Here is a 115,343-nt window from a genome sequence, read left to right on the forward strand (position 1 = left end):
ACGTAGAAATGTCAGTAGAATTGATCCACCCAATCGCAATGGACCCAGGTCTACGTTTTGCGATCCGTGAAGGTGGTCGTACAGTTGGTGCTGGTGTTGTTGCTAAAGTAACTGCATAAGTATTAATTGTGTGAAAAAAGCGTCCCTCTGGGGCGCTTTTTTTGTTTATAAAAAGTGGAAAAATTGTCTGACAAGAATAAAAAAGCTGGCCCTAACTGATATTTAGCTGACCTTAACTGCAATGATGTCAAACAGATAATTAAGTAAGATACAAATAAGAAAATAGAAAAATGGCGTCAGGTCAAGAAGATCTGTCAGGAGGCGTTACATGAATGCAAAGGTCAATATTAGTAATCGTGCCGGTGCAAGTTTTCCAGTTCGTCGTATGAACTTTAATTTCGAAACTGTACCTGAATATTGGATGAATGGTTCGGCAGGCTTGACTCATTTTATGACTGCACTTTCCGCATTATTTCCTGCGGGCGAAAAGTTCTTTATTGATAGTGTCCGTGCCGTGCGTCATCATCCTGCGATTAAAAATAATGCAGAATTACAAAAAGAAATTTCTGCCTTTATTGGGCAAGAAGCCATGCATACCCATGAACATGTTGGCTTTAATGCATCCGCACAAAAGTATGGGCATGATGTGGATACTTTAGACGGTTATACCGATAAAGTAATTCAGAGCACACGAAAGTTTATGGCGAAATTGGCTAAGCCTGTTGGTATTACTCAGGAAATGGTCGATCTAACTGCAACCACTGCACTTGAGCATTTTACCGCGACCATAGCATCGCAGCTTTTAACCAATTCACATATCCAAGAACTCATGACGGATGAAACCATGAAAACGATGTGGATGTGGCATGCGATTGAAGAAAATGAACATAAGGCAGTGGCGTATGATGTATTTGAAGGTGTCTTCGGTAAAGGTTTGAAGTCATATATACTGCGTAGCTCTTCATTGGTAATCGCCATGGCAACTTTGTTTATCGTACAAAGTTATTTCCTGGCACGTCTTTTAAAACAGGATCAACAACTCAATCTTGAATCTTTAAAAGATATTTATACCTATGCCTATAGTCCATCTAAAGGCGTGATTACAGGGATGGGTAAAGAAATGTTGTTGTATTTCAAACCGGGTTTCCATCCAAATGATTTGGACACCCATCGTTTGCTGGAAAAATGGAAAACTAAATTAGGCTTTTAAGCTGAAAAGTCATAGAGCGATAGTTATCGCTCTTTTTTTTACTCGATTTTTGTCGCAAAGTTTTTATAATGCGAGGGTTAATTCTAGATAAGATGAACGAAGATGATTCGTTTGATGCAAGCTGCGGATGTATCAACTGTAGCAAAGATTGAAAGATTGGTCCAAAGCCATCCCTGGACGGTTAAACAGTTTGAAGAAGCTGTTGAAAGTTACCAAAGCACAGTGATTGAGCAAAATGGTCAGGTGGTTGGATTTTGTATTTTACAACCTGTGCTGGATGAAGCGAATTTGCTCTTGATAGCGATTGATCCTAGCCAGCAGGGCAAAGGTTTAGGTTTTGAGCTTTTAGATGCATCTTTAGCGATGCTTAAAAACAATCCAGTACAGATTTTTCTTGAAGTTCGCGAATCAAATATTTCAGCCATCAAATTGTATGAAAAATCAGATTTTCATCAAATTGATTTGCGTAAAAATTATTATCCAAATCTGGATGGATCAAAAGAGCATGCCATCATTATGGTGAAAGCATGCACCGATGATTTTGCAAGTTTGTTTAAATAGGAACGGTGACATTACTTGATGATGGAGTTGTTCCAGCCAGAAGGTAATGTCGTCATGAGCGAGTTTCCCAATTGCTGAATTTCTTCGGAGTTCAGCAAGCGGTTTAAGCGTCGCCACTGCCCATCAATCAATAGTTCCAAAGGCACATATTGCGATTTATAGTTCATTTTATCGGAGTGCGGAACCCAATAGCCGAGATAGACATAGGGCAAAGCTAGTGCTTTGGCATGTTCAATTTGTTTCAGTACGGCAAAAATACCAAGTGAGCGACGGCTTTCATCCGGATCGAAGAAAGTGTAGACCGCAGAAATTCCATCATCTAGCGGATCGCAGCTGGAAACAGCCAGCAGTTTGTCATCTTTCCAGAATTCGAGAAAAAAACTGTCTGTACAGCTATGCACTAAAAATTTTTCGAATTGATCCAGACTCGGCGGAAACATATCACCATCGGCATGACGTTCATTGATGTAGCGTTCATAGAGCTGATAGTGAATGTTTGATGCATCTGCTGTGCGGGTAATTTTAACCGTCAGGTCCTGATTACGTTTCCATGCCTTTTTTTGTGCATGATTCATTTGAAATTCGGAAACAGGCACACGGCAAGATAAACATTGGCGGCAGAGATGGCATTCAGGACGATAGACAAAATCGCCACTGCGACGAAACCCTAAACGAGAAAGTTCAGAAAGACTAACCACATCAATGCGATGGGCAGGATCTAAAAAGACCATCCGTGCTGATTTATTTTCCAGATAACTACAGCTATGTGGTGGTGTAATGTAATACTGTAAATCATTGAGCAGGGACTTTGGGTGATACGAATTCATGGCAAGTTCCCTCTGTTATTTTCATTCAATCAACCGTGCTTGTTGCGCTATTGTTTTACTTGAAAATACACCCTCCTGATATTTTTTCCAATCGATAGCGGGCTGTTTTACAACATCTTGTAACGAATTAAGGTATTCCTGGCGAGAAAGTGTACAAGCACCCAGTCTTAATAGATGATCATTGACCAATTGACAGTCAATCCAGGGCAGATTATTTTCCCGACCAATCAACATTAATGTATAAAACGCCATTTTTGAGACATCGGTTTGTGTGCTAAACATGGATTCACCAAAGCAGCCATGTCCAATGGTGACGCCATATAAACCGCCCACCACTCTGTTTTCATCCCAAACTTCAATACTGTAGCCATAGCCGGCTTCAAATAGCTCGCAGTATCCTTGAATAATGTCTTCCGAAATCCAGGTGTCTTCAGCATAACTCCGCGGTAAAGAACAAGAACGGATCACCCGTTCAAAAGCCTGATTGATTGTGATTTGATAATCAAACTTTTTCATGTTGCGAATTAAGGATTTACTTGGATGATAATCCTGCGGACGGATAATGCAGCGTGGTTCAGGACTCCACCAGCAGATGGGTTCACCTTCAGAAAACCAGGGAAATAAACCATGAGTGTAGGCTTCAAAAAGTGTAGAAGGGGAGAGGTCAGCACCGATGCAGATTAGACCTTGACCATCGGGATCAGCTTCGATGGGATTGGGGAAAATGAATTCTGAGGGTGCTAATCGATGCATAGGATTCAGCCTGAACAGGAAAATAACCGGCAAGTAAAAAGTTTGATATTTTTATCATACAAAAAAAAACCGCCCAAAGAGGACGGTTTTTTTGAGTTGAATTGATTTATTTCAATCATTCACCTAAAGCATCAAGATATTTTTCAGCATCCAGTGCAGCCATACAGCCTGAACCTGCTGAAGTAATGGCCTGGCGGTAAATACTGTCAGCAATATCGCCTGCAGCGAATACACCCGCTACAGAAGCAGCAGTAGCATTACCCGAAGTACCGCTTTGTACCTGGATATAACCATCACGCAGATTCAATTGACCTTCGAACATGCCGCTATTCGGTTTATGGCCAATGGCAACAAATAAGCCCGTAACGTCTACATCCTGTTTAGAGCCATCTTGGGTTGATTGCAGACGTACAGAAGTTACTCCGGTATTGTCACCCAACACTTCTTCGACTTGGTGATTCCAAATAATACTGATTTTGCCTTCTTTTTCTTTAGCAAAAAGATGATCTTGAAGGATTTTTTCAGAACGTAAAGAATCACGGCGATGAACCAGAGTCACATGTGAAGCAATATTAGATAAGTAAAGTGCTTCTTCAACAGCAGTGTTACCACCACCGACCACCATGACTTTTTGGTTCTTGTAGAAGAAACCGTCACAGGTAGCACAGGCGCTCACGCCTTGGCCCATGAATTTGGCTTCTGATTCAAGACCTAAGTACTGAGCTGTTGCACCTGTTGCAATGATTAACGCATCACAGGTGAACTCTTCCATATCGCCTTTTAGCACAAACGGGCGAACGCTTAAATCAACTTCGTTGATATGATCATAGACAATGTCGGTGCCAAAACGTTCAGCATGGGCTTGCATGCGTTCCATTAGGGCAGGGCCGGTTAGACCTTCCGGATCACCTGGCCAGTTGTCAACTTCTGTTGTTGTGGTGAGTTGTCCACCCAGTTGCAAGCCTGCAATCAGGGTTGGCTTCAAGTTTGCACGTGCTGCATAGACCGCTGCGCTATAGCCAGCAGGACCCGAACCTAAAATAATCAGTCTTGAGTGACGTGCGCTCATCCGCTGCATCCTTTTTTATTTAGAAATTTGTGGAATTATACGTGAAACTGTATAACAGTGGTGTGCGATTAAAGTCGATATTATTGATCATGCAAATCGATTTGAGCTATATAGAACAACAGTGCTGTACTAGATATTCAATCTGATGTATTTCTAAGCAGCAGCCACTACATAATATTGCATCTTTTTTTGTGGAACAGGTGCATAATACGCGTTTATTGTGAAACTATTTTGTCTTAGTTTCTTACAAAAACATGAATGAAAAATTGGTTACAGGACAGTATATGACTGCGGTGTCGAGTGTTTATGCACAGCGCTTAATAAAGACATTATTTTTAGTCTCATTTGGAATTTATTTATTCCTTGCAACAGTGACCTATACGCCTTTTGATCCGGGCTGGATGCATATTTCCAGTGATACCCAGCATGTATCGAATGCCAGTGGAGTTGCCGGGGCGTGGATTGCAGATTTACTGTTCGGTTTTTTAGGCTGGGCGAGTTTGCTCATTCCAATTTTTCTATTTGTTGAGGCGATTCAGGTCTGGTGGCCGTATAGCTTTTTGAATAAACCTTTTCGCTATGCCGCACAGTTCTTTATTTTACTGGCGACAGCAAGTTTGTTGTATCTGTATTGGCAAGTGCCGGCTGATACTCTGGACAATTCGTCGGGCGGTATTATTGGTTATGAGTTGGGGCAAAGTCTTTCACAGATTTTGACCATTTATGGCGCAACCATTTTTCTGCTGCTGTTCTGGTTTATTTTATTCACATTTGCGTTTGGCGTGAAGTGGAACAAAACCTGGGATACCCTCAGAGCGACACCTGCTTATTTACAAGACTTATTTTATAAAAATGTGCCTGAAGCTGAATCTGCATTTGACCGGACAAATCCTGAAATTAAAAAATCATTGGTAAATAGCAAACAAAAACTGGTTGCAGAAAAAGTAACATCAGTGGCCGAACATAAGGAAGTCGAACTGTCACCGATCGTTCGCGATCCGGCGGCAGAGCGCCTGTTCGATGACATGGTTGAAAAAGAACATTATGCGCAGCAACAGCTGATGGATGATGAAGACGAAGCAGAATTTGAACAAATTTTAGAAAAAGCTCATCGTCTGGAACAGAATACACAGCGTGTAGTCGCCACAGGTGAAGTCTGGCGTGCATTAAATTCAGATGAAAACCACAAACATAAACAAGATATTGATGCATTGCTAAAAGCAGCGGAAGAATCTGAGCCGCATACACCACATGAACATTTTCAGGCATTTGTTGATGAGCAACCAGCAGCAACGACTCCCCAGACCCCGAAGCAAAATTTGGATTGGGATGATGACGAAATTTTTGATGAATTGCTTGCAGCTGTGCCGGGTGGAAAAACGGCAACAGATGTACATACCCCATTTAATCATGTCGACCCAGAACCACCTGTAGCAGTCATTCCTGAAGAAAAGATGGTAACTGCACCGGTAAGTATGACTGCCTCACCATTATTGAATCATAGTACGCCTAAAAGTAGCGTATTGGATGACGAGTTTGATGAACTGGATGATTTACTGGTGGATGATTTACCGCTAGATCACCTTGAGCCGGCGGCTCCTGTGGCACGTAGCAGCAGTAATTATGCCCAATCATCTGCATTTGTCCGTGCGGAAATTAATACCCAATTGCAGCCGCAACCGACCATTTCCGAAGATGAAAAAGCGTTGATTGCGTCCAATAAAGATGTGTTCCGTGAAGTTTGGCAGGAAACGGCAGGAAAGCCTGTCGATGAGGTTGAACTGGATGAGGATGATTTTGATCTGGATGCCCCTTTAACCGATGCCATGGGCCGTCCGATGTCACGTGCCATGCAGGTGGCGCAAAAACGTCGTGATTTGCCACCATTGCCCGGTTTAGAGTTGCTGGATGAAGTTGACCCTAACAAGAAGGTGAATTTCACTGCCGAGCAATTGGCACGATTATCCGAGTTACTTGAAATTAAACTGCAAGAGTTTAATGTCAAGGCCAAAGTGATAGAAGCACAGCCAGGCCCTGTGGTGACCCGTTTTGAATTAGATTTGGCACCGGGGGTGAAAGCCTCTAAAGTGACTAATATTTCACGTGACTTGGCGCGTTCCATGTCGATGGCATCGGTACGTGTAGTCGAGGTTATTCCGGGTAAACCGTATATCGGCATTGAAGTGCCGAACAGTAGCCGTGAAATGGTTCGTTTGATTGAACTGGTCAAAATACCAAAATTTGAAGATCCAAATGGCATTCTTTCAATGGCCATGGGTAAAGATATCTCAGGTAATCCCGTGATTACCGAATTGGGTAAGGCACCGCATATGCTGGTTGCTGGTACCACAGGTTCGGGTAAATCGGTTGCGGTGAACTCGATGATTCTATCGATGTTGTTGAAATACACACCTGATCAACTACGTCTGATCCTGATTGACCCGAAACAGCTGGAACTGGCCAACTATAACGATATTCCGCATTTGTTGACGCCCGTCGTAACAGACATGAAAGATGCGGTCAGCGCATTAAACTGGTGTGTCAATGAAATGGAACGCCGCTATAAGCTGATGTCTTTCCTGAAAATCCGTAAGCTCAGCGACTATAACCGTAAGGTCGAAGAAGCGATTGCTAACGGTGAAGATCTGTTTGATCCTACCTGGAAAGCCAGTGAGTCAGTCGTAGGGGAGCGTGCACCGCGTCTCACCCCATTGCCATCGATTGTCATCGTAGCGGACGAATTCGCCGATATGATCATGCAGGTGGGTAAAAAAGCGGAAGAAATGATTACCCGTTTGGCGCAGAAATCGCGTGCGGCAGGAATTCACCTATTACTTGCGACCCAACGTCCATCGGTGGATGTGATTACCGGTTTGATTAAAGCCAATATTCCAACCCGTGTAGCACTTCGTGTGAACTCGAAAATCGACTCGCGTACCATTCTGGATGCCGGTGGTGCAGAAGACCTGCTAGGTCATGGTGATATGCTGTTCCTTGGCCCAGGCAAGATTGAGCCTGAGCGTGTGCATGGTGCCTTTATTGCCGATGATGAGGTGAACCGTATCTGTGATGCCTGGCGTGAACGTGGCGAGCCAAATTATGTGGATGAAATCCTGACCCCTTATGATGAAGAGCCGACTTCGCGTGGTTTTGAAGACGGGGATGGTGGTTCGGACCGTGATGCGCTCTATGATCAATGCGTGTCATTTGTGCTGGAAACCCGTAAAGCATCCACTTCTTCGCTACAACGCAAGTTTAGTCTTGGTTATAACCGTGCGGCACGGATTATTGACCAGATGGAAGAAAATGGCATTGTCAGCTCAATGGGCGCCAATGGTAAACGTGATATTTTAATTTAAGTGTTGATTCAAGTTTCAGGCCTGCATATGCAGGCCTTTTACTTTTTAGATAAAAAACTTTTGTGCCAACTCAATAAAAGCCTTTGCGCTGGGACTGATCGAAGCTTGATTGCGTACTGCCAGTCCAATATGGCGCTGGGTATTCGGGACGAGTGGCCGTTTCACTACATGGGGATGCAGTGCCAATATTTCTGGCGTCATGGACATATCTGCCACTATAGAAATTCCTTCCTGCAAATTGACCATATTTAAAATCGTTAGCAGTTGTGATAACTGATATTTAATTTTGGGATAAATATGATGCTGTTTCAGCAAGGCTTCCACATGAGGCTGGCTTCCTGCCTTGGTGAGGATAAAGGGATATTCTTTCAAGTCACTTAAATGAATCTGGCTTTGGGCGGCAATCGGATAACTGTCAGGAATCAGCGCGACAAAGATATCGGTAATTAAGGGAACGGTATGTAACTTCGGTTGGGGAAGTACTGAAAATCCGACATCCACACGTTTTTCTAAAATCATCTGGGCAACTTCGTGATCTGTTCCTTCTTCCACATAAATTTCAATATTGGGATAACGTTGCCGATAGGCCTGTAAAAGTTCGGGCAATAAATGTATGGAAGATGAAGCACCAAAGGAACCAATTCTTAATACCCCATGCTGGATGCCGCGTGCTGCAGCAATTTCTTGTTGCATGACATGTTGCGTGTTCAACAGTTCCTTTGCATGATGGAGTAGCTGTGCGCCAATATGGGTGAGTTGGGTTTGGTTTTGTTCACGAATAAATAAACACACTTGCCATTGTTGTTCTAGTGTTTTCAGGGCATGCGAAACTGCAGACTGTGAAATGCCTAATTGCTTGGCCGCCAAGGTAAAATTTCGAAATTCAGCCACGCAGACAAAGATTTTTAGTTGAGTAAATGTCATAGGAATGGGTATGAGTAAATACTCATTTTGTTATGAGGCTTAATGAGGATTATATTGCATTACAGCAGAGAAAGTATTCTCTAGATTATCGATAGCATGAGTATAGAAATGAATATTGTCATGGCGCTATTTCCATTAATCATTTTGATTGCAATGGGATATCTACTTAAACAGACGCGTTTTGTGACCGATGACTTTTGGGGAAACTCTGAAAAGCTGAATTATTTTATCTTGTTTCCTAGCTTGCTGTTCTTGAATCTGTCGAATGTTGAACTGGATCTGGCTACCGTGTCGAGCATGCTGGGAATCCTGATCCTGGTGATTTTGCTGGCAGCGATTGCACTTTTTGTGGTTAAAAAAATCTATAACATTCCGGTACAGCGTTTTGGTGTCTATATGCAAAGCCAGGTACGCTTTAATACCTATATCGGCCTGTCACTCATGGCATCTTTATTTGGACCGAAAGGTATGCAAATGTTTGCCATGCTGATCGCTGTCGCGATTCCTTTGGTGAATATTCTGTCGGTACTGGCATTATCCAGTTTGAGCTGGAACACACTTGGAAAAACAGTTATTTCGATTACAAGAAATCCATTAATTTTAGGATGTATTGTGGGGGTGAGTTTTAATCTGCTTGATCTGGGGGTAATGGAAAGTATTGAGCAGCTCGTTAAACTGCTGGCTGCCATGAGTTTGCCTTTGGGTTTGTTATCAGTCGGTGCAGCATTACAATTTGACCAGTTTAAAACCAATATCTCTGGTTTATTGATGAATGTGTTTGGACGCTTACTCATCATGCCCATTTTGGCCTTTGCCGTATGTCAGGCTTTTCATTTAAGTCATTTAGAAAGCATGATTTTAGTGGTGTTTTTTAGTTTGCCGACAGCTTCTGCTGCTTATATTTTAACGCGCTATTTTCATGGTGATAGTGAGCTTATGGCGGGGATCATTAGTCTGCAAACCTTATGTTTTGCACTGACTTTCCCTTTATTAATGAGTCTGTTTTTCTAGCGGTGGATGATAAAAAAGCCTGTACGAATGCAGGCTTTTTAATTTGCAAATCTTTCTAAGCAAATAAAGCATTAAGCAAATTTTGCTAATATTTCAAGGAAGCCTTCGCTTTGACGAGGGTACTGTGCAATCACATCATGAATGCGTTGACCTTCAGGATTGGTGGCATTGACATCTCGGCCGTCGGCAACGAATTGAGTCAACAAGCGCTCATAATCATTTGGACGCATGTGCTTGAACGCATGATAAAGCACATGAAAATCAGCATTCACGCCTGCAGGAGGTAGCTGGGTTAGGTAGGCAAATACACGCTCATCTGACCATTCTTCGTTGAACGTTGCTGGCTGAGATAATGCCATCGCAATCTCCTTGGTATACTGATTAAAATAAAAAAGGCAAAATATGAGACTAGACCAGCAAACTTAAAGCAGTGCTTTAAGGCTTTGTCTAGTCGTAAGACTTGAAGCTATGCTTCAAGTGAGCTGAAGGGGATAAAATACCAGTTCAGCAAGTCTCATATTTTGCCTTGATTCAATTTGCTTGACTAATCAGAATTCAGATTATCGCTCTTCAGGCAAATTGATATTCATTTCTAGCATTTCAATATTGGCTTCAGAACGAACCGACATTTGAATGTGCTGTTCATCTACACCACGAACATAACGGTTGACCACCTGCATGATTTCTTTCTTCATGAGGTCAATCTTTTCCTGACTTAAGCGTTTGCCTAAACCTTGTTCAGAGGCAACAATAACTTTTAAGCGATCTTTAGCAGTTTGTGCGCTTGAAGGTTTATCCTCGTTGCTGAATAATTTACTCCAGAATCCTGCCATTTCTTACGCTCCAAATAGTCTTGCCAACCAGCCTTTAGGTTTGACTTCAATATGACGGTAAGGACGCTCTTCACCCAGGAAGCGCGCTACAAGGTCATCATAAGCCTGACCCGCAGCTTCTTCAGTAAACAGGATGACCGGCTTACCTTCGTTAGATGCCTGAAGTACGCTCTTACATTCAGGAATAACACCCAGTGTAGGGACACGTAAGATATCTTTAGAAATATCGTCAATCGTTAACATTTCTTGCTTATCAGCACGTTCAGGGTTGAAACGTGTAATACACAGATGCTTACGGATACGGCCTTCGTTTTGTTCTACTTTTTTGGTTTTGCTGTCGAGCATACCAATAATACGGTCAGAGTCACGTACAGAAGAAATTTCAGGGTTGGTTACAATGATCGCTTCATCTGCATGGTACATGGCCATGATTGCACCACGCTCGATACCGGCAGGTGAATCACAAATAATGTAATCAAATTCTTGAGAAAGTTCATCCATAACGCGTGCAACACCTTCATCGGTCAAGGCATCTTTATCACGGGTCTGTGAAGCAGGCAAAATGTATAAATTTTCAATATCTTTGTCACGAATGAGCGCTTGTTGAAGACGCGCTTCGTTATTCAATACATTCACAAAATCATAAACAACGCGACGTTCACAACCCATAATTAAATCGAGGTTACGTAAACCCACGTCAAAATCGATCACAACAGTTTTGTGACCACGAAGGGCTAAACCTGTTGCAAAAGATGCACTTGTAGTAGTTTTACCTACACCACCTTTGCCTGATGTTACGACAACAATTTTCGCCACCGAATCCACTCCTGTTATGGTTCAAACCCCTTTTTAAATATGGGGCTTTTGGTGTTTATTTATACATTAAAATTCGAGAACTTCAAATACAAGTTCTTGATGATCATTCAAGTAAATATGGACAGATTTTTTCAGGACATGCTGTGGAATGTCATCCGCCACACAATATGTACCCGCAATTGATACCAGTTCTGCTTCCAGGGAATGGCAGAAAATACGCGCTGCACCGTTCCCGCCAGCGCCGGCGATGACTCTACCACGTGCGCTACCATAAATATGTATATTTCCTGAAGCAATCACTTCAGAACCGCTATTGATCCCGGCATTCAGAATAATATCGCCATGATCCTGAACCAGGCATTGACCGGTGCGCAAAATTTCATCGTGATAAGAGGTCACATGGCTGATGACACGAGCTGGTTTGGCTGGAACTTCTTCAGTATCTTGGGTTGGGGCAGGGGCAACTTCAGGTTTAGCCTCAACCACTTGTTCTTTCGTTGCTTTAATCCGTTGTAAGGGTTTGTTGTCTGCTGGCAGAATAGGAAACTGAATGGCACGGGCTTCATCGGAAAGAATGCCGTCAATCACGCCCATCGGCTGTAAGTCCAGACTGATCAATAACTGAATCAGTGCAATCAATTCTTGTTCTACAGTGCTGTCAATAATGACCAGCGTGCCATGAGAAGCAGTTTCTTGAAGCATTTGAGTCAATTGCTGGCGGATTGCATTCTGATCATTGGTGTCAAAAGTTAATCGGGTAAAATTAACCATTCTGCCTGTAATCCGTATATCAGCCATAATTATTCCTTAAGACTTCTGACTCATTAATTTTATGTCGAAGTGATGTTGTAAATAGAGCAAATCCTAGAACAAATTGCAGCTTTTCTCTAGCCACGTTTTCAATATTTTTAATCTCATGATCATTCTTTAACTTGATCATGCTGTTCCAGAATTTGTTGCCATTGTTTTATTTTCACTTGCTGGCGAATGGCTTCTAGACTCTCAAAAACAGCCGATTCAACCAGTTTTTCCACATGGGTATTATTTTCAAATTGTATTTGGCTGATTTTATTTGAAATTTCTAAATATGCCAGATTTTTTTCATTTTTATGACCGTATGCAAAAGGTTCAATCAGTCCCAGCGTGATATTTTCTCCCAAACGTTGTCCAATGCTCTGGATTTGTTGCTCTATGCGTCCGCCCACAATCGGAATCAGGCGCAATAACTGGGTCAGTTCAGGGGTATCTTCAATGGCACGATTGACAATGTCGCCGACATTTTCGGCAATCATGATTTTTTGTGCCTGCAGTTCTTTGCCTAAAGACTCTTGCAAAATATCCGCTAGGGCATTAGCAAACATGTCACGGTGATGGGCAACCAGATCTTCAATCAGTTTTTTATGTGTGGTACTGGTAGAGAGCTCACGTTTAATTCCATCTAAAACCGTAATGACAATGCGGCTGGTGAGCTCTTCAAGCAACATATGGTAATAGAATTTAGCCCGCCGATACCAAGCGTCCGGAATGACTTTATAACCATGTTGGTGCAGGTTGTAGCCGATGGCTCCGGCACGTAATAAACGTAAGAAACGCAGCTGTGGAATAATCGATAGAATTTCGTACCAGTGAATAAAGGGAAAGAAAAACCAGCGTTTATGATGTTGCCCAATAATTGCTAATGCCCAGCGGACCAGCAGTTCAATGACCAAAAAACTGGTAAACCAGCTTTCGGTGATGATGACCCAAGGGCGTAATGTGATGCGATAAAACTGCAACAGTTCAGGTAGATGAATGAAGTTAAACAGCCAGCCACCAAAATCACTCATCAGGATGGCATTGGCACTGAGACAGAACAGGTTGATGATGATTATAATCATCATGAAAATGTCATAGCCCAGTGCGACTTTCCATCCCCAGGTGCCTTTTTTAACAAAAGAAAAGGTTGGGGGCTTTATCTGGTCGTCTTGCTTCATTTTCTTCCTTCGCGTGGTTAAGCTTTCGCAGCCAATTCTTGCTGCATGTGTTCAATCAGTTGGTCTTTTTCAGTCCATAGCTCATGAACCCATTGCTGAAAACGTTCACGATATTCATCATCATCTTCATAATTACCGCCTAATACCCAGTCTGGAATATCAATTTTACGCAAATTCACCGCAATGCGATTAACCTCACCGAGCCAGAAATCACCATAACCCGGCACACCATCCGGATAAACAATGGTCATATCGACCAGAGCATCAATTTTGTCACCTAAAATATTGAGGGCCAAGGCTAAACCACCCGCCTTAGGTTTGAGCAAATGTTTGTAGGAAGATTGCTGCTGCGCATGTTTTTCCGGCGTAAAGCGCGTACCTTCCAAATAGTTCAATAAGGTAAAAGGCTGACTTAATAACTGCTCGCAGGCTTTACGTGATTCTTCCATATCACGGGTTTTAAGTTCAGGATTTTTGGCAATCTGTTCCTTGCTATGACGTTTCATCATCGGGAAACCTAAAATTTTAAAGGCTTGCCCTACGAAAGGAATAAAGATTAGTTCCCACTTGGTAAAGAAACGGGTGAGGGGCATACGGGTTAAACCAAAATATTGATTTACCGTCGTATCTACCCAGCTTTGATGGTTGCAGGTCATCAGGTAACGACCTTGCATACTAAGTTCTAACCCTTCCTCAATAGTGATATCCCACTTTAAGTTGGGTAATACATGATCGATCAGCCAATTATTGACACTGAGCCAGCTGTTGGTAATTTGAATGTTGGTTTTATCTACTTTACGTGATTTTTTAATCAGTTTAGTTAATCCCAAAGCGAGTACAGGTGGACCATGAAAAAAAGTGCTTCCGGTAATCACCGATCCAACAGTAAGCCCACGAGATATTTTTTTTAATATCGGTTGCTTGGTATTTTGAGATGACATATAAAAAACGGCCCTAAAAGAAAATCATTGAATGTTTTTATTCAGCATTCAATATAATTGTAGAATTTAAAATAAAAAAGTCTATTCATACAAGTATGAAGAAATTGTGCTGAAGTTATTCTTGACACTCAGCTGAAATATTACAAAATGTAACTAATGGATGTATTATTTACAAAAAATCAATGGTATGCCCATTTTTTTTAATTCATTATTCCACCATACGATAAAACACAAGAAGGAGGCATGCGATGCGTGCACTAGCAATTTCAGCAGCGGTAGCAGGGGCATTAGTTCTATCTGGTTGTCAAACTGCAGGTGGTACAGGCGGTATGGAATACGATAAAACAGCAATTGGCGCATTAGTTGGCGCAGCTGCTGGTTATGGTATTTCTAAAGGTAATGCAAATACAAGCGCTCAAAATAACCGTGCAGCTGCGATTGGTGCAGTTGTAGGTGGTGCTGCTGGTGTATATCTGGACAATAAAGAGAAAAAATTACGTCAACAAATGGCGGGTACTGGTGTAGACGTTACACGTAATCCAGATGGTTCTGTTGGCCTGATCATGCCGGGTAACATTACCTTTGATACCAACAAATCAAATATCAAGCCTAACTTCTATGCAACATTGAATAAAGTTGCGCAAACACTGACTGAAGACAACAAGAGCGGTATTCTTGTAACAGGTTATACAGACAGCACTGGTAATGACTCGATTAACATTCCATTGTCTCAAGCGCGTGCTCAATCAGTAGCCAACTATCTTGCCGGTCAGGGCGTTGCACGTACGCGTATTAATGCACAAGGTCAGGGTTCAGCGAACCCAATCGCATCAAATGCGACAGCTGAAGGCCGTGAACAAAACCGCCGTGTGGAAATCAGCATTTACGCGATTCAATAATTCTTCATAAGTCCATGATGAATTGAAAAGACCACCTTCGGGTGGTTTTTTTATGAATGTCAAATTTGTATTTTAGGTTATGCAAGTCTGGCACAGATGACTATAATCGAGCTCCAATCAATATGAGGAAATACTATGTCGTCGGCAAGTCAACTCAATGACAAGCAACTTGAAGCCATGAAATACACTCAAGGACCCTTGTTAGTACTTGCAGGGGCAGGTTCAGGTAAAACCTCGGTAATTACTCGAAAAGTCGCACATCTGGTCAAGAATTGCGGTATTCCGGCACATCGTATTACGGCTATGACCTTTACCAATAAGGCGGCACGTGAGATGAAAGAACGTGTCGGGAAATTATTGTCTCGTGAAGAAGCCAAAGGTCTGTCGGTTTCAACATTCCATACCTTTGGTCTGAATTTGCTGCGACTGGAACTCAAACATACACCGTTAAAAAATAATTTTTCTATTTTGGATGCCGATGATTGTAAGCGCATCCTGATGGATTTAATGCACCGTGATAATTTATCGGGCGCAGAAAGTAAGGAACTCATTGCCAAGGCGATGAAAATGATTTCGGACTGGAAAAATGACCTGATTCCACCGGAACAAGCGCATACCACCTGTGAAACTGCCGAAGATGTTCAGTTTGCGCATTTGTATCAACTGTATGAGCGTAACTTGCGTGCCTATAATGCGGTCGATTTTGACGATCTGATTGTGATGCCGACCCGTTTACTTCAGGAAAATGCCGAAGTCCGCGACAAGTGGCAAAATCGGGTGCGTTATCTGCTGGTTGACGAATATCAGGATACCAATACCGCGCAGTATATTCTGGTGAAACTGCTGGTCGGCGTGATGGGACAATTCACTGCGGTAGGTGATGATGACCAGTCTATTTATGCATGGCGTGGTGCAAAGCCTGAAAACATGGCTTTGTTGAAAGAAGATTTTCCGAATTTAAAAGTCATTAAATTAGAACAAAACTACCGTTCGACCAGCCGTATTTTGAAAGCGGCGAATACGGTAATTGGCAATAATCCGCATATTTTTGATAAAAAACTCTGGTCCGATAAGGGGCATGGTGAGGTGATTCGTGTGATTACCTGCCGTAATGATGATGATGAGTCAGAACGCGTGGTGAAGGATCTGATCACCCATAAGCTCATGAATGGTAAAAACTGGAAAGATTACGCGATTTTGTATCGTGGTAATTTTCAGGCACGCATTTTAGAAACACAACTGCGTCAAATGCAGATTCCATACAAGCTTTCTGGTGGGCAGTCTTTCTTTGCTCGTGCAGAAATTAAAGACATCATGAGTTATTTGCGTTTGATTATTAACCCTGAAGATGACAGTGCATTTTTACGGATTATTAATACGCCGAAACGTGCCATTGGTCCGGTGACTTTGGAAAAATTGGGCCTGTTTGCCCAGGAAAATCACTTGTCATTGTTGTCAGCGGCAGGTGATCAGCGCTTGACCATGGTGATTCCTAAAAAAGCCACTACGCAATTAGCTGAATTTGCAGACTTTATTACTAATTTTACCCGTAACCTGCTTGATGATGACGAGCCTGTGCCGATTATTCGCCAGATGATGCAGGAAGCCGGTTATATTGATTATGTTAAAGAAAATGCAGCAACGCCAGCGCAGGAAAAAACCAAGCTGGATAATATTGAAGTGCTGTATAGCAGTATTCAAAGTCTGATTAACCGTGCTGAAGATGTTGATGACAAGAATATTGAAAGTGTGATTCGTAAAATGGTACTGCTGGATATGCTCGAGCAGCAGCAGGAAGAAGAAGATACCGATAAAGTGAATTTATTGACTTTGCATGCATCGAAAGGTCTTGAATTTCCTTATGTGTATTTGATTGGTCTGGAAGAAGAAATTCTGCCGCATAAAAACTCGATTGCAGCCGAAACTGTAGAAGAGGAACGTCGCTTAATGTACGTTGGCATTACCCGTGCCCGTCAAGGTTTGACCATTACTTTGGCCGAGCAGCGTAAAGCGGGTGGCCAGATGAAACAAATGACACCAAGCCGCTTCCTGGATGAATTGCCGCAAGATGAACTGGAATGGCTGGGTCGCAAGAAAAAATTGGCAGGCAATATTGATCCAAAATTGCAAGCACAGCATTATCTCGAAAATTTACGTGCGCTGATTAAGCGTTAATTCACTATTTAAACCATGCAATTAGGAAAAACAAATGAAAGTTCAAGTGAAAGTACTCGATACACGTTTAGGCAGCGAATGGCCGATGCCTACCTATGCGACTTCGGGTTCAGCAGGTTTGGACTTGCGTGCTTGTGTAGATGAAGCGACTGTCATTGAACCAGGTCAAACAGTATTGGTGAAAACCGGTTTGGCTATTTATATTGAAGATACAAATTTTGCCGGTTTAATTTTACCGCGTTCAGGTCTGGGTCATAAACATGGCATTGTTTTAGGCAATCTGGTGGGGCTTATTGATTCAGATTATCAAGGTGAGTTGATGGTATCGGTTTGGAACCGTAGTCATATCGCATTCACTTTAGAACCAGGTGAACGTTTGGCTCAATATGTACTCGTGCCGGTAATCCATGCCGAGTTTGAACAAGTGGAAGAGTTTGTTGCTACTGAACGCGGTGCAGGCGGTTTCGGTCACACCGGTAAAGGCTAAAATTTAATTTAGTATAAAGATGAAGAAAACCTGATGAATAAACAGAGTAATCTTTTTTTATCAGGTTTTCTTTTTTAATTTGGACATGATTGATTTAAAATAAAATGATGAATAAACAATAACTTGGTTTTAAAATTATGGATATTAATTTCATGGGCTTATATGCTTGAAATAATGTTTTTATTGTTTTTGTAAATAATTGTTTTTAAATTAAAATTATTTGAATGGTTTTGTTTTAAACATTATTAATGATTTATATATCAAACAAATAACGCTGTCTGCAAAGAAGTTTGTAAGTAACTTTTACCGTTGATTAAAAATACAAAATGCTTTTAAATATTAATCTTCTCATTTCATCCGATGATGCACTGGTTGTGAATTCAGACCTAATTCAGCATTCCATAAAATTTTATTTTATGACTCAATTGTAAGTAGAAAAATTCAGCATGAATTTTAAAAATAAAAAATTCCCCCTACAAATTTTTCGTGCCTATGATATTCGTGGAAAAATATCACTTTTGACACCTGAAATTGTACAAGCGACTGCCTATGGATTGGTTGATCAATATCTGAAGGCGGGGCAAACACAGCTTGTCATTGGCTATGATGCGCGTTTAACTAGTCCCCAATATGCGGAAATCATTCGGCAAGTTTGCGAAGAAAAAGGCTTGAGTGCCACAATCATAGGCTGTTGTTCGACACCACTATTATATTTTGTTGCCCGTCAGTTTGACGGTAATGGCATTATGCTGACTGCAAGTCATAATCCTAAAACTGACAATGGAATTAAATGGATTATTCAAGGCGAACCGCCATGTCCAGAGATGATTCAACAGGTCAGTCAGCATGCGAGCGCAGTTTTTGATCCATCACGCCAGCTATTAATTCAACCGGTTCAACATGAAGTCGTGGTGAAATACTGTCTTGAATATCAACATGCACTACTAAAAGACATCCAGTTAAAACGCTCTTTCAAAGTGGTCTTGGATGGCTTAAATGGTTCTGCGGGACGCTGTGCAGCGCTGGTACTCAAAAAACTGGGTTGTGATCTGACGGCTATCCGCTGTGAAGCCAATGGTCATTTTCCGGATCATGCTCCAGATCCGTCTCAGGAAAAGCATCTAGTTGAATTAAGAAATACAGTTCTAGATCAACAAGCAGATCTGGGAATTGCCCTGGATGGTGATGGCGATCGCCTCGTGTTAATTGATGAACAGGGAACGATTATTTCAGCAGATCGATTACTGGCTTTATTTTCAGAAATGTGTTTGAAAATGCATCCTGGTCATGAAGTTGTTTACGATGTGAAGTGTTCGACCATGGTGAGGAATACCGTTCATCGCTTAGGTGGACAGGCCAAAATGATCCGTACTGGCAGCTCTTTTTTACGCACTTACATGTCGAAATCCAAAGGCAGAGCCGTTTTTGGTGGCGAATATGCAGGGCATTATGTTTTTAATGACGGACGTGGTTTTGGCTATGATGATGGTCTGTATGCCGCATTAAGGGTATTGGAATATTTAAGCCAAGAACCCGATCTCACATTATCAAAAGCATTGCAGTCTTATCCAGAGCGTTATTGCACTGAAGATACCTATATCAGTACTCATAACATAGAACCGAATGCGGTACTGCATGATGTAGAAATGAAAAGTCAGGATTTTGATGCCCAATTAAGTAAAATTGATGGCGTACGACTTGATTTTGAAGATGGATTTGGCATTATTCGGGCATCGAACACCGGTGAATATTTTACAGTGCGCTTTGATGCGGATAATCCTGTAAGATTAAGCGCTATTCGACATACATTTGTTTCCATGTTAAGTGACCGATATCCTCAAATCGCACAAGACATTTTAGATGCTCAATAAGGAGAGGCGAATGCCACATCAGCATACTGGCATCGACAAAGCACAAATTTTGACTGAAGCTTTGCCGTACATTCAACGTTTTTCAGGTAAGACGCTAGTAGTGAAATATGGTGGCAACGCAATGACCGACCCGGAGCTGGAAAGCTCGTTTGCACGTGACATTGTATTGTTAAAAACCGTCGGTTTAAATCCGATCGTGGTACATGGTGGTGGTCCTCAAGTCGATTCGTTTTTGAAACAATTGGGTCGTGAATCTGACCGTATTGATGGTATGCGCGTGACTGATCCTGCGACTATGGAAGTGGTTGAAATGGTTTTAGGCGGTAGCGTGAACAAATCCATCGTGAATCTGATTAACCAGCATGGTGGTCGTGCCATTGGTTTGACTGGTAAAGATGGCAACTTGTTACGTGCGCAAAAATTGTTAATGGAAAAAACGGCTGAAGATGGCACAGTGAAGCAGATTGATCTTGGCCTGGTCGGTGAAGTCGTTGGTGTGAAAACTGATGTTCTTGAAATGTTTACTCAAGGTGATTTCATTCCTGTGATTGCGCCTTTAGGTGTAGATGAAGAAGGCAATACCTATAACATCAATGCCGATTTGGTGGCAGGTAAAGTCGCTGAAGCTTTAGGCGCAGAAAAACTGATTTTGCTGACCAATATTACCGGTGTGCTGGATGAAAATAAAAATCTGCTCACAGGTTTAAGCACTCAAGAAGTGGATCGTTTAATTGAAACCGGTGTGATTTATGGCGGCATGATTCCGAAAGTGGGCTGTGCACTGGATGCTGTCAAAGGTGGCGTGGTTAGCGCGCATATTGTTGATGGCCGTGTACCACATGCGACTTTGCTAGAAATCTTTACTGATCATGGGGTAGGCACCTTAATTACCAACCGCAGTCATCCGAAAAAAGTTTAATCGGAACGACCGGTTGCGATAAATTGTAAGCTAATATAAATAAGCCTCATTTTAATGAGGCTTTTTGTTTTGGATTTGTTGTTATTTGATCATAAAAATGTCATCTTGATTGCCTAGTGTAGAACAATAACAAAACCAAGGTCTTATAAGATGTTTGATCAGTTAAATAAGTATGATAAAAATTCTGTATTTCCCTTTCAAAAAGAGTTAGTTGCAAGCTCGCCGTATAAGTTTGAATGGATTGAAGATTTAAAAACCTTAAAGGAAGCTCAGCGTTTCCGGGCAGTGCAGTTTTCACAGCAGTTTGGCATTCAGTTTGAGTCCGGCCTGGATCAGGACATATATGATTTTGGTTGTGAACATGCGGTGTTGCGGGATAAATGGAGCAATGAAATTGTGGCTTATACGCGCTTAAAACTGTTTCAAGGCCATGAATTGAAACAGAGCTATAGCCAGCAGGAATTTAAAATTATTGAAGCGTTCAGCCACTTGGATAATATCGTCGAAATCGGGCGTACCTGCGTGCACTCGCGTTACCGTTCTGGAAAAGCCCTTTCGGTACTGTGGACGAATCTGCTACCCAAAATCGTGGGGGAGATGCGGGCCAAATATTTAATAGGTTGTGTCAGCATTCGCATGCAGGGTAATGAGGCTCGAGCCTATTATACTCATCAGTACATCAAGTCTTTAGCTAAACAATCCATTTGTAATATTCAGTCACAGCAGACCTTTGAACCACCATATCCGCAGTACAGCTTTCAGCAGGATGAACGCATTCCGAAACTGTTTGATGTTTATCTCAATATGCAGGCGCAGTTGTCCACTCAGGCTTTTTATGATGAAGCTTTTAATTGCCTGGATTATTTTGTGTATCTGGAAGCGAGTCAGCTGATAAAAAACTTTATTCTGCAGAAAAAATCAGAACTAAGTCTTGAAAATGGATAAGAAACGCTGATTTTACTGTTTGAAATGGCCAAGGAGTCATGCAAAATAGCATGGTGGTGAATTAAACAGATGATGAAGACTTATGTGCCAGTTACTCGGAATGAATTGTGCGACGCCAACGGATGTGACTTTCTCATTTCGTGGTTTTTCTCAGCGTGCTGGCATTACATCAGATCATTGTGATGGGTTTGGTATCGCTTTTTTTGAAGATAAAGCCTGCCGACTTTTTGTCGATAATCAATCGGCAGTTGAATCTCCAATTGCTGAGCTGATCCGCAACTATCCAATTAAATCACGCAATGTGATTGCCCATATCCGTAAAGCTACGCAGGGTAAAATAAATCTGGAAAATTCACACCCTTTTAGCCGTGAACTTTGGGGGCGGCAGTGGATTTTTGCCCATAATGGTGATTTACATGATTTTAATCCGACATTGTCTGGACGCTTTACTCCGGTAGGCAATACCGATAGTGAGCGCGCATTCTGTTATTTGCTGGATCAACTGGTGCTGAAATTTGGTTATCATGAACCCAAGCTTGATCAGGTTTTCGATTTGCTGGCAGAAATTTCTCCAAAAATAGCCGAACATGGCACCTTTAATTTCTGTCTGTCGAACGGTCAGGCATTATTTACTTATGCCATTACCAAATTGCATTGGCTGGTACGCGAATACCCTTTCAAACCGGCACAATTGATTGATCTGGATGTCGAGGTTGATTTTAGTCAGGTGACAACACCAGATGATCGCGTAGCAGTCATTACCACAGAACCTTTAACCCAAAATGAAACCTGGACGGCTTTTGTGCCAGGAGAGATGATTTTATTTCAGGATGGCAGACCTGTTCGACATCAACTAACCCATGTTGAGCGTTTAGAACGTGAGAGACTGAATCCGACTTTAAAAAGAATCACCAAGGCTGATCAATATTGATTGCACAGTACTTCAGATGAAGCTTTAGTGCCAGATATTAGATAGATATCTGGCTTTATTATTTATGATGAATTGAAATATTTTAAAATTTTATCGCCAGATTTTAATCTTTTGGGCTTTTGGGTATTTTTATATAATCGTACTATATTTATTTAATATAGTTAAAAATAACTTTTAAAAAATATAGTTTATAAAATCATATTAACTCTTGAATAAAGCATATTTTTTTAATGATTTTGGTTAAAAAATACTTTATCTTTTTAGTTGGGCTTTGAATATAATTAAATGTATATCAATGGGTTATATTTGTTTTATAAAAAAAACTGAAAGCCGACTATTTTGGTTTATTTTTATTTGTTGAAAATCAATATATTATGATTTTATGTGATTAATCGTTATATCTAATAGGTGGTCGTAATGAAAATGAAATGGGTTCCAGAATATAATACTGGTATCGATGTGATTGACGATCAACATAAACGAATTCTAGATTACATCAATGAAATTGATGATATCGCTGAAAATACCGATCGTGCGCGTATTAAACAGATTCTTGAAAATATTATCGATTACACTCAGTCGCATTTTACTTTTGAAGAGTCTTTGCAGGAAGAAGCAGGTTATAAATACCGCGTACCGCATAAACGTGTGCATGATTTATTCATTAAAAAGATTGAATCGTACCGTGACCGTTTTGAAATGGGACAGGCGATTGAAGGCGAATTGCATGAAGTTCTTGCAAAATGGCTGATTAATCATATTCAGCACGATGATGCCGATTATGTCGGTGCTGTAAAAGAAAACATGATGGGCATTATTAAAGAAAAAGAACAGAAAAAAGGTAAAAACTGGTTTGCTCGTTTCTTCTCATAAAAGATAAACGAGATAACAACAATTAAAAAAGATAATAACCTTGCGCGGCAAACCATTAGGCATAATGGTTTGCTTTTTCTTTTTGATTTTCACCTATGACAAAGGCAAAATAGCGAAAGACTTTTTTTAGGAACGCATCATGCAGGACAATGCTATGACACGATGGCTATCACCGCTGATGGCATTTTGTTTATCTTTTATCATCATTGCCACTTTAGCACCGATTGTAGGGATTCAGCTTGATCGCCAGCTTGATTTTTGGCTGTTATGGTTAGGTACCATGCTGATTTTGGCTTTACCGATCTGCTATTTAGAAATTGCCTTGGCAAAGCGCTCTAAAACCACAGCTTTAAATGCTTTGTCCAGCTTGACCCGTGATGCAGATGCATCGCAACAATGGCGTATCGTTGGCTGGCTGGCCGTAGTCTTTATTCCTTTCTTGGCAGGCGGCATGTTGTCTAATGCGGGCCAATTGTTGGGGCATTTTGCCGGTAATGGAATTGCAGCCAATCTTTTATTTATTGCCTTAGCCATTGTCGCAATTTTACTTTCATTTGCACCACGAAAAATTATTCTGATTTTAACTGTGATTGGTGTTTTTGCATCTTTAATTCTGGCCAATGTTATGGGGACTGCTTTACCCGCTTGGCATGTCACACCGGTTGAATTTAGTGAATGGGGTAGTGCCACCGTCTTGGCGCTGGTGGCGAGTGGTCTGGGCATGGGCCTGTACTGGCAAAGTAGTTTAGCTGAGATTAAACAGCAAGATATTGCAAGCAAAACCGTATTGCCGATCTGGATTGCACAGTTACTTGCCGTGATTGCTTTTGGTTTCTTTGCTGCCAATGCACAAATCCCGAGTTTTGCTTTTGTTGTTGCGGTGGTGAGTGCTGCGGCATTGTTATTGCAAATGGCGCGTGAACAGTTGTTGCACCGTCAGTTGAATATCGTGATTCAATGGCTGATTATTTTAGCTGCCGTATTGGTTTGGGCAATTCCAGCCATCAGCCCAGTTTTTAATAAGGTGCTGATGCTTTGGGGCTTAATCATCTGCCTGATCTATGCCATTTTTGCCGGATGGATCATGAAGATTAGCCATCTGCGTAAATCAATGAATTTCAGCAATGAGTTATTTTATAACTTGTGGCGTATTGCTATTCGTGTGGTGTTACCTATTTCGATTATCTTGGCGATAATCGAAATCATTGGGCAATGGTTCTCATGAGTGAGATACAACAGGTTTGGGTTGCCCATGCGGCACCCGATCAACAGTTTCATATTGCGGTGCCTTTTCAGCAAGGAATGACGGCTTTGGAGGCGGTTGAACAAAGCGGTATTCGGGCACAGATTGACTTGGCCGAGCCGCTTGCTTTGGGAGTTTTTGGCGTACGTCTGAAAGATCCGCATCACATTTTGCAAGCCGGTGACCGTGTCGAGATTTATCGACCCCTAACCATCAATCCGAAGGATATTCGACGCAACCGTGCAGCAGCAAACCCTGTCGGGCGTTATTGTCGTGGAAATCGCTTTAAACAATTGAAGTGATAAGAAAAACCCCTCAATGAGGGGTTTATTTTTATTTTAAAGCGTCTATAGTGGTGGCGCAGTTAAAATCGCTTCTTTTGAGCCTGGTAAGCCAGGTTGAGATTCTGGAATAGTTTCTAGGCCTTCAATCTTGATAACAGTACCAGTTTGATCGAAGTAAATTTTTAAATGTTGACCGTGTGCTGCTGGAATTTTCGCTTTTTTAGCATAAGTTCCCGGGATATAGTTGTAAATGTAGTCCCAACGTAAAGGATTCATTGGATCGGTTACTGTAGGACTACCCAGCAAAAAGCGAACTTGTTGGTGACTCATACCGACTTGAATTTTTGATGCTTGTGCTTGAGTTAATGGTGTCCCTTGAGGAATATCAACTTTATAAACGCCCAAGGTCGAACAGCCTGCGAGCAGTGAAGTGACGAATAACGTCAACATGATTTTTTGCATTTTGCTACACTATCCCAAATTAATTATGATGCATTTGATCCACGGATAGATCATACTGCATCTTAACTTTGTTGCATATTCCAACTTTAAATTTGTTGAGAGACCCTTTTACATGCCTATTTCAAATCAAGATTTACGCAAAGCTGGACTTAAAGTTACGCTTCCACGAATAAAAATATTGGAATTATTAGAAAATTCAAGACAACATCATTTAAGCGCAGAAGACATTTATAAGACTCTACTTGAACAGGGTGAAGATGTCGGTTTAGCAACTGTGTACCGCGTGTTAACACAGTTTGAAGCTGCGGGTATTATTCAACGTCATCATTTTGAAAATAATCATTCAGTTTTCGAAATTATGCAAGAAGATCACCACGATCATATTGTCTGCCAAAACTGTAATAAAGTGGTCGAATTCACCAATGACGTGATTGAGCATGAGCAACATGAAGTGGCTGAAAAGTTTGGCTTCACTTTAACCGGTCACTCTTTAAACCTTTATGGTTATTGTGATGCAACTGAATGCCAGGACGCATTACGTAAAAAATAACACTGACTTGGAATCAGGTTAAAAAAACAGGCTTCATTTGAAGCCTGTTTTTTCGCATTTTAGTCTAAAGGTTAAGCCTGACCATCAAAAGTAATATTTGAACTTGCTCGCATTAAACGATCACCACCTTCTTCTGACAACTTGATTTGCAAGCGCAGGTCATTTGGTGAGTCGGCATGTTTCAATGCATCTTTATAGCTAATCTGTTTGGCCTTGTACAAGTCAAACAAGGCTTGGTCAAAGGTCTGCATACCCAGTTCACGTGAACGTTTCATCAAGTCTTTAATTTCATGTACATCACCTTTACGGATCAGGTCTGAAATTAAAGGCGAATTGATCAGGATCTCAATTGCAGCACGACGTGAGTTACCATCTACGGTTGGAATCAGCTGCTGTGCCACAATAGCTCTTAAATTGAGTGACAAGTCCATAAACAGTTGGCTATGACGGTCAGCTTCAAAGAAGTGAATAATACGGTCAATCGCCTGGTTGGCGTTGTTGGCATGTAGGGTAGCAAAAACCAGGTGACCGGTTTCGGCAAAGGCAATGGCATAATCCATGGTTTCGCGGGAACGAATCTCACCAATCAGAATCACATCGGGTGCCTGACGCAAGGTATTTTTTAACGCGACTTCAAAGGTATCCGTATCAATCCCGACTTCACGCTGGGTAATGATACAGCCTGCATGTTCATGAATAAATTCAATCGGGTCTTCAATGGTAATGATATGACCTTTTGAATTTTGGTTACGGTATCCAATGATTGATGCTAAAGAGGTTGATTTACCGGTACCGGTTGCACCGACAAAAATGATGATGCCACGTTTGGTCATCGCCAATTCTTTTAAAATTGACGGTAACTTGAGATCATCCATGGTTGGAATTACGGTTTCAATACGACGTAGTACCATACCCGGCTGATCGCGCTGTTGAAATGCGCTAACACGGAAACGTGCCGTTTTGTCGCGGTTGTTAATGGCAAAGTTACATTCGCGTGTTTCGGCAAATTCTTTACGCTGCTTATCACTCATAATCGAGTTTAAAAGCTGTCCCACAACTTCGCCGGTCAGCTTGGTTTTTGCGATGGGCAAAATCTGGCCATTAATTTTCATGGATGGTTCAACATCAGCCGTAATAAACAAGTCAGATGCCTTTTGTTGAATCATCAAATTGAGTAAGTCATTAAAATCCATAATAAGAACCCCAATCCGTTTTAAACTTATAAGAATGATTCTGGTTGTTTCGCCATGGTGCGCGCAGTTTGCGGACTGATCACACCTTTTGCGACCAAGGTTTTTAAACTTTGATCGAGCGTAGTCATACCGTAGTTGGCACCGGTTTGAATCGCAGAATACATTTGCGCTACTTTATTTTCACGGATCAGGTTACGGATGGCTGGAATACCAATCATGATTTCGTGTGCAGCGACACGTCCACCGCCATTTTTCTTGAGCAGGGTTTGTGAAATAACAGCTTGCAAGGATTCAGACAACATGGCACGTACCATGTCTTTTTCTTCAGCAGGGAATACGTCAATCACACGGTCAATGGTTTTTGCCGCAGAGGTGGTATGTAGTGTACCGAACACCAAGTGACCGGTTTCAGCGGCAGTCAATGCCAAACGGATGGTTTCAAGGTCACGCATCTCACCCACCAGGATAATATCCGGGTCTTCACGCAGGGCAGAGCGTAGTGCTTCATTAAATCCATGGGTATCACGATGCACTTCACGCTGGTTGACCAGACATTTTTTGGATTCGTGTACAAATTCAATCGGGTCTTCGACTGTTAAAATGTGGTCATAACGCTGATCGTTAATATAGTCGATCATAGCTGCAAGTGTAGTTGATTTACCTGAACCTGTAGGTCCGGTCACCAACACGATCCCGCGCGGGAAATTACAAATATCTTTGAAGATTTGACCCATGCCCAAATCTTCAATAGTGAGTACTTTTGAAGGAATGGTACGGAATACCGCACCTGCACCGCGGTTCTGGTTAAATGCGTTGACACGGAAACGGGCTACCCCTGGAACTTCAAATGAAAAGTCGGTCTCTAACTTTTCTTCAAAATCACGACGTTGTTTATCATTCATAATGTCATACACAAGTTTGTGTACTTCTTTATGTTCCAAAGCAGGCAGGTTAATACGGCGAACTTCACCATCGACACGGATCAGTGGTGGCATCCCCGCAGATAAGTGTAAATCTGATGCCCCGTTTTTAGCTGAAAATGCTAAAAGTTCAGTGATATCCATAATTTCCCCGAGTTCATTTAAATGTTATTTATTTTGATAGAATAATAAGGCTTTCCCCGAGCTTAACCAACAGTTAGTTTAAAGGGAAGGCAAAAAAAGATGAATGAAATGAGAACCTCGTCAATGAATAGTCTTCAACAGTCACGAAATCAAGTTATACAGCAAATGGAAGATGCCTGTAAACAAGCCCGGCGCAATGTGGAAAGCGTACAGTTGCTGGCTGTTTCAAAGACACATCCAAGTGAATCTTTACGTGAGATGTACCAAACGGGACAACGGGCTTTTGGGGAAAATTATCTACAAGAAGCTTTAGATAAAATTGAATCTTTAAATGATTTAGAAATTGAGTGGCATTTCATTGGTCATGTACAGCGCAACAAGACCAAGCATCTGGCAGAAAAGTTTGCCTGGGTACATGGCGTAGACCGTTTGATTATTGCTGAACGCTTATCTAATCAGCGTGAGGCTACTCAAGCACCACTTAATATTTGTTTGCAGGTGAATATTGATGCGCAAGATACTAAAGATGGATGTCAGCCGAATGAGGTTGCTGATCTGGTCAAAAACATCAGCCTGCTACCGCATCTAAAACTACGTGGGCTGATGGTGATTCCTGCCCCGAATAATCCACAGGCGTTTAACGATGCCAAAGCCCTGTTTGAAGCTGTCAAAACTGAACATGCACATCCTGAAGACTGGGATACCTTAAGTATGGGCATGTCTGGAGATATGGCCGAGGCTATTGCCGCAGGTTCAACTATGGTACGGGTAGGAACGGCGTTGTTTGGTGCACGGGATTATTCAAAATAAAGTATCTGTATCGGGCCATATTGAACATTTGAAAACTGAACCTTAGGGTTCAGTTTTTGCTTTAAAAATTGAATCTTCCACTAAAGTTGGGTACAAAAAATAATCTAACTCACTACCTTAGATAAGAAATCATTTATTCAACCAAGGAAGCAGGGAAGTTTATGGCGGCATATTATCAATTGATCGGACGAAATACGGATGCAACGGGAGAAGTTACGGCTCAATACTGCTCAACTCTACTGGCTCAAGGTGCATGGAATGAACATGAACAGCACATGGCACCGGCAACAGGTATTATCTGTGCGGAATTAGACCGTTTTATGCCACGACAGGATATGCGGATTGGCCGGATCAGTCTGGATATTTTAGGTCTGATTCCTGCAGGTGAGTTTAGTATTAGCACGCGAATTATTCGTCCGGGAAAAACCATTGAACTGATTGAGTCAGAAATGAAGGCTCAGGGAAAAACCTGTATCGTTGCACGTAGCTGGCGCATGATGACGCAAAACAGCCAGTTAATGAAAGGTCTGGAAGATGTCCATGGTGAAAGTCCTGAACATGCGCCTGTTTGGGAAGGAATCCGTCAGTGGCCGGGTGGATATATTGAATCGATCGAAGCACGCAGTCATGAGCGCCGTGCCGGGAAAGGCGTGGTCTGGCTGCGAACGCAACATGACATGGTAGAAGCTGAGCCTACCAGTGATTTTGTCCGCTTAATGGGGATGGTCGATACCGCCAATGGCGTTGTACCACGTCAAGAGGTACCCTTTAGCTGGGGCTTTCCGAATCTGGATTTACAGATCCATCTGCATCGTTTACCGCAAGGTCAGTGGCTGGGCTTGGAAACCGTACAGCAGTATGGCGAAGATGGCATCGGCCTGACCAGTTCAGTACTGCATGATATACATGGCCCATTCGGGCGCAGTGAACAGATTTTGACCTTACGACCGATGGCATAGATATCTTGTTGATAAAAGCCTGGAGCATCCTCCAGGTTTTTTTATACTTTCTTGGATGAGCTTTTAAATTTATCCCACAATCTCGATGGTGCTTGCTCCGGCACCTAAAGGTTTAACCTGAATCTGCACTGGAATGCGTTCGTGCATTTCCTGAATATGCGAGATCAACACCACTTTACGACCCTGATTCTGTAATTGATCCAGTGCATTCATCACCATATATAAAGATGAGGCATCCAGCGTGCCAAAGCCTTCATCAATAAACAAAGATTCAATTTTCATCGAACCTGAAGCCATATTGGCAATCGCCAGGGATAAGGCCAGTGCAGTCAGGAAGGATTCTCCACCTGAAAGCGAAGCGACTGAACGAGTCTCACCGTCCATGTCATGGTCAATAATCGCCAGACTCAAGGAGTTGTCCAGACGTTTTAAGGTATAGCGCTGCGAGAGCATGGCCAGTTGCTGGTTGGCATGTTCAATCAAGATATCCAGATTATATTGCTGGGCATAATCGCGGAATTTCTTGCCGTTTGCATCTCCCATCAGTCCTGAAATTTTACTCCAACGGTGTTCTTCACTTTGAATGGCTTGAATTTGATCTGCAAATTGCTTTTGCTTTTCAAGATTACGTTGATGCATTTCAATTTTGAGTTTCACTTGATCCCGCTGTTCGATCAATTGTTTGAGCTGTTCAGCAACGGTCGTCAGTTGTGAAGATAGTGTTTCAGCATCAATTTCAGGTTGATGTTCCACATGTTGTAGAAGCTGTTCCTGAATGGCTTTAATACTTGCCAGAGCATCTGAGTGCGCTCGTTCAACGTCGACCACACGTTGTTTAAGTTGTTGTTCTTGTTCATGTGAAATTTCGCTTAGTTGTTGCAATAACAGCGCATTGAAATCTGTATGCTGACTTAACCACTGTTGAATATTGTGTTCAACATTTTGCTTTTGGGTTTGAAATTGAATTTGCTGAGTTTGACATTCTTTTAGCGTGCTTTGAGCAGTTTCAAAAGCTTGACGTACTTGGTCAAACTGCTGACGAGCTTGATTAAATTGAATGTGCAATTGTTGTCTATTTTGATCGAACTGCGCTAACCATTCATGTGGTTTTTCAACATTGCTTTGTGTCATGTCAAAAATGGCTTGAATGGCTAAATCACTATTTTGTTTGCCTTCTTGTGTAAGGTTTTCTATGCGAGTTTCTGTCGTCTTAATTTTTTCCTGACTAAATTTTAGATTTTGAACAGCTTGATCGCGCTGTTGCAATTTTTGATTAAGCTGAGCATTTAAATCGTTCAGTTGTTTTAAGGTGTTTTGACGCTGGAGTAACATGACTTGAACTTGTTCAGCCGTACTCAGCGTATTGTAACTCCATGCTTGACCTTGGGTGTCATTCAATAAACCTACAACATCTTGAATATTTTCTTCAGCTTGTTTTAGGACAGAAAGTTGCTGGCTGGTTTGTTGAATCATTTGAAGAAGTGTATGACGCTGTTTTTGTACTTGCTCATGCGTACTGAGTGCACCTTCAAGTTGTTTTTGCGTATGTTGAAATTCAATAACCTTTGTAGCTAGGGCTTGATCTAATACCAGATGATCTTGCGAGAAATCAAAGGGGATATCCAGCGTATTGAGTTGTTGTTCAAGCTGAGTTTGAGCAGGTTGCAGCTGTGATGACAGTGTTGCTAGTTGGCGAGCATTTGCTTCCCATGATGCTGTTTGTTGGGCATTCATTTTTTGCAAATGTTGCCATGCTTCGAAAGCTATTTGTTCTTTTTCAAGTTCTTGCTGTTCTTGTTGCTCTTGCAGTTTGAACAATTCGTTTGAAAGTGCATCCTGATTTTGTATATACGGATGATGTGTACTACCACAAACTAAACATGCTTCGCCGTCGACCAGGCTCGCTCTTAAATGTTCAATATTTTCAGTATGTAGTAAACGTTGCTTTTGCAACATCTGTTGTAATTGTTCACGTGCAATTTTTTGATTTTGATAGGCTTTTTCAGTAGATTGAAGTTGTACATGACTTTGGTCAATTTGTTGTTGCAGCTTATTTTGTGCCGAAACTAGCTTGCAGTTTTCAGCACTAATATTTTGGAAGTTTTGCCAATGCGTGTGTGTGACATCAAGTAGATTCAGCTGTTGTAAATGATATTCACGCTCAGTGCGTATAGCAGCAATTTTTTGATTCAGTTCATCATCTTGCCCATATTGCTGTGTCAGTTGTTCAAGCTGTTGCTGTTGTTGCATTACATTTTGATGCGCTTGACTCACATTGCCATGGTTTTTTTCAAATTGAGTATAGCTTTGAATAAAGCGTTGTAACTGGCTCAAATGTGCCGAAAGCCCATCATCCAAAGGATTGAAATGTGCAGATTCAGCCAAAAGTGCAGTGTGTTGTGTAATGTCATGTTGTAATTGTTGAAGCTCATTTTTGACTTGCTGTTCAGCATTTACAAGAGGAGAGTGCTGCTCCCGTAAAGTCTTTAGTTCATCTTTAATTTTAAGCAACTGATCACCCAAAACACGTCGATCGGCAATGCGAGCACGAACCATCTCAATGTTTTGCTGGTGCTGAATTTCAAATTGATGTTGCTGTTTTTGTGCATTATCTATTTTTTCAAAGGTCAATTTTTCAGTATTGAATTGTTGTTCAATTACCGTGAATTGCTTCTGAATGCGTTCTAATTTAGGTTGAAGTATTGCGATGTCAGCATTTAAATTTTTCTGCAGAATGACGCTAGGCCGAATAGAAGAAAAGCATTCAAGTTGTTGCAGTTGTGCTTTTTGCGGAGCAAGTGCATCTAGATATCGTTGCTGAGCCTCCAAATATTGCTGACGTGTTTGTACATCAGCTTGAAGTTTATATTTTTGTTCAAACCATTGTTGCTGCTTTTGTAGATTTTGCTTTTCAATATCCAGTTTTTGATGATCTTGGTTCAGTTGTTGAAGTTTTGAGGAGTAGGCAGTGAAATCCTCTTCAGACAGCAACTCAATATGACCTAAAACGTTTTCGAGCTCTTTGCGCTGATTGGCAATCAGCTTGGTTTTTTCATAAGCCAGTTGGCCAATTTTGCCAAAGATGTTGGAATTGGTCAGATATTCCAGCAGTTCACCGCGTTCATTATCGCGGGCTTTTAAAAATGCCGTAACTTCCGATTGTGCCAATAACACTGCGCGGGTAAATTGCTCAAAACTGAGCTGGCTGATTTTATGGATACTGGCATCGACGGCTTTGGCTTTATCGGCAATGACCACACCATCGGTCAGGCAGGTTAAATAGCGCTGAACACTTTGCAGTTTTCCATCGGCTTTTTCACGTGAACGTTTGAGTTCCCAGCGCGCAAGATAGCGTTTCTGATCCTGTGCAACAAAGCAAACTTCGGCAAAGCCATGCGCGGTGCCCCGGCGCAAAACAGTCAAAGGTGAGTTGGTCAGTAACTCTGAACCATCGACATCCTGTAGTTTGCCATCACTGTCTTTTAAACGTGGAATCTTGTTGAACAGTGCCAGACACATGGCATCCAAAATGGTCGATTTTCCGGCACCGGTTTTGCCGATGATGGCAATCAAACCCGCACTGGCCAAAGGTTCAGTTTCAAAATCAATAAAATGCTCACCCGAAAGCGAAGCTAAATTTTTTATACGAATGGATAGAATTTTCATGGACAGTTCTTAACGTATTTGTTGTTCTTCAAGTGATTTTTCTGCTTCGTGCATCAGACTGATAAAATCTTTTAATACATTTTCATCATTGCTATAGCCCTGTTTTTCCCAGATTTGCTGAAACAGTTTTTCCGGTGTTGGCGGTTCCAGGCAAATTTTTGCAATTGTTGAACTGTCATTTTCCACAGATAAATATTGCCGTGAAATTCGTACCAGTCGATAGCGATTTTTAGGCAGCGCTTCTTCAAATTGTTGTCTTAAATTGGGCAAGGGCGGTGTCAGGGTGTGATATTCGATATCAACATATTCACGCTGATCGATCTGTTCAATTTCACCCTCGGGCAAGGTTTTTAGTTTTTCCATCACTTCATTCAGCTCGCCACGAATTTTATGCAACTGAATACAGCGTGGTATGGCAATAGCTTCAAACTGAAAGCGTGATTCATCTTGCTTGAGAGGATCAATCTGCACATCCACAACCTGATGTTTATAGTGAATCTCACTAAAAGATAAAGGGATAGGGGAGCCACTATAACGAATGTGCGGATGCTGAACTTTTTGTGGTTTATGCAAATGCCCAAGTGCCACGTAATCAATCACATCATCAAATAATGCCGTCGATAAGGCTTCTTCATTGCCAATAATAATCGGGCGTTCCGAATCGGAAGTTTCACCGCCTTGCATATGGGCATGTGACATCAGAATAAGCGCCTGATTATCCGTTTTACGTTTTTTGGCTTCGGCAATCAGTTGCTGGTGCAAATAGGCAATCGCATTTTGGCTATTACTGGTGTGTTCATTCACACCGGTAATTTCTGCTGGACGTAAAAATGGCAGTGCCAGACACCAGGCCACAATTTGTTTTTGCTGATCGTAAATAGGCAGCAGTAAACGGTCTAAATCAATCTGGCCTTCGGCATTTTTATGAATCACTCCAACCGTTTTAGCATTATATTTCTCAAGTAAAGGTTCGACCTGTTCAATGCGATATCCTGAATCATGATTACCGGCAATCATCAGCGTTTGCATATGAGGGGCAAGTTCATGTGCATCGGCTAGGAATTGATAAAGCTGTTTTTGTGCGCTAGATGCAGGGTTGATGACATCAAAAATATCGCCAGCAATCAGCAGCGCATTGGGCTGTTTTTGTTGAATTTGTTCAAGTAGCCAGCTTAAAAACTGTTCATGTTCATACTGGCGTGAATGGTTATAAAAGAATTGTCCCAAGTGCCAATCTGATGTATGCAAAAAATGAACAGCCACGAATGCCCCAAATCACAATGGATAAAATGAGCTTATAAATTACCATAAATAATGCAGTCTATTCTGCATTTCATCATGGGTGTGGCTGCCTAATTTATGTTAATTCATTTAATTCTAAAACTTTTTTATTGGGCATTTTCATCTGCTTCTACCAGGCCAAAAGTATTGTGATCAAGGTCGAGAAAATATCCCTGCCAGCAACGTCCTGGAATGGCAAATTTAGGCATGGCAATTTGACCACCGGCGGCAAGAATCTTTTTGGCTGTTTCATCAAAATTTTCAACCAGCACAGAACAGGTATAAGCATTGGTACCACAATGGGTTGGAGGGACTTTTGCAGGGCGTTTTAATAATCCACCCGACATGTTTTCAGTTGCAATTTGATAATATTCAATTGGAAGACCGTCAACTTTACTAAATTTCCAGCCAAAAACAGACTGGTAAAAATCGATATCTCTGGCTGGATTGGAAGACTGGATTTCAAAGTAAACAATATTATTCATCATGTGGTCCTGAGTGTTGTTTTGAAAATTTTAGAAAAATAGAGGGGCGTTGTTCAAATTGCAGAACATAGGGATTACTTCGAAAATAAATCAAATACCTAGAAATATATGTTTCTTCTTTGAGAGAAATTGTAGAATAAATAATCATCTTGAAACGTAAAAATGTTCAGTTGTGAAAAAGCAGTTTTTATTGGGGAACCTGCTGCAAGCAGGTTAATCATCAAGAGCGTATTGAAATGTCCTGTATGGTAAAACCAGAACATGCAAAGACATTTTTTGCACATTCAAATTAGAGTAGTCCTATGCCGAAAAATCCGTTTGATGAGCAGCAATTGTCGAATGACATGTTTTACAAGACATTATTAGAGTCAACCTTAGCCATTCCATGGAGCATTGACTGGGCCACGAAACAGTTCAGTTATATTGGTCCACAAATTGAAAAATTACTGGGCTGGGAACAGGATTCCTGGAAGTCGGTGCAGGACTGGGCCGATCGTATGCACCGGGATGATCGTGATCATGTGTTGAATTATTGTGTGTCGCAATCAATTGCGGGTATAGATCATGAAGCGGATTATCGTGCATTAAAGGCAAGCGGTGGATATTGCTGGATTCGTGATGTGGTCCATGTGGTGCGTAAGGAAAATGGTGAAGTTGAACGTTTAGTCGGCTTTATGTTTGATATTTCTGAACGTAAGAAAAAGGAAGAGGAATTAAAAGCATTGCACCGCAAGCTGGAAGAGTTTTCCTATAAAGACGGTTTAACTGAAATTGCCAACCGACGCTTATTTGACGATTTCTATTCACGTGAATGGAACAATGCAATACGTGAACAAAAGCCCCTGTCAGTCATTTTGATCGATATCGATTTCTTTAAACAATACAATGATTTTAATGGGCATATTATCGGCGATGCCTGTATCAAGCAGATTGCACAGATGCTGGAAAGTTGCTGTGTACGTCCACGTGACCTGGTGGCGCGTTATGGGGGAGAGGAATTTGCGATCGTGTTGCCAGAAACGAATTTAGAGGGAGCTATTCAAATTGCAGACAATATAGTTCGCATAATTGAGCAGGCAAAATTACCCCATCGGGCATCTCCCATTTCAGAGAATGTAAGTGTGAGTCTGGGGGTGAAATGTATTCGTCCGACAGAAAAAGAGGACAAAATACACTTTTTAAATATGGTTGATAAAAACCTGTTTAAAGCCAAACAGACCGGACGTAAACGTTATGTTGCCGATGAAATATCAAATTCAATTTTAAGTTCAGCGGACAATTGAAACGCAGATGAAATCAAAAATCCCCTCAAGTGAGGGGATTATTTTTATTCATCTTTTATCAATCCTTAAAATGTATCGGAATCCACTGATAACTCTTACTGTCTTTAGAATAAATATGTCCAAGACCCGGAAATGGTAGGTGTGGTGCTGCAATCAGCTGTCCATCTTTGGCATATTCAGCAAAGTGTTTTAAACGTGTCTGTACCGCTGCTTTGGGATCAGTATCAAATTCAATCGCAGTTTCAGGACGGTCAAACTGAAGTGTATGCGAATGTACAATGTCACCAATAAATACGACTTCCTGACCATCTGACTTCAATTTAAAGCTGTAATGTCCCGGGGTATGACCAAAAGATGGCTTAAATTCGATATCGCCAAAAGCCAAGGATTTGTCAGAGAATACTTTCACTTTTTTGGCTTTCTCATACGGAGCTAAAGCAGCTTTAATTTTCTCAACCGTACCCAAGAAACCTGCTTGTTTGTCTTTTGGCAGTTTCTTCACGGTGTTGGGATTCAGCCAGTAGTTATATTCGGTTTTGGCAATGTGCAAGGTGGCATTTGGATAATTTGCCACGCCCTTGTTAGAAATGCCGCACACGTGGTCAGGGTGTAAGTGGGTGAGGAAAATTTCGTTCACTTGTTCAGGCTTGTAACCTGATGCTTTCAGGTTGTTATAGATTGAACCTAAATGTGCGCCAAAGCAGCTTGCTGCACCGCTGTCTACCATCAGTAATTGATTACCTGTATTAATCAGGAAGGCATTGACTGAGGTTTGGATGCCTTTGGCTTGGTCAGCATAGTATTTTTTGAGAATCTCGGTTTTTTCGGTGTCGCTTAAGCCTTTAAACATGGATGGATTGAGGTAGTTTGTTCCATCGAGTAGGGCGGTGATTTGGGTATTACCGATTTGGTGATGGTAGTAGCCTGCTACTTGTTGTGGGGCTTGGGTGGTGGTTGGTTCAGCAGCTTGTGCGGTGATAGCTGTACTGCTTAGTGCGAGTGCTAAGAATAGAGGTTTTAAAGTTTTCATAGGGTTCTTATAGCTTTTACAGAATTACTTCTTTTTATCATATTTATTGCCGAAGTTTAAAATTAGTTGAAAGCTCCTTCTCCCACAGGGAGAAGGTTGGGATGAGGGTAATTATCACTATTTCTTATTTGCCTTACTTTTGTCGGGGCAAACGTAACAAACCCCCTTTGTTCGTTAGAGGGCACGTCCGTGTGCCCTTAACGAACGGGCGACATCCGTGTCGTAATTCATGATTGGAAAATTTTTGAAATCCTCAGTTAATTTAGCTAAATTTAATTACTACAAATAAACTAAAGAGAAAATTGTGCTTTCAATTAATAATCCTGAAATTTTAGAAGTGTTAGAAGATTTTCATGGGGGCATGTTGCCTTTTGTAATGGGAGAACAAAAATATTTGGTATTTAAGATACCTAAAGAGTGCATCTTAACTGTAAAGAAAAATAAAAAACTAGAGATATTATTAGATAAAATCAATCTTAATGATAAAGTAATACCTGTACTTCTAGCCATATTTCATGATGATGAAGATGAGCCTTTGATTCTTAAAAATCCATTATTTGATCAGGATTTAAATGTCTATCAAGAGTTTTTTAGAGCTGAAAAAATTCAAATAAGCTTCTTTAACGAAAATAATTACGAATTAATGTATTACGAAGCCATGTTGGAAAATATAGGGCTTTTTATCGAACAATTAAGATCTATGAAGTGTGTGAATGTAGAAAGTGTAAATCAATATGAATTTATGAAAGCATATTGTGATTGGGAGATTGTAGATAAAATAAATTACGAATCAAAAATATTAATAACTTTATTAGAACCACTTTTCCCAGATGATTTTTTAATAACCGATTTAAGAGGAGTTAATTATGACGGTATAGATAATCATAGTATTTACTATACACAATTAATTAGAGACGAAAATCCCGGAAAATTTCAAGAGTTAGAAATTGCTAAAATGCTTTCACGAATTTTTAAACCTGATCAAATTTTTATAAATCCCTTAAAAATTGAAGATGGAAAAGAGATAGCTGATATTATTGTAGTTACAGAAAATGAATTATTTTTGATTCAGGCAAAAGATACACCTAATACCGAGGAAATATTGTCATCTTCATTGAAACGAAAGAAAAGCAAGACTTTAAAACATTTTAAAAAAGCTGTAGAACAATATAAAGGGGCAGCGAGATACATAAATCAAATTAAAGATTTAGAATTTAAGATAGCAGAGCATATTTATAAATTCCCTGAAATTCAGCAAAAAAAATTAAGATCTATAATTATTGTAAAAGAACTTTTTCTGCATGATTACTCAGAATATTCAAAAATAATGTTACAGGCTATGCAGCAGGAAAATAGTCCATGCTTATTTTGGGACTTCACTGATTTACAAGAAAAAACGATGGTATTAAGAGATAATCTACTGGAATTTAATAATTTTTATGATAGAACCTATGAGCGAGCTAGACATGACCAAGAATTTTTAAAAGTAGTTTTAGCAAATAGAATTAACTGAATATTACTTTGTAAAAAGCCCCTACATCGTAGAGGCTTTTCTTATCTAAGACCTAAATCTTAAGACACTTTATCACCCGGTTTAGCACCAGATTCAGGTGAAATCACCCAAACACCGTCGCCATTACCCGCAGCTAACACCATACCGTTTGAAATACCAAAACGCATCTTACGTGGTGCAAGGTTCGCCACCATTACCACCAATTTGCCTTTTAAGTCTTCAGGTTGGTAGAACTCACGAATACCGCTAAATACGTTACGTGGCTCAGCTTCACCCACATTTAAAGTCAATTGAAGCAGCTTGTCAGAACCTTCAACCGTCGCAGCTTCTAAAACTTCCGCCACGCGTAGGTCAACTTTCATAAAGTCATCGATATTGATGATTTCAGCTTCACCAACTTTAGCTTCTGGTTTCTTTTCAACCTTCTTCTCTTTTTTCTTTTCAGCTTTTGGTGCTTCAGCAGGTGCAGCTAAAGAATCTTTAGATGCATCAACCATTGCCGCTACGGCTTTAGGATCAACACGTTGCATCAACGGTTGGAACAATGCAATTTCATGACCCACAAGAATCGTTTCACGAGAAGCGAAATCGAAAGAAGCCAATTGTAAGAAGTCTTGAACTTGTTGAGCCAATGTTGGAAGTACAGGCGCAAGATAAACTGCCAATTGACGGAACAGGTTAATACCTACAGAACATACGTCATGTACTTGCTGTTCTTCGCCTTCAATTTTCGCAAGCGCCCAAGGTTTTTTCTCATCGATATACTGGTTAGCTTTGTCAGCCAAGGCCATGATTTCACGAATCGCAGCAGAGAATTCACGCGCTTCGTATTGAGCGGCAATCGATGCACCTGCATCAATAAAGCTTTGAACCAATTCAGGCTCTGCACAAGTTGCAGACAATTTATTGTCAAACTTGGTGTTGATGAATTTTGCACAGCGGCTGGCAATGTTCACCACTTTACCAACCAAGTCTGAATTTACTTTCTGTACGAAATCATCAAGGTTTAAGTCAGAATCTTCAACTTTGTCAGAAAGTTTAGAGGCGAAGTAGTAACGCAAATATTCAGGGTTGAGATGCTCTAAATACGTTTCCGCTTTAATAAAGGTACCACGAGATTTCGACATCTTCTGACCATTCACAGTCAAGAAACCATTTACGAATAAACCAGTAGGGGTACGGTAGTTTGCACCTTCAAGCATTGCCGGCCAGAACAGTGCGTGGAAATATACAATGTCTTTACCAATGAAGTGATAGACTTCATTTTTAGAGTCTTTTTTCCAGTAATCGTCAAAGTTGAGTTCTGGACGTTTGGTTTTAACGTAGTTTTCAAAGCTCGACATATAACCAATTGGTGCATCGACCCAAACGTAGAAATATTTGTTTGGCGCATCTGGAATTTCAAAACCGAAATAAGGCGCATCACGAGAGATGTCCCAGTCCGCTAAACCTGCTTCAAACCATTCGTCTAACTTGTTTGCGATAGATACAGGTAAACGGCCTTCATCACGGGTCCATTTTTGCAGGTATTCAGCAAAGTTAGGCAGTTTGAAGAAGTAATGATCTGAAGATTTCTCGACAGGTGCAGCACCACTTAATGTTGATTTTGGATTCAACAATTCAGTTGCGTTATAGGTTGTTCCGCATACTTCACAAGAGTCGCCGTATTGATCTTCCGCTTTACATTTCGGGCAAGTGCCTTTAATGAAACGATCCGACAGGAACATGCCTTTTTCAGGGTCAAATAACTGAGTGACAGGACGAACAGCAATATTGCCTGCTTCACGGTTTTTAATATAAATTTCTTGAGAGCGTGCTTTGTTGGCATCACTGTTGGTCGAATCGTAGTGATCGAAATGCACACCAAAGCCATCGAAATCACGCATATGTTCTTTTTGTACATTGGCAATTTGTGCTTCTGGCGAAATACCATTGGCTTCAGCACGCAGCATAATTGCTGTGCCGTGAGCATCATCCGCACATACATAAGTCACATCATGACCCATTGCACGCATGGCACGAACCCAGATATCTGCCTGGATATAACCGAGTAAATGACCCATATGGATGGGGCCATTGGCGTATGGAAGGGCGTTGGTGACTAGGATATTACGCACGGATATGACTCTCTCATTCGTATTTTATGCAAGGTGGATGATTTTACCTGATGCGCGGAGGAATACAAAGCAAAGCTTTAATTGAATCATGATGATTCAAGCGACCTGAATATTCAAAGATAAAATTCAATATCATCCGATGAGCGAATATTAAATAATTGATCGAGCTAGGTTAACGCTACTTTCTGCAATCAATAGCAACAACATGTACAGGCTTTGTTGCAGTTTGCTTAATTCGTCCGCGAGGGTGCAGGCTTTGTGCTAAAAAAATTGTCTGATCATTTTATGACACCTCAGGAGGGTACTCATGACTCAGAATAACCAGACAAGTACTTCGAAGCAAAACCAAGATAAAGAACCACATGCACAACAACTGAATGATCAATTGGAAAAAGAGCAAAAGCAGAACGAGATTGATAAACAGCACAAGCAGGAACATCAGGACGTTCTAGAAGCCCAGCAGAAAAATACTGATGAAAAGTCTGTAGTGAAGCAAGGTGCTCAGCTCAATGGCGAACATGCAGACCAAGAAGATAATTCTAAAGAAGCTCAGTCTGGCAAGTCGGATAATAAAACTGAAACTATGAAGATGGATGACTTAAAAGCCAAGGCGATCGCGATTGGTGAGGAACTGCTGAAAAAAGGCGAAAAGATTCTGAATGAACTAAAAAATGGCAAGTCAGACAGCCAGCAAAATAGCGAACATGGTTCTGGTGACACGAAAAAGGCGAAAGCGGATCATACCTCGGAAGATGAATCGGCAAATCAGTCAGATCAGCAGGACCGTATGGCACATTTCAAAGATGAGGCCCTGCATAAGTTTGAAGACACCAAACAGAAGATTATGGAGTGGGTCAATGAAGCCTCTGTCAAACTGGGTGAACTGAGACAAATGGCGACAGACACAATGAGTAAAATGAAAGGAGAAGATCAATCTCAGTCAGGTGAGCCGAAAAAGCAGGATCAAGATAAAACCGATCAATCTGAGCAAAACAAGTCTGACCAAAATAAAAATCATCAATAATGGTTTCAACTTTCAGGATACTTCAGTCAGGGCATGATTGAAGGGACTGGAAAGGCCGAAAAATTGAGGATCGTTCCGAGAACCTCAAAACATGGTCTATCTGCATATTGGGTAATGTCTAAATCAGGCACACTTTTATTGAGTGGGTCTGACGTTGACTGAATCTCGATTGGGATTCAATCAACGTCATAGTATTTATTTTATAGTGCTATGTGCTGTATTGAATACCTGTGATAATAGGCACTTAAAGCAATGTGCCAAGAGTAAAGACCATGATTGACGAAGATTATTTTGATGATGACCAGCCTGTCACGCGTATTAAGCAAAATGCTGCCAGTCAAAAACAATTGGGCAGTCAAATTTTAAAAGATGCGGAGCAATATCTTGAAGAGATCTCGGCAGATGAACATGCTTTTCTCATCAAAACATTATTGGGCTTAGCCGAGCAGGAATCATATTTTCAAGTGCTGGCTGATGAGCTTGATCAACCGATTGGTGCCAAGTTTGCCAATGATGCCTTAAACCTGATGCACTTTTGGCCTGCTATTCACCAGTTTGAAGATTTAGAACAATTTAATTTACTCGACATTATTAACAGCGAACATTTCCAAACCGAAATGCTCAAAGCTTTTGACGCTTTAGAGATTGATGAAAATATCAAAGCGAAGCGCCGTCTGGTGTTGCTTGAAAGTTTTAAAATGTACAAACTCGGCTTCTATAGTGGTTGCATTCCAAATGTTTACGCACAGCTCGAAGGCATCTTGACCGATGTGCTGATTGAGGCGGGTTTTTTAAAACAAAATGCAACCAAGTTTGTTGATGTTTATAAAATTGTCCCAGGCTTAAAGGGCAATGAAATTAAAAGCTTGTGGCACAAAGCGAAAATCGCGGTTGAATTGAATGGTTATTTTTCCGAGCTTGCAGCTTATAAGATGGACAGTAGTTCGACCGTAAGCATGACCCGCCATAACATTCTGCATGGTACTGACCTGAATCATTTTAATCAGGGGCGCAGCTTCGTATTGTTTATCTGGCTGTTTTCTGCAGTGAGTTTTATGGGTACGCTTAAACACTGATAAAACTGACGTAATTATGTTCAGCATCAGCTTAAATTGGCTTGGTTTAAGAGGGCTTATAGGTTGAATAGGCGAGAGATAGATGGAGTTTTTAGCTTTACAGCGGATAAAGAATCTATCTCTTTTTTTATGGCTTTGATCGGCAGCAGGGACTTTAAAAAGAAATCTTCTAGCTTGGGTGCTTTAAGCATCTTATTTAAACAGATTGATGCGAGCGGATCTTAGCCAAATCATATTTTTTATGGCAGATTAAAATTATCAAACCTGAGTTTGGGGAAGTTATACTCAAGTTGATATTGGCTAGCCGAATTTCTAAATCACTAGATAAATCTAATGAAATTTACAGCTCACGCCAGACTTTATTTTCATCTTGCAAAGAAACAGTGAAATTAAAATTTGAATCGTCTGATACAAGCAGGCTTGTAGGTGTATGCATAACTACTTTTAAAATAGTCCCTTGTTCAAAAACGAGAGGATTGCAGTTCTCTTTTTGCAAGGTAACGGGTTTTAATAATTCGATCACTAATTTTTCCATTTCACTTCCCCTGTTCGTTAGAAATTATATTAATAATACCATAAACTGGTAGATATTTAACCAATTTTAACAGTTTTGCGAATTAAATCAAAAACAAACGGATGAAAATCACCAAGCAGTTGACATACTGAAGAGGTAAATGAGAAAAGATTAAAATTTATATTTTGATTTATATTCTGTTTTTGAACATTTCCATAAAATTTATAGGGATTTAATGATTGGATTATTTTTAAGAGAATTTAATGTATCCAGTCTACGCTGAGGGCGAGATTTGGCTAAACGTCATCAGTACTGTATTTAATGCCATATGGAGCAAATTTTAAGCTGAGCTGGAATGATAACACTTCATCAAAGGGTGAATGAACCCTAGTACTTGCATATAGAAGTGTCATTTAGTGAAAATGATTTCACCTGAAAAAACATTTCACAAACAGTGTATAAGTTGCTACAAAGATGAAAAGACGAGAATAATAGCCGCGTCATTCATCCAGCTTAAATTGGCTGGCGTGTTGATTGGCAAGTTTGAAACTAAAAATAAAGGAATAGCCTTAGCTAATGTTTAAATCTTTTTTTCCGAACCCGAAGTGGTTCTTTTCGTCATTGGTGCTGTGGTTTGTAATCAATATTGCATTGTGGTATTCCGGTGGAAGTGGCTGGGGAACATTTTTAGGCTTTGCACCGGGTTATGCTACTGCAGAATTACCGATTGGGGTAAGCCGCTTTTGGGCACCTTCATTTTTATGGTTCTATCTATGGTTCATCGTCTCCACCGTAATTTTTGCTTTGTTCTGGCGCTTTAAATCCAGCAATCCATGGCAGGGCTGGTCGGTCTGGGGGTCGGCTTTTATTCTGTTTAATATCTGGTTTGCGGTACAGGTCAATGTTGTGGTCAATGCCTGGTACAGCCCGTTTTATGACTTGATTCAAAAAATGCTGAGTAGTGGTGGAGGCGATGTCAATTTACTCTATAGTGAAACCTTGACCTTCCTCTATGTCGCGATGGTGTATGTGACCATTGCGGTTTTTAATCTGTTCTTTGTCAGTCATTATATCTTCCGTTGGCGTACGGCCATGAATGACTATTACACCGCGCATTGGGAACAGTTACGTTATATTGAAGGGGCTTCGCAGCGTATTCAGGAAGATACCATGCGTTTTGCCAAAACCACCGAGAGTCTGGGGGTGAGTTTCATTCAGGCCTTGATGACCTTAATGGCGTTCTTACCGGTATTGTTGCAGTTATCTTCGCATGTGAAACAGCTGCCGGTCGTTGGTGAAATTCCTTATGCACTGGTTTGGGCTGCCATTAGCTGGGCGGTGTTGGGTACTGTGGTGTTGATGCTTGTAGGCTATAAATTGCCGGGTCTGGAATTTAACAACCAGAAGGTTGAAGCCGCTTACCGTAAAGAACTGGTTTATGGTGAAGATTATGCCGATCGTGCCGATCCTCTGACCTTAAAAGAATTATTCAGCCGTGTACGTTTTAACTATTTCCGCCTGTATTTCCACTATGCTTATTTCAACATGGTGCGAATCTGGTACATGCAACTGGACAATCTATATGGCTTGTTTGTGCTGTTTCCAAGTATTGCCGCAGGGGCGATTACCTTGGGCTTGATGATGCAGATCGCCAATGTCTTTGGTAAGGTACGCGAATCATTCCAGTATTTAATCGAGTCTTGGCCGACCATTATTGAACTGCTTTCGATTTATAAACGTTTACGGGCATTTGAATCCACTTTGCATAAGAAATAAATATCTAAAATCAGCAATCCAGCCCGCATTATGCGGGTTTTTTGCTCTGGTTTTATTTTTCACAATCATGAAAAATAGCGATGTATAGTGATTAAAAATGGGCAGGAGAATAAAAATGAAAAGGTTATATGCTTGGCTTTCACTCTGCTGTGTGGCCGTGACCAGCCCTTTAATATTTGCCAAAGAAATTAAAGGTATGTCTTTTTCACATCAGGATTGGGAAGTATATTGCAGTAATACCGGTACCTGTCGGGCAGCGGGTTATCAGGATGATCAAAGTCAAAGCATGCCCGCCACAATATTGCTGACCCGTAACGCTGGAGCAAAACAGCCAGTACACGGGACATTTACCTTATCCAGTTTTGATCAAGCCTTAGATAACAAAAAGCTGAATAATTTACGCTTTTATCTGAATAATCAGGATTATGGTCCAGTTAAGATAAATATTTCAGATCAACTGCTGACAGGAACGCTGAATAGCAAACAGCTCAATGGATTGTTAAAACAGACCAGGCAAAATACGAAAATCATATTTAAAAATGCCGATTACACATGGCATGTTTCTGATGCAGGAATAACTGCGATCTTGTTGAAAATGGATGATTTTCAAAAACGGATAGGAACCGTAGGGGCTTTGCTGAAGCAGGGTGCAGGGGATGAATCGAAAGTATTGGCGGCACAGCCTAAATTAGTGGTCAATAAAGTAAAAACCACAGCAAAACCTTATTTAACACTTCAGCCCAATACCAGACAGTATCAAGCACTGCATAAATTACTCATGGCTGCTTGGCCGCCACAGCAAAATGTTCATGAATTCTGTGAAGGTATTTATGATGAAGGGAGTGCCAAACCGCAAGTAATCGAACTCTATAAACTGACCAATCACAAAGTTCTAGCCACTACACTGTGCTGGCGCGGTGCCTATAACGAAGGTTATGGGGCTTGGGTAGTCAATCAGTCTTTAACAGGAAAGCCTATATTTGTTACCGAATCTGCATCGGGTTTTGCTGCGGGTGAAATCGGCAGTATGCAAAAGGGGCGTGGTATTGGAGATTGCTGGAGCATGAACCAATGGATTTGGCAGGGACAGGTTTTTGTTCAAACCATGGATCGCTGGTCTGGCATGTGTAAAGGTTTTGCCGGTGGTGCCTGGGATCTGGATTTAATCGAAGCAGTGGTGAAAGAATAAATTTCGGTATTGAGCTTGAATGACCTGACCACCTATTTATAGAAAAGAATAAATTTTCATCAGTTCATGATGGAAATTGTCGAATAGCTTCCGGGATAACTAAAGCTTCACCAATCGTAAAAAAGTTTAAACTGGTTAAAAAGTGTTATCCCATTTGGATTTCAGTACTAAAACTTTTAAAAGATTGGCAGTTATTTTGCATTTTCAGGCAAAAATCTATCATTTAACTTGAAGGGAATTAATAATAAAATCAAAGTGCTATATTTGTGATTTTCCCAATTTTGATATATTTTTGAGTTACAGCATCAGTGAGCATTAATACGTGAATTTCAAAACATTCATCTTGATTGGCGGAGTGGGCATCACTTTACATGGCTGTACCAGTTTTAATGCTTTGAGCTCAGATGATTCCGTTAAAAATTATGCTTCACCGCAGGAAGTGGTGGTTCAAAAAAACCTCAACCAATCTAATGGACAGGCCAAAGAATATGTCTATTCTTGGGGATCAAAACAGAATGACAAAGAACCTCAATCTTTATATCCAAGAAAATATTTAAGCAATTACTGTTCTGCCAAAAAGGGTAAATTTACGCTGCTCTATAAGAGTTCCATGTCTTTGGTAAAAAATGGATCGGATAAAAAACGGTTATCTATATCTGGCAATGTCAAACAGGGCATAGGTGCCTATAAATGTGTACAAAATAATGGGCAAAGCTGGATTGTGTCCATTGAAGCGGTTGCAGAACGTAAACTGAATGATGGTCGTGATACACGTGTAGTCAGCTTGCAGACCAGACTAATGTCCGCGGATGAAGCTAAAAAGTTTTATAAAAATATCAGTGTGACTACAAATGTTGCGGATAAAAAAATCAGTTCCAATGATCAGGACAATAAAAAAGCGTTAAATAAACCTGCCCTTCAAAAAGAGGCTGATGCTAAAAAAGAAGCAGATCTGAAAAAAGAAACCAAACCTGTAGCCGAGTTGCCTCAAAAACAGCCGCTAAAAGTAGTGGAAAGCCCACAACAGCAACAGATGAAATTTTACGTCGCTGCACGTCGTGATTTAAATGGCGGTAAAAATCAGGTCGCTGCCTGTAATAATGCACAGCGTGCTTATAACTATGGCAAGTTGCAAGGAACTGAGGGAACCCGGGTCTATACTGAATCGGGGATGCTGGTTGCACGTTGCTTAACCAGTGTACCCAGTTATAGCAACCGCTTTTCTAATTCTAAAGCCCAAGCAAAGCGAGTCTTGCAAAATTTAGCCGTGAATTACAATCACAGTGGGGCAAAAAATATGCTTAGGCAGATGAAGTAAAAAGCTATTTTGCTCATCTTTATCAGCGTCATGTTCCATCATCATGCGATGGAACGTGAATATTGAACTTTCAATCTGAATTCGGCAGGATTACAGGCTAATCGTTGCACCGAGTGCTTTCACAAACTGCGCCATCCAGGCAGGGTGGGCAGGCCAAGCCGGTGCAGTCACCAGATGTCCATCCGTGACTGCTTCAGTTACGGCGATGTCAGCATATTGACCGCCTGCAAGTTTTACTTCCGCTGCACATGCCGGGTAAGCAGAACAGGTTTTACCTTGAAGCACATCGGCAGCCGCTAAAAGCTGCGCGCCGTGACATACGGCTGCAATCGGTTTTTGAACAGCATTAAATTCACGCACAATTTCTACAACACGTGTATTCATACGTAAGTATTCAGGCGCACGGCCACCCGGAATTACCAGACCTACATAATCCTCAGTATTGACCGAGTCGAAGTCATAATTAATGGCAAAGTTATGACCACGCTTTTCACTATAGGTTTGTTCGCCCTCAAAGTCATGAATAGCGGTGGCGATGCTGTCACCAGCTTTTTTATCCGGACAGACTGCATGTACGGTATAGCCCAGACCTGTTAGAAACTGGAATGGCACCATTGTTTCATAGTCTTCAGCGTAGTCGCCAACGAGCATCAATATTTGTTTAGCCATGATTTTTCCCTCTGTTTGGATATGATTTATATAAAGTTTTGTTTTCATTCACCTTAGCACATGCAGATGACAGATATCAGTAACGGAAAAGTTTCTTTAGTCGAATGAAGGTCTAAATCAAAACAGCAGTATTTTTCTGCAGGATGAATTAGAAATTTTTTCATTTTACAGAGTCATAATAGGCTGTACCCTGTACTTTATGATAAAAAGACAGCAGTTCAGAATGGAAGTTCGCTTTATGTTTTACTCTATTTTTACCACCTTGGGGCGTCGCTTTACTCGAATGGGTTGTTCTGTTTTGATGGCAACTGCGGTTATGGGAACCACACAAATTGCAATGGCCGGGCCAACGGTGGATCAGCTGAGTAAGTGTTTGGAGAAGTCCACTACGGCAGCAGATAAAACAACGGTGTTGCAATGGACCTTTGTCGCATTATCTGCACATCCGGAATTGAAGAAATTCAGCAATGTGAATGAAGAGCAGAGAACCCAGCTGGATAAAAATTTAGCTCAGGTCTTGCAGCGGATATTGGTAGATCAATGCTCAAGTCAGACCAAAGCCGTAATTGCTGCAGAGGGTGTACAAGCGGTGGGCGATAGTTTTCAGGAGCTTGGACAAATTACGGGTGACGAAATTTTAGAAAATCCTGAAGTGAAAAGTCAGCTGAAAGGTGTATTGCGTTATGTTGACCTGAATAAAATGGTGATGACGTTTTTGACGCCAGATGTGTGGAATAAGCTCGGTAAAATAAGATAAAACGGTCATAAAAAAGACCTGAATTCAGGTCTTTTTTATTTTTTAAGCTTCTAAAAAAAATCGTAAAACTAATTTGATATTTCACTTGGATGGCATGAAATATAAATCCGATTTAAAACTGAAATTTATCAACTTATTCCAAGACCACACGTGCATTTTGTGCTTGTACAGGGCGATTGTTCGGATGTTCCATCAGCTTTGAAAAGGCTTCAATTTGTTGTCTCGATGCTTGTTGAATGTCTTTTAAAACAATCCAGCGGACGCCTTCCGTACAGGGAGGTGTGGTGAGTGAACCGTTAAAGCGATAGTACTCTAAATTGTCTGGTAAAAATGCAGAGGCCAAGTCCTGTTGTTTGAGTGGAATGGCATCACCGGCTTTTTGAGGTAACTCTTTCCAAAGTTTGGCCAGTTTTGGGTTCTCTTTTCCTTCATCAAACATTACCGCAACTACAGCAAGTTCACCCGTTGCTAATGCATGCACTAGATGCATTTCCATTGGGTAAGATTTTCCCTGAATTTGGTGTTCACTTGGGCTGTGTAGATGGAATTGTTTAAGTTCAAACAGTTGGCCGTCTAGGTTTAAATTATTGCCTGGCTTGAAATTAATTTGAATAGTGTGCCCGTTATGAATAATGTTTTCAGCTGATGTACTGTAGTTAAACTTGAGCGGTGGAAGTTTGGCTTGTACGGTTTGACGAATATTGATAGGTGACTGGTTTGCCCCAGCACAGCTTTGATAGTTGCTGTTTAAGTTGGCCCAATGTTCAGGGGCTTTGTGATTGACATAACCCCAATCGTGATTTGAGCCAGCTTGAGCTGTGTGAACCGTGGCTAAAGTTAAAATTGCAATTGTTCTAAATATCATTATTTACTCTACATTTCATGCCGTATAGTTGGACATGTATAGTCTAAAAATCAGGCAGTTACTGCAAAATAAATTGATTGAAAAATAATCTTTTAATGTTGGTTTTTTGAAGTTTATATTTTTATAAAGTGTTATTTTTTCAGGTGAAATTGGGGGGTAATCCTCTCCCTAACCCTCATCCTTTCTTGCGCTTTGTTTTAAAGCAGTGCTTTAAAACTTGCTCAGGAGAGGGAACCAGGCGTATCAAATTAATCCCCTTTGAAAAAGGGGGATTTAGGGGGATTAATGATTACAATAAATTAGGATAAAACTTCTCAAACTCTATATTCACCGCTTCACCACGCAATAAATAACCTTTGGGTTGAATATAACTATAAATTTCCCGAGCAGGCTGTTCATGCCAACCAATATTAAAAGCACACAGTTTTGGGAAAAATGTCATGTTGCTATAGTTCAAATTGTTATGAATCCAATAGGCTAGTTGTTGCCAGTTGCTTTAGTCTTGCTCATACAGTTCTAAAAATGAGGGAATGACGATACACGACGTTGCACCATAGCCTTTTTCGTCAGGGTAGTCCCAAATGTGGCTGGCAAAGTTTTTTTCGTTGCTGGCGCAGTTATGTCCTTTTTCGTTGCCGAGTTGGTTTACGCTTGGAGAACGGTAAGCGGAACGAATAGCAATACGTCCGAATTTTTCTTGCAGTGGTTCGAGAAGTTGCTCGCAAAGTTGTGTGCCTGTGTAGATGGCTTTTTCAGGATAATCGGGGAAGTTGGGTACACCGTACCAATTGGAGATTTCGCTATAGAGAAAGTCTCGTATAAAGAAGGACTTTGATAGTTGGATACGCCCTAAGTCTTCGAGTTTGGCGATGGAGGATACTTTTTTGATGGTCATGTTGTTTTTGATGGGAAGTGTTTGGGTTGATTGTAGATTTAAAGTCCTCCTTTTAAAAGGTTAGAAGTGAAGCTTCGCAAGGAGGGGATTATTTAAATATTTACTTCTGACTAATTCTTGCTAGCATTTTGTTAAGACCTCTCCCTAACCCTCTCCTAGAAGGAGAAGGAACATCCATTACAAAAGATATCACAGCATGTGATACGCAATGAAAACTCCCTCTCCCTATGGGAGAGGGCTGGGGTGAGGGTATTCAGAATTCACGCATAAATAAGGACTTAGACAGTTGGATTCGTCCTAAGTCTTCTAATTTAGCGATAGAGGATACTTTTTTGATCATCATGTAGTTTTTATTCAAAAATAAAAAGCTGCAATTTAAAAACAGGCTTTTACTAAAAAATTATCCTATATATTTTGTTAATTCAGGAATATATGGCGCTAAAGAAGACCAAAGAGTTGCTATTGATGCACTATTTGATAAAAAAGACTCAAATGCTGATTTTCTTTCAGTACTATCTTGAGCATTTTCAAAATTATTTATGTCAGTGTTGAGAGTTTGCTTGATTGGATCAGGCTCTTGGGAGCTATTAATGACCTGACGGATTTGGTTACAAACCTGTTGTAAAGCTTGATTATTAATTTGATTAACAGTCATTGTATTACTGTGACCACTTTGAATCATACTTTGTTGTATTGGTGCATTATAATTATTTTGAATAGTTGTATTAGGTTTCATAGTTGCATCAATATCATCCATGTGCAGAGTACCTGTCTGAAGTCTATATGTTTTAGTTTGTTTAAGGAGATTTAATGTGTCAGAAATTTGATCAATATCGGCACAGATGTTCTTACAAATATTGATCATTTCAATGATAGACCATTGATAAAATTCGAGTTCATGTATTCTTTGTTCAACTGCTTTATACGTTTCTTCACAAATATTTTTATGATAGTCGAGATTTACCGATAAGTGATTTACGAGTTTTTTTAGAGTCGGTGTACTAGGTGGGTAAGTCGAATCGAATATGATACTGTTTAAAGAAATAACGGTATCACGTCCTTTGCCGTAAATTTTTGAGATTAAAAAATTATCTTTGGGTTCTAATTCTTTAAGGCATTCATAAAAATGTTCTATGGACTTATGATGGATGAATTGTTCTTCATATTCTTTCATATTTTGACGTTTCGACTTTATAATTTCAATTTGTTGGTCAATATCAATAATTTCATTTGTGATTGCATAAGACATATAAAAAAAACCCCGCATTAAGCGAGGTTTTTATATCATGAAATCAAACTATTAGCGAATAAATCACTCAATCAGTTTCTTCATCAATTCATTTGCTTGTGCAGAATTAATTAGAAGTTAAGATGCGAAATCTATAACTTCTTCAGTTTCCTCTCGTTGATTAGTTTTAAGTTTATTTTGAGCAATTTTTATTGTTTTAAGGAAATTTAAAGCCTCTTTCATATCATCAGCTTTTCTCAATGCTGAAATAGAAAAGATGAGGAAGGAAACGCCAATTAAAGCATCAAGCCACTGAATATTCCAAAAATGAAATTTTCCAGTAAAAATAACAATAGCAAATATTAAGAATATGCCGTAAAGAAAATAATATATTCTAGAAATGAGTTTTGAAACTCTAACTTTTTTTGAAATATTAATTTTATTATCTTTATTACTCACTTCAATGAATCTGCTTCCCCAATAGTATTGTTCCGTAGTCTTATCAAAATTAGCTAAATCTTTTTCATGTAAATCTATCAAATAGTGAAGTAATTCAGCATTCATATCAAAAGAGCGAGTAATATTTTGAGCAGCTTTATCTCTTAATAATTGAGGGTAATTATTTGCATCTGCTTTATAAAATTTTTCAAAATATTCAGTAAAGTTCTCTAACTCATCTTTAAACTTTTTGCGTTTGTGCTCACCAATCGCGTGTAGCGTTTTAGGAATGGAAAAAATTGCGACAATGATTGCAATGATAGCTGCGATTGGACTGATAAATTCCATTATTTTTATTCAAAGAATTATGATGTCTTAGTATATAAAAAAGCCCCGATAAATCGAGGCTTTTTAAATCAAATTAACTGATTAAATTAACCAATCAATTTCTTCATTAATTCATTTACTTGTGCAGGGTTAGCTTTACCTTTTGCGGCTTTCATTACTTGACCAACAAGACCATTGAAAGCTTTCTCTTTACCAGATTTATACTCTTCAACCATCTTCTCGTTAGCAGCAAGTACGTCTTTAATAATTGCTTCAATCGCGCCTGTATCAGTTTCCTGTTTCAAGCCTTTTTCCGCAATAATTTCGTCCGCAGATTTGCCTTCATCCCACATAAAGCCGAATACTTGCTTCGCGATCTTACCGTTAATTGTGTTATCCACAATACGCGCGATCATACCGCCCAATTTCTCAGCAGAAACAGGAGAATCAACCAAATCTAAGCCTGCTTTGTTCAGCGCACCTGAGAATTCACCCATGACCCAGTTTGCCGCAATCTTACCTTGTGCCGCGCCGCCAGCAGCTTTCACCACTTCTTCATAAAACTCTGACATTTCACGAGTCAGTGTAAGCACGTGTGCATCGTACTCAGTCACAGCAAAGTCCGCTACGAAGCGTTCACGACGTGCAGCAGGAAGCTCAGGCATAGTCGCTTTAATCGCTTCGATTTGTTCGTCTGCAATAATCACAGGCAACAAGTCCGGGTCAGGGAAGTAACGGTAGTCGTTCGCTTCTTCTTTAGAACGCATTGAACGCGTTTCCATTTTCACAGGGTCGAACAAACGTGTTTCTTGGTCAATGGTGCCGTCCCATTCCAGGATTTCCATTTGACGTTCAATTTCAACATTGATCGCTTGTTCAATGAAACGGAATGAGTTCAGGTTTTTCAATTCACAACGTGTACCGAAAGGTTGACCCGGACGACGTAAAGACACGTTACAGTCGGCACGGAACGAACCTTCCGCCATGTTACCGTCAGAAATGCCTAACCAACGTACTAGCGTGTGAATCGCTTTAATGTAGGCAACCGCTTCTTCAACCGAACGCATATCGGGTTCAGATACAATTTCAAGTAAAGGCGTACCTGCACGGTTTAAGTCAATGCCTGACATGCCTTCAAATTGGTCGTGGATCGATTTACCTGCATCTTCTTCAAGGTGCGCACGAGTCACGCCAATGCGTTTTACAGTGCCATCTTCAAGTTGGATGTCGATATGACCCAAGCCCACAATCGGGTTGTCCATTTGGCTAATTTGGTAGCCTTTAGGCGAGTCCGGGTAGAAATAGTTTTTACGTGCAAATACAGATGCCTGGTCGATATAAGCATCAATACCCAGACCAAAGCGAATCGCAAGATCAACCACTTCTTTGTTCAATACTGGCAGTACTCCCGGCATTGCAAGGTCGACAAGGCTGGCTTGTGTATTTGGGTCTTGACCGAAAGTGGTTGAAGAACCAGAGAAAATTTTAGTATTGGTGGCCAGCTGAGTGTGAATCTCGATACCAATAACGACTTCCCAACCATCAATCAGGTTAGATTTTGGTTTAGCAGCGTTCTTAGCCATTATGCATTCTCCTCAGCAATTGCAGCGCGTTTTGTATGCCAATCTGTTGCCTGTTGGTATTGATGCACCACAGACAACAATTGAGATTCTGACCAATAGTTACCAATCAACTGTAAGCCAACCGGTAAGTTATCTTTGTCGAAACCAACAGGCGCGTTAATCGCAGGCAGACCTGCTAAGTTCACCGCGATGGTGTAGATGTCACCCAAGTACATTTCAACTGGGCTTAAGTTTGCACCAATTCGGTATGCAGTCGTCGGCGCAGAAGGTGCTGCGATCACATCCACAGACTCAAAAGCTTTCAAGAAGTCTTGCTGAATTAAACGACGGACTTTTTGTGCTTTTACGTAGTAGGCATCGTAGTAACCCGCAGAAAGCGCATAAGTACCGATCAAGATACGTTGCTGAACTTCTTTACCAAAACCTTCTGAACGAGAGCGTTTGTACAAGTCCATAATGTCTTTCGGATCTTCACAGCGGTAGCCATAACGCACGCCATCAAAACGTGACAAGTTTGAAGATGCTTCAGCAGGGGCAATCAAGTAGTAGGTAGGAACATAAGCATCAGTCATGGTGAGATCAATCTCAACCAAGGTTGCGCCCATTTCTTCCAGCTTTTTCAATGATTCTTCAACGCGTGCTTTCACGTCTGCATCTAAACCTTGAACATTGAAGTACTGTTTAGGAATACCAATACGTAAACCTTTAACTGAAGTGCCGTTTAGGTTTGCCACATAGTTATCAACATCTTTTTCTACAGATGTTGAATCTTTGGCATCATGACCTGCCATCACGTTCATCAGGTAAGCACAGTCTTCAGCCGAACGTGCCATTGGCCCGCCTTGGTCTAAAGATGATGCATAGGCAATCATACCGAAACGCGATACACGACCATAAGTCGGTTTAAGACCGGTTAGGCCACAGAAAGACGCAGGTTGACGGATTGAACCACCAGTATCTGTACCTGTTGCAAATGGTGCAAGATCCGCTGCAACAGCCGCTGCTGAACCACCAGAAGAACCACCTGGAACGTGATCCAGTGCCCAAGGGTTTTTGGTCGCACCAAAGTAAGATGACTCGGAAGTCGAACCCATGGCGAATTCGTCCATGTTCACTTTACCTAAAGTCACCAGGCCCGCAGCTTTACCTTTCGCTACAACGGTCGCATCGTAAGGAGAGATAAAATTGTCCAGCATTTTAGAACCGGCAGTGGTCTTAATGCCTTGGGTACAGAAGATATCTTTATGCGCAATTGGCACACCCGTTAATGCTGTAGCATGTCCGGCTTTAATTGCGGCATCAGCAGCATCGGCTTGAGCCAATGCCTGCTCGGCAGTGACAGTCACATAAGATTGTACTTGAGCATCGATTTTTTCAATGCGTTTTAAATAATGTTCAGTCAATTCGCGAGACGAAAATTTAGCCCCAGCTAAACCCTCGGAAAGTTCACGAATCGATAAGCGATGTAAATCTGTCATGAGAAATATTTCTTTACGTTTAATTTAATAAAATGGTTTAACTGAATAAAGATTATTCAATCACGCGTGGAACAAGGTACAAGCCATCTTGTGTTGCCGGTGCAACAGCTTGATATTCTTCACGATGATTTTCTTCAGAAACCACGTCTTCACGTAAGGGCTGTGGATTGTCAAATGGACTTTTAAGCGGCTCGACACCTTCAGTGTCAATGCCTTTTAAGGTTTCCATCATGCCTAAAATTTTATTTAGACTTTGAGCATATTCAGCAGATTGCGTATCATTAAGCGACAATCGGGCAAGATGTGCGATTGCTGAAACTGTTTGTGCATTTAAATCTGCAGAATGCTGTGCATCCGATGTAGACATAATATTACCTAATCAGTATTAAAAAAATTCAAAATATCGTGCGTTATAATAAGCGATTGACTTGTCCAAATCATCACATTTAGTTAAAGTTGCCACCTTGCGTCCACATAAAGTTTAATCGAGAACGTCTCCGTGATTCTAAAAAGACTAATTGGCTTGTTTTCGCCCGATCTAGCCATTGATTTAGGTACAGCAAATACACTTATTTATGCACCAGGACGAGGCATTATATTAAATGAACCGACAGTTGTGGCAATTCGTCATAGTGGTTCACAAAAAATCGTTGCCGCTGTTGGTCTTGATGCTAAACAAATGCTTGGTCGTACACCTGCAAATATTTCTGCAATCCGCCCGATGAAAGATGGTGTGATTGCCGATTTTGAAGTGACCGAAACCATGCTGAACCAGTTTATTGGTAAAGTGCATGAAAGACGTCTTTTCCCGCCTGCACCGCGTGTTGTGGTTTGTGTTCCTTGCAAATCAACGCTGGTTGAGCGCCGTGCCATTCGTGAAGCAGTCTTCAATGCCGGTGCACGTGATGTTCGCCTGATTGAAGAGCCGATGGCTGCTGCAATTGGTGCCGGTATGCCCGTTGAACAGGCATGTGGTTCGATGGTGGTCGATGTGGGCGGTGGTACGACTGAAATTGCAATCATTTCATTACAGGGCTGTGTTTACGCAGACTCGCTACGTATTGGCGGTGATGTCTTTGATGAACAAATCATTAATTATGTGCGTAAAGCGCATGGTTGTGTGATTGGGGAAACGACTGCCGAAGTGATTAAAAAAGAAGTTGGTATGGCCTTGCCAGATCCAGACTCAAAAACACTTGAGATTGAAGTGCGCGGTCGTAATCTGGCTGAAGGTGTTCCTCGTGCCATTACTGTGACTTCAGACGAAATTACCCAGGCGATTTCAGATCCATTACAAAATATTGTGTCTGCGGTTAAATCTGCACTTGAGCAAACACCGCCTGAATTGTCTTCTGACATTGCAGAACGTGGCATTGTGTTGACAGGTGGTGGTGCATTATTACGTAACCTTGACAAACTTCTTGCACAAGAAACCGGTTTACCTGTGGTTGTGGCTGAAGATCCGTTGACTTGCGTGACTCGTGGTGGTGGCAAGGTTCTGGAATTCTTCGACAATCCAAATCACGACATGTTATTTGTAGGTTAAGTTAGGGATCAGGCGGTGCAAACACAACTGTTTTCTCGACAACCGCCATCTTTTCGCTCATTTATCATTGCGGTGATTACATGTCTGGTGGTGCTGTTTTTTAACTGGCGCATGCCCCATGTGATTCAGCCCGCACGTGATGTCTTGTATGCGGCATATAATCCTATTTATGCCCTTGCAAGTTATCCGGTGTTATCGCGAGAATGGCTCAATCAACAAACCAAGTCTGAAGCCCAGTTACGTCGTGAAAATACCGCGATGCAAGCCGAGTTGTTACAGGCTCAGGTTCGTTTGCAAAAATTATCTGAACTTTCTGCCGAAAATACCCGTTTAAGAGGTCTGCTGGATACGCCTTTGATTATTGATGGGCGCATGGAAATTGCAGAAGTCATCGGTACAGATGCCGATCCGCTACGGCATATTATTGTGATTAACCGTGGTTCCAACAGTCAGCTCAAGGTCGGTCAAACCGTACTGGACGATAAAGGAATTATGGGGCAGATCATCAATGTCAATTCGCATAGTAGCCGTATTATGTTGCTGTCCGATAAAGAACATTCTCTCTCTGTGCGTTTGGAACATACCGGGATGCGTGCCATTGTATCGGGTACAGGTGATTTAGGTCATTTGAAGATGGAATATGTTCCGACCAGTGCCAATGTCAAGGTCGGTGAAAAAGTGTATAGCTCAGGTTTGGGTGCACATTTCCCTGCAGGCTATCTGGTCGGCACAGTGTCTAAAGTTAACCGGCATAATTCGGGTGAATTTGCCCAGATTGAAGTCATTCCAGCCGCACAATTGGCCGGTGGACATCATGTCGTTGTCCTTTTTTCTGATTCATTAGCGATGGAGCAGCCGCATGCCACTCGCTAAATTAAGGGCTGAAAGCAATCGGGATCCTTTAATTGCGATTATTGTTTCAGTCATTGTCTGTTCGGTGCTGATGGTTTATCCATTGTCTTATGCCGTGTCAGGTGCACGTCCCTTATTCATGTTGCTGCTCATGCTATTTTGGGTGATGTGCCAACCTACATGGTGCGGAATCTGGTTTGCCTTTGCCACCGGCATGTTTACCGACCTGCTGGTGGATGCCCCTTTAGGCATGAATGCACTAAGTTTTGTGTTGATTACCTTTATTGTCCGGTTTTTAACCCGTGAACGACGCATCATGACCTTTGGCAATCTCTGGGTGATTAGCTTTCTGGCAGTAATGGCACATTTATTTGTGATCTGGATTGCCCAAACGATGGGTGGCTTGCAATTTTCCATTACCCGACACTGGCAGCCTTTATTGAGCAGTGTGCTGGTTTTCCCTGTCATGTATTTTATGCTTAAAAAATGGCGCGTTTAATTCTGGCTTCGAGTTCTCCACGGCGTCGGGAACTGCTGCAACAGTTAGGTTTAGAATTCGAGATTTATAGTCCGGATATCGATGAATCTATTCTTGACGGAGAAGATGTTGCCGCCTATGTCGAGCGTTTAGCCTGTAGCAAGGCTCAAGCTGTATTGGAGCAATTTCCGGATGCCATCGTCATCGCCGCTGACACCAGTTTAGGTGTGGATAATCAGATTTTAGGTAAACCTGAATCAAAACAACATGCTTTTGAAATGTGGCAGCGCATTTCTGGGCGCAAGCATGATGTGTTTTCAGGTGTTTGTGTGCGTACAAGTACAAAAAAATCAAGTATAGTGGTACGAACACAGGTTGAGTTTCAAAAGTTAAGTCTCAATGATATGGAAAGTTATTGGGCAACAGGAGAGCCCCTAGGCAAAGCGGGTGCTTATGCCATTCAAGGCATCGCAGCGCGTTATATTGCCCGTATCGAAGGCAGTTATAGCAATGTCGTGGGCTTGCCTTTACATGAAACCGTACAGTTATTACAGGCAGTTAAGGCACTAAATTAACTGACCTCAAAAAGAATTTTTATAATGTTTTGAGTTTTATTATGTCTGACGAGTTGTTGATTAACGTCACACCTATGGAATGTCGTGTGGCCTTAATCCAGAACGGCACGGTCAATGAATTATTTGTTGAGCGTACGGTTAAGCGTGGATTGGTGGGCAATATTTATAAAGGCAAAGTGGTGCGTGTACTTCCGGGTATGCAGGCTGCTTTTGTTGATATTGGTCTTTCTCGAACCGCCTTCCTCCATATCAACGATATGGTCTGGCCCCGCAATCAACCGACCCCCAACGTTTTTGAACTGCTGCAACCCGGTCAGATTCTCACGGTGCAAGTGATGAAGGATATGCTCGGGACCAAAGGGGCGCGTCTTTCTACCGATCTTTCCATTCCTTCACGTTATCTGGTATTGATGCCTTATGGTCATCATATTGGTGTATCACAACGCATTGAATCAGAAGAAGAACGAGACCGGCTGCGTTCAATGATCGAACGGATTCAAAGCGAGCATAAATTACCCGGCAGCGTCATTGTCCGTACGGCGGCAGAGGGGATTCCTGAAGCTGAAATTGCGCAGGATATGGCGTATTTGGCCAAGCTTTGGGAATTTATTCAACGCAAGCAAAAAAGCATTGCCGTCCCTTCACTGATTTTTGAAGAACTGCCGCTGCCACAGCGGGTCATTCGTGATTTGGCCAATGAAGATACTTCTAAAATTTCTGTCGATTCACGCGAAATACATGCTAAGTTGCAAGAATTTGTGCAAGAGTTTGTGCCGAGCATGCAGGACCGGCTGGTTCACTATCCGGGTGAACGTCCTATTTTTGATTTATATAATGTTGAAGAAGATATTCAGAAGGCCCTGCAAACACGCGTAGCACTGAAGTCGGGTGGCTATCTGATGATCGACCAGACTGAAGCTATGACTACCATTGATGTCAATACCGGTTCCTACGTCGGTGGCCGGACTTTAGAAGACACCGTATTTAAAACCAATATGGAAGCGACTCAAGTCATTGCCCGTCAGCTGCGCTTACGCAATTTGGGTGGCATTATCATTATTGACTTCATTGATATGCAGGAAGCCCAGCATCGTGAAGAGGTGATGAGCCAGTTTGAGCGTATGCTGGAACGTGATCATGCCAAAACCAAAATTACCCAGGTTTCGGAACTGGGCCTGGTGGAAATGACCCGGAAGCGTACTCGTGAATCTTTAGAGCACTTATTATGTGAATCGTGTCCAACTTGTCAGGGACGCGGCTATGTGAAAACGGCAGAGACGGTGTGTTACGAAATTTTTCGGGAAATTTTGAGATATGCACGTGCTTTTGAATGTAAAAGTGGTTTTACCGTGGTTGCACACCCTTCGGTGATTGACCGATTGTTAACAGCGGAAGCACCTGCAGTGGCCGATTTAGAGCACTTTATAGGGCGTATCATCAAATTTCAGGTGGAAAATCTATATACGCAAGAGCAATATGATATCATTCTGAGCTGAAATTGTAACAGAATATCGTTAAACACTTGTTACATCTGAAATTTTACTTTTTAAGCTTAATTTTGAATACTAGTCATACACAGTAGCCAAAGCCAAAATCTCCCAGTTTTGGCTTAGCAAAAAAGAGGTATGACATGAGTATGAGCAAAGCAATTATTAAAAAAAGTTTGAATGTTTTAGAGAATAAACCAGCTCAGAGTGGTTATATTGTGGATGAGCAGGGCAAAGAAGTTCAAATTACATCTGCCATGATTCATTCAGTTTGCCATCAACTATTAAATCAATGTCGTGCAATTAAAAATTAATCTCATGCAATTACAAAATAAAGGGGCCTTTGAAAGGCCCCTTTATTAATTTACTATTCACTATTTTTGAAATAGCGGTTAACTCACCGCTCTTAACTTCTTTGGCGGGATATCTTGACCAACAATCTCTTCAAATCGCTGAATTTCATCTTCCAGGTGTGTGAGCAGATTTTGCATCTTCGGTAAGGCATCGCGACAACCTGTCAAACCCACTTCCAACTTATCTAAATAGCTGGTCATGGTAATATTGAGCGCCTGTCCATCCAGCACAATCGAAGCTGGATAAAGTGCATCCAGTTTTGCACCATTCCAGTAGAGCGGTTCGCGTGGGCCAGGTACGTTAGAAATCACAATATTGAATGCTTGGTGTTTAGGCATCATGCCTGACACAATATTCAAGCCGGCTGCACCATACACCAAGGCACTATAGTTCAAAATTTGATTTGAGTTCATGCGCTTAAAACGCTGTTTCGCATTTAACACGCTACGACGAATAATTTGCAGACGTTCCAATGGTGTTTCTTTATCTGTGCCCAAATTGGCTAGAATCATGGTAATGCGGTTAGAAACATCAGAATTATCATTACGAATGGAGGCAGGTACCATCGCGATCAGCGGTTTTTTCGGCAATGCATGTTGAGTGAGCAAATATTCACGCAACGCGCCGGAACAGATAGCGAGTACCACATCATTAATGGTCACCCCGAGTGCTTTGGCAATCTTACTTAAGCGGCCCAGTTCAAAAGATTGTGCGGCAAAACGACGAGAAGAGCTCACGCGTTGATTTAAGATACTTTTTGGCGCCTGAAAACTTGAAACATAGTCAGGATTACGCCCCATATCTTTAAAGATGGTCTGGGATAATTCATACATGACTTTTGGCGTTGCTTCCAATTGTTCTTTTAACGTCCCCATAATTTTTTTTATGCGGCTTTGTGGGGGAGTCTTAATGCGTTTAGCGCGGGGACCTTCAACACACCACAAGGGTACAATACTTTTAGTATTTGGATCATGTGACAGTGATTTTTCAACCAAGCGCATACCGGCAATACCATCTACCATGGCATGGTGAATTTTAAAGTACATGGCAAAGCGATTGCCCTCAATACCTTCAATAATGTTACAGGTCCAGAGCGGTTTGGCTCGATCAAGCAGTGCGCTATGTTCTTGTGAAATATAAGTCAGTAATTCACGGATTCGACCTGGATGCGGTAGTGCAATGTGACGGAAATGATGGTCCAAATCAAATTCTTGGTCTTCATCCCAAAATAGGCCATTGAGTTTATTATTAAAAGGCGCAACAGGAAGACATTTAGATTTACGAATATCAGCAACGAGATCTTGAATAAATGTGTCAGGTGCATTGTCAGGAATTTGAAATAGGAACAGTCCACCGACGTGCATCGGTTGCTGACGTTTTTCAAGAGACAGGAAAATAAAATCAATTGGGTGTAATGGACGCATAGCGTTGAATGCCTCACTGCAATGTCGTTGTCTGTTCTTATATGAACAGGCTTGTTAGAATTATATGAAAAGGTTTTTTTCAGTATATCTTTTTTCAAAAAGAAATGAACTGCTTAATGTGTAATGATAAGTTAAAAAAAATCACTGCATGACAGTGATTTTTAAAAATATTATTTTAAATTTCCAGCGTGTAACCCGCATTCTTTATGGGTTGCTTCTTCCCACCACCAGCGACCTTCGCGTTCATGCTGATTCGGCAATACAGGACGGGTGCAGGGTTCACAACCAATCGAAATAAAACCGCGTTCATGCAGCGGATTATAGGGAATTTCCATCATGCGAATATAGTTCCAGACGTCGCTGCTAGACCAGTTGGCAAGTGGATTATATTTAATCAGCTGTTTGCCCGGGCCTGAAAAACCTTCATCCGCTTGAACGACTGGAATTTCATTGCGCGTGCCTGGACTTTGATCTTTGCGTTGACCGGTAATCCAGCCATCCAAGGTTGCCAGCTTTTTACGTAAGGGTTGAACTTTACGGATACCACAACATTCCTTGTGTCCATCCTGATAAAAGCTAAAGAAACCTTTTTCGCTCACCAGTTTTTGCATCGCTTCTGTTTCAGGGAAGCAGATTTCGATCTCAATATTGTAGTGTTTACGAACCTGGTCGATAAATTGATAGGTTTCTGCATGTAAACGACCGGTATCTAGACTGAAGACACGAAATGGTTTGCCTAAATGAGAAGCCATATCAATCAAAACGACATCTTCAGCCCCTGAAAATGAAATGGCAATTTCACCTTCCTGACTTAAGGCAAGTTCCAGAATCTCGCTGGGAGATTTATCAGCATATTCAGATGCAAGTGCATCAACAAGGTCAATGGTAGGGATTGTAGTCATGACAGTTCCTGGCGTATAGGCTTGGACACTTAAAAACCTATATTAATTTAATTCACAATGATTCTAATAGAATTGAAATAATCTGCTTAGCACTTAAAAATAAATACTTATGAATAAAATAGATTTAAAAAACAGCACCTGAAATATCAAATTTTAAGCTATGATAGCGCAAAATTTTTCACTGACATTGGGAGAGCCCATGGAAATCGTATGTCTTGATCTTGAAGGGGTGTTAGTTCCAGAAATTTGGATTAACTTTGCCAAGAAAACAGGAATTAAAGCATTGGAAGCCACTACACGTGATATTCCAGACTACGATGTGTTAATGACGCAGCGCCTGAATATTTTAAAAGAGCACGGTTTAGGCTTAAACGATATTCAGGAAGTAATTGCTGATATGGGGCCATTCCCTGGGGCAAAAGAATTTGTGAAATGGGTAAGTACTCATTTTCAATTGATTATTCTTTCAGATACGTTCTATGAGTTTGCTCATCCTTTAATGAAGCAACTCGATTGGCCGACTATTTTCTGTCACAAGTTAGAAACTGATGAAAATGGCATGATCACAGATTATAAACTTCGTCAGCCTGATCAAAAGCGCCAAGCAGTTAAAGCGCTACACGGTTTGAACTTCCGTGTGATTGCAGCAGGCGATTCTTATAACGATACCACGATGCTTGGTGAGGCAGACCACGGTTTCTTGTTTGATGCACCAGAAAATGTGATTGCTGAATTCCCTCAGTTCCCGCCTATTCATGGTTATGATGCGTTAAAAGAAGCTATTCGTAATGCTTCAGTACGCAATATTCCAGCTTAATATTGTTAAGTCTATGGAATAAAAGAAGGGCGCCAATGGCGCCCTTTCTTGTTTAATCCTAATTTCTAACGCAAATTAGAAACGGTAACCGATTTTCAGACCATAACCTAAGGCATGGTTATCTTCAAAATCAGCTTTTACAGCGCCGCCAGTTTGAGCTTGTGCATCGCCTAACCAGAAGTATTTAACCCCAGCTTGAATAAAGTAGTTTTCAGCAGGACTGTATTGACCACCTAAGCCAACACTCCAATAACCTTCAGTTGGACCTAAAGTGGTTACAGGGTTACCAGCACCAGAGTCATAACCCACTGCTGCAGTTCCTGCCCATTTGCTGTTAAGTTTATGAGATAAACCTACAGTTGCAGAGTATTGATCGTCTGTGTAATCAATGAGATTTTGCTTCGCGCCTAATGCTGCAGTCGTATTAGCTAAAAATTTCGGGGTTACAACAAAGTTATCCCAATGTACCCAACGTAAATTAGCAAAAGCTAATGTGTTTGGAGCAACACCAGTTTGTAAGTCAACATTTACCGATTGAGGTGTGATCGCATCCACGCCTGCAGTTAACATTGGTCTTGTGCCAAATGGAGTTGTAAAAGTTTCCTCAGCTTGAGCTTTGTGCTTGATTTCAGAACGATAAGTAACTGCTGCTCTAAGCGCAATTTTAGGAATTTGATAAGCAAAACCAGCTGCCCAACCGTAAGCTTCTTTTTCATCCACTTTAATGTTGTAACCACTTAGTGTGCCTGCAGGTGGTTTTGCGTATGCATTACCACGTAATTTAATATCAGCTTCAACAGTTTGCCAAACCGGACCTGCATAGAAATTCCAGTTTTCATTTGGCTGATAACCGATTAAAGCAGTTAGATTGTTGGTTTTTACTTCAACAGAAGTGCCTTCAACACCATTGGCAAAGTTAGAACCATCCACTTGATAAGTCGCATCTGCACCATACGGTTGGTCATATAAAAGACCTAGAGAAATCTTGTCAGTAGCTTGTACTTTTACAGCTGCAGAAGGGAAGTAGTAATCATCACCCATGTCACCAACTTTGTGTCCACTGTTGTCTTTACCTTCAACAGTCGGATCTAAAACAGAAATACCTGCTTCTGCATAATTTCCTGGCTGTAAAAAAGCAGAAATTGATTGACCAGAACGGTCTAGGCCAGCAGCAAGAACTGAGGTTGATGGGATTAAGCTAAGTAAAATAGCTGAACGTAGAGCTGTAAACTTCATGGAAACATTTCCTTGTTGTAGCTTTATGTAAATAAATTTGAAGGAAAAGTAACATAAAAATAAAAAGAGTAAATGCTCAGCTTTGTTTGTGAAATGAACTATATAATTCAAAAAATGGACTTGAATAGAGTAAAAGTACTAACAATACTATTGTATATTAATGATTTATAAGTAAAAAAATAGAGTATTAGACTTAAAAAAATAGGGTGATAGAGGGAATTCTTTTTGATTAAATTTAGAACATATGGAAAAATATATTAAAAATAAGTTATGGAATGAAAAAAAAGACCATTGCGTACAATGGTCTTTTCATCAAATAGATTACATGATATTAGAAGCGATAACCGATTTTTAAGCCATATGCAAGTGCATCATTATCTTCAAAGTTAGCAACTGTATTAGCAGTGTCAAATTGTGCGCCAGATTGTGCTTTAGCATCGCCTAACCAGAAGTATTTAACACCGCCCGCGATGAAATAGTTTGGTGCTGGGCTGAATTGTAAACCTAGACCAACATTCCAATAGCCTTCAGTAGGACCAAGGGTAGATACAGGGTTGCCTGCACCAGAGTCCCAACCTACTGATACGTTACCAGCCCATTGTTCACTAAGCTTACGACCAACACCTACAGTTGCAGAAATTTGGTCATCGGTATATGCAACTAAATCAAAGCCATTTGGTTTCCCAGTACTCGCTGCAACTGCTGGATTTGCAGAGGCTCTACCAAATTTAGGTGGACGAATGGAGAAGTTAGACCATTCAACCCAGCGTACATTAGCAAATGCTACTGTATCTGCCATGATGCCGGTTTGGAAATCCAAGTTAATAGATTGTGGCGTTGTGATAGAGGTGTCTGTATTTGGTAGTGCGTTAAGGCCTGCAAATAAACCTGTATTAAAGGTTTCAGTGGTTTTCGCATCATGATCAATTTCAGAACGATAAGTTAAAGATGCTTTTAAGGCAATATCAGGAATTTGATAAGCAAAGCCAGCGAGCCAACCTACTGAACCATCTTCTTCCATATTGGCATTATAAGAACCAAATGTAGTACTACCGCCATATGCTAGACCACGTAATTTAACATCACCTTTAACAGTTTGATAAACTGGACCAGCATAAATGTTCCAGTTTTGGGTTGGCTGAAAGCCAAAAATCATAGAGATATTTTGTGTGTCTACTTCAACACTGGTTGACTCAGTAGCACTACGGAATAATCCTTCACCTGTTAAAGGGTTTAAAGTTGCATCAGCAGTCGAATATTCTGCATCTGCCCCAAATGGTTGGTCATAAATTAAACCAAAAGAGAAATTATCAGCAAGCTGTAACTTTAGTGCTGCTGAAGGAAAATAGTAATCATCGCCCATATCTGAAAGAGCGGATCCATTGGCATTTGCTTTACCTTCAACGGTTGGATCCAAAACAGAAATACCGGCTTCAAAATAGTTACCAGGTTGTAGGAATGCTGCAATAGATTGACCTGAGCGATCTAGTGCAGCTGCAAATGCACCTGTCATTGGTACGGTTGCAAGAATCATCGCGGTACTAAGAGTTTTTAATTTCATTCTGTGTCTTTCCTTGAGGTACAAATTTATTACGGCTGATTTATGTTTTGAATACGCTGAATTTGTTTTGGTAATATTGGTTATATAACCAGATATCATTTGTTACTCCATGTGACAAAAATAACACAATAAAAAAAAGAGTAAATGCTCTAGAAGAACTGTGGCGTTCAAAAAATCATCATATTAGAGTTTTTAATCTAAATTTTACTGAGTATTTGATATTAAGATATTGAAAAACTTAAATTAAATTTAAATTATTGTTTGATTAAAAAATAATCATTTATCGTGAAAAGTATAATATTGTTTTGTGATTTAGGTCTCTTTTTTAAGATGTGGATCAATTTAAAAACAGTTGTTCAAGGCATTAAATTTTAATTCATCCGTATAGTTAATCTTTAGGCTTAAGGGGGGAGTATAAAAATTCTGCTCGTTATCTTGGACAAGTAAATTTTTGAATAATGAAATTGAGGTGAAAGGATATTTGAAGCGGGTTCAATCAGATGGTTTTTTGAAATTCTTTTTTAGATGAACAGTGAATATCTTTTGAGCATTGTGCGCCCTGCGGGACTCGAACCCACGTCGGTCGCTTAGGAGGCAACTGCTCTATCCAGTTAAGCTAAGGGCGCAATGCGCAGCTAATTTAGCGTAAATACAGGTAAAAAAAAAGTTATTGTCGAAACAATAACTTTTAAAAATCATTTAAATGAATTTTGTGCTTAAGATTTCTTCGCATTTAGGCTTTTGAATAGGCCGAACATCAGCACAATCCAGATTGGAATCATCAGTACAGATTCTTTAAAACCTTGGGTCCACATAATATAAAGTACAGTCACAATGAAGATCAGCACCAAATAATTACTGATAGGAGCCCAAAGTGCCGGGAACTTGGTTTGAACCGCAGCTTTATTAACAGCTTGTTTGAATTTCAAATGCGTCAAACTAATCATGGCCCAGTTGAGTACCAATGCACCCACAACTACATACATCAAGTGGCCTAAAGCATCTTCTGGAACAAAGTAGTTTAAAAGCACACAGCCGAAAATGAGCAGGGCAGAGAATAAAACAGCAGGGATAGGCACACCTTGTTTATTCACTTTCAGGAACACTTTCGGTGCATTGCCTTGCTGTGACAGACCATAAAGCATACGGCTATTGGCATACATACCACTGTTATAAACAGACAGTGCAGCAGTCAAGATAATGAAGTTAAGTAAATGTGCTGCCCAGCCAATACCCAATTGACTGAAAATCATCACAAATGGACTTTTATCCAGACCACCCAGTTCCAGCTGGTTCCAAGGCACTAAAGATAAAAGAATCGTGAGGGAGCCAATATAGAAAATCAGGATACGAAACACCACCTGGTTAATGGCTTTGGGAATGGTCTTTTCAGGGTCCTTCGCTTCTGCAGCCGCCATACCAATCAGCTCAATACCACCGAAGGCGAACATGAGGAAGGCCAGCATATAGAATAAGCCTTCAAAGCCATTCGGGAAGAAACCACCGTGTGACCAAAGATTGCTAAATGAGGACGTTGATCCTGCATCTGCGGTCAGTAATAAATACAAACCGAAAACAATCATGGAAATAACAGCAGTCACTTTAATAATGGAAAGCCAGAATTCAGATTCTCCATAAAACTTCACATTGCCGAGATTGACTAGGGTAATGACAATGAAAAAGAACAGCACTGAAGCCCATGCAGGAATATGAGGCCACCAGTAATTGATATATTTAGCGACTGCAGTCAGCTCAGTCATGGCAACCAGAACGTACAAAATCCAGTAATTCCAGCCCGCCAGGAAACCCGGGAATTTGCCCCAATATTTATTGGCGAAGTGACTAAATGATCCTGCTACAGGTTCATGTACAATCATTTCACCCAGTTGGCGCATGATTAAAAAGGCGATTAAACCACCAATGGCATAACCCAAAATGATGGAAGGACCAGCAGATTGGATGACCTGTGCGGAACCTAAGAATAAGCCTGTCCCAATTGCACCGCCCATGGCGATCAATTGGATATGACGGTTCTTTAAGCCACGCTGAAGTTTAGAAGACTCGTTGTTCAAAGTATTCAGCCCGACAATGTTAAGGAAAAGGAGTGTAATGGATTGTAATAGATTGAAATGTATAAGCCTAGTACGGGCTCTAGAGAGGGATTGTTAAAAAATAATCATATAAAAAATATTTTATATATTCCTATTTTGAATCAATACATTAATTTTATTTTTTATTACATAAAATAAAATGAGGTAAATGATGAAAAAAAGTTTGGTATTCGTTTTTTATACTTAAGTCAAGAAAGCATCTATTTCATAAAAAAATCGCTATGATACTTTTTAGCATTTTGCTGACGGCGATGTACAACAATGATAAATGAAAGGATAAAAGAGAAATGAGTTTTGCTCCACAAATCAAGATTCCAGCAACCTATATGCGTGGTGGTACCAGTAAAGGTGTGTTCTTTAAACTGGATGACTTGCCGCAAGCTGCACAGCAGGCAGGAAAAGTGCGTGATCAGTTATTGCTGCGTGTGATTGGTAGTCCTGATCCATATGGCAAGCAGATTGATGGCATGGGTGGAGCAACTTCAAGTACCAGTAAAACCGTGATTTTGGCCAAAAGTGCCCAGCCAGATCATGATGTCGATTATTTATTTGGACAGGTTTCGATTGATCAGCCTTTTGTCGACTGGAGCGGTAACTGCGGTAACTTAACGGCTGCGGTGGGTTCATTTGCCATTTCCAATGGCCTGGTCAGTGCAGAACGTATTCCGGAAAATGGCATCTGTACGGTCCGCATCTGGCAAGTGAATATTGAAAAAACCATTATTGCCCATGTGCCGATCACCAATGGACAAGTGCAGGAAACCGGTGATTTTGAGCTGGATGGGGTAACTTTCCCGGCAGCTGAAGTTGCCATTGAATTTCTGGACCCGGCTGATGATGGCGAAGAGGGTGGAGCCATGTTCCCGACGGGCAATGTAGTTGATACCCTGAACGTTCCAGAAATCGGAACTTTCCAGGCGACCTTCATTAATGCCGGTATTCCAACCATCTTCCTCAATGCTGAAGATATTGGTTATGAGGGCACGGAATTACAGGATGCCATCAATGGCGATACGCAAGCCCTGGCACGTTTTGAAACCATCCGTGCCTATGGTGCAAAACAGATGGGGCTGATCCAGGACATTTCCGAAGCGGAAAAGCGCCAACATACCCCGAAAATTGCTTTTGTATCAAAACCTAAAGCCTATACATCTTCAAGCGGTAAAGATATTCAGAGTCAGGATGTCGATTTACTGGTGCGTGCCTTGTCGATGGGTAAACTGCATCATGCCATGATGGGCACAGCAGCAGTTGCCATTGGCACGGCAGCAGCCATTCCTGGAACTTTGGTCAATCTGGCTGCTGGTGGCGGTGCTCGTGAAGCAGTACGTTTTGGTCATCCTTCAGGCACTTTACGTGTGGGTGCACAAGCGGCTCAGGAAAATGGACAATGGGTGGTCAAAAAGGCTGTCATGAGCCGCAGTGCACGGGTATTAATGGAAGGGTGGGTCAGAATTCCGGAAGATAGCTTGAAATAGCAAACAAGATAGAGAAACTTGCGAGAAAGCAGTATCATGCTGCTTGTCATTGTGGAATGTGTAATTGTGTAGACAGCTATTTAAATACAATGGCTACTCATTGCTCACGTACATGATGAGTCGCAAGTTCTCCGTCCACGGTGACAAGAGCTTTTGTATATTCGATCAATGACCGATTTTAGATTTTTCGATCTATTCACCCAGGCAAAATATTCGAGGCGAATGTGTCATCTTTAACCGACGTCCCAGCAAATGTATTAATTTCAGCACAGCAACGTATTCAGCAGGATTTATTAACCGCATTAGATGCATTTTCCATTCCTGAGCCACTGAAAGGTGCTGTGCATCATGCGGTTATGCTGGGTGGAAAACGGGTACGTCCTGCACTGTGTTATGCGACCGCTGCTATTAAACCGAATGCAAATTTTGCTGCCGTGCGCCGTGCTGCAGTTGCCATTGAAATGATTCACTGCTATTCACTGGCCCATGATGATTTACCCTGTATGGATAATGATTCGCTACGTCGTGGTCAACCAACCTGTCATGTGGCTTTTGGGGAAGATACGGCATTGCTGGCGGGTGATATTTTGCAGTCGATGGCCTTTGAAATATTGGGCAGTCGCCTGTTTGATCAAGGCCCGGCAGTTGCTCCGGCCATTATTTTAAAACAGATGCAAATTTTGGCGACCGCCAGCTCGAAAATGGTCTGTGGTCAGGTTCTGGATTTACAGGCTGAAGGCAAGCGTGTGGATCAGGATGCTTTGGAAAATATTCACCGTAATAAAACTGGTGCCCTGATTTCTGCAGCCGTGATGATGGCAGCCGTGACTGTATTTGAAGGGACAGATGCTGCTATTCCTAAACTGCGTGAATATGCGCAAGCCATTGGACTGGCCTTTCAGGTCCAGGATGATATCCTGGATATTATTTCCGATACCGAAGTACTAGGAAAAACGGCTGGCAAGGATGAGCAAGTGGATAAATCGACCTATCCTGCACTCATGGGGCTGGAAAGAGCTCAAGCCTACGCCAAAGAGCTGCATGATCAGGCCTTTAATGCTTTGGAAATTTTTGCTGAGAATGCTGCTGAATTGAACCAGATTTCACAATTTTTACTGGCGCGTAAAAGTTAATATCATATAAATACAAAACAAAAGCATTAAAAAAGAGGACGATATGTCCTCTTTTTTATATGCAGAAACTCTAAAAATTATTTAGAGTCTTTATACAGGCGGTCACCTTCATCAAAACGGGTAGTGACTTCAGCTGAAGGTGCTTTACCCAGCAAGCTCACCACGACAATGGCAATGATTGAAGCAATAAAGCCAGGAATAATTTCATAAACACCGGTATCGCCCAACAGGTTTTTCCATAGAATTACCACAATAGCACCTACAAGCATACCGGCAAGCGCACCATTTAAAGTCATACGACGCCAGAACAAAGAAAGAATGATCAGTGGACCGAAAGCTGCACCAAAACCTGCCCATGCATAGGCAACCAGACCTAGAACTTTAGATTCAGGATTTCCAGCCATCCAGATCGCAAGTAAGGCAATCAGTAATACCATAAGACGGCCAATCCAGACCAGTTCGGTTTGCGTTGCATTTTTACGTAAGAAGGATTTATAGAAGTCTTCTGTTAAGGTACTTGAACACACTAAGAGCTGACAGCTCAGGGTACTCATCACCGCTGCTAAAATTGCCGCCAGAACAATACCTGCAACCCAAGGATTAAACAGGATTTTGGTCAATTCCATAAATACAGTTTCAGGATTGGCCGTCACAGCACCAGCCAGTTCCGGATGCTGCTGGAAGTAGGCAATACCAAAGAAACCAGCTGCCACTGCACCACCTAGACACAAAGTCATCCATGCCATACCAATACGGCGTGCATTTGGAATGGATTTCACCGAATCTGCTGCCATGAAACGTACCAGAATATGCGGTTGACCAAAGTAGCCCAGACCCCATGCCAGCAATGACATAATTGCAACAAAGCTTAAATCACCCATGACGTTCATGGCTTGTGGACGTGCAGCTTCCAATGCCAAAGTCATTTGTGACAGGTCTGAGAAACTCAAAATAGTCACAATAGGGGTGAGCAACAAGGCAAAAATCATCAATGTCGCCTGAATGGTATCGGTCCAGCTGACCGCGAGGAAACCACCAATAAACACATAACTAATGGTGGCAATCGCACTGACCCAAAGCGCTGTGCTATAGGACATGTCAAACATGCTTTCAAACAGACGTGCACCTGCAACCATGCCTGAAGCACAATAAATAGCAAAGAAAATCAAAATGATGAAAGCAGAAGCAATACGCAAGATTTTCTTTTGATCGTTAAAACGGTTGGAGAAATAGTCCGGCAAGGTCAGGGCATTGTGCTGTACTTCAGTGTGTACACGTAAACGTCCGGCAACCAGCAGCCAGTTTAGCCATGCACCAATAATCAAGCCAATGGCAATCCACATTTCAGATAAACCTGAAAGATAGATAGCACCAGGAAGGCCCATCAGCAACCAGCCACTCATATCTGAAGCACCGGCAGAGAGCGCTGTCACGAAACTACCTAAACGACGACCCCCTAAAATGTAATCAGAGAAATTGGCTGTCGCGCGATAAGCCATAAGGCCAATCGCGATCATGGCGACAATATAAAAAAGAAAGGTAATCAGGGTCGGATTCAGGGAGCTCATACGGTATCCAGTTACAAGGTGGACAGTAGATCGAAACACAGGCTTTTAAATAAAAAGCACAAATAATTTCAAAAAATAACGCGAAATTTAACCATAGATTAAAAAAAATTGCAGAGTTTTTCTCAAGGTAAATAAAAATAGACAGCAAAGGCTATCTATTTTTAAGAAAAAAGAGCGAGTTACTGATTGCGTCCCATCACTCCACGAATTGTATTCAGGATGTCTGCAGGTAAGACTACAGTCTTGGCATTATTGGACTTCGACATGTCCTGCATGGCTTTGACATATTGTTCACCAAGCAGGTATGCAACCGGAATTTCTTTATCACCCACTGCTGAAGTCACCATTTCAATGGCACGTTGTGAAGATTCAGCCAAGACCACTTGCGCTTCTGCATCACGACGTGAGGCTTCCAGGCGACCATCGGCCTCTAAAATCGCAGCCTGTTTTTCACCATCTGCTTTGGTCACGGTTGCACGACGTTGTCGTTCCGCAGCCGCCTGAGCTTCCATGGCTGCCTGCATGGTTGCTGACGGCTGGATATCCTGAATTTCTACAGTTTTCAGGGTAATGCCCCAATCGGAAATATCATCGGAAATGGCGGCTTTCAGTTTGGCTTTAATGTGATCACGTGAGGACAGGGCATCATCCAGATCCATTTCACCAACGATAGAACGCAGTGAAGTTTGTACCAGGTTTTGAATGGCCCAAGTATAGTTTTCAATGCCGTAAACTGCTTTTTCCGGTGTGGTGATATTAATGTATGCAACAGCATTCATGAGCAAAACCGCATTGTCACGGGTAATCACTTCCTGCGAAGGAATATCCAGCACAATATCTTTGGTGGTGACTTTATAAGCCACTTCATCAATATACGGAATGACAAAACTGAGTCCAGGTCCCAAAGTGGTATGGTATTTACCCAGACGTTGCACGATCCATTTATAACCCTGCGGGACAATGCGCACCCCTTTAAAAATGGTAACGCCGGCAAAAACCAGCAGTGCTAAAACAATAATCGTTCCACCAGACATGTTATTTCCTCACTTTATATATTTTCGTTATTGGGATTGTGGGGTTTAACCACCAGATCATTACCGGAAATTTCGACTACACGTACCCGATCTCCAACGCGTACCGGTGCTAAAGTTCGGCAGTTCCATTCATCTGAACCCAATACAGGCATTGGAAAACGTACCGTAATCAAGTCATGTTCCATATGGATTTGAATCACCATACCCACTTGACCGATGGTGGCTTCACGGGATAATCCGGCTTTGGTTTTATCAATAGAAAGCGGTTTGATAAACTTGAACCACAGCAGGGTGCATAGCACGGACAAAATAATCCAGGTAATAATTTGGGTGGTGAAGCCCATCATCGGGAACATCCAGTATAAAACCCCGACCATGATGGCACCGATGCCAAACCATAATGCAGCAAAAGCAGGCAGCATCAATTCAGAGAGCATGAGTAAAACACCCAATACAAACCAGTGCCAAGGTTCCAAAACAAATTCCATACATCTACTCGTGTATTGTAAAAATTGATATAGACGACTAACTGTCTATATCAATTTAGCAGATGAATAAGTCTTTGAATATTAAAAAAGCATAATTTTTAAATTCTGGATTTTGGTGCAGGTTTAAAGGCTGCGGGTGACTTTTTAAAATCGTTAATTGCCTTTTCAATAGAGCTGATTTTCAGCTGGGTCGCTTTTTCACCTTCCAGAATAGATTCATTACTGGCTTTTAAATCCAGGGTACCTAAATGTCCCACTTTAGGCTGAATGATCACATTGGCCTGGTTCAGTTCTTCATTAATGCTTTGTTGCCCCATAATATTGATGGTCTGGTCCAGCAGACCCCACATGTTCAGCGGTTTATTACCGGCTGGACGAGCAGAAATATCGACGGCAATGACAATATCTGCGCCCATGGCTTTCGCCGTTTTCACAGGAATAGGGCTGATCAGACCTCCATCGACATACTGTTTTCCACCAATGGTGGCAGGGACAAAGACATTCGGGATACTGCACGAGGCACGGACTGCCTGACCAGCATTGCCTTTAATAAATTCAGCTTTAGTGCCAGTGTCCAGACGGGTTGCAACAGCCGCAAAGCGAATCGGGAATTGTTCAATCGGTTTATTGGCAATATGTTTGTTGACGTAATTTTGCAACTTTTGACCCTGTACCACACCTTGACTGTTCAGTGTCAAATCGCGGATATCCGATTCTTTTAAAGTCAGGGCAATTTGCTGCAGTTGATAAGGTGTTTTGCCACTGGCATAAATACTGCCGACAAAACTTCCGGCACTGGTCCCAGTGACAATTTTGGGTTTAATGCCATGTGATTCTAAAACTTTCAGTACCCCAATATGGGCAAATCCTTTGGCTCCACCACCTCCTAAAGCTACGGCAACCACAGGTTCACGAGCCTTGATGGTCGTGGTTTGCGGTAGGGTTTTAGTCGCTTTATCACAGCCAACCAGACTCAACGCAAGCAGACCAGCTAAAGAGTATTGCACAAGATTCATAATGGAAATTGAACATTAATTAGACGAAAAGTTGCGCACATGACAGCAGATAATTGTGATTTTGACTAGCTATTTTTTATACGATTTTGTAACGGTTTGGCCAGCCAAGCGGGATTTTTGGCTGAAAATTTGCCGGTATAGTGATCTAAAATTTGTTCTACATCTTGCTCATAATTTCCTGTCGGCTGAAACACACCTAAACAGTGAATAGCTTTATGTTCATAATCCAGTGAAAACATCACAATCGGGATATGGGCACCTACTGCAATACGGTAAAAACCACTTCTAAACGATTCAGCCTGCTTGCGTGTTCCTTCCGGGGCCATGCCGACCCAGATTTGCTCTTGAGCATTGATGAAATCGATAATTTGCTGAGTTGTACCTTGTTGAATACTGCGATTGACTGGAATCACACCAATCCATTCAAGCAAGGGTTTTAGTGGCGTGTTAAATAAGGTGTGTTTGCCAAAAACCGTGATCTTGATGCCCAGTCCAAGCAGTGCGGTAAAACCATGCCAGGCATCGATATTCGATGTATGCGGGGAAATAATAGCGACCGCTTTCGGCAGGTTGGGAAATTCACCATCAAAACTCCAGCCTTGAGCCAGAAATATTTTTTTGAAAATATTTCGGCTTAAGTGACCACTACGGGCAGGCACTTGATCGGGCAAGGTCGGAAAGTGTTGAGTCATGGTGTTTTATTGGATTCCCTAGCAAATTTATCGACTTTTAAATATGTTAAGCTTTTGTAAAATAAGATTCATTGGCAAAATGTAAAGCATCATTCAGCTTGCTTGATCAAAATAGTCAATCCGGTTTTTGACCCTAAGGGCACCCTATGCCGAGTACACCTCACATTTATCTTCTGTTGTTCTCTTTGTATTGGGCACAAGGTTTACCTGTTGGTTTTATGACGCATGCCTTACCAGTAATTTTACGTGCCCAAGGGGTATCACTGGCACATATTGGCGGTTTCGGTTTATTGATGTTGCCCTGGTCGATTAAAATTTTCTGGGCTCCCTGGGTCGACCGTTTTGGACATTCAGCATTTGGACATTACCGTAGCTGGATTATTCCGACCCAGTTACTGAGTGTTGTTGTACTGATTGGCTTATCCTTTCTGCCGATTCAGGCTTTAAACCAACCTGAATATTTACTGGTTTTTTTTATTGCTTTACTGAGTATGAATCTGGTCGGTGCAACCCAGGATATTGCTACCGATGGTCTGGCGGTCAATATGCTGAACAGTCAGCAGCAGCATTGGGGCAACACCTTTCAGGTCATTGGCTCAAGATTGGGTTTTATTGTCGGTGGGGGAGCGATTTTATGGGCACTGGACTGGCTGGATTGGCAAAGCACTTTTTTGCTTTTAGCGGGACTGGTTCTGCTCAATACTTTACCCATTCTCTGCTTTAAAGAACCTGAGCGATTCAAGAATATTCAGCATGCAGCTGAAAAAGAGGTATTAAGCTGGCGAAAAATCAAAAATTATCTGTCTTATTTTTATCAAAGTCCGCATCTTACTGGCTGGTTGGCGGTGCTGATCACTTTTAAAGTGGCTGATGGCTTAGTCGGGCCTTTGCTGAAACCTTTAATGGTCGATATAGGACTGACATTTTCCCAGATTGGTATTTATGTGACCATGCTCGGTGCTGTTGCTGCACTGATGGGTGCAGGGCTTGCAGGATTGAGCCTGAAGTATATTTCCCGTGAACATGCATTACTTAGTTTTTCTATTCTGAAAATTTTCAGCCTGGCTGCATATGCATGGCTAGCCGTTCAATATGAGGCACAACGCTCTATTGACGTGTGGATCATTTATCTGATTAATGCTACTGAAGACATGATTTCAGCCATGCTTCTGGTGGTAATGTTGACTTTGGTCATGCAATACAGCCGCAAACATTTGGCAGGAACAGATTTTACTTTTCAGGTGGCGTTGATGGCAACCATGAGCGGGGGATTGTATAGCCTAAGTGGGATTTTTGCCGATATTTTGGGGTATGCAAATTATTTAAGTGTCATTACTTTGATTGCGATTTTATGTTTATGGACAATTTTCCGATGGATAAAATATTTTAAACAATGTAATAAAAACGCAACAAATCAATAATTTGACTATTTGGTGAGGCTAAATTATTAAAAATTATATATAAATATAAAATTAATTATTTTGTAATATAAGTCCTTTGTGTATGATTTGTTACAAAATAAACGAACGGACTATTGAAATGAAAACCAAATTAGCAACAGCGATTGCATTAAGCCTATTGGCAGGATCAACTTTTGCAGCACCCACTTTTTATGGGGAAATTGATGCAAGTATCGATTACTTGCCAGAAGACAATGCAAATACTTCTAGTAAAGATGTAGTAGAAGTAAGTTCTAACAGCTCTTTCATTGGTGTAAAGGGTGAAGAAAAACTGAACGATCGTTTAAGTGCAGTTTATGCCATTGAGTGGGGTCTTAGTGCAGATGGTGATAGCACAGACTGGACTACACGTAACCGTTTTGTTGGTTTAAAAGATGCTCAACTCGGTACTTTAAAAGTGGGTGCACATGACACTCCGCTGAAACAGCTTTCAAGCCCGGTGGATAGCTTTAATAACTATGTTGCAAATAAAGCCGATGTTACAGGCATCATGACCGGTGAAACCCGTGTTTCTAACGTCGTTGTTTATGAATCTCCAGCAATCGCCTTGCCTACAGGTGCAATTAAAGTGAATGCTTTATTGGCTTCTGGTGAAGATACAGGTATTTCAAAAGGCAATGGTTCTTCTAAAACTGCTGGTCGTGGTTTGGGTGATGCATGGTCTGCATCTGTAGTCTATGACAGCCCAGTGGTTGTGGCGGGTATTGCTTATGATAAAGCGATTCCAAGTAATTTTGCCGGTCGTGGAGTTCTAAATGCAGCTACACCTGAAGTGACTGCAGCAGCAGCAGGCAGTGCGTTTGCCGCAGCAAATACACTTCGTGCCATTGGTCGTGTAAACATTGATGGTGGTTTGGCATTAAAAGCACTTTATCAAACTTCTGAAGTAGAAGATGCTACAGGTAATGAGCCAGCAGCAGCAGATATCGATGATTCACAAGGCTGGTTGTTGGGTGCTGAATATAATCTTCCAACAGCTAAAGCTTGGACTGTAAAAGCTCAATATAGCCAAAATACAACCAGCTTTAAATCAGCAAAATCAGACTTTGATGCACAACAAATTTTTGTTGGTGCAGACTATGCATTTAACAAACAAGTCAAAGCTTATGGTTATGCAGGTTACTTGACCCTCGAGCAGGGTGATCTTGAAACCAAACAACCAGTTATCGGCACAGGCTTGGAATATAAATTCTAATCCTTCCGTTATTTTTGTTTTGCAAAAGGCGATGTTTTACATCGCCTTTTTTATTACTGTTTTCTTATATTAAGTGAATTTTAAGTTTGGTATTTTAGATTAAGGCATCAGTAGAAAGATTAGCCAATAGTCATGTCAAATATAATCAGTCCTATACGCGATAAGATAAAGCCGATTTCATTAAGCCAGTTTAATTTATTGCTGGCAATCTGGCTGGGCGCGATTTTAAATTTTGCCTTTTTTCAGAAAATCCAAAGTTTGACCCCATACCAAGGCCCAAAAGCCTACTTGTTTTTGATGGCAACGGTATTGGTGATTGTTGCTGCCTATAACCTGATTTTTCAGCTGATCCAGTGGAAATGGAATGCAAAAATATTTGCCGCACTCTTTTTATTGGTGGGTGGTTTTACTGCATATTTTGTTAATAGCCTGGGTGTGGTGATTTCTCCAGAGCAAATTCAAAACATGATGCAAACCGATGCACGCGAACTCGGCGATTTATTGTCGTTACAGTTTGTAGTGTGGACAGTTGTTTTTGTTTTATTTCCGATCTTTTGTATCAGTCTGGTCCGTATCAAAACTGAATCTTTGCCTCGTAAAGTGATTAAAAAGCTGTTGAGTGGCGTTGCATCATTGCTGCTGGTTGGTGCTTTATTATTTCTTTTCTACGTTGATTATGCTGCAATTTTTCGTGAACATCGTGATTTAAAAGGCATGATTTCTCCACAAAATGCCATCGCATCGACTCTATCCTATTATCACAAATCGGCACCGAAAAAGAATTTACCTTTAGTTCGTTATGGTGAAGATGCTCATTTGCTTCAGCCAGTCAATGAGCAGGCTAAACCTAAGCTCATGGTGCTGGTGGTGGGTGAAACCGCACGTGCAGAAAGTTTTTCATTGAATGGTTATGCCAAAAATACCAATCCTGAACTCTCTAAACTGGACATTATCAATTTTAGTCAGGTGAGTTCATGTGGTACAGCAACCGCCGTGTCCGTACCATGCATGTTCTCTGGCATGCCTCGAAAAGATTATGACGAGCAGCTTGCCAGTCACCGGGAAGGATTACTCGATATCGCACAGCGTGCAGGCTATAAAGTGACCTGGATGGATAATAACTCAGGGTGTAAAGGTGCCTGTGACCGGGTTGACCAGTATCAGATTCCGCAACAGTTAAAAGAGAAATGGTGTGCGAAAGATGGTGACTGTTATGATGAAATTCTGGTGGATAGTTTAAAAACTTATCTGGCTGCGATTCCTGAAAATGACAAGACTCCACGTTTAATTGTCCTACATCAGATGGGTAGTCATGGACCTGCTTATTATCAGCGTTCGAAAGTACCCTTCCAGCCTTTTAAACCAAGTTGTGACAGCAATGCGATTCAAGGTTGTAGTCGTACAGAATTGTTGAATAGTTATGATAATTCAATTGTATATACCGACCATGTTTTAAGTTCACTCATTCAGGTGTTAAAAGGCAACAGCACTTATCAAACCGGGTTCTGGTATCTGTCTGATCATGGTGAATCGACAGGAGAACATGGTTTATATTTACATGGCTCACCTTATGCGATTGCACCTACCCAACAAACTCATGTTCCCATGCTGATGTGGTTTTCACCTGAATGGACCCAGCAAAATTCTGCGCAAATCACTTGCTTAGCCAAGCAAAAAAGCAAAGAATTAAGTCAGGATAATTTATTCCCAAGTCTGTTAAGTTTGCTGGATGTCAAAACCCAAACTATTGATGAACAAAACAATATGTTGCAACAGTGTCAGTCAAAACAGAAAGTATGAGTTTAAAGCATGGCTAAAATATTGATCATTGAAGATGATTTCATGATTGCTGAATCCAGCATCACTTTGCTGAAATATCAGCACTTTGATGTGGAATGGGTTAACAATGGCATTGACGGTTTAAAAAAACTCACGCAAGAAAAGTTTGATATCGTCCTGCTCGATCTGGGCTTGCCGATGATGGACGGGATGCAGGTGTTGAAACAGATTCGCCAGCAATGGCCAGCTTTACCTGTGCTGATTATTTCAGCACGGGATCAACTGCAAAACAGAGTGGATGGATTGAACAGTGGGGCAGATGACTATCTGGTCAAACCCTATGAATTTGATGAACTGTTGGCCCGCATCCATGCTTTATTACGCCGCAGTGGAGCTGAGTCTGCGCTTCAGGACAGTCAGCAAATTTTAAGTTATGGTGAACTGACTCTGGATGTCGAACAGCACATTGCCAAGTTTAAGGGGCAATATATTGACCTGTCTAATCGTGAATGGGCGATTTTGATTCCCTTAGTCAGTCATCCAAACAAGATATTTTCTAAAGCCAATTTAGAAGATAAATTGTATGATTTGGATAGCGAAGTAAGTAGTAATACCATTGAAGTGTATGTGCATCACTTACGCGCCAAACTCGGTAAAGATTTCATTTGTACTATTCGTGGCTTAGGTTATCGACTGGGACAACTATAAACTCAGACAACGAAAAAATCAGCTAGAAGGTCAGCCGTGCAGTCACAGTATTCATTAAAAAAACGCCTGATTATTTATGTTTCTGTTTTTAGTATTGCCTTGGGCTGCTTGCTGATTTTTTCTGCTTACCGCATTGCACTGCAGGAAATTAATGAAGTGTTAGATGCGCAGATGCAGAATCTGGCAGAACGCGTCGCGCAGCATGATCCTGAACCGGTGCAAAGCCAGTTTGATCAAGCCAAGCACTATCACGAAGAAGACCTGTTTGTAGATGTCTGGTCTTATGCAAATGAAGAACATAAAAACCATACGATAAATTTGTTGGTTCATCCTGTGAAAAAAGCAGGATTTTATACCCATAAAACCGCACAAGGGGTCTGGCATACTTACATCCTGCCTTTAGAACATTATCAGGTTCAGGTGAGTCAGCAGCAATCGACACGGCAGCATTTAGCCTTAGAACTTGCGGGCAGTATGTTTATTCCTTATTTACTGTTTATGCCCTGTGTCATCTGGGGGCTGAGCTGGATTATTAGCCGCAGCCTGCAGCCTTTGCATGATTTTAAAGCGGAGTTGGCACAGCGTGGTTCGGAGGAGTTAAGTGCCATTCAATCAAATGCTTATCCGCTTGAAATTGTGCCGACCATTACCGAAATGAATCATTTGTTTGAGCGGATTTCCTCTGCACAGCAGGAGCAGCGACAGTTTATTGCCGATGCAGCACATGAGCTTCGTACACCCATCACCGCATTAAATTTACAGATGAAAATTCTGTTAAAACAGTTTCCTGATGCTCAGGAACTACAGAATTTAAGCAAAGGGTTAATCCGGATCCAGCATCTGGTCAGCCAGTTGCTCAGTCTGGCGAAACAGGATGCTTCCATTCTGGAGGTCGAAACCAAACAGCAGTTTCTACTGAATCAGGTCGCGGTGAATTGTGTAGAACAGCTCGTTCATCTAGCCATGCAAAAAGAAATTGATCTGGGTATGGAACGTCAGGAAGATGTGCTGCTGTATAGCCAGGAATCCGCGGTACATTCCATTATTTATAACCTGATTGATAACGCGATTAAATACACGCCGAATCAGGGAGTGATTAATGTGTCTGTATATCAACAGGCCGGTTTCGCCATGATTCAGGTGGAAGATAGTGGACCCGGAATTTCCCCTGAACTGTATGAAAAAATTCTTAAACGCTTTTATCGTATCCATCATCACCTGGAAATAGGCAGTGGTTTGGGGCTTTCTATTGTCGATAAAGCCACAGAGCGATTAGGTGGCAAGATTTCATTTTCCAAGAGTGCCAGCTTGGGTGGCTTGCAGGTCAATGTGCAATTGCCACTCTAGCAGATACTTTTTGGCCGATGGGTTTTAGCAGATAGGTTTTAGCTGTTGAGTTTCTAGACAGGTCTTTTCATGCTTTGTGGTAGGTCAAATCTTTTATAGTTCAGTAGATAAAAGCCTACATTGACGAACCAAATAATCCATGCGGTCCATAAATTATGACTGAGAAAATGTGCTCCGCGCATCATTTGCGCCCAGCCCATGGCAAAGCCTAAAATAAGCCCCGAGATTAGAAAAAAATAGGCACGCTTTTTATCGGAAAGCCTAAATACAAAAAATCCGGCCATCAGTGCAAAGCCGGTAGAAGCATGTCCACCAGGGAAACAGTGTCCTTTAGTTGCGGAAAAATCCCAGAAAAAACCTTGATGGGTAGGAATGGTGATATTCCAGGGACAGGCATGGGCAGATTGTGATTTTAATAAGCCAATAATCGAGGTTGAAAGGATAACGAGACCAAAGAAATAACCATAGTTCCAGCGTAAAGCTTTGACTTTCTCAAACTTGAACGATGCCAGCCAGATGATCAAAAAGCCGACATAAACCGCAATAATCAGATCTTTGACATAACGATGGTTCAGTTCAGCTAAATACCAATTGTCACGTAACAGGAATTTTCCAGATTCACTAACCCAAGGATGAATCAGCGCCAGATCCAATGCGCCCCCGATCGGGAAGCAAACCAAAAGCAGACAAAAACTGATGATGAGGAAACAGCCCTGATAGAGCATGAAGCGTTGCTTATCGTGCATAGTAAAGATCAATTGATTTTAGTGCCGCGATTACAACAATAAAAACTTAATCCAGACTTAAGCGAGCTTGAATCGGTGAGTAAAAATTGGTGTAGATGTATGGATTGTATGATGTTGTGTCAAATGCTGATAAGCATATCCAAGAAAGAGCATAATGGGATAAAGCTTTAATGCTACATTAGAGGCAAGATTGCTATAGGTATTCAAATGACGATTCGTGCTGTTCTATTCGACCTGGATAATACCTTAACGCATCGTGATCAAAGTATTCTGGCGTATAGTCAATATCTGGTACAGGTCTATCAGCGCCAGTTACAGCATGATGCAATTGGGGAGATTCAGGCGATTATCCGTCGCATTGATAATGGTGGCTACCCGAAAAAAGAATTGCTCACCCATCCCAGTATTGCTGCGTCTGTGGCTCATGCTTTGCTACAAGAATTAAGCTGGAAAAGCCAGCCGGATTTGGATGAGCTCACCCAGTTCTGGTTTCAGCAATTTGGATTATCCGCAGTGGCCATGCAGGGTGCCAGTCAGCTCTTGAGTGAATTAAAACAGGAGGGTTATCAGCTTGCAGTTATTTCAAATGGTGGACATGCTACCCGATTAACCATTTTACAAGGTTTGGGCTTTAGCCATTATTTTAATGAAATCGTCAGTTCTGAACTGGTTGGTATCAGTAAACCGAATCCGGAAATTTTTCTCTATACCAGTCAAAAGTTAGCTGTTGCGCCAGAGAACTGCCTTTTTGTGGGAGATCATCCAGTCAATGATGTACAAGGGGCAATGGATGCCGGTATGCAGGCGCTATGGCTACAGGGATTTCATGAAGCTAAACAACCTCAGCCCATAAATAGCATTCAAAGTCTGGCTGAAATTAAGCAGTTTTTATGATGTTGATGATATTTAAAATTAGATTTTCTAAATTACCACGGCCTCATATTTAAGTGATTTCATTTTGATACCTCTGCGTAGGCAATGTCTCTACTTTTGAAAGGTCAAAAGTAGCCAAAAACCTTTTGTTTCCCATACACGACATCCTTGTTGTGATGAGAAACGTTGTGGCATCCATGCCACATTCATGAATCAAATACCTACTAAAATCTATTTTAACTTTGCATTACGAACAATTTGTAGTCATTGAAAATGATTTATGAAAGAAGTCTATTCAATAAGGAAAAACTGTTTAAGACAGTTAAATCTAAGAAATAAAAAGCGACTCTTTTGAGTCGCTCTGAAAAACATGATTGATTTTAAACGTTCAGCTTAAACCATCAGCTTAAACCATCAGCTTTAAAAAATGGTTTCTTCCGAATTGGCTGAAATTTTATGGATCGATAAATCTGCACCACGGAATTCATCTTCTTGTGATAAACGAATGCCCATAATCATTTTAAGTACGCCGTAAACTACAAAGCCGCCAGTGAGTGCAATCGAGATTGCCAGTAAAGTACCAATCAGTTGAGAGATGATTGAAACACCACCTAAACCGCCGAGCCATTGTTGTCCGAAAACTCCTACGGCCAGACCACCAAAGGTTCCGCATACGCCGTGTAATGGCCAAACACCAAGTACATCATCCACTTTCAGTTTGTTTTGGGTATAAGTGAACAGTTTGACAAAGATGATACCGGCAATGGCGCCAATAATCAGTGCGCCCACTGGGTGAACCACATCCGAACCTGCACAGATCGCCACCAGACCAGCCAAAGGACCATTGTGCAAGAAGCCCGGGTCATTTTTGCCCATGAAGTTGGCTGCAATGGTACCACCGACCATGGCCATCAGTGAGTTAATGGCAACCAGTCCAGAGATGGCATCCAGACGTTGTGCACTCATCACGTTAAAACCAAACCAGCCGACAATTAAAATCCATGAACCCAGCGCCAAAAAAGGAATGGATGAAGGAGGATGTGCACTGACACGCCCATCTTTTTTATAGCGGCCATGACGTGCGCCCAGCAAAATGACTGCTGCGAGTGCAATCCAGCCACCCATGGCATGCACCACGACTGAACCGGCAAAATCATGGAAACCTGCACCGAAAGCTTTTGCCAACCAGCCTTGTAATCCTAAATTGCCGTTCCAGGCAATACCTTCAAAGAAAGGGTAGACCAATGCCACTAATAATAATGTGGCAATCGCTTGGGAACGCATTTTGGCCCGTTCTGCAATACCACCAGAAATAATAGCCGGGATGGCAGCAGCAAAGGTGAGCAGGAAGAAGCAGCGCATCAGGTTATAGCCATGATCTGCGGCTAAGATTGCACCGATATGAAAAAAATGTTGTCCATAAGCAATATAGTAGCCGAAAAAAAAGTAGGCGATGGCAGAAATGGAGAAATCTGTCAAAATTTTACTCAGGGCATTGACCTGATTTTTATGTCGTACTGTGCCCAGTTCCAGGAATGCAAAACCTGCATGCATGGCTAAAACTAAAACTGCACCAAGAAGGAGAAAGAGTAAATCTATATTTTGCATTTTATGGCTCCATTTTAGTGCTTAAAATCACAAAAAGAAGATCAGTATAACCATGTGATTGTTTTCGTGAAGATGGTCGAAATGGGAAAATTTTGATTAAGGCGGAGAAAAAAACAACAAGACTCGATATAAAGCAATCACTTGCTGAAGAGTGGATGTTATGCGCTATTATGGTGCGCTATTGTTTAATTTAAATTATAAATAAATATATGATAACTGAATAAAATTTAATATTTTTAAAGAATTTGATTTTATGAGGTTTTTATAGCACTGAATAGTGGCAAGTTTAGCCCGATAAAAATTTAAATGTAATCGTCGCTTATCATCAAGAAAAAATGAAAAATATCTTTTAATAGGTCCTAGTTTGGTTCAATTTTAGAAATTGATCATAAAAAAACCAAGCCACTAGCTCGGGGCTTGGTTGAAATACACACTATTTTAGTGCAGGATTTTATTTAAGAACTGCTGAGCACGCTCACTGCGTTGGGTATTAAAAAACTCATCTTTGGTACAGTCCTCAACAATTTTCCCCTGATCCATAAAGATCACCCGGTTAGCCACCTGACGAGCAAAGCCCATTTCGTGTGTCACACACATCATGGTCATGCCTTCTTTGGCCAGTTCCACCATCACATCTAGCACTTCATTAATCATTTCCGGATCCAGTGCCGAAGTTGGCTCATCAAACAGCATCGCAATCGGGTCCATGCTTAAGGCTCGAGCAATGGCAACACGTTGCTGCTGGCCACCGGACAGCTGAGCCGGAAACTTGCTGGCATGAGCACTCAGTCCAACCCGGTCCAGGTAGGCCAAGCCTTTTTTCTTGGCTTCAGCTTCAGAACGGCCTAACACTTTAATCTGGGCAATGGTCAGATTTTCGGTAATGCTCAAATGCGGGAAAAGTTCAAAATGCTGGAACACCATACCCACACGGCTACGCAGTTTGGTCAGGTCGGTTTTTGGGTCTTTGACGGAAATACCATCTACAATAATATTGCCTTGCTGAAAGGGTTCCAGACCATTCACAGTTTTAATCAGGGTCGATTTACCTGAACCTGAAGGCCCGCACACAACCACCACTTCCCCTTGGTGAATCTGGGTGGTGCAGTCGGTCAGTACCTGAAAATCTTTGTACCATTTACTGACATTTTGCAGATCAATCATTACTTTACCATCAGTCATACAGTTAACTTCCTTTGTAATTTTTTAACGGCATAGGTCGCGATCATACTCACAGTGAAGTACACCAAACCTGCAAATAAAATATATTGGGTCAATAGCGACATCAGGTCGCCGCGGACGTAGTTGGTCCGGAAGAAGTCCAGCAAACCAATGGCATAGACCATGGTTGAATCCTGAAACAGGATAATGGTCTGTTGTAATAGCAACGGTGTCATTTTACGAAATGCCTGCGGCAAAATAATCAGACGCATGGACTGACTATAGCTCATACCCAGAGCGTAGGCTGCAGCGGTCTGACCTTTGGGAATAGACTGGATGCCGGCCCGGACAATTTCCGAAAAGTAAGCTGCTTCAAACAGCATAAACGCCACAATACTGGACACCAGTGCCGTATCAATAGTCAGGTAATTGCCCGTAACTGCGGTATAGATAAACGGCACCGCAAAATAGAACCACATCAGTACCAGCAGCAATGGAATTGAACGAAACAGATTGACATAAGCTTGCGCAAATAAATTCAGGACTTTAAATGACGATAAACGCATTAAAGCAAGCAGGGTACCAATCAAAATTCCGCCAATGGTGGCACTGAACACCACTTTTAAAGTAATGCTCAGACCATGCCACAAGGCAGGAGCTGAGAGCTGTAAATCATTTAAAAATGCAGTGAGCCATTCCATTATTTATCTCCTGCAATCAGACCGGGAACACGTAAACGTTTTTCCAGCATATTCATTGCCTGAATTAAACAGAAGTTAATCACAATAAAGATGATGGTCACGTAGGTGTAAATTTCGATGGTGTTTTGGGTATATTCACTGATGGTTTTCATCTGGGAAATAATTTCTGCCACACCGACCAGTGATGCGATCGAGGTGTTTTTGACACAGTTGGTCAGCTCGGAGCTGAGTGGCGGTAAAATCATCCGGAATGATTGCGGCAAAATCACGTAACGATATAACTGGCTGGTGCTAAAGCCCATGGCATAACCGGCATTGACCTGACCGACAGGCAAGGCTTCAATTCCGGTACGCACCTGTTCGCAAACCCGCGCTGCGGTAAATAGCCCCAAACCGACACTGGCTGAAATAAGTGCCGTGGTATTGGCACCTAAGTCATTCATCCACCATAATTTGATAGGCGCGGGTAAAAAGTTGGGAACTACATAGAACCAGATAAACAATTGAATCAGCAAGGGGACATTACGAAATAGGGTGACATAAGCCGTGCCTATGCTGCGTGCGGTTTTGCTAGGTAAGGTGCGCATGATGCCCAAAATACTGCCCAGAACCATCGCAATGCTCCAGGCTACTATGGCAATCACCAGTAGCCAGCCCAGACCGGTCACAATCCAGTTCAGATAGGTCGTGTCGCCCACCCCGGTGGACTGTAATAAAACTCCCCAGTTCCAACTATAATTCATAGTAACTCCTGAGTCGCATCAGGTAAAAAATCCTTGTTTACCTGATGGATAAAGTTGTTGTTCTAATGCTTATTGGTCACGATCATGCGGATTGCTGATTAAAGCCTTCAACTGATCAGACATCTGGAAGTTCAGGTTAATATTTTTTGGTGGAATCGGTTGCTGGAACCATTTTTCATACATCTTGTTGATTTCACCAGAACTATAGGTGGTTTTAATAGCATCATCCACGACCTGTTTAAAGCCGGTATCGCCTTTACGCAGCATACAGCCGTAAATTTCATGGATGGGTGCAGTTCCGACAATTTCCCATTTATTCGGGTCAGCCGCCTTGGATTTTTCACCGGCAAGCAAGATGTCATCCATCATAAATGCCGCCGCACGGCCATTTTGCAGCATCAGGAAAGATTCTGCATGGTCTTTGGCCGAAATGATTTCGCCAATACCTAATTCTTGCTGATGCTGACGGATATAACGTTCCGATGTCGTTCCCGCTGTGGTGACCAGTTTTTTACCTTTCAGGTCGGCAAAATCTTTAACGCCAGAATCTTTAGCTGTGAGCAGACGAGAACCGACTTCGAAGAAACCAACCGAGAAATCGACCTGTTGCTGACGTTCCTTGTTGTTAGTGGTAGAACCACATTCCAGATCTACCGTACCGTTTGATACCAGTGGAATACGGTTTTGGCTGGTTACCAGGTTATAGCGAATTTTTAAATCCGGCATATTCAGCTTTTGCTTCACCGCATCTACAACTTTTAACTGTAAATCGTGTGCATAACCGACCGGCTGATTTGGATTATCGGCAATATAGGAGAAGGGAATAGAAGAGTCGCGATAGCCTAAAACAATGGTGCCAGACTTTTTAATTTTATCCAGCGTACCTGAGGCAGAGGCATCACCGCCGGCAGGCTTTTCAGAGGATGGAGCTTTATTGTCACTACAAGCACTCAGACCGAGCAAGAGTGCGCTTGCACAAAGTAGGGAGGTGATATTGCGTTTATGTGTCATGTATAAAACTCCTTTTTATTTCATTATCATCAAGTGCCAAGTTGCCAGTAGAAAGCCACTTATTTTTTTATGCAAAAGATGTTTTCTTTTATGTATATAAATACATCAGATTTCATCTTAAGCGAGTTTTGAACGATTGCTCAAGCAAATTTTTTTACGGTTTTGTTACCAATAAATGATTATCAAACAATCAGTTTTTGAAACAAGACTGCATCAGATGGAATGCTAACTGCTGCAGGAACTATGCCATTTAAAATATGATTATTACTGCGTCGACTCAGCTTGTAGCCGATAAACTTGAATTAAAGCCAAAAACCAGTTGAGGTACTGCCAGCTTATCTGAGCATCGGTTCTTTGATAGCCTTAGCCCAGCGGCAACAGCCACAGCGTGGGCAGGACTGCTCGGGCTGGTCAGGTTGATCGACATGGCCACAGTACATGCAGGCATAATAAATGTTTGGTTCTATCTTATTAACCTTCTGATATTGCTTGGGAAAAAGTGGTAATCCATAACGGATATCTTCAGGGTGAAAAAGCAGGATACTAAATTTACCATCGCTTTCGAGCAGCCCGGCACGCACTTGACCCAGATGTTCAATGCCTTGCTGGCGCATTTCGGCAAAGAATTCATCGTGTGACATTTTTCCGCGCTTGATTTTCTCCAGCACCAGTACACCATCTTCTACAATGTACAGCGACTTGCCTTCCAGTAAATCTTCAAAGGGTTGGTATTTCATCATCAGCCAGGTGGTCAGGCGGTACATCATAATGATCACGCTCATGATTAGCAGTGCCTGAATTAAGGGCAGGTCTTCGGTAAACATCGGGTCGCCGGCAATCGAGCCGAGGGATAAAATAATGGCCAGTTCAAACACCGAAAGCTGCCGGACGCCGCGTTTCCCGGTCAGACGTAAAAATAGAATAATCATGATAAACATACACACACAGCGCACCACAATTTCAGCGGCAAATTCCCAGTTAGTGTCGTGGATGAAAATACTGGCCCAATCCATGTATGCAGTTCCTTATCTCTGTTTATTAATCATTTTTTTATAATATGCCTGACTTAATCCAAACCTGCCTTTATAGTTCGGTAAAGAACTGAAATTATTTTAGTCACGTAGTTAATTCAAAAATTGACCTGATCTGAAGCCGTGTAGTGCTAAGGCGTGCCTGACAAGTGTTTTGCAGGGCTTCGATTTTACCGAAATGAGCCAAAAAATACTTTCGCATAAATCAGGTATAATTTTTCTTTTGCATTTTTCTGCCTTATGTCTTTCGATTTAAAAACCACTGTTCAGCCTGATATTGAGCTTTCACCTCAGCAGAGAAAGCTGAACCGTCTGATTGAAAAAATTGAACAGCAGCAGCTTGAACTGAAGCAGTGGCAACAGGCGCAGGAACAGATTCAGCAATATACCCGTCAGACTTTAATGCCTGTCTATCATGAGTTGCATGCAGTGCTATTTGAGCAACTAGAACAGTTATGGACGCATTTGCATGAGGCAGAATTTTCCAAGGCAGAGCTGACGCAACTTGATGTCAAAATCCAGAATCTTGCAGCTTATTTAAAAGACTCTCAATCTTTATCAGGGCAGCACACCCAGATTGTTGATGAAATTTATAATTACTATCAACAGTATATTGAACATAGGCAGGCCAGAAAGAATAAAAAGCCAAGAGCAGAGGATATAGAGCTGTTTTTTGCCGATGAGCATGCTTCGGATCAGGCAACATCTGAGGATTTTGAAGAATGGGACACTGAGCAGTATCAACAGGTACGTGAGCAAGCCAAGCTAAAACGCCAGCAGGAAAAACTGGAACAGGCTGCAAAACTGGCAGAGCAGTCCTTAAAAACCGTGTATTTAAAAATTGCTGCGACCATTCACCCAGACCGTGAGCCGGATGAAGCCAAGAAAGTAGAAAAGACTGAAATACTGCAACGAGCCAATGAGGCCTATGCAGCGCAGGATTTATTTTATTTATTGAAACTGCAAATTCAGATTGAGCAGAATCGTGGCGCTTCGCAAAAGGGTTTAAGTGCCGAGCAGATGAAGTTTTATCAACTAGCTTTAAATATGCAGAGTCAAAAGTTAGATGATCAAATAGAAGAAATGATCCAATCATTAAGCTGGAATAAAAAAGCCCATACTGGCAAGGTTAAAATTGCAGATTTATATAAGCAGGTAGATGTCGATACTTCAGCACTAAAAAAGCAGGTGAAAGGGGAAAAGGAACGGCTGAAGTATATGAAGAAGCTGAAAGGGTTGGAAATGCTGATGGAGAATGGGATTTTATAGTTTTCGCTTTCCCTCACCCCCTTGCGAAGCCGTGCTTCTCATCCTAAAGGGAGAGGGAGCTGCACGTGATTTTATAATTTCATTGAATCAAAAATGAAAGTTCCCTCTCCTTATAGGAGAGGGCTAGGGAGAGGTTATAAATTCTGCTAATCTAAAGAAAATAATAAAAATAAAATCCCATGAATAACAAGCTAGACCCTCAACTTTTACTATTTGCAAAATCCATGCGCCACACAGCCACCGATGCAGAACACCTCATGTGGCAAGTTTTACGTGCCAAGCGGTTTATGAATCTTAAATTTCGTCGTCAGCATGTGATCAAACCTTATATTGTTGATTTTTACTGTCATGAAATTGGTTTGGTGATTGAGCTAGATGGCGGTCAGCATGGTACTGATGATGGAAGGGAATATGACGCTGAGCGAACCAAGTTTTTAGAAGCATTGGATTTAATAGTGGTTCGGTATTGGAATTATGATGTGTTGGGAAGGACGGATGTGGTGTTAGAGGATTTGTGGAATGTTTGTTGTGAATTAAAAAGTAAAAGCACCTCTCCCTAACCCTCTCCTAAAAGGAGAGGGAACTCCATTGCGAAATTCATACGGGCATCAAATCAAATGTTGCTCCTTCTCCCTGTGGGAGAGGGTTATTTAATAGGTGATGTATAACTTCTTAAGATATAACCTTCTAAAATTTCGTCATTAATCTCTGTTCGTACTTTTAACCAAGATTTATGTAGATTAGGCTCATAAATAATTTCTAAAAATTTGTATTGTTCAAGATTTTCTATTATCCCACTTTTCATTTTAGGATTGAGATACAAGGGTGTACTCTCGGTAGTTATACGTGAATTTTTGAAATTGGTTTTATTTATACCGTTCTTAGAGTTTTTGGAAGCTTCGTAGCTATACTGTAAATATAGAAATATTGTACTGCTCAGAATATTTTGAGCTAGGTTCACAAGTAGTTGATCTAATGGAACTTGTGCATTAACGACTAATATGCATATAGAAAATAATATAGTGTTAATAAAAAGAGATTGTTCATTTAATTCATTATTATCATTTTGAACAAAACCTATTAGCTCATCATTTATAGAAATTCGTTCTTCTATTATCTCAAAGTAATGATTCGATACTTTTGTAGTTTTTAAAACTGTTTCCATTTCATGCATGGCTTTCATGTAGGAAGAATTTTCAACAGCACGCATAGCTTTTATGTATGAAGAGTCTTCAATAGCATGCATGGCTTTCATGTATGAAGAGTCTTCAATAGCACGCATGGCTTTCATGTATGAGGAGTCTTCAATAGCATGAATGACTTTCATGTATGAGGAGTCTTCAATAGCGCGCATGGATTTCATGTATGTAGAATCTTCAACAGCGCGTATAGCTTTCATGTACGATGAGTTATTTATAATGTTTTCGAAATCATATTTAGACATAATTTTATTCTTTATTTACTTGTTTAAAATTATAAAACAAAAAACCCCTCATTAAGAGGGGATTTTTTGAATCAAACTAACAACACCTTACAGCGCCGCAATCTGCTCCATATTCGCTTTAATCTTCGCTAACTGGTCAGCAAATTCAGCAAGTTTTACTTTCTCGCCTTCAACCACAGCAGCAGGTGCTTTTGCCACAAAACCTTCATTGCCAAGTTTAGTGGCAATTTGGTCATGCTGTTTTTGAACCTTGTCGAAGTCTTTTTGTAGACGACCCAATTCCGCTTTAGGGTCAATCAAGCCCTTCATTGGAACGAATACAGACACGTGACCGACTACAGAAGATGAAGACAATGGTGGTTGTTCGCCATCAGCCAAGAAGGTGATGCTTTCAACTTTCGCCAATGCCTTGAACAGCGCTTCAATACGAGTGATCTGAGCTTTTTCAGCTTCAGTGGTGTTTTGAAGAAGAACTGGCAACAAACGTGCATTACCTAGACCCATCTCACCACGGATGTTACGCACAGCACCAATCAAACCTTGTAGCCATTGCATATCTGCTTCAGCCTGGTCATTCATTAACGATTCATCCGCAGTTGGGTACTGCGCAAGCATAATCGTTTCGCCTGAAATGCCAAGTTTAGGCGCAAGCGTTTGCCAGATTTCTTCAGTCAGGTACGGCATTAACGGATGTGCAAGACGTAATGATGCTTCCATCACTGCAAGCAATACACGGCGAACTTCAGCTTTACGCTCTTCAGATACATTTTCATCATTCAGAACAGGCTTGGTCAGTTCTACATACCAGTCACAGTATTCATTCCAGATGAATTCGTAGATTGCTTGCGCAGCCAAGTCTAAACGATACGTCGCAAATGCAGTTTGTACCGCAGCAGTCGCTTTTTGTAGACGGCTGACAATCCACTGTTCAGGCAATTCCCAAAGATCAGGACGTGCAGTTTGACCTACCGTTTGACCTTCAACATTCATCATCACGAAACGCGTACCGTTCCAGATTTTGTTGGCAAAGTTACGGTAACCTTCAACACGTTTCATGTCGAACTTGATGTCACGACCGGTGTTGGCAAGTGCACAGAATGTGAAACGAACCGCATCTGTACCGTAAGCCTGAATACCTTCTGGGAATTCTTTACGGGTTGATTTTTCAATCTTCGAAGCCTGTTTCGGGTTCATGAGTCCTGTAGTACGTTTTTGTACTAGGGTTTCAAGATCTACACCATCAATCAAATCTAATGGGTCAAGTACGTTACCCTTAGATTTAGACATCTTCTGACCTTCGCCATCACGTACCAGACCGTGTACATACACAGTTTTGAACGGTACTTGTGGTGTGCCATCTTCATTTTTCATGAAGTGCATGGTCATCATGATCATACGCGCTACCCAGAAGAAGATGATGTCAAAACCTGTCACCAATACATCAGTCGGGTGGAACGTATTTAAGAAATAGTTTTTAGCATCTTTCTTCGCATCGCCAGTCCAACCTAAAGTTGAGAATGTCCAAAGACCTGAAGAGAACCATGTATCCAAAACGTCTTCGTCTTGGTTTAACTCAACATCGGCAGGGATGTTGTTTTTTGCACGAACTTCAGCTTCGTCACGACCCACATAGACATTGCCTTCTACATCGTACCAAGCTGGAATACGGTGACCCCACCACAATTGACGCGAGATACACCAGTCTTGAATGTTGTTCATCCACGCCATGTACATGTTGCTGTACTGTTCAGGTACGAACTTGATACGACCGTCCTGAACCGCTTCAATCGCAGGTTTCGCCAGTGGTGCAATTTTCACATACCATTGGTCTGTGAGTAGAGGCTCAACGATTACGCCTGAACGGTCACCGCGAGGTGGTTTCAGTGTGTACGGTTGAATCTGGTCTAACCAGCCTTCAGCTTCCGCTTGTTCAACTAACTTTTTACGAGCTTCAAAACGCTCTAAACCAACATAGTCCGCAGGTGCAGGGATGGTTTTAGAAATTTGCTCGCCGGCTTTTGCGATGTATTCAAACTCGGCCAATACTTCAGCATTTTTGTTGAAGATGTTGATGATTGGCAATTCGCAGCGTTTACCCACTTCATAGTCATTGAAGTCATGTGCAGGGGTGATTTTTACACAGCCTGTACCGAATTCTTTGTCGACATATTCGTCTTTAACGATTGGAACCGCACGACCGGTAATAGGCAGGATGATGTTTTTGCCCACTAGATCTGCATAACGTTCATCATCCAGTGCCACCGCAACTGCTGTATCGCCTAATAACGTTTCAGGACGAGTCGTTGCCACCACGATGTAATCTTTACCATCGTGAGTACGCAGGGATTTATCTTCAAAGAAATATTTGAAGTGCCACAATGAACCTGCTTCTTCTTTATCAGACTCAACTTCCAGGTCAGACAGGGCAGTTTGTAATTTTGGATCCCAGTTCACCAGGCGTTTACCACGGTAGATCAAACCTTCTTCATGCAGTTTTACAAACACTTCTTTAACCGCGTTTGAAAGACCTTCATCCATGGTGAAGCGTTCACGAGACCAGTCAACCGAAGAACCTAAACGACGGATTTGACGGGTAATGTTACCGCCAGACTGTTCCTTCCACTCCCAGACTTTTTCGATGAACTTTTCACGACCTAAGTCATGACGGCTGATGCCTTGTGCACCCAACTGACGCTCTACAACCATTTGCGTTGCAATACCTGCGTGGTCAGTACCCGGTTGCCATAAGGTATTTTTACCTGACATACGGTTAAAACGGGTTAAGGCATCCATGATGGCATTGTTAAAACCATGACCCATGTGCAAGCTACCAGTGACGTTTGGTGGCGGAATCATAATACAGAATGATTCGCCTTTTTCAGACGGCTTGAAGTAACCACGCTCTTCCCAAGTTTGGTACCATTTTTTCTCGATCTCGGTCGGATCGTAGGTTGTAGCAATATTTTGCGCTGAATCAGTCATAGTTCGAACGGATCAAAAGTGAATAAAAAATTGCATCTATTGTAGCAAAAAAAAATACAGATGAGGCAGCTAAAGAAAATGCAAAAAATAAGCATTTGGCACATACACAATTCGGTTCTATGATGAGAGTATAATAAAAACGGCACAGATGATCGCAGAACAATTCTAATAAGGTCTAACAGGGAGATAATTATTATGAGTTATTTAATTTCTTTAAAATTAAAAGCAGAAACCCACCAACGATTCCAGCAGATTCACCAGCAACTGAATGAAGGCAAAACTGAAAGTTTGGCGAAACCGCTGGGTGAGGTGCTGGCAGATATCTCCTGTGAAATTGTGGATCAGGTTTTTGGTGAAATTTCGCGTTTATCCACCTCGAGTGACCGAGAGTCAGACAAAGTGGTACAGCAGATTTTAGATACGGTACGTAAATATATGCCATGGTCGGTGTCATTTTTTGGCAATGACCGTTTAATTCCAATGGTTAATTATTTAATTGAAATGGCACATGAAAAAAATGACCAACACTATATTTCTTATCGTGTAGATCATGTGCTGGTCGTAGAACTGCTAGGTTGTGTAGAACAGGTAAAGAGTGGAAATAGCCAATACGTTTCACCTGCCTTGAAAGCTTTTACCGAAATGGTCGATCAAGGCGTGACGTATTTGGTACGTGAGCCTAAAAAAATGTTGAAATTCAATTTGGTGGTTGATAAAACCTTAAATGGCGTGATTAGCTTAACCACGCAAATGGGCTATAAACGTCTGGAAAAACTGGGTGCTTATTACGATGCACAAGAAACTCATCGTTACCTTGATCATTTTCTGATGTTTTTGAATCAAGAGCCTAAAACTGACAGATCAAACAATTTTGAAACCTAATTTAAAACAGGAAACATAACATGGCGCAGCAGGACAGTTTAAACAACCAAGTGGTATGGATTACCGGTGCATCTTCAGGTTTAGGCAAGGCTCTTGCTCAGGAGTGTGCTTTGCAGGGTGCACAGGTCGTACTGACTGCACGCCGTATAGATGAACTGGAAAATGTCCGTTTAAGCTTGAGCAATCCTGATCAGCATCTTTGTGTCAGTGCCGATATTACCGATGAAAATCAGGTTCGTCATGCTTATGAGCAAGTGCTAAGTCAGAAAGGGCGTATTGACTGGCTAATCAATAATGCAGGTTTAAGCCAGCGTGCCCTGATTGCCGATACCACCATGCAAACTGAACGTGCAATCATGGAAGTGGATTACTTCTCGCAAGTGTTTCTGACCAAAACAGTTTTACCGACTTTCCTTAAACAGAAGTCCGGTCGTATTGCCTTTGTGTCCAGTGTGGCAGGACTTTTGGGCACCCAGTACCGTGCCTCGTATTCAGCAGCAAAAGCTGCGATTCATATGTGGGCTAACAGCTTGCGCGCTGAAGTGGCGCAGGATGGCGTCGATGTCTCGGTGATTTTTCCGGGCTTTGTCAAAACCAATGTGTCTTTCAATGCCTTAAATGGCGCGGGCAAACCACAAGGGCATCAGGATGAAGCCATTGAAAATGGTTTAGAGCCAGAAGTATTTGCCAAAACAGTGGTGAGTGCTTTGCTGAATGGTGAAGAATACATTGTGGTGGGTGGCACCAAAGAAAAACTGGGAGTATGGATGTCACGCTTATCGCCAAGTACCCTGTATAAAATGATCCGCAAGGCTAATGTGAAATAATTAAAGCTCCCTCGTTTCTAAAGGAAGAAGCTTTAAAGTCCCCCTTTGTAAAAGGGGGATTTAGGGGGATTTTAAATAGTAAAATGTTAGTCACGATATAATCCCTCCCTTGCGCACTCGAAATATATTTCGAGGATACTCACCTTTAAAAAACGGAGGAGCTCTGCTATTTGAAAGTTAATGAAATATAGAGATGGTTGTGCAGGATTTATGATTGAATCGCCGTCCCATAAGCAAACACTTCAACCATCCCACCTTGCATGCCCAGTTCAGTGGTACTAAGGCGTAAGCCCATAATATGGGTTGCACCAATTTTTTCTGCTTCCAGTTTTAAGCGAACAACTGCTTCACGGCGAGCACGTTCGACGATACTTTCATAACTGGTTAAACGGCCACCAAAAAAATTCTGGATATTGGCAATCACATATTTAAAGTAATCATGGGAAATGACTACATTGCTGCTCACCAGTTGCCCTGGGTGTGTAGACGTCTTAAAACGGCTGTTATCCAATGTGATATAGGCCAAACGCCGTTCATTTTCGGCCAGTGAATCTAGGTGCTTACGTTCGTTATATCTGCCAAAACCAAAGCCTATTGCAAATAAAAGGGCAAAAACAGCAATCTGGAAAATCAAGCCATCCATAACTTAGGCCTGTGTTTGAAATGGATCAGGAAGTTTAGGAATGTTTGGTTCTACAATCACTGCTGTGCCATAAACAAAAAGTTCCGAAGCACCTTGGGCAATATTCGAAGTAGAAAAACGGATACCCACCACGGCATTGGCACCCATGGATTGAGCTTTTGCAATCATACGGTTCATGGCTTCCTGGCGCGATTCTTCCAGCAGTTCAGTGTAGGCAGTGAGTTCACCACCGACAATGTTTTTTAAGCCTGCAAGCAGGTCACGTCCCACATGTTTACTACGCACGGTGCTGCCATAGACCACATCCAGTTGACGAATAATGGTATGACCCGGAACAGATTCTAAATTACTCAGCAGCATGTTTTGATATTCAAATGAAATAGGGTTTAGTGAAGATAGGAAATCATGTTTAAAAAAGCAATAAAAAAGCCTGCATGGTGCAGGCTTTTTTATCATATTTGAACATTACTGAGCGCTGTTTGCCGCTTTACGTTCAGCTGAAGAAGGTGCTTGTTGAACGGCATCACCGGTGTTGGCTTTCAGCCCGCCACCGAGTGTTTTATACAATTCAACCTGGTTATTCATGTTGGCTTGTTCAAGCAACAATAAACCTTGTTCAGCTGCATATGATGCACGTTGCGCATCCAGTACCGTCAAGTAACTGTCAATACCGGCACGGAAGCGGGCATTCGACAATCGGTAAGTGGTATTGGTTGCATCCACCAGACGGCGCTGCGCTGCCAGACGGTCACCAATATTTTGACGTACTGCCAAAGCATCATTCACTTCGCGGAAAGCGGACTGAATTGATTTTTCATAGTCAGATAAGGCAATTTGCTGATCTGTTTCTGAAATCTTGATGTTGGCTTTACGCGTACCCCAATCGAAGATTGGAAGGTCGATACTCGGACCCACTGACCAGACAAATCCACCTGATTTAAACAGGTCACTTAAGCTGGTTGAAGCATAGCCTGCATTGCCGGTCAAACTGATGGTCGGGAACATGCGTGCTTTAGCTGCACCAATATTGGCACCCGCCGCAGACAGTTTATATTCCGCAGCACGAATGTCGGGACGATTATTTAACAAGTCACTTGGTAAACCGGCACCAATGGCATTGCTCTGACTGATACGTGTGACACGCTGAGTCGGCAGCAAATTGGCAGGAACCGCTTGACCGACAAGCAGGTTAAGCAGGTTCTGTGCTTGGGCAATCTGGGTCTTGTAATTGGCAACATCGTTACGAGCCGTTTCTACAGAAATCTGTGCCTGACGAACAGGAACTTCACTGTCGATACCGACATCGAAACGTTTTTTGTTGAGATTATAAGACTCAAGCTGAGCTTTTAATGTCTGGTCGGCAAGTTTTAAATTTGCATTGGCAAACGAGTAGTTCAACCAGGCTTGAGCAACCTGACCAATCAACGCAATTTGAGTCGCATCACGCGCACTTGAAGTCGCTAAATACGTATCTAAAGCATTGTCTTTTAAGCTGCGCACACGACCCCAGAAGTCCAGCTCATAGGCAGTCACACCCAGACCAACATTGTAGCTGGTCATGGCGCCGGTGTTGAGCGTGTCTTGACGAAGCACACTGCCACTGGCACCAATGGTTGGCAGCTGGTTGTTCTGGGTAATCTGATACTGTTGCTGCGCACGTTGAATATTCAAGGTTGAAGTACGCAAATCGCGGTTATTGGCCAATGCCAGATCAAGCACTTGAAGCAAGCGTTGATCGGCAAAAAAGTCTTTATAACCTTGTTCAGCAATTGAAGGTCCAGAACTCGCGGTTAAATAACCCTGTTCTGGAATATTTGCTTGAGCTACGGGCTCTGGGCCACGCATGCTTTGACATGCAGTCAAAGCAAGCGCAAGTGCAGATACCGCAATGCTACGACCTGAAATAGACCATACCTTTTGCATCACGATGCTTGCTCCTGATTATTTGGTTTTTTAGGTTTGTATTTAAAGATACTTCGAATCCATACGTAGAACACAGGAATAAAGAAGATACCCAATAAAGTCGAACTGATGACACCACCCAGTACACCGTAACCTACCGAGTGCTGGCTACCTGCACCTGCACCTGTAGCAAGGGCAAGCGGAAGTACACCAAAACCGAAGGCAAGGGTGGTCATGATGATTGGACGTAAACGCATTTTTGCTGCATGCAGCGTTGCTTCAAGTAAAGGCTCGCCTTTATCTTCCTGCAGTTCCTTGGCGAATTCGACAATCAAGATGGCATTTTTCGCAGCCAAACCAATAACTGCAATAATCGCAACCTGGAAGTAGATGTTATTCGACAAGTTAGGATCTTTCAGCACCACCATGCCCAAGAACGTTAAGCCAACTGCACCCAAGATACCTAAAGGAATCACCAAAAGTACCGAGAATGGAATAGACCAGCTTTCATACAAGGCAGCAAGACACAAGAACACGATTAACATAGAAAGTGCATAAAGACTCGCAGTTTGCGAACCTGCTTCACGTTCTTCTAGAGATAAACCTGTCCATTCATAGTCAAAACCACTCATCCCCATTTGCGGAAGTTTGGCAATGATTTCTTCCATTGCAAGCATCGCATCACCAGAGCTGACGCCCGGTGCAGGAGTACCTTGAATGTTGACTGATGAAATACCGTTATAACGTTCAAGACGTGGCGAACCATAAGTCCATTCACCTGTTGCAAAAGCAGAGAACGGAACCATTTGTCCCAGGTTGTTACGTACGTACCACTTGTTTAAGTCTTCCGGCATCATACGCGCATCAGGTACACCTTGAACATAGACTTTTTTCACGCGACCGCGGTCAATAAAGTCATTAATGTATGAACCACCCCACGTAATACTCATGGTGCTGTTGATTTCAGAAATGCTGACGCCCATAGCGCTGGCTTTTTCATTATCGACATAAATTTTGTATTGTGGCGTATCTTCCTGACCGTTCGGACGCACACCGGCAAGGCGTTTGTCTTGTGCAGCCATGCCCAGGATCATGTTACGTGCAGTGATCAGTTTTTCATGACCATTACCCGCAGCATCTTTCAACTGCAAGTTAAAGCCGGCAGAAACACCCAGCTCCGGCATTGCAGGAAGCTGCAACGGCATCACATAAGAGGCATCTTTAGCAATCACGTTCAAGGCCATACCACGCTGGATAATGGCCCCAATTTGAGATTCAGGTGTTGTACGGTCACTCCAGTCTTTCAGTTTAATGAAAGCCAAACCAGCATTCTGGCCTACACCCGTGAACGAGAAGCCTGCAACACTGAATACAGAATCGACATTGGCTTTTTCACCTTCCATAAAGAAGCCAGTCATTTGATCAATAACTTTCTCTGTACGGTCAAGTGTCGCATTCGGTGGAAGCTGAACCAGGGTCATGACCACACCTTGGTCTTCGTCCGGTAAGAATGAACTCGGCAGGTTCTTGAACATGAATAACAGACCTGCAATCACCACAGCATAAATGACACCTGCAATGATTTTGTGAATCAGCAGTTTGCCTACCCAATTTTGGTAGCCATGTGACATGCGGTCAAAACTGTGGTTAAACCAGCGGAAGAAGCGGGCAAAAATACCGTTGCTTTCCGGTTTATCTTTCTCATGCTGTTTGAGCAAAGTTGCACACAGTGCAGGCGTAAAGGTCAGTGCCACAATTAATGACAGAATCATCGCCGTCACGAGCGTAATCGAGAACTGACGGTAAATTACACCGGTCGTTCCGCTAAAGAAAGCCATGGGTACAAATACCGCGGTTAATACCGTGGTAATACCGATTAATGCCCCTGAAATCTGACTCATCGACTTTTCAGTCGCCGTGACAGGGTCGAGATGATCTTCCTGCATCACCCGTTCAACGTTTTCGACCACAACAATCGCATCATCCACCAGCAAACCAATTGCCAGTACCATAGCAAACATGGTCAGGGTATTAATGGAGAAGCCGAACAGGTTGATAATCGCGAATGTACCCAACACCACCACAGGCACGGCCATGGTTGGAATAATGGTTGCACGCCAGTTCTGCAAGAACAGGAACATGACCAGGAATACCAGAACAATAGCTTCAACTAGAGTGTGAACCACACTTTCAATCGAAAGTTTGATAAATGGAGTGGTATCAAACGCCAACTGGTCTTTTAAACCACTTGGGTAGTTTTTGCGCAGTTGTTGTAAGCGCTCTTCTACCGCAGTTGCTGTATCTAGTGCGTTTGCACCTGTAGCCAATTTAATCGCTACACCGCCAGCAGGTTTGCCGTTGAATTTAGAAGTGAACTGATAAGTGTCAGAGCCTAATTCAACTTTAGCGACATCACCCAAAGTTACTTTTGCGCCAGAACCGACATTTTTCAGTAAAATGTTACGGAACTGTTCTGGTGTCTGTAAAAGACTTTGCGCGTTTACAGTCGCATTCAGCGCTTGACCTTCAACAGCCGGTGCCCCGCCTAATTGCCCCACGGCAACCTGTGCGTTTTGGGTACGAAGAGCAGTAACGACATCACTTGGAGTCAGCTGATAACTGCTGAGTTTCGCAGGATCCAGCCAGATACGCATGGCATATGAACCACCAAACACCTGTACTTCACCCACACCCGCCACACGGCTTAATGGTTCAGAAATATTCGAGTTTACGTAGTCTTTAATGTCGGCATCAGAAAGTGAGCCATCCGGTGAGTAGAATGCGATCACTTGCAGGAAACTGGCACCCGATTTAGTCACTTTTACACCCTGACGTTGTACATCTTCAGGGAGCAGGGCAGTTGCTGACTGTAATTTGTTTTGTACCTGAACTTGAGCGATATCGGGATCAACCCCTTGTTCGAAGTTCAAGGCAATTGAAGCCTGGCCATTACCGGCACTGTTGGACGAAATATAACGTAAGCCATCCAGACCATTCATTTGCTGCTCAATGATCTGCGTCACTGTGTTTTCTACAGTTTCAGCAGACGCACCTGGATAGGTCGCAGCAATGGTCACCGTCGGCGGGGCAATAGTTGGATATTGTGCAATGGGCATTTTGCTGAGGGTTAAAATACCCGCCAGCATAATGACCAATGCAATCACCCATGCAAAGATCGGGCGATGAATAAAAAAGTGAGCCATCTAGTCTACCCCTTATGCATTTGAAGTAGCTTTTTGTTCAGTTTTAGGTTGTGCCTGATCGGCTGGTTTGCCTGCTTTATTTGCTTCTGCAGCAGGTTGGCCTGCACCCTGAGGTGCCGCAGCTTGAGGCTGATAAGGTTTGGCAACCACAGTTGCACCTTCTTTCACCTTGGCAATACCATCAACAATTACTTTTTCACCTGTTTGCAAGCCTTTGGTCACAATCCAGTCTTTACCCTGAACACCAGAAGTTTCTACAGGACGCGTTTCAACCACACCTTTGGCATTAACAATCATGGCAACCGCTTGGCCTGTTGGTGTACGGGTAATCGCTGCTTGAGGAATCAGGATTGCATTAGGAACGACACCTTGCACAATTTGAGCAGTTGCATACATACCTGGAAGCAATAAGTGATTCGGGTTCTGGAACACAGCGCGCAAAGTCACTGTGCCGGTTTCCGGATTCACACTGGCATCGGAGAATGCAAGGCGACCTTCAACTGGATAATAGCTACCATCTTCAAGTTTCAGCTTCACTTTGGTGTTGTTGCTGCTACCCAAGCTGCCTTGGCTCAATTGCTGACGTAAACGCAACAATTCAGCACTCGACTGGTTAATGTCGACATAAATCGGGTCTAGACGCTGTACAGTCACCAGGGGATCTGTCTGATTTGCAGTCACCAAGGCACCGGCAGTAACACTAGAACGGTTGGTTTGACCTGAAATTGGTGAACGGATTGTTGAATAACCCAGATCAACTTCAGCATTTTTCACTTGGGCGCGTGCTGCTGCAACTTGTGCTGTAGCAACATTCACTTGACCGACTAAATCATCATAATCTTGTTTAGAAATAGCATTGCTAGAAACTAATTGTTGATAACGGTTCAGTTTGGTTTTGAGTGAACTTAAATTCGCTTCTTGTTGTAATAATGCTGCTCTGGCATTGTCAAATGTTGCGCGGTTGGTGCGGGAATCCAGCTCATAGAGGGCTTGACCTTCACGCACATAACTGCCTTCAGTGAATAGACGTTTAAGAATGACACCACTGGTTTGTGGACGGACTTCAGAAATTTCAAATGCCGTCATACGACCTGAAAGTTCTACCGATTGCTCTACGCTTTGGGGTTGAGCAACGATGACACCGACTTCAGTTGGCGGCATTTTTTGGGCTGCTGCAGCTTGCTGCGCATCCTTGGGATCTTTGCTACAACCAACAAGTGCAATACTTGTTGCTAATGCGCAAGCGGTAAGGGCGGGCGCCCATAGCTTTGCAGACATCATTATTCCACCTCGATTAGATTCTTATCTAAAAACTAATTTGTTTTCGCTCTGCTAAATTTGGCATACAACAGATACAGTAGTGTGATCCAAATAAAACCTATGCTCCAACCTGCCAAGACATCAGAGGGGAAATGTACCCCAAGGTATACCCTTGAAATTCCCATGAGTAACAACCATATACATGCACATACGCAAATCAGCAGGTGCTGCGGATGTTTTTGGCTAAGATATATTGCAAGACAGCCCAAAGCAGCGGCATAGATACTATGAGCACTGGGAAATGAAGCACCATAACTATGAACAAGGTGATACATTTCGGGTGGGCGAGGTCTTGAAATCAAATATTTGAGCAGCCAAACCGTGGCACTACTTCCTATCAGTCCCAAACTAATAAAAACAACATTTGTGTATTTTTTATACCAAGCTTGGTGTAAACACCAGATTGTGGTTAAAAATAACACAAATGGCATTCCTCCTAGAGTTGAAAGTGTGATGAATATCCTATTTAAAGGCACGTTACGATGCTGGCTCAGCCATTCAATCATCACCCAGTCGAAGTGATTCAAGGATGGCGTAACAAACATTAATATGCTGAAAATAAATAAGAAAAATCCTACACCAAGCAACAGATAAGGCATGTAAGGAACCTTTGTTATCTTAGCCGATTGAAGCATGACTAATTTAATGGTTAAAGTGTACTCATCAGTACACTTTATTTCAAGTGTGTGTAAATTATGCTTTTCTTTTTACCGATTTTTTAACGCGAAGTAAAACAAAAATAGTAAATTACTTCAGCGGAGATTTTTGCGGCGTTGAAAATTCATCTACTTCTAATGGTGTTTTCGGTGGCCAAAAAAAGTCACTTGGTCGGGTCAGGAAGTGGGTGAGCACCAGTTTGGCCAACGGCTTCCATTGTTCAAAGCGAACCCGGCGGGCACGCAATGCCACAATAATGGTCAGACTGAAACTCACAAACAAGTTGGTCAAACCAATTAATAACACGCCTAAGAATGAAACAATAATCAAGCCAATTTCAGGACTACCATTAATACAGATCAGACCCTGAATAAAGTTGGCTGAAGCAAAGGCAATATGGCGAATATCCAGTGGCAGCCCTAAAATAAAACCAATGGTACCCATGCTGCCGAGCATGATCCCAAACAGGAAATTCCCGGCCAAAGCCCCTAAGTTCCGCTCTATATAGGCGGCAAATGTATTCAGACGTTCTTGCCCCAATAATATTTTTAAGTTTGCATGGGCCTGTAAACGCGGACCAACCTTACGGTACACCGCCATGTTGTCAAAATAACCTGCAATCAGTCCTGAAAAGAATAGGCAAACCCCGGCAATCGCTGCGTGCGGAATAGCCAGTGAGGTAAATGGATTGAGTGAATGTAAGGTCTGAGAAGCTTTAGTATGGCTGAGTAGTGATTCATCCATGCCGTATTGCCAGAGCAGGGTAATGACGGCAGCGGTTGGAATGGCAATGGAAATATTACCCAGAATGGCAATAAACTGGGTACGGATAATATTAATGATCAGTGCCGCAAGCTCAGCAATCTGTGCAGTTTTGGAACCTTTGGTCTGTTGTACCGTTGCTGCAAGCGCCGCTGCAGTCATGGCTGGCTGTTTGGTGGCAACGGTAAAATGCAAGACATGAATCAGCATAAATCCGAATGAATAATTCATGCTAAAGACCAAGGCCTGCATGATCGGTGCCATGGCCAGTCGTGCAGCTAATATTTTTAAGGTGGCCATGGTGGCAATAATGACACCTGCACCTGCGGCCGATTTATACATCGACCAGAAACCCTGCTTGTCGGTACTTACATAGTGTTCGCCCGTTTTACTGGCATTCTCTGTGACCTGTAATGCAATCAGTTCGCTATTGGCGGCTAAAAGTGATCGCACACTGCGCTCACTATAAATCGCATGGGTGATATCGACCATCAATAAGCCTAAAGACTCATAGCGAAGCTGATCTTCATCCATAATCAGATTGATCAACAGTTCAATGCGGTCTAGACATTGTTCTAGTAAAGACAGCAGATAAGTCAGGCTTAAACTCACGCCAATTCTTTTGGTGGCACGACGAATTTTTAACACCACATCGCGGCATTGCTCAATCATCACCAAAGCTTGAGAAGCATCAGGGGGAACAATGAGGGCCATTGGATCGGTATTTTGATACAGCGCCTTGTAATGCTGGATGAATTCATTGATTTCCCGGTTTTGCGCCAGAAAAGGTGATTCATATTCGGTCAGTTCCGGATGCGCATTAATAAATTCCGGATACAGCCCAATGCCACTAATCCGGTAAGATAAAACGGTAATCGCTTTAATCAGCTCACTTTTAATTTTAAGTTTTTCTTGCTGATTGCTGTGACCCTGATTTATCAGTCCAAAAAGCTTTTGCCAGTCTTCATCGGCAATACTATCCAGCCAGTATTTGTCACTACGTTGATAAAAAACGCGACGGACTAAATCCTGCAGTTGGCTTTGATCATTAATCAGAGGGAGAAAGTGAGCACCTAGCCGCTGAGCGAGCTGATTCCAAAAACCATCCAAAGACAAAATACCGGTATCGGCATATAAACTGGTTTGCTTGTATTGGTTAATGAGTTTTAAGATAAAATTCTGAAATGTAATGACCGCATGTGGCGTAATCAGCAGAGTCTGGATGAAAGCTTGGAATTTGCTGTTAATTTCGTCGAGATTGGTGGAATCATCTGGTCGAATACGGTTTACTAACTCAATGAGTAGCGAATCATCAAGAACAGCCTGATGAGATTCAAGCTGCTCCTGCATTTTTAAAAATAGATCATTGAAATTTATATGCATAGGCGAGGGGTAAAACTATATTTTTCCAATCCCATTATTGAATCCGGTTGAGGGCAAGCTGGGTCAAATTAATCAATGCCTGGCGATATTCAGTATTCGGAAGCGCCTCTAAAGCGTTGAGAGCCAATTGTGTTTCTTCAGTGGCACGTTGGCGGCAATAATCCAGGGCACCACAGCTTTGCACAATCTCGATGACACGGTCCAGATGGTTAATACCACCAGTGGCAATACTTAAACGAACAATTTCATGTTCTTCATCAGTGGTTTTTTGCAAGGCAGAGATTAATGGCAAAGTCGGTTTGCCTTCCATTAAATCATCACCAATATTTTTACCTAATGTTTCAGCATCGGAAGTGTAGTCTAAAATATCATCAATAATCTGGAAAGCGTTGCCAAAGTGACCGGCAAAGACACGTAAGGGTTCACGGTATTGTGGCGTGCCCGATAAAATTGCAGCGCCTTCAGTGGCCAGTTCAAACAGGCGGGAGGTTTTGCCATGAATAATATCGAGATAAGTTTTTTCGGTGGTTTCAGGTTGATGCTGTGCTTGCAGCTGCAAAACTTCACCTTCTGCGATTTCACAGGTACCGGTTGAAAAGTCTTTTAGTAAGGTCATGTCGTTTAAATCGACCAGCAAATCGAAAGCACGCGAAATCAGAAAGTCACCGACTAGAACTGCAGTCTGGTTATTCCATGTAGCATTGGCTGTAGGTCGACCGCGGCGCAAGCCTGATTCATCCACTACATCATCATGCACCAGAGTTGCGGTATGTAGCATTTCAATAATGGCTGCCAGTTTACGCTGGCGTTCGATATCTTCTGCGCCGCAGGCTTTGGCCGCCAATAAACACATGATTGGGCGCATGCGCTTGCCGCCTGCTTCTACCACGTGTTTACTTACTGCCATCACCAAGGCAACTTTTGAGGTGATCCCTTCATTGATAAATGTGTCCATCGCAGCAAAATCTGAAGCAACAGGAGCGAGAATGTCTTGCTTGAAGTCGATGGCCATGTGAAGAGAAACCTCTAAAATTGAATTGCTTGTAATCTAGTGTAACAACTATATCTCATGATATAGCTAAGATCTTAATATAGTTGCTTAAATCCTGACTAAGCAAATGGTTTTAATTGAGTCCTGAATCATAAAAAACATATGCTACATGACAGGGTTGGAATTCCTTAGTCTATAGTAGCGAATTGATTTTACAAATCTATTTCATTTTATAAAATGTAAGGTCTGGATGTAAAAGCAATTTCTGATGAATAATTTGATTGTTTATAAATTAGACAGAATTAAAGTTTAAAAAAACGCTAAAACCGCTTGTTGTTTGATTTATTATCACTTAATATGTTTGCCCTTATATATCCCCCCAGTGGCGCTCGTATTAAGATCGATATATTCCTTTATCGGCACGACGACACGGGCATGTTTGGAGTACATTATGTACGCAGTAATCCAAAGCGGTGGTAAACAACACCGTGTGGTTGAGGGTGAAACCCTTAAAGTAGAATTATTGAAAGCTGAAACTGGTACAACTATTACGTTTGATGACGTATTAATGCTTGTAAACGGCGAAAGCATTCAAATTGGTGCTCCAGTTGTTGCTGGTGCTACAGTAACTGCTGAAGTAGTTAGCCACGGTCGTCACGACAAAATCCGTATTGTTAAAATGCGTCGTCGTAAACATTACCGTAAACAACAAGGTCACCGTCAATGGTTTACCGAGTTGAAAATTACTGCTATTTCAGGCTAATTACGAGGATTATGAAACATGGCTACTAAAAAGGCTGGTGGATCGACACGTAACGGTCGTGACTCAAACCCTAAAATGTTAGGTGTTAAAATGTACGGTGGTCAAGCTGTGACTGCTGGTAACATTATTGTTCGTCAACGTGGTACAGAATTCCACGCTGGTGCAAACGTAGGTATGGGCCGTGACCATACTTTATTTGCTACCGCTGATGGCGTGATCAAATTCGAAGTGAAAGGTCAGTTTGGCCGTCGCTACGTATCTGTTGAAACTGCATAAGTTTTAATGGTGCGAAAAACCCACATTTAATGTGGGTTTTTTTATGTGTGCAAATTAGTCAAAACAAACCGAGATCTTCATCATGATGTAGAAATATCTACATTGGCTATTAATAACAATACAAAACTTCTTATTTTCTCAATTATTAGAAATAAAAATTAGTTTAAGATGGACACATTGAACAAATTGCGATACTGCAAATAAAAAAGGTGATGATATGAAAATGCTTCGTAAAACCCTGTGTGCGATGACCCTAGGTGCTGCAACACTTGCACCGGTGATGAGTACAACTGTTTTTGCTGCACCTGTAGCAGCATCGGAGCAGCAAGCAACGAACAATTTGGTAAAACAGTTAAGCAATATTCATACTTTGTCAGCTAACTTTGAACAAACCACAAAAGCGACTTCTGCGGGTAAAGCTCCACAGAAAAAAGGCTTGACTGGACAACACATGAATCAGACCTTTAAAGGGGTGATGAAAGTGGCGCGTCCTGGCAAGTTCTTCTGGGAAACCACCAGTCCATCCAAACAGACTATTGTGACTTCGGGTAAAACTGTATGGATTTATGATCCTGATTTACAACAAGCCGTCCGTCAAAGTTTAGATGAACAGGTGGCAAATACGCCTGCGTTATTATTGTCGGGTAATACCAGTCAGATTATGAAGTCTTATCGGGTGACTCAACCGAATAAAGCCAAGACCTATTACACACTGTATCCAAAAGTTAAAGACAGTGCATTCCAGAGCTTGACCATTAGTTTTGGCGCGAACAAGGCCCCAAGTTTGATGATTTTGCAGGATTCATTGGGGCAAACTACCTATGTGCGCTTCAATAATGTGAAATTGAATCCATCCATTGCTTCATCAGCCTTTAATTTCACACCGCCTAAAGGTACCGATATTATTGATCAATAATAGGTTGATTTATAATCATTTAAGTAAGTTTTATTTATAAATAAAAAGCAGTCCTAGGTGGCTGCTTTTTTATTGGGTATGGGACTAAAAAACGATGGACGCTTGTTGGTCATAAAGCATAAGCATGCAAAAATATGTTCAAGCTGAGCCATAGACACTACAATCCACAATACTTAAAGACAAGATTTAGTGATCAGGATTGAGTATTAATATAAGCAAGATCAATCTTGTCCAAAATAAAGAAAAAGTAAAAAGACAAAAACTCAGGAGAATTAAAAAGTGGAAAATAACAATCCAGTTGTCCCATCCATGGATTACCCGCGTATTACAAGATTAAAATCAAAATTCAATACGTATCGTCAAAAAGCCATGAGTTTGGGCGTGAATTGGCTACAAAAAAGATCAAAAATCAGCTCTAAAAATAAGGCAGAAAATCCCTATCTGCATGGAATATTTGGACCTGTGGATGAGGTCGAAAAGCACCAATTTCAGGTGATCGGTGAAATTCCACAGCACTTAACCGGGCTATTGTTAAGAATTGGACCCAATCCAGTTCATGTTGGAAATCCAGAAGCCTATCACTGGTTTTCAGGTGACGGAATGCTGCATGCTTTAAAAATTGAACAGGGCCAAGCCAAATGGTTTAAAAGTCAGTATATCGAAACGGATTCCATCCAAAAGCAAAAGCATGAGCCTGTTAAGGCAGGTTTTCGCCGCGGACCAGGAGATGTAGTGAATACCAATGCCTTTTATCATGCCGATAAAATTTGGGCTGCTGTTGAAGCTGGCGCTTTGCCGGCACGGCTAGATTTGAATCTGAACACAGAAGAGCACCGTTTTTTCAATACAGATGCAGACTTGCCCTTTATTGCTCATCCGCATAAAGACAATAAGACCGGACATTTACATGCCATTTGTTACGATGCGATGGATATTAAACATGCTTATTATGAAGTAATCGATCAGCAAGGAATGTTGCTGCATTGGGCTAAAATTCCGGTGCAGCATGGACCCATGATTCATGACTGTGCCATTACCGAGCAAGATGTTCTAATTTTTGATTTACCAGTCACGTTCTCTTTCAAGCAACTCATGAAGGGCAATGCTTTGCCTTATGAGTGGAATGAAAAGCATGCTGCACGCATTGGGATTTTGCCTAAATATGGGTGTGCTGAAGAAGTACAGTGGATCCCTATAGACCCTTGTTTTATTTTCCATGCCGCAAATGCTTACCGCAACGAGCAACAGCAGATTATTCTGGATGTAGTCGTGCATCGCCACATGTTTAAAAAATCCCATCAGGGTCCATTTGAGCAGCAAAAAACACAGTTGGAAAGATGGACCATTGACCTGAAGCACAATACGGTAGATCGCCAGGTCATTGATGAACAGGCGCAGGAATTCCCACGAATTGATGAACGTTATACAGGTGAAAAACAGCGATATATTTATACTGTGAGTTTTGACCCGATGATCATGACCAAAGCCAATCATTTGATTTGTCATGACATGCATACACAGGAAAAAAACACGTATGCCTATGGGGAGCAATGGGTGACGGGAGAAGTGGTATTTATTCCCGAGACAGCTGATGCGGCAGAAGGTGAGGGCTACCTGTTATCTTATGTACATCATATTAATAAAGAATCTTCCAAAGTGGTGATCTTGAAAGCGCAAGGTTTAACACTTCAGCCTCAAGCGGAAATTGTACTGGGTACGCATGTACCTTTGGGCTTTCATGGTAATTGGGTGGATCTATCTTAAAATCAGGTGATTTCTTATACGAATACCTGATTATTTAGCTCAACATGGTGAAAGATACATATTTTAAATTTTATTCAGTGACTTGGCTTTGTATAGTGCAGGAGCATTCTAAGGGTCTCAGGTTGTAAAAATAAAATGGAAACACGCACGAATCAACAATGGCTATGGGCACTTCCTGTTTCTTTGGCAGCACTCGTCATGGTGGGTTGTCAGGAGCGGCCAGCACCACAAAAGGAACAGGCAAGCACCACAAAGCAGGAAAGTGTTCAGACAATTCCATTAATTCAAGCCAAGGTTGTTCCTGTGAAACTGACTAAACCTGAAGCGTGCGATGCCGAAGGTTGTACCCAGTATGAGATTCAGACGGTTAACAGCAACCTGAAATGGATTGATGATTATTTTATCGATCGGGTGAAAAAAGCCGATCCGATTGCGTTTTCTACAGCGCCCAATGAGAAGATCAATACCTCCGAAGGTGCCACACCCAATTTAAGTCAAAGCTCGACCTATATCCGTTTTGTCAGTCAGCAGTATGACCGGGCAACCTTTGCCATTCAGACCTATACCTATTCATCCGGTGCAGCGCATGGTATGTATCATCAGGAATTTGTCAATTTTGATTTAAAAAACAAAAAGCGTCTGGCACTGGAAGATATTATGCTGAAAGGCACAGAACAACAATTATTGAATGCTTTGTATGATTCAAACAGCATCTGGCTAGAGCAGCACAGTATAGACAGAGACAAGCTAAAATTAAGTGATAATTTTTACTATGGTGCCAATGGTATTGTTTTTGTTTATCCCTTATATGAGCTGGCTTCTTATGCAGAAGGCATGACTGAGCTGACCTTGCCTTATGTTGCGCTCACTAAACTGATTAAAGCTGAATATCTGCCAAGTTTGCCAAAGTATCCAACACCATAATTTCAACTTAATTCGGGTAAATTTGTTCTAATAAGCCACAGCTGTCTGCTCGATCACTGTCTTTTTTAGTGTTTAGCGCTTACACTATAGCCAGTTTTTTTCTTTGCAAAAGATTGGCTATGATCGACCCGAAATTAATCAGAAATAATATTGAGGCTGTAAATTTAGCCTTGGCAAAACGTGGTGTACAGCTGAATGTAGAAGAGTGGGCTTCACTTGAAGCTCGCCGTAAAGAGCTTCAGTCAAAAACTGAAGCTTTACAGGCAGAACGTAATTCGGGTGCTAAACAAGTTGGCCAAATTAAAAAATCTGGTGGCGATGCATCTGAAATCATGGCGCGTATGGCAGCTATTGGTGATGAAATTAAAGCTGCAGAAGTTGCACTTGCTGAATTGCAAACTGAAATTGAAACCAAGTCTTTAAGCATTCCCAACATGCCGCATGAATCTGTACCTGAAGGTAAAGATGAAGACGACAACGTTGAAATTTTAAAATGGGGCACACCGCGTCAATTTGATTTTGAAATCAAAGATCATACTGACCTGGGTGAATGGATGGGCGGTTTGGAATTTGAAACTGCGACCAAATTGACCGGTACGCGTTTCAGTGTGCTTAAAGGTCCATTGGCGCGTTTACAACGTGCGCTTACCCAATTCATGCTCGATACCCATACCCTGAAAAATGGTTATACTGAAGCTTATGTGCCTTATCTGGTCAATGCTGATTCATTGCGTGGTACAGGACAATTACCTAAATTTGAAGAAGATTTATTCAAATTACAAGGTGAAAAAGAATATTACCTGATTCCGACAGCCGAAGTGCCTGTAACCAATTTCGTCCGTGATGAAATTGTCGATCCAGAGCGT

At 41.7% G+C, this 115,343-nt stretch carries 105 protein-coding genes, 1 tRNA gene and 1 pseudogene (1 of these 107 running past the window's edge); 51 read left to right on the plus strand and 56 right to left on the minus strand.

The genetic code is table 11. The annotated features are described in order from the left end of the window. The 3 genes and pseudogenes from ACE01R_RS03600 to rimI form a co-directional block, all read left to right on the plus strand. Nucleotides 1-119, plus strand: a pseudogene (locus ACE01R_RS03600) (elongation factor Tu); the annotation flags it as partial. Between the two features lie 209 nt (nucleotides 120-328). After that, nucleotides 329-1,210: a metal-dependent hydrolase gene (locus tag ACE01R_RS03605; RefSeq protein ID WP_395546206.1), complete on the plus strand. Its 882-nt coding sequence runs from the start codon at nucleotides 329-331 to the stop codon at nucleotides 1,208-1,210. Nucleotides 1,211-1,312: 102 nt separating this feature from the next. After that, nucleotides 1,313-1,771 (plus strand): ribosomal protein S18-alanine N-acetyltransferase, encoded by a 459-nt coding sequence (gene rimI / locus ACE01R_RS03610; RefSeq protein ID WP_395546207.1) that lies wholly within the window; start codon nucleotides 1,313-1,315, stop codon nucleotides 1,769-1,771. Between the two features lie 11 nt (nucleotides 1,772-1,782). Here rimI and ACE01R_RS03615 read toward each other — a convergent pair whose 3' ends face one another. The 3 genes from ACE01R_RS03615 to trxB all read right to left on the minus strand — a co-directional run bounded on the left by ACE01R_RS03615 (nucleotide 1,783) and on the right by trxB (nucleotide 4,420). After that, the gene (locus tag ACE01R_RS03615; protein ID WP_395546208.1) at nucleotides 1,783-2,598 is read right to left on the minus strand and encodes an arginyltransferase; all 816 of its coding nucleotides are present in this window, start codon (nucleotides 2,596-2,598) and stop codon (nucleotides 1,783-1,785) included. Nucleotides 2,599-2,619: 21 nt separating this feature from the next. After that, nucleotides 2,620-3,351, minus strand: a complete 732-nt coding sequence (gene aat, locus ACE01R_RS03620) for a leucyl/phenylalanyl-tRNA--protein transferase (protein ID WP_395546209.1) — start codon at nucleotides 3,349-3,351, stop codon at nucleotides 2,620-2,622. 115 nt (nucleotides 3,352-3,466) lie between these two features. Next, complete coding sequence (trxB, locus tag ACE01R_RS03625) at nucleotides 3,467-4,420, minus strand: thioredoxin-disulfide reductase (protein WP_395546210.1); 954 nt, start codon at nucleotides 4,418-4,420, stop codon at nucleotides 3,467-3,469. Between the two features lie 284 nt (nucleotides 4,421-4,704). On the opposite strand from trxB, the gene ACE01R_RS03630 reads away from it, so the two are divergent. Next, complete coding sequence (locus ACE01R_RS03630) at nucleotides 4,705-7,779, plus strand: DNA translocase FtsK (RefSeq protein ID WP_395546211.1); 3,075 nt, start codon at nucleotides 4,705-4,707, stop codon at nucleotides 7,777-7,779. 45 nt (nucleotides 7,780-7,824) lie between these two features. Here ACE01R_RS03630 and ACE01R_RS03635 read toward each other — a convergent pair whose 3' ends face one another. Next, a complete protein-coding gene (locus tag ACE01R_RS03635) occupies nucleotides 7,825-8,703 on the minus strand; it encodes a LysR family transcriptional regulator (RefSeq protein WP_395546212.1) in 879 nt (292 codons plus the stop codon). Nucleotides 8,704-8,811: 108 nt separating this feature from the next. Between ACE01R_RS03635 and ACE01R_RS03640 the strand changes: the two genes are divergently transcribed. Then, a complete protein-coding gene (locus tag ACE01R_RS03640; RefSeq protein WP_395546213.1) occupies nucleotides 8,812-9,714 on the plus strand; it encodes an AEC family transporter in 903 nt (300 codons plus the stop codon). Nucleotides 9,715-9,785: 71 nt separating this feature from the next. Here the strand turns inward: ACE01R_RS03640 and ACE01R_RS03645 are convergent, their stop codons facing one another. From ACE01R_RS03645 to ACE01R_RS03670, 6 genes are all read right to left on the minus strand, one after another. Continuing rightward, nucleotides 9,786-10,073: a PA4642 family protein gene (locus ACE01R_RS03645; protein ID WP_395546214.1), complete on the minus strand. Its 288-nt coding sequence runs from the start codon at nucleotides 10,071-10,073 to the stop codon at nucleotides 9,786-9,788. A gap of 201 nt (nucleotides 10,074-10,274) precedes the next feature. Further along, the gene (gene minE, locus ACE01R_RS03650) at nucleotides 10,275-10,547 is read right to left on the minus strand and encodes a cell division topological specificity factor MinE (RefSeq protein WP_395546215.1); all 273 of its coding nucleotides are present in this window, start codon (nucleotides 10,545-10,547) and stop codon (nucleotides 10,275-10,277) included. 3 nt (nucleotides 10,548-10,550) lie between these two features. Then, complete coding sequence (minD, locus tag ACE01R_RS03655) at nucleotides 10,551-11,363, minus strand: septum site-determining protein MinD (RefSeq protein ID WP_086196430.1); 813 nt, start codon at nucleotides 11,361-11,363, stop codon at nucleotides 10,551-10,553. A gap of 66 nt (nucleotides 11,364-11,429) precedes the next feature. Then, nucleotides 11,430-12,161 (minus strand): septum site-determining protein MinC, encoded by a 732-nt coding sequence (minC, locus tag ACE01R_RS03660; protein ID WP_395546216.1) that lies wholly within the window; start codon nucleotides 12,159-12,161, stop codon nucleotides 11,430-11,432. A 122-nt stretch (nucleotides 12,162-12,283) separates the two neighbouring features. After that, nucleotides 12,284-13,336: a preprotein translocase subunit SecA gene (locus ACE01R_RS03665; protein ID WP_395546217.1), complete on the minus strand. Its 1,053-nt coding sequence runs from the start codon at nucleotides 13,334-13,336 to the stop codon at nucleotides 12,284-12,286. Between the two features lie 17 nt (nucleotides 13,337-13,353). Then, a complete protein-coding gene (locus ACE01R_RS03670; RefSeq protein ID WP_395546218.1) occupies nucleotides 13,354-14,277 on the minus strand; it encodes an acyltransferase in 924 nt (307 codons plus the stop codon). A 248-nt stretch (nucleotides 14,278-14,525) separates the two neighbouring features. Between ACE01R_RS03670 and ACE01R_RS03675 the strand changes: the two genes are divergently transcribed. The 10 genes from ACE01R_RS03675 to ACE01R_RS03720 all read left to right on the plus strand — a co-directional run bounded on the left by ACE01R_RS03675 (nucleotide 14,526) and on the right by ACE01R_RS03720 (nucleotide 24,922). After that, nucleotides 14,526-15,176, plus strand: coding sequence for an OmpA family protein (locus ACE01R_RS03675; protein ID WP_395546219.1), 651 nt, complete (start codon nucleotides 14,526-14,528; stop codon nucleotides 15,174-15,176). A 135-nt stretch (nucleotides 15,177-15,311) separates the two neighbouring features. After that, nucleotides 15,312-17,351 (plus strand): UvrD-helicase domain-containing protein, encoded by a 2,040-nt coding sequence (locus ACE01R_RS03680; protein WP_395546220.1) that lies wholly within the window; start codon nucleotides 15,312-15,314, stop codon nucleotides 17,349-17,351. A 34-nt stretch (nucleotides 17,352-17,385) separates the two neighbouring features. Then, a complete protein-coding gene (gene dut / locus ACE01R_RS03685) occupies nucleotides 17,386-17,838 on the plus strand; it encodes a dUTP diphosphatase (protein ID WP_395546221.1) in 453 nt (150 codons plus the stop codon). A 446-nt stretch (nucleotides 17,839-18,284) separates the two neighbouring features. Beyond that, nucleotides 18,285-19,709 (plus strand): phosphomannomutase/phosphoglucomutase, encoded by a 1,425-nt coding sequence (locus tag ACE01R_RS03690; protein WP_395546222.1) that lies wholly within the window; start codon nucleotides 18,285-18,287, stop codon nucleotides 19,707-19,709. Between the two features lie 10 nt (nucleotides 19,710-19,719). Beyond that, a complete protein-coding gene (gene argB, locus ACE01R_RS03695; RefSeq protein WP_395546223.1) occupies nucleotides 19,720-20,628 on the plus strand; it encodes an acetylglutamate kinase in 909 nt (302 codons plus the stop codon). Between the two features lie 150 nt (nucleotides 20,629-20,778). Beyond that, nucleotides 20,779-21,573, plus strand: a complete 795-nt coding sequence (locus ACE01R_RS03700; RefSeq protein ID WP_395546224.1) for a GNAT family N-acetyltransferase — start codon at nucleotides 20,779-20,781, stop codon at nucleotides 21,571-21,573. Between the two features lie 82 nt (nucleotides 21,574-21,655). Continuing rightward, entirely contained in the window at nucleotides 21,656-22,504 is an 849-nt protein-coding gene (locus tag ACE01R_RS03705; protein WP_395546225.1) for a class II glutamine amidotransferase, read from the plus strand. A gap of 417 nt (nucleotides 22,505-22,921) precedes the next feature. Further along, nucleotides 22,922-23,377, plus strand: a complete 456-nt coding sequence (locus ACE01R_RS03710; protein ID WP_395546226.1) for a bacteriohemerythrin — start codon at nucleotides 22,922-22,924, stop codon at nucleotides 23,375-23,377. Between the two features lie 139 nt (nucleotides 23,378-23,516). Continuing rightward, the gene (locus tag ACE01R_RS03715; RefSeq protein WP_395546227.1) at nucleotides 23,517-24,602 is read left to right on the plus strand and encodes a hypothetical protein; all 1,086 of its coding nucleotides are present in this window, start codon (nucleotides 23,517-23,519) and stop codon (nucleotides 24,600-24,602) included. Beyond that, on the plus strand, nucleotides 24,599-24,922 hold the full coding sequence (locus tag ACE01R_RS03720) for an RnfH family protein (RefSeq protein ID WP_395546228.1): 324 nt from the start codon (nucleotides 24,599-24,601) through the stop codon (nucleotides 24,920-24,922). Before ACE01R_RS03715 ends, ACE01R_RS03720 begins: the two co-directional genes overlap by 4 nt. Nucleotides 24,923-24,967: 45 nt before the next feature. Here ACE01R_RS03720 and ACE01R_RS03725 read toward each other — a convergent pair whose 3' ends face one another. Further along, entirely contained in the window at nucleotides 24,968-25,366 is a 399-nt protein-coding gene (locus ACE01R_RS03725) for an outer membrane protein assembly factor BamE (RefSeq protein ID WP_395546229.1), read from the minus strand. Nucleotides 25,367-25,478: 112 nt separating this feature from the next. Here ACE01R_RS03725 and fur point away from each other — a divergent pair, with 112 nt between their 5' ends. Beyond that, entirely contained in the window at nucleotides 25,479-25,916 is a 438-nt protein-coding gene (fur, locus tag ACE01R_RS03730) for a ferric iron uptake transcriptional regulator (protein WP_131274151.1), read from the plus strand. 71 nt (nucleotides 25,917-25,987) lie between these two features. Here fur and ACE01R_RS03735 read toward each other — a convergent pair whose 3' ends face one another. Continuing rightward, a complete protein-coding gene (locus ACE01R_RS03735) occupies nucleotides 25,988-27,109 on the minus strand; it encodes a PilT/PilU family type 4a pilus ATPase (RefSeq protein WP_395546230.1) in 1,122 nt (373 codons plus the stop codon). 26 nt (nucleotides 27,110-27,135) lie between these two features. Beyond that, complete coding sequence (locus ACE01R_RS03740) at nucleotides 27,136-28,173, minus strand: type IV pilus twitching motility protein PilT (RefSeq protein ID WP_395546231.1); 1,038 nt, start codon at nucleotides 28,171-28,173, stop codon at nucleotides 27,136-27,138. 123 nt (nucleotides 28,174-28,296) lie between these two features. On the opposite strand from ACE01R_RS03740, the gene ACE01R_RS03745 reads away from it, so the two are divergent. Further along, a complete protein-coding gene (locus tag ACE01R_RS03745; RefSeq protein ID WP_395546232.1) occupies nucleotides 28,297-28,983 on the plus strand; it encodes a YggS family pyridoxal phosphate-dependent enzyme in 687 nt (228 codons plus the stop codon). Nucleotides 28,984-29,144: 161 nt separating this feature from the next. After that, nucleotides 29,145-29,942, plus strand: a complete 798-nt coding sequence (locus tag ACE01R_RS03750; protein WP_395546233.1) for a thioesterase family protein — start codon at nucleotides 29,145-29,147, stop codon at nucleotides 29,940-29,942. A gap of 69 nt (nucleotides 29,943-30,011) precedes the next feature. Here ACE01R_RS03750 and ACE01R_RS03755 read toward each other — a convergent pair whose 3' ends face one another. The 3 genes from ACE01R_RS03755 to ACE01R_RS03765 form a co-directional block, all read right to left on the minus strand. After that, nucleotides 30,012-33,608, minus strand: coding sequence for an AAA family ATPase (locus ACE01R_RS03755; protein ID WP_395546234.1), 3,597 nt, complete (start codon nucleotides 33,606-33,608; stop codon nucleotides 30,012-30,014). A gap of 9 nt (nucleotides 33,609-33,617) precedes the next feature. Beyond that, nucleotides 33,618-34,871, minus strand: a complete 1,254-nt coding sequence (locus ACE01R_RS03760) for an exonuclease SbcCD subunit D C-terminal domain-containing protein (RefSeq protein ID WP_395546235.1) — start codon at nucleotides 34,869-34,871, stop codon at nucleotides 33,618-33,620. A 125-nt stretch (nucleotides 34,872-34,996) separates the two neighbouring features. After that, on the minus strand, nucleotides 34,997-35,374 hold the full coding sequence (locus ACE01R_RS03765; RefSeq protein ID WP_395546236.1) for a VOC family protein: 378 nt from the start codon (nucleotides 35,372-35,374) through the stop codon (nucleotides 34,997-34,999). A 302-nt stretch (nucleotides 35,375-35,676) separates the two neighbouring features. Here ACE01R_RS03765 and ACE01R_RS03770 point away from each other — a divergent pair, with 302 nt between their 5' ends. Continuing rightward, nucleotides 35,677-36,657: a diguanylate cyclase gene (locus ACE01R_RS03770; RefSeq protein ID WP_395546237.1), complete on the plus strand. Its 981-nt coding sequence runs from the start codon at nucleotides 35,677-35,679 to the stop codon at nucleotides 36,655-36,657. A 58-nt stretch (nucleotides 36,658-36,715) separates the two neighbouring features. Here the strand turns inward: ACE01R_RS03770 and ACE01R_RS03775 are convergent, their stop codons facing one another. After that, nucleotides 36,716-37,687 carry an MBL fold metallo-hydrolase gene (locus ACE01R_RS03775; protein WP_395546243.1) on the minus strand — a complete coding sequence of 324 codons (972 nt, stop codon included), beginning with the start codon at nucleotides 37,685-37,687 and terminating at the stop codon, nucleotides 36,716-36,718. Nucleotides 37,688-37,991: 304 nt separating this feature from the next. On the opposite strand from ACE01R_RS03775, the gene ACE01R_RS03780 reads away from it, so the two are divergent. Beyond that, a complete protein-coding gene (locus ACE01R_RS03780) occupies nucleotides 37,992-39,200 on the plus strand; it encodes a hypothetical protein (protein WP_395546254.1) in 1,209 nt (402 codons plus the stop codon). Nucleotides 39,201-39,259: 59 nt separating this feature from the next. On the opposite strand, the gene metG is transcribed toward ACE01R_RS03780, so the two are convergent. Then, the gene (metG, locus tag ACE01R_RS03785) at nucleotides 39,260-41,317 is read right to left on the minus strand and encodes a methionine--tRNA ligase (RefSeq protein ID WP_395546259.1); all 2,058 of its coding nucleotides are present in this window, start codon (nucleotides 41,315-41,317) and stop codon (nucleotides 39,260-39,262) included. A gap of 307 nt (nucleotides 41,318-41,624) precedes the next feature. Between metG and ACE01R_RS03790 the strand changes: the two genes are divergently transcribed. Next, the gene (locus ACE01R_RS03790) at nucleotides 41,625-42,341 is read left to right on the plus strand and encodes a hypothetical protein (RefSeq protein ID WP_395546261.1); all 717 of its coding nucleotides are present in this window, start codon (nucleotides 41,625-41,627) and stop codon (nucleotides 42,339-42,341) included. 272 nt (nucleotides 42,342-42,613) lie between these two features. Beyond that, nucleotides 42,614-43,417 carry a hypothetical protein gene (locus ACE01R_RS03795; protein WP_395546262.1) on the plus strand — a complete coding sequence of 268 codons (804 nt, stop codon included), beginning with the start codon at nucleotides 42,614-42,616 and terminating at the stop codon, nucleotides 43,415-43,417. Between the two features lie 340 nt (nucleotides 43,418-43,757). Here the strand turns inward: ACE01R_RS03795 and ACE01R_RS03800 are convergent, their stop codons facing one another. Further along, the gene (locus ACE01R_RS03800) at nucleotides 43,758-43,952 is read right to left on the minus strand and encodes a hypothetical protein (RefSeq protein ID WP_086200385.1); all 195 of its coding nucleotides are present in this window, start codon (nucleotides 43,950-43,952) and stop codon (nucleotides 43,758-43,760) included. 555 nt (nucleotides 43,953-44,507) lie between these two features. On the opposite strand from ACE01R_RS03800, the gene sbmA reads away from it, so the two are divergent. The 3 genes from sbmA (at nucleotide 44,508) to ACE01R_RS03815 (ending at nucleotide 48,214) form a co-directional block, all read left to right on the plus strand. Further along, complete coding sequence (gene sbmA / locus ACE01R_RS03805) at nucleotides 44,508-45,707, plus strand: peptide antibiotic transporter SbmA (protein ID WP_395546280.1); 1,200 nt, start codon at nucleotides 44,508-44,510, stop codon at nucleotides 45,705-45,707. 115 nt (nucleotides 45,708-45,822) lie between these two features. After that, entirely contained in the window at nucleotides 45,823-46,896 is a 1,074-nt protein-coding gene (locus ACE01R_RS03810) for a DUF1176 domain-containing protein (protein ID WP_395546298.1), read from the plus strand. A 322-nt stretch (nucleotides 46,897-47,218) separates the two neighbouring features. After that, entirely contained in the window at nucleotides 47,219-48,214 is a 996-nt protein-coding gene (locus tag ACE01R_RS03815; RefSeq protein WP_395546313.1) for a hypothetical protein, read from the plus strand. A 90-nt stretch (nucleotides 48,215-48,304) separates the two neighbouring features. Here ACE01R_RS03815 and ACE01R_RS03820 read toward each other — a convergent pair whose 3' ends face one another. After that, a complete protein-coding gene (locus ACE01R_RS03820) occupies nucleotides 48,305-48,883 on the minus strand; it encodes a DJ-1/PfpI family protein (protein WP_395546317.1) in 579 nt (192 codons plus the stop codon). Between the two features lie 238 nt (nucleotides 48,884-49,121). Here ACE01R_RS03820 and ACE01R_RS03825 point away from each other — a divergent pair, with 238 nt between their 5' ends. Continuing rightward, nucleotides 49,122-49,640, plus strand: a complete 519-nt coding sequence (locus ACE01R_RS03825; RefSeq protein ID WP_395546319.1) for a hypothetical protein — start codon at nucleotides 49,122-49,124, stop codon at nucleotides 49,638-49,640. A gap of 133 nt (nucleotides 49,641-49,773) precedes the next feature. Here the strand turns inward: ACE01R_RS03825 and ACE01R_RS03830 are convergent, their stop codons facing one another. The 8 genes from ACE01R_RS03830 to gatC all read right to left on the minus strand — a co-directional run bounded on the left by ACE01R_RS03830 (nucleotide 49,774) and on the right by gatC (nucleotide 56,821). Beyond that, the gene (locus tag ACE01R_RS03830) at nucleotides 49,774-50,505 is read right to left on the minus strand and encodes a carbonic anhydrase (protein ID WP_395546320.1); all 732 of its coding nucleotides are present in this window, start codon (nucleotides 50,503-50,505) and stop codon (nucleotides 49,774-49,776) included. A 289-nt stretch (nucleotides 50,506-50,794) separates the two neighbouring features. Next, the gene (locus tag ACE01R_RS03835; protein WP_395546322.1) at nucleotides 50,795-50,947 is read right to left on the minus strand and encodes a hypothetical protein; all 153 of its coding nucleotides are present in this window, start codon (nucleotides 50,945-50,947) and stop codon (nucleotides 50,795-50,797) included. Nucleotides 50,948-51,001: 54 nt separating this feature from the next. Beyond that, complete coding sequence (locus ACE01R_RS03840) at nucleotides 51,002-51,400, minus strand: hypothetical protein (protein WP_395546324.1); 399 nt, start codon at nucleotides 51,398-51,400, stop codon at nucleotides 51,002-51,004. Between the two features lie 400 nt (nucleotides 51,401-51,800). Then, on the minus strand, nucleotides 51,801-52,649 hold the full coding sequence (locus tag ACE01R_RS03845) for a hypothetical protein (protein ID WP_395546325.1): 849 nt from the start codon (nucleotides 52,647-52,649) through the stop codon (nucleotides 51,801-51,803). 117 nt (nucleotides 52,650-52,766) lie between these two features. Beyond that, nucleotides 52,767-53,414, minus strand: a complete 648-nt coding sequence (locus tag ACE01R_RS03850; RefSeq protein WP_395546327.1) for a hypothetical protein — start codon at nucleotides 53,412-53,414, stop codon at nucleotides 52,767-52,769. Between the two features lie 86 nt (nucleotides 53,415-53,500). Then, entirely contained in the window at nucleotides 53,501-54,976 is a 1,476-nt protein-coding gene (gene gatB, locus ACE01R_RS03855; protein ID WP_395546329.1) for an Asp-tRNA(Asn)/Glu-tRNA(Gln) amidotransferase subunit GatB, read from the minus strand. Beyond that, entirely contained in the window at nucleotides 54,976-56,454 is a 1,479-nt protein-coding gene (gene gatA, locus ACE01R_RS03860) for an Asp-tRNA(Asn)/Glu-tRNA(Gln) amidotransferase subunit GatA (RefSeq protein ID WP_395546331.1), read from the minus strand. The genes gatB and gatA overlap by 1 nt, the downstream gene beginning before the upstream one ends. A gap of 52 nt (nucleotides 56,455-56,506) precedes the next feature. Beyond that, nucleotides 56,507-56,821 carry an Asp-tRNA(Asn)/Glu-tRNA(Gln) amidotransferase subunit GatC gene (gene gatC, locus ACE01R_RS03865; RefSeq protein ID WP_395546333.1) on the minus strand — a complete coding sequence of 105 codons (315 nt, stop codon included), beginning with the start codon at nucleotides 56,819-56,821 and terminating at the stop codon, nucleotides 56,507-56,509. Nucleotides 56,822-56,953: 132 nt separating this feature from the next. On the opposite strand from gatC, the gene ACE01R_RS03870 reads away from it, so the two are divergent. From ACE01R_RS03870 to ACE01R_RS03895, 6 genes are all read left to right on the plus strand, one after another. After that, the gene (locus ACE01R_RS03870) at nucleotides 56,954-58,000 is read left to right on the plus strand and encodes a rod shape-determining protein (protein WP_395546335.1); all 1,047 of its coding nucleotides are present in this window, start codon (nucleotides 56,954-56,956) and stop codon (nucleotides 57,998-58,000) included. A gap of 15 nt (nucleotides 58,001-58,015) precedes the next feature. Next, a complete protein-coding gene (mreC, locus tag ACE01R_RS03875; RefSeq protein ID WP_086196909.1) occupies nucleotides 58,016-58,873 on the plus strand; it encodes a rod shape-determining protein MreC in 858 nt (285 codons plus the stop codon). Then, nucleotides 58,860-59,351: a rod shape-determining protein MreD gene (mreD, locus tag ACE01R_RS03880; protein WP_086196908.1), complete on the plus strand. Its 492-nt coding sequence runs from the start codon at nucleotides 58,860-58,862 to the stop codon at nucleotides 59,349-59,351. Before mreC ends, mreD begins: the two co-directional genes overlap by 14 nt. Continuing rightward, nucleotides 59,339-59,905, plus strand: a complete 567-nt coding sequence (locus tag ACE01R_RS03885; RefSeq protein WP_349927388.1) for a Maf-like protein — start codon at nucleotides 59,339-59,341, stop codon at nucleotides 59,903-59,905. The genes mreD and ACE01R_RS03885 overlap by 13 nt, the downstream gene beginning before the upstream one ends. A 41-nt stretch (nucleotides 59,906-59,946) precedes the next feature. Then, nucleotides 59,947-61,401 carry a ribonuclease G gene (rng, locus tag ACE01R_RS03890; RefSeq protein ID WP_180081933.1) on the plus strand — a complete coding sequence of 485 codons (1,455 nt, stop codon included), beginning with the start codon at nucleotides 59,947-59,949 and terminating at the stop codon, nucleotides 61,399-61,401. A gap of 134 nt (nucleotides 61,402-61,535) precedes the next feature. Further along, nucleotides 61,536-61,706, plus strand: a complete 171-nt coding sequence (locus tag ACE01R_RS03895) for a PA1571 family protein (protein ID WP_395546434.1) — start codon at nucleotides 61,536-61,538, stop codon at nucleotides 61,704-61,706. A gap of 78 nt (nucleotides 61,707-61,784) precedes the next feature. Here ACE01R_RS03895 and ACE01R_RS03900 read toward each other — a convergent pair whose 3' ends face one another. Together ACE01R_RS03900 and ACE01R_RS03905 are read right to left on the minus strand one after the other, a co-directional pair. Then, complete coding sequence (locus ACE01R_RS03900; RefSeq protein WP_395546459.1) at nucleotides 61,785-63,170, minus strand: wax ester/triacylglycerol synthase family O-acyltransferase; 1,386 nt, start codon at nucleotides 63,168-63,170, stop codon at nucleotides 61,785-61,787. Between the two features lie 170 nt (nucleotides 63,171-63,340). After that, nucleotides 63,341-64,072, minus strand: coding sequence for a phosphoadenylyl-sulfate reductase (locus tag ACE01R_RS03905; protein ID WP_395546481.1), 732 nt, complete (start codon nucleotides 64,070-64,072; stop codon nucleotides 63,341-63,343). Nucleotides 64,073-64,271: 199 nt separating this feature from the next. Between ACE01R_RS03905 and thrH the strand changes: the two genes are divergently transcribed. Next, a complete protein-coding gene (gene thrH / locus ACE01R_RS03910; RefSeq protein WP_395546482.1) occupies nucleotides 64,272-64,889 on the plus strand; it encodes a bifunctional phosphoserine phosphatase/homoserine phosphotransferase ThrH in 618 nt (205 codons plus the stop codon). 75 nt (nucleotides 64,890-64,964) lie between these two features. Here thrH and ACE01R_RS03915 read toward each other — a convergent pair whose 3' ends face one another. From ACE01R_RS03915 to ACE01R_RS03930, 4 genes are all read right to left on the minus strand, one after another. After that, nucleotides 64,965-66,125, minus strand: a complete 1,161-nt coding sequence (locus tag ACE01R_RS03915) for an OmpP1/FadL family transporter (protein WP_395546484.1) — start codon at nucleotides 66,123-66,125, stop codon at nucleotides 64,965-64,967. 331 nt (nucleotides 66,126-66,456) lie between these two features. Then, complete coding sequence (locus tag ACE01R_RS03920) at nucleotides 66,457-67,686, minus strand: OmpP1/FadL family transporter (protein WP_395546486.1); 1,230 nt, start codon at nucleotides 67,684-67,686, stop codon at nucleotides 66,457-66,459. A gap of 553 nt (nucleotides 67,687-68,239) precedes the next feature. Continuing rightward, nucleotides 68,240-68,312: transfer RNA gene (locus tag ACE01R_RS03925), tRNA-Arg, on the minus strand. 90 nt (nucleotides 68,313-68,402) lie between these two features. Continuing rightward, entirely contained in the window at nucleotides 68,403-69,758 is a 1,356-nt protein-coding gene (locus ACE01R_RS03930) for an amino acid permease (RefSeq protein WP_395546488.1), read from the minus strand. Nucleotides 69,759-70,084: 326 nt separating this feature from the next. Between ACE01R_RS03930 and prpF the strand changes: the two genes are divergently transcribed. Together prpF and ACE01R_RS03940 are read left to right on the plus strand one after the other, a co-directional pair. Continuing rightward, nucleotides 70,085-71,275, plus strand: a complete 1,191-nt coding sequence (gene prpF, locus ACE01R_RS03935) for a 2-methylaconitate cis-trans isomerase PrpF (RefSeq protein ID WP_395546499.1) — start codon at nucleotides 70,085-70,087, stop codon at nucleotides 71,273-71,275. Between the two features lie 224 nt (nucleotides 71,276-71,499). After that, nucleotides 71,500-72,408, plus strand: coding sequence for a polyprenyl synthetase family protein (locus ACE01R_RS03940; protein ID WP_395546520.1), 909 nt, complete (start codon nucleotides 71,500-71,502; stop codon nucleotides 72,406-72,408). A 77-nt stretch (nucleotides 72,409-72,485) separates the two neighbouring features. On the opposite strand, the gene putP is transcribed toward ACE01R_RS03940, so the two are convergent. From putP to ACE01R_RS03965, 5 genes are all read right to left on the minus strand, one after another. After that, nucleotides 72,486-73,976, minus strand: a complete 1,491-nt coding sequence (gene putP / locus ACE01R_RS03945; RefSeq protein ID WP_395546534.1) for a sodium/proline symporter PutP — start codon at nucleotides 73,974-73,976, stop codon at nucleotides 72,486-72,488. A 179-nt stretch (nucleotides 73,977-74,155) separates the two neighbouring features. Then, nucleotides 74,156-75,010: an SPFH domain-containing protein gene (locus ACE01R_RS03950; protein WP_200223885.1), complete on the minus strand. Its 855-nt coding sequence runs from the start codon at nucleotides 75,008-75,010 to the stop codon at nucleotides 74,156-74,158. A gap of 14 nt (nucleotides 75,011-75,024) precedes the next feature. Next, complete coding sequence (locus ACE01R_RS03955; RefSeq protein WP_395546566.1) at nucleotides 75,025-75,498, minus strand: NfeD family protein; 474 nt, start codon at nucleotides 75,496-75,498, stop codon at nucleotides 75,025-75,027. A gap of 98 nt (nucleotides 75,499-75,596) precedes the next feature. Further along, nucleotides 75,597-76,514, minus strand: coding sequence for a patatin-like phospholipase family protein (locus ACE01R_RS03960; protein ID WP_395546569.1), 918 nt, complete (start codon nucleotides 76,512-76,514; stop codon nucleotides 75,597-75,599). A gap of 65 nt (nucleotides 76,515-76,579) precedes the next feature. After that, nucleotides 76,580-77,206, minus strand: coding sequence for a 1-acyl-sn-glycerol-3-phosphate acyltransferase (locus tag ACE01R_RS03965; RefSeq protein WP_395546593.1), 627 nt, complete (start codon nucleotides 77,204-77,206; stop codon nucleotides 76,580-76,582). A 146-nt stretch (nucleotides 77,207-77,352) separates the two neighbouring features. On the opposite strand from ACE01R_RS03965, the gene ACE01R_RS03970 reads away from it, so the two are divergent. The 5 genes from ACE01R_RS03970 (at nucleotide 77,353) to ACE01R_RS03990 (ending at nucleotide 83,695) form a co-directional block, all read left to right on the plus strand. Next, nucleotides 77,353-78,627, plus strand: coding sequence for an MFS transporter (locus tag ACE01R_RS03970; protein WP_395546599.1), 1,275 nt, complete (start codon nucleotides 77,353-77,355; stop codon nucleotides 78,625-78,627). 118 nt (nucleotides 78,628-78,745) lie between these two features. Then, nucleotides 78,746-79,861 (plus strand): porin, encoded by a 1,116-nt coding sequence (locus ACE01R_RS03975; RefSeq protein ID WP_395546601.1) that lies wholly within the window; start codon nucleotides 78,746-78,748, stop codon nucleotides 79,859-79,861. 132 nt (nucleotides 79,862-79,993) lie between these two features. After that, nucleotides 79,994-81,661, plus strand: coding sequence for a phosphoethanolamine transferase (locus ACE01R_RS03980; protein ID WP_395546602.1), 1,668 nt, complete (start codon nucleotides 79,994-79,996; stop codon nucleotides 81,659-81,661). Nucleotides 81,662-81,670: 9 nt separating this feature from the next. Continuing rightward, nucleotides 81,671-82,348, plus strand: a complete 678-nt coding sequence (locus tag ACE01R_RS03985; RefSeq protein WP_395546604.1) for a response regulator transcription factor — start codon at nucleotides 81,671-81,673, stop codon at nucleotides 82,346-82,348. Between the two features lie 36 nt (nucleotides 82,349-82,384). After that, a complete protein-coding gene (locus ACE01R_RS03990) occupies nucleotides 82,385-83,695 on the plus strand; it encodes a sensor histidine kinase (protein ID WP_395546608.1) in 1,311 nt (436 codons plus the stop codon). A gap of 53 nt (nucleotides 83,696-83,748) precedes the next feature. Here the strand turns inward: ACE01R_RS03990 and ACE01R_RS03995 are convergent, their stop codons facing one another. Further along, nucleotides 83,749-84,441 carry a phosphatase PAP2 family protein gene (locus tag ACE01R_RS03995; RefSeq protein ID WP_395546622.1) on the minus strand — a complete coding sequence of 231 codons (693 nt, stop codon included), beginning with the start codon at nucleotides 84,439-84,441 and terminating at the stop codon, nucleotides 83,749-83,751. 207 nt (nucleotides 84,442-84,648) lie between these two features. On the opposite strand from ACE01R_RS03995, the gene ACE01R_RS04000 reads away from it, so the two are divergent. After that, a complete protein-coding gene (locus ACE01R_RS04000; RefSeq protein ID WP_395546648.1) occupies nucleotides 84,649-85,335 on the plus strand; it encodes an HAD family hydrolase in 687 nt (228 codons plus the stop codon). Between the two features lie 399 nt (nucleotides 85,336-85,734). Here the strand turns inward: ACE01R_RS04000 and ACE01R_RS04005 are convergent, their stop codons facing one another. The 6 genes from ACE01R_RS04005 to ACE01R_RS04030 form a co-directional block, all read right to left on the minus strand. Next, nucleotides 85,735-86,922 carry an ammonium transporter gene (locus ACE01R_RS04005; RefSeq protein ID WP_395546651.1) on the minus strand — a complete coding sequence of 396 codons (1,188 nt, stop codon included), beginning with the start codon at nucleotides 86,920-86,922 and terminating at the stop codon, nucleotides 85,735-85,737. 438 nt (nucleotides 86,923-87,360) lie between these two features. Beyond that, a complete protein-coding gene (locus tag ACE01R_RS04010; protein WP_395547942.1) occupies nucleotides 87,361-88,086 on the minus strand; it encodes an amino acid ABC transporter ATP-binding protein in 726 nt (241 codons plus the stop codon). 14 nt (nucleotides 88,087-88,100) lie between these two features. Continuing rightward, complete coding sequence (locus ACE01R_RS04015) at nucleotides 88,101-88,784, minus strand: ABC transporter permease subunit (RefSeq protein WP_395546652.1); 684 nt, start codon at nucleotides 88,782-88,784, stop codon at nucleotides 88,101-88,103. Beyond that, nucleotides 88,784-89,527, minus strand: a complete 744-nt coding sequence (locus tag ACE01R_RS04020; RefSeq protein ID WP_395546654.1) for an amino acid ABC transporter permease — start codon at nucleotides 89,525-89,527, stop codon at nucleotides 88,784-88,786. Before ACE01R_RS04020 ends, ACE01R_RS04015 begins: the two co-directional genes overlap by 1 nt. 69 nt (nucleotides 89,528-89,596) lie before the next feature. Next, on the minus strand, nucleotides 89,597-90,538 hold the full coding sequence (locus tag ACE01R_RS04025; RefSeq protein WP_395546656.1) for a transporter substrate-binding domain-containing protein: 942 nt from the start codon (nucleotides 90,536-90,538) through the stop codon (nucleotides 89,597-89,599). Nucleotides 90,539-90,873: 335 nt separating this feature from the next. Next, complete coding sequence (locus tag ACE01R_RS04030) at nucleotides 90,874-91,551, minus strand: DUF421 domain-containing protein (RefSeq protein ID WP_395546659.1); 678 nt, start codon at nucleotides 91,549-91,551, stop codon at nucleotides 90,874-90,876. A gap of 258 nt (nucleotides 91,552-91,809) precedes the next feature. On the opposite strand from ACE01R_RS04030, the gene ACE01R_RS04035 reads away from it, so the two are divergent. Then, nucleotides 91,810-92,838 carry a molecular chaperone DnaJ gene (locus ACE01R_RS04035; protein WP_395546661.1) on the plus strand — a complete coding sequence of 343 codons (1,029 nt, stop codon included), beginning with the start codon at nucleotides 91,810-91,812 and terminating at the stop codon, nucleotides 92,836-92,838. A gap of 179 nt (nucleotides 92,839-93,017) precedes the next feature. Beyond that, nucleotides 93,018-93,398 carry an endonuclease domain-containing protein gene (locus ACE01R_RS04040; protein ID WP_395546663.1) on the plus strand — a complete coding sequence of 127 codons (381 nt, stop codon included), beginning with the start codon at nucleotides 93,018-93,020 and terminating at the stop codon, nucleotides 93,396-93,398. Between the two features lie 86 nt (nucleotides 93,399-93,484). Here the strand turns inward: ACE01R_RS04040 and ACE01R_RS04045 are convergent, their stop codons facing one another. Continuing rightward, nucleotides 93,485-94,282 carry a hypothetical protein gene (locus ACE01R_RS04045; protein ID WP_395546665.1) on the minus strand — a complete coding sequence of 266 codons (798 nt, stop codon included), beginning with the start codon at nucleotides 94,280-94,282 and terminating at the stop codon, nucleotides 93,485-93,487. Nucleotides 94,283-94,369: 87 nt separating this feature from the next. Next, nucleotides 94,370-97,264 (minus strand): valine--tRNA ligase, encoded by a 2,895-nt coding sequence (locus tag ACE01R_RS04050; RefSeq protein ID WP_395546677.1) that lies wholly within the window; start codon nucleotides 97,262-97,264, stop codon nucleotides 94,370-94,372. A 195-nt stretch (nucleotides 97,265-97,459) separates the two neighbouring features. Between ACE01R_RS04050 and ACE01R_RS04055 the strand changes: the two genes are divergently transcribed. Further along, on the plus strand, nucleotides 97,460-98,146 hold the full coding sequence (locus ACE01R_RS04055) for a hypothetical protein (RefSeq protein WP_395546680.1): 687 nt from the start codon (nucleotides 97,460-97,462) through the stop codon (nucleotides 98,144-98,146). A 20-nt stretch (nucleotides 98,147-98,166) separates the two neighbouring features. Further along, entirely contained in the window at nucleotides 98,167-98,973 is an 807-nt protein-coding gene (locus ACE01R_RS04060) for an SDR family oxidoreductase (RefSeq protein WP_395546681.1), read from the plus strand. A 208-nt stretch (nucleotides 98,974-99,181) separates the two neighbouring features. Here the strand turns inward: ACE01R_RS04060 and ACE01R_RS04065 are convergent, their stop codons facing one another. The 8 genes from ACE01R_RS04065 to sdsA form a co-directional block, all read right to left on the minus strand. Further along, nucleotides 99,182-99,616: a YbjQ family protein gene (locus ACE01R_RS04065; RefSeq protein ID WP_395546683.1), complete on the minus strand. Its 435-nt coding sequence runs from the start codon at nucleotides 99,614-99,616 to the stop codon at nucleotides 99,182-99,184. Nucleotides 99,617-99,619: 3 nt separating this feature from the next. Next, nucleotides 99,620-99,976, minus strand: a complete 357-nt coding sequence (locus ACE01R_RS04070) for a YbjQ family protein (RefSeq protein WP_395546685.1) — start codon at nucleotides 99,974-99,976, stop codon at nucleotides 99,620-99,622. Nucleotides 99,977-100,081: 105 nt separating this feature from the next. Then, entirely contained in the window at nucleotides 100,082-101,539 is a 1,458-nt protein-coding gene (gene adeK / locus ACE01R_RS04075) for a multidrug efflux RND transporter AdeIJK outer membrane channel subunit AdeK (RefSeq protein ID WP_395547945.1), read from the minus strand. Then, nucleotides 101,539-104,721: an efflux RND transporter permease subunit gene (locus ACE01R_RS04080; protein WP_395546687.1), complete on the minus strand. Its 3,183-nt coding sequence runs from the start codon at nucleotides 104,719-104,721 to the stop codon at nucleotides 101,539-101,541. The genes adeK and ACE01R_RS04080 overlap by 1 nt, the downstream gene beginning before the upstream one ends. 12 nt (nucleotides 104,722-104,733) lie before the next feature. Continuing rightward, nucleotides 104,734-106,002 (minus strand): AdeA/AdeI family multidrug efflux RND transporter periplasmic adaptor subunit, encoded by a 1,269-nt coding sequence (locus ACE01R_RS04085; protein WP_395546708.1) that lies wholly within the window; start codon nucleotides 106,000-106,002, stop codon nucleotides 104,734-104,736. Between the two features lie 32 nt (nucleotides 106,003-106,034). Beyond that, nucleotides 106,035-106,640: a phosphatase PAP2 family protein gene (locus tag ACE01R_RS04090; protein WP_395546711.1), complete on the minus strand. Its 606-nt coding sequence runs from the start codon at nucleotides 106,638-106,640 to the stop codon at nucleotides 106,035-106,037. A 148-nt stretch (nucleotides 106,641-106,788) separates the two neighbouring features. After that, nucleotides 106,789-108,843 (minus strand): site-specific recombinase, encoded by a 2,055-nt coding sequence (locus ACE01R_RS04095; RefSeq protein WP_395546713.1) that lies wholly within the window; start codon nucleotides 108,841-108,843, stop codon nucleotides 106,789-106,791. A gap of 34 nt (nucleotides 108,844-108,877) precedes the next feature. Next, nucleotides 108,878-109,855, minus strand: coding sequence for an All-trans-nonaprenyl-diphosphate synthase (sdsA, locus tag ACE01R_RS04100; protein ID WP_395546715.1), 978 nt, complete (start codon nucleotides 109,853-109,855; stop codon nucleotides 108,878-108,880). 430 nt (nucleotides 109,856-110,285) lie between these two features. Between sdsA and rplU the strand changes: the two genes are divergently transcribed. The 6 genes from rplU to serS all read left to right on the plus strand — a co-directional run. Next, on the plus strand, nucleotides 110,286-110,597 hold the full coding sequence (rplU, locus tag ACE01R_RS04105; RefSeq protein ID WP_086196864.1) for a 50S ribosomal protein L21: 312 nt from the start codon (nucleotides 110,286-110,288) through the stop codon (nucleotides 110,595-110,597). Nucleotides 110,598-110,615: 18 nt separating this feature from the next. Beyond that, on the plus strand, nucleotides 110,616-110,873 hold the full coding sequence (gene rpmA, locus ACE01R_RS04110) for a 50S ribosomal protein L27 (protein ID WP_092819748.1): 258 nt from the start codon (nucleotides 110,616-110,618) through the stop codon (nucleotides 110,871-110,873). Nucleotides 110,874-111,090: 217 nt separating this feature from the next. Then, nucleotides 111,091-111,789 (plus strand): outer membrane lipoprotein chaperone LolA, encoded by a 699-nt coding sequence (gene lolA, locus ACE01R_RS04115; RefSeq protein WP_395546719.1) that lies wholly within the window; start codon nucleotides 111,091-111,093, stop codon nucleotides 111,787-111,789. Nucleotides 111,790-112,068: 279 nt separating this feature from the next. Then, complete coding sequence (locus ACE01R_RS04120) at nucleotides 112,069-113,553, plus strand: carotenoid oxygenase family protein (RefSeq protein WP_395546744.1); 1,485 nt, start codon at nucleotides 112,069-112,071, stop codon at nucleotides 113,551-113,553. 135 nt (nucleotides 113,554-113,688) lie between these two features. Further along, entirely contained in the window at nucleotides 113,689-114,477 is a 789-nt protein-coding gene (locus tag ACE01R_RS04125) for a DUF3298 domain-containing protein (protein ID WP_395546771.1), read from the plus strand. 119 nt (nucleotides 114,478-114,596) lie between these two features. After that, nucleotides 114,597-115,343: the 5' portion of a serine--tRNA ligase gene (gene serS, locus ACE01R_RS04130; RefSeq protein WP_395546797.1), read on the plus strand. It continues 525 nt past the right edge of the window; 747 of the gene's 1,272 nt are visible here — the first part of the coding sequence; its start codon is at nucleotides 114,597-114,599; the stop codon falls past the right edge of the window.

This window comes from Acinetobacter sp. BSP-28 (assembly GCF_044130285.1).
Classification (GTDB): domain Bacteria; phylum Pseudomonadota; class Gammaproteobacteria; order Pseudomonadales; family Moraxellaceae; genus Acinetobacter.

Excerpts from the sequence above, each read along its gene's own strand:
- ACE01R_RS03605 (WP_395546206.1), top strand. The coding sequence starts at position 329 with ATGAATGCAAAGGTCAATATTAGTAATCGTGCCGGTGCAAGTTTTCCA.
- rimI (WP_395546207.1), top strand. The coding sequence starts at position 1,313 with ATGATTCGTTTGATGCAAGCTGCGGATGTATCAACTGTAGCAAAGATT.
- ACE01R_RS03615 (WP_395546208.1), bottom strand. The coding sequence starts at position 2,598 with ATGAATTCGTATCACCCAAAGTCCCTGCTCAATGATTTACAGTATTAC.
- aat (WP_395546209.1), bottom strand. The coding sequence starts at position 3,351 with ATGCATCGATTAGCACCCTCAGAATTCATTTTCCCCAATCCCATCGAA.
- trxB (WP_395546210.1), bottom strand. The coding sequence starts at position 4,420 with ATGAGCGCACGTCACTCAAGACTGATTATTTTAGGTTCGGGTCCTGCT.
- ACE01R_RS03630 (WP_395546211.1), top strand. The coding sequence starts at position 4,705 with ATGACTGCGGTGTCGAGTGTTTATGCACAGCGCTTAATAAAGACATTA.
- ACE01R_RS03635 (WP_395546212.1), bottom strand. The coding sequence starts at position 8,703 with ATGACATTTACTCAACTAAAAATCTTTGTCTGCGTGGCTGAATTTCGA.
- ACE01R_RS03640 (WP_395546213.1), top strand. The coding sequence starts at position 8,812 with ATGAATATTGTCATGGCGCTATTTCCATTAATCATTTTGATTGCAATG.
- ACE01R_RS03645 (WP_395546214.1), bottom strand. The coding sequence starts at position 10,073 with ATGGCATTATCTCAGCCAGCAACGTTCAACGAAGAATGGTCAGATGAG.
- minE (WP_395546215.1), bottom strand. The coding sequence starts at position 10,547 with ATGGCAGGATTCTGGAGTAAATTATTCAGCAACGAGGATAAACCTTCA.
- minC (WP_395546216.1), bottom strand. The coding sequence starts at position 12,161 with ATGGCTGATATACGGATTACAGGCAGAATGGTTAATTTTACCCGATTA.
- ACE01R_RS03665 (WP_395546217.1), bottom strand. The coding sequence starts at position 13,336 with ATGAAGCAAGACGACCAGATAAAGCCCCCAACCTTTTCTTTTGTTAAA.
- ACE01R_RS03670 (WP_395546218.1), bottom strand. The coding sequence starts at position 14,277 with ATGTCATCTCAAAATACCAAGCAACCGATATTAAAAAAAATATCTCGT.
- ACE01R_RS03675 (WP_395546219.1), top strand. The coding sequence starts at position 14,526 with ATGCGTGCACTAGCAATTTCAGCAGCGGTAGCAGGGGCATTAGTTCTA.
- ACE01R_RS03680 (WP_395546220.1), top strand. The coding sequence starts at position 15,312 with ATGTCGTCGGCAAGTCAACTCAATGACAAGCAACTTGAAGCCATGAAA.
- dut (WP_395546221.1), top strand. The coding sequence starts at position 17,386 with ATGAAAGTTCAAGTGAAAGTACTCGATACACGTTTAGGCAGCGAATGG.
- ACE01R_RS03690 (WP_395546222.1), top strand. The coding sequence starts at position 18,285 with ATGAATTTTAAAAATAAAAAATTCCCCCTACAAATTTTTCGTGCCTAT.
- argB (WP_395546223.1), top strand. The coding sequence starts at position 19,720 with ATGCCACATCAGCATACTGGCATCGACAAAGCACAAATTTTGACTGAA.
- ACE01R_RS03700 (WP_395546224.1), top strand. The coding sequence starts at position 20,779 with ATGTTTGATCAGTTAAATAAGTATGATAAAAATTCTGTATTTCCCTTT.
- ACE01R_RS03705 (WP_395546225.1), top strand. The coding sequence starts at position 21,656 with ATGTGCCAGTTACTCGGAATGAATTGTGCGACGCCAACGGATGTGACT.
- ACE01R_RS03710 (WP_395546226.1), top strand. The coding sequence starts at position 22,922 with ATGAAAATGAAATGGGTTCCAGAATATAATACTGGTATCGATGTGATT.
- ACE01R_RS03715 (WP_395546227.1), top strand. The coding sequence starts at position 23,517 with ATGCAGGACAATGCTATGACACGATGGCTATCACCGCTGATGGCATTT.
- ACE01R_RS03720 (WP_395546228.1), top strand. The coding sequence starts at position 24,599 with ATGAGTGAGATACAACAGGTTTGGGTTGCCCATGCGGCACCCGATCAA.
- ACE01R_RS03725 (WP_395546229.1), bottom strand. The coding sequence starts at position 25,366 with ATGCAAAAAATCATGTTGACGTTATTCGTCACTTCACTGCTCGCAGGC.
- fur (WP_131274151.1), top strand. The coding sequence starts at position 25,479 with ATGCCTATTTCAAATCAAGATTTACGCAAAGCTGGACTTAAAGTTACG.
- ACE01R_RS03735 (WP_395546230.1), bottom strand. The coding sequence starts at position 27,109 with ATGGATTTTAATGACTTACTCAATTTGATGATTCAACAAAAGGCATCT.
- ACE01R_RS03740 (WP_395546231.1), bottom strand. The coding sequence starts at position 28,173 with ATGGATATCACTGAACTTTTAGCATTTTCAGCTAAAAACGGGGCATCA.
- ACE01R_RS03745 (WP_395546232.1), top strand. The coding sequence starts at position 28,297 with ATGAATAGTCTTCAACAGTCACGAAATCAAGTTATACAGCAAATGGAA.
- ACE01R_RS03750 (WP_395546233.1), top strand. The coding sequence starts at position 29,145 with ATGGCGGCATATTATCAATTGATCGGACGAAATACGGATGCAACGGGA.
- ACE01R_RS03755 (WP_395546234.1), bottom strand. The coding sequence starts at position 33,608 with ATGAAAATTCTATCCATTCGTATAAAAAATTTAGCTTCGCTTTCGGGT.
- ACE01R_RS03765 (WP_395546236.1), bottom strand. The coding sequence starts at position 35,374 with ATGAATAATATTGTTTACTTTGAAATCCAGTCTTCCAATCCAGCCAGA.
- ACE01R_RS03770 (WP_395546237.1), top strand. The coding sequence starts at position 35,677 with ATGCCGAAAAATCCGTTTGATGAGCAGCAATTGTCGAATGACATGTTT.
- ACE01R_RS03775 (WP_395546243.1), bottom strand. The coding sequence starts at position 37,687 with ATGAAAACTTTAAAACCTCTATTCTTAGCACTCGCACTAAGCAGTACA.
- ACE01R_RS03790 (WP_395546261.1), top strand. The coding sequence starts at position 41,625 with ATGACTCAGAATAACCAGACAAGTACTTCGAAGCAAAACCAAGATAAA.
- ACE01R_RS03795 (WP_395546262.1), top strand. The coding sequence starts at position 42,614 with ATGATTGACGAAGATTATTTTGATGATGACCAGCCTGTCACGCGTATT.
- ACE01R_RS03800 (WP_086200385.1), bottom strand. The coding sequence starts at position 43,952 with ATGGAAAAATTAGTGATCGAATTATTAAAACCCGTTACCTTGCAAAAA.
- sbmA (WP_395546280.1), top strand. The coding sequence starts at position 44,508 with ATGTTTAAATCTTTTTTTCCGAACCCGAAGTGGTTCTTTTCGTCATTG.
- ACE01R_RS03810 (WP_395546298.1), top strand. The coding sequence starts at position 45,823 with ATGAAAAGGTTATATGCTTGGCTTTCACTCTGCTGTGTGGCCGTGACC.
- ACE01R_RS03820 (WP_395546317.1), bottom strand. The coding sequence starts at position 48,883 with ATGGCTAAACAAATATTGATGCTCGTTGGCGACTACGCTGAAGACTAT.
- ACE01R_RS03825 (WP_395546319.1), top strand. The coding sequence starts at position 49,122 with ATGTTTTACTCTATTTTTACCACCTTGGGGCGTCGCTTTACTCGAATG.
- ACE01R_RS03830 (WP_395546320.1), bottom strand. The coding sequence starts at position 50,505 with ATGATATTTAGAACAATTGCAATTTTAACTTTAGCCACGGTTCACACA.
- ACE01R_RS03835 (WP_395546322.1), bottom strand. The coding sequence starts at position 50,947 with ATGACATTTTTCCCAAAACTGTGTGCTTTTAATATTGGTTGGCATGAA.
- ACE01R_RS03840 (WP_395546324.1), bottom strand. The coding sequence starts at position 51,400 with ATGACCATCAAAAAAGTATCCTCCATCGCCAAACTCGAAGACTTAGGG.
- ACE01R_RS03845 (WP_395546325.1), bottom strand. The coding sequence starts at position 52,649 with ATGTCTTATGCAATCACAAATGAAATTATTGATATTGACCAACAAATT.
- ACE01R_RS03850 (WP_395546327.1), bottom strand. The coding sequence starts at position 53,414 with ATGGAATTTATCAGTCCAATCGCAGCTATCATTGCAATCATTGTCGCA.
- gatB (WP_395546329.1), bottom strand. The coding sequence starts at position 54,976 with ATGGCTAAGAACGCTGCTAAACCAAAATCTAACCTGATTGATGGTTGG.
- gatA (WP_395546331.1), bottom strand. The coding sequence starts at position 56,454 with ATGACAGATTTACATCGCTTATCGATTCGTGAACTTTCCGAGGGTTTA.
- gatC (WP_395546333.1), bottom strand. The coding sequence starts at position 56,821 with ATGTCTACATCGGATGCACAGCATTCTGCAGATTTAAATGCACAAACA.
- mreD (WP_086196908.1), top strand. The coding sequence starts at position 58,860 with ATGCCACTCGCTAAATTAAGGGCTGAAAGCAATCGGGATCCTTTAATT.
- ACE01R_RS03885 (WP_349927388.1), top strand. The coding sequence starts at position 59,339 with ATGGCGCGTTTAATTCTGGCTTCGAGTTCTCCACGGCGTCGGGAACTG.
- rng (WP_180081933.1), top strand. The coding sequence starts at position 59,947 with ATGTCTGACGAGTTGTTGATTAACGTCACACCTATGGAATGTCGTGTG.
- ACE01R_RS03895 (WP_395546434.1), top strand. The coding sequence starts at position 61,536 with ATGAGTATGAGCAAAGCAATTATTAAAAAAAGTTTGAATGTTTTAGAG.
- ACE01R_RS03900 (WP_395546459.1), bottom strand. The coding sequence starts at position 63,170 with ATGCGTCCATTACACCCAATTGATTTTATTTTCCTGTCTCTTGAAAAA.
- ACE01R_RS03905 (WP_395546481.1), bottom strand. The coding sequence starts at position 64,072 with ATGACTACAATCCCTACCATTGACCTTGTTGATGCACTTGCATCTGAA.
- thrH (WP_395546482.1), top strand. The coding sequence starts at position 64,272 with ATGGAAATCGTATGTCTTGATCTTGAAGGGGTGTTAGTTCCAGAAATT.
- ACE01R_RS03915 (WP_395546484.1), bottom strand. The coding sequence starts at position 66,125 with ATGAAGTTTACAGCTCTACGTTCAGCTATTTTACTTAGCTTAATCCCA.
- ACE01R_RS03920 (WP_395546486.1), bottom strand. The coding sequence starts at position 67,686 with ATGAAATTAAAAACTCTTAGTACCGCGATGATTCTTGCAACCGTACCA.
- prpF (WP_395546499.1), top strand. The coding sequence starts at position 70,085 with ATGAGTTTTGCTCCACAAATCAAGATTCCAGCAACCTATATGCGTGGT.
- putP (WP_395546534.1), bottom strand. The coding sequence starts at position 73,976 with ATGAGCTCCCTGAATCCGACCCTGATTACCTTTCTTTTTTATATTGTC.
- ACE01R_RS03950 (WP_200223885.1), bottom strand. The coding sequence starts at position 75,010 with ATGTCTGGTGGAACGATTATTGTTTTAGCACTGCTGGTTTTTGCCGGC.
- ACE01R_RS03955 (WP_395546566.1), bottom strand. The coding sequence starts at position 75,498 with ATGGAATTTGTTTTGGAACCTTGGCACTGGTTTGTATTGGGTGTTTTA.
- ACE01R_RS03960 (WP_395546569.1), bottom strand. The coding sequence starts at position 76,514 with ATGAATCTTGTGCAATACTCTTTAGCTGGTCTGCTTGCGTTGAGTCTG.
- ACE01R_RS03965 (WP_395546593.1), bottom strand. The coding sequence starts at position 77,206 with ATGACTCAACACTTTCCGACCTTGCCCGATCAAGTGCCTGCCCGTAGT.
- ACE01R_RS03970 (WP_395546599.1), top strand. The coding sequence starts at position 77,353 with ATGCCGAGTACACCTCACATTTATCTTCTGTTGTTCTCTTTGTATTGG.
- ACE01R_RS03975 (WP_395546601.1), top strand. The coding sequence starts at position 78,746 with ATGAAAACCAAATTAGCAACAGCGATTGCATTAAGCCTATTGGCAGGA.
- ACE01R_RS03980 (WP_395546602.1), top strand. The coding sequence starts at position 79,994 with ATGTCAAATATAATCAGTCCTATACGCGATAAGATAAAGCCGATTTCA.
- ACE01R_RS03985 (WP_395546604.1), top strand. The coding sequence starts at position 81,671 with ATGGCTAAAATATTGATCATTGAAGATGATTTCATGATTGCTGAATCC.
- ACE01R_RS03995 (WP_395546622.1), bottom strand. The coding sequence starts at position 84,441 with ATGCACGATAAGCAACGCTTCATGCTCTATCAGGGCTGTTTCCTCATC.
- ACE01R_RS04000 (WP_395546648.1), top strand. The coding sequence starts at position 84,649 with ATGACGATTCGTGCTGTTCTATTCGACCTGGATAATACCTTAACGCAT.
- ACE01R_RS04005 (WP_395546651.1), bottom strand. The coding sequence starts at position 86,922 with ATGCAAAATATAGATTTACTCTTTCTCCTTCTTGGTGCAGTTTTAGTT.
- ACE01R_RS04010 (WP_395547942.1), bottom strand. The coding sequence starts at position 88,086 with ATGATTGATCTGCAAAATGTCAGTAAATGGTACAAAGATTTTCAGGTA.
- ACE01R_RS04015 (WP_395546652.1), bottom strand. The coding sequence starts at position 88,784 with ATGGAATGGCTCACTGCATTTTTAAATGATTTACAGCTCTCAGCTCCT.
- ACE01R_RS04020 (WP_395546654.1), bottom strand. The coding sequence starts at position 89,527 with ATGAATTATAGTTGGAACTGGGGAGTTTTATTACAGTCCACCGGGGTG.
- ACE01R_RS04025 (WP_395546656.1), bottom strand. The coding sequence starts at position 90,538 with ATGACACATAAACGCAATATCACCTCCCTACTTTGTGCAAGCGCACTC.
- ACE01R_RS04030 (WP_395546659.1), bottom strand. The coding sequence starts at position 91,551 with ATGGATTGGGCCAGTATTTTCATCCACGACACTAACTGGGAATTTGCC.
- ACE01R_RS04035 (WP_395546661.1), top strand. The coding sequence starts at position 91,810 with ATGTCTTTCGATTTAAAAACCACTGTTCAGCCTGATATTGAGCTTTCA.
- ACE01R_RS04040 (WP_395546663.1), top strand. The coding sequence starts at position 93,018 with ATGAATAACAAGCTAGACCCTCAACTTTTACTATTTGCAAAATCCATG.
- ACE01R_RS04045 (WP_395546665.1), bottom strand. The coding sequence starts at position 94,282 with ATGTCTAAATATGATTTCGAAAACATTATAAATAACTCATCGTACATG.
- ACE01R_RS04050 (WP_395546677.1), bottom strand. The coding sequence starts at position 97,264 with ATGACTGATTCAGCGCAAAATATTGCTACAACCTACGATCCGACCGAG.
- ACE01R_RS04055 (WP_395546680.1), top strand. The coding sequence starts at position 97,460 with ATGAGTTATTTAATTTCTTTAAAATTAAAAGCAGAAACCCACCAACGA.
- ACE01R_RS04060 (WP_395546681.1), top strand. The coding sequence starts at position 98,167 with ATGGCGCAGCAGGACAGTTTAAACAACCAAGTGGTATGGATTACCGGT.
- ACE01R_RS04065 (WP_395546683.1), bottom strand. The coding sequence starts at position 99,616 with ATGGATGGCTTGATTTTCCAGATTGCTGTTTTTGCCCTTTTATTTGCA.
- ACE01R_RS04070 (WP_395546685.1), bottom strand. The coding sequence starts at position 99,976 with ATGCTGCTGAGTAATTTAGAATCTGTTCCGGGTCATACCATTATTCGT.
- adeK (WP_395547945.1), bottom strand. The coding sequence starts at position 101,539 with ATGCAAAAGGTATGGTCTATTTCAGGTCGTAGCATTGCGGTATCTGCA.
- ACE01R_RS04080 (WP_395546687.1), bottom strand. The coding sequence starts at position 104,721 with ATGGCTCACTTTTTTATTCATCGCCCGATCTTTGCATGGGTGATTGCA.
- ACE01R_RS04085 (WP_395546708.1), bottom strand. The coding sequence starts at position 106,002 with ATGATGTCTGCAAAGCTATGGGCGCCCGCCCTTACCGCTTGCGCATTA.
- ACE01R_RS04090 (WP_395546711.1), bottom strand. The coding sequence starts at position 106,640 with ATGCCTTATCTGTTGCTTGGTGTAGGATTTTTCTTATTTATTTTCAGC.
- ACE01R_RS04095 (WP_395546713.1), bottom strand. The coding sequence starts at position 108,843 with ATGCATATAAATTTCAATGATCTATTTTTAAAAATGCAGGAGCAGCTT.
- sdsA (WP_395546715.1), bottom strand. The coding sequence starts at position 109,855 with ATGGCCATCGACTTCAAGCAAGACATTCTCGCTCCTGTTGCTTCAGAT.
- rplU (WP_086196864.1), top strand. The coding sequence starts at position 110,286 with ATGTACGCAGTAATCCAAAGCGGTGGTAAACAACACCGTGTGGTTGAG.
- rpmA (WP_092819748.1), top strand. The coding sequence starts at position 110,616 with ATGGCTACTAAAAAGGCTGGTGGATCGACACGTAACGGTCGTGACTCA.
- lolA (WP_395546719.1), top strand. The coding sequence starts at position 111,091 with ATGAAAATGCTTCGTAAAACCCTGTGTGCGATGACCCTAGGTGCTGCA.
- ACE01R_RS04125 (WP_395546771.1), top strand. The coding sequence starts at position 113,689 with ATGGAAACACGCACGAATCAACAATGGCTATGGGCACTTCCTGTTTCT.